The 114,522-nt window shown below is 59.8% G+C and carries 99 protein-coding genes and 4 pseudogenes (1 of these 103 running past the window's edge); 57 read left to right on the forward strand and 46 right to left on the reverse strand.

Annotated features, from left to right (window positions below; translation table 11 throughout):
• Positions 1-860 carry the final stretch of a sodium-extruding oxaloacetate decarboxylase subunit alpha gene (gene oadA / locus AB4N48_RS24675; protein WP_252877141.1) on the forward strand. Its footprint begins 949 nt before the window's first position, so 860 of the gene's 1,809 nt are visible here — the last part of the coding sequence; its start codon lies beyond the left edge, outside the window; the stop codon is at positions 858-860.
• A gap of 211 nt (positions 861-1,071) precedes the next feature.
• On the opposite strand, the gene AB4N48_RS24680 is transcribed toward oadA, so the two are convergent.
• On the reverse strand, positions 1,072-3,261 hold the full coding sequence (locus tag AB4N48_RS24680; protein WP_460094462.1) for an autotransporter family protein: 2,190 nt from the start codon (positions 3,259-3,261) through the stop codon (positions 1,072-1,074).
• Positions 3,164-3,451 (reverse strand): hypothetical protein, encoded by a 288-nt coding sequence (locus AB4N48_RS24685; protein WP_252878200.1) that lies wholly within the window; start codon positions 3,449-3,451, stop codon positions 3,164-3,166. Before AB4N48_RS24685 ends, AB4N48_RS24680 begins: the two co-directional genes overlap by 98 nt.
• Positions 3,452-3,630: 179 nt before the next feature.
• On the opposite strand from AB4N48_RS24685, the gene AB4N48_RS24690 reads away from it, so the two are divergent.
• Positions 3,631-4,980: a HipA domain-containing protein gene (locus tag AB4N48_RS24690; RefSeq protein WP_460094463.1), complete on the forward strand. Its 1,350-nt coding sequence runs from the start codon at positions 3,631-3,633 to the stop codon at positions 4,978-4,980.
• Positions 4,977-5,255, forward strand: coding sequence for a helix-turn-helix domain-containing protein (locus AB4N48_RS24695; protein ID WP_071171374.1), 279 nt, complete (start codon positions 4,977-4,979; stop codon positions 5,253-5,255). Before AB4N48_RS24690 ends, AB4N48_RS24695 begins: the two co-directional genes overlap by 4 nt.
• 7 nt (positions 5,256-5,262) lie before the next feature.
• On the opposite strand, the gene AB4N48_RS24700 is transcribed toward AB4N48_RS24695, so the two are convergent.
• Both AB4N48_RS24700 and AB4N48_RS24705 read right to left on the reverse strand, forming a co-directional pair.
• The gene (locus tag AB4N48_RS24700; protein WP_150637200.1) at positions 5,263-6,099 is read right to left on the reverse strand and encodes an amino acid ABC transporter permease; all 837 of its coding nucleotides are present in this window, start codon (positions 6,097-6,099) and stop codon (positions 5,263-5,265) included.
• Positions 6,096-6,917: an ABC transporter substrate-binding protein gene (locus tag AB4N48_RS24705; protein WP_076564634.1), complete on the reverse strand. Its 822-nt coding sequence runs from the start codon at positions 6,915-6,917 to the stop codon at positions 6,096-6,098. The genes AB4N48_RS24700 and AB4N48_RS24705 overlap by 4 nt, the downstream gene beginning before the upstream one ends.
• A 113-nt stretch (positions 6,918-7,030) precedes the next feature.
• On the opposite strand from AB4N48_RS24705, the gene AB4N48_RS24710 reads away from it, so the two are divergent.
• On the forward strand, positions 7,031-7,933 hold the full coding sequence (locus AB4N48_RS24710) for a homocysteine S-methyltransferase family protein (RefSeq protein ID WP_460094464.1): 903 nt from the start codon (positions 7,031-7,033) through the stop codon (positions 7,931-7,933).
• A gap of 122 nt (positions 7,934-8,055) precedes the next feature.
• Here AB4N48_RS24710 and AB4N48_RS24715 read toward each other — a convergent pair whose 3' ends face one another.
• The 3 genes from AB4N48_RS24715 to AB4N48_RS24725 are packed head-to-tail and all read right to left on the reverse strand — an operon-like array spanning position 8,056 to position 9,820.
• Complete coding sequence (locus AB4N48_RS24715; RefSeq protein ID WP_460094466.1) at positions 8,056-8,727, reverse strand: GNAT family N-acetyltransferase; 672 nt, start codon at positions 8,725-8,727, stop codon at positions 8,056-8,058.
• A 12-nt stretch (positions 8,728-8,739) separates the two neighbouring features.
• Positions 8,740-9,186 carry a GNAT family N-acetyltransferase gene (locus AB4N48_RS24720; RefSeq protein WP_423522071.1) on the reverse strand — a complete coding sequence of 149 codons (447 nt, stop codon included), beginning with the start codon at positions 9,184-9,186 and terminating at the stop codon, positions 8,740-8,742.
• Positions 9,187-9,196: 10 nt separating this feature from the next.
• Positions 9,197-9,820, reverse strand: a complete 624-nt coding sequence (locus AB4N48_RS24725) for an FMN-binding negative transcriptional regulator (RefSeq protein WP_186568773.1) — start codon at positions 9,818-9,820, stop codon at positions 9,197-9,199.
• Positions 9,821-9,913: 93 nt separating this feature from the next.
• On the opposite strand from AB4N48_RS24725, the gene pdxR reads away from it, so the two are divergent.
• Positions 9,914-11,464, forward strand: a complete 1,551-nt coding sequence (gene pdxR, locus AB4N48_RS24730; protein ID WP_460094468.1) for a MocR-like pyridoxine biosynthesis transcription factor PdxR — start codon at positions 9,914-9,916, stop codon at positions 11,462-11,464.
• Here pdxR and AB4N48_RS24735 read toward each other — a convergent pair.
• From AB4N48_RS24735 to aspA, 7 genes are all read right to left on the reverse strand, one after another.
• On the reverse strand, positions 11,421-16,025 hold the full coding sequence (locus AB4N48_RS24735) for a dermonecrotic toxin domain-containing protein (protein WP_460094470.1): 4,605 nt from the start codon (positions 16,023-16,025) through the stop codon (positions 11,421-11,423). The genes pdxR and AB4N48_RS24735 overlap by 44 nt on opposite strands.
• Before the next feature lie 142 nt (positions 16,026-16,167).
• Positions 16,168-17,262 (reverse strand): polyamine ABC transporter substrate-binding protein, encoded by a 1,095-nt coding sequence (locus AB4N48_RS24740; protein WP_423663657.1) that lies wholly within the window; start codon positions 17,260-17,262, stop codon positions 16,168-16,170.
• Positions 17,259-18,284: a histone deacetylase family protein gene (locus AB4N48_RS24745; protein WP_460094471.1), complete on the reverse strand. Its 1,026-nt coding sequence runs from the start codon at positions 18,282-18,284 to the stop codon at positions 17,259-17,261. The genes AB4N48_RS24740 and AB4N48_RS24745 overlap by 4 nt, the downstream gene beginning before the upstream one ends.
• 199 nt (positions 18,285-18,483) lie before the next feature.
• Positions 18,484-19,476: an AraC family transcriptional regulator gene (locus AB4N48_RS24750; RefSeq protein ID WP_460094472.1), complete on the reverse strand. Its 993-nt coding sequence runs from the start codon at positions 19,474-19,476 to the stop codon at positions 18,484-18,486.
• Between the two features lie 245 nt (positions 19,477-19,721).
• A complete protein-coding gene (locus AB4N48_RS24755; protein ID WP_252885036.1) occupies positions 19,722-20,726 on the reverse strand; it encodes an asparaginase in 1,005 nt (334 codons plus the stop codon).
• Positions 20,727-20,897: 171 nt separating this feature from the next.
• Positions 20,898-22,346 (reverse strand): alanine/glycine:cation symporter family protein, encoded by a 1,449-nt coding sequence (locus AB4N48_RS24760; RefSeq protein ID WP_016772471.1) that lies wholly within the window; start codon positions 22,344-22,346, stop codon positions 20,898-20,900.
• A 483-nt stretch (positions 22,347-22,829) separates the two neighbouring features.
• On the reverse strand, positions 22,830-24,254 hold the full coding sequence (gene aspA / locus AB4N48_RS24765) for an aspartate ammonia-lyase (RefSeq protein ID WP_016772472.1): 1,425 nt from the start codon (positions 24,252-24,254) through the stop codon (positions 22,830-22,832).
• A 180-nt stretch (positions 24,255-24,434) separates the two neighbouring features.
• Between aspA and AB4N48_RS24770 the strand changes: the two genes are divergently transcribed.
• From AB4N48_RS24770 to AB4N48_RS24790, 5 genes are all read left to right on the forward strand, one after another.
• Entirely contained in the window at positions 24,435-25,343 is a 909-nt protein-coding gene (locus AB4N48_RS24770; RefSeq protein WP_024014837.1) for a LysR substrate-binding domain-containing protein, read from the forward strand.
• Positions 25,344-25,678: 335 nt separating this feature from the next.
• Positions 25,679-26,170 (forward strand): 5-(carboxyamino)imidazole ribonucleotide mutase, encoded by a 492-nt coding sequence (gene purE / locus AB4N48_RS24775; RefSeq protein WP_007920220.1) that lies wholly within the window; start codon positions 25,679-25,681, stop codon positions 26,168-26,170.
• A 10-nt stretch (positions 26,171-26,180) separates the two neighbouring features.
• A complete protein-coding gene (locus AB4N48_RS24780; protein ID WP_041476593.1) occupies positions 26,181-27,263 on the forward strand; it encodes a 5-(carboxyamino)imidazole ribonucleotide synthase in 1,083 nt (360 codons plus the stop codon).
• A gap of 112 nt (positions 27,264-27,375) precedes the next feature.
• On the forward strand, positions 27,376-27,621 hold the full coding sequence (locus tag AB4N48_RS24785) for a GlsB/YeaQ/YmgE family stress response membrane protein (RefSeq protein ID WP_016772475.1): 246 nt from the start codon (positions 27,376-27,378) through the stop codon (positions 27,619-27,621).
• A gap of 93 nt (positions 27,622-27,714) precedes the next feature.
• On the forward strand, positions 27,715-28,251 hold the full coding sequence (locus tag AB4N48_RS24790) for a DUF3299 domain-containing protein (RefSeq protein WP_056790934.1): 537 nt from the start codon (positions 27,715-27,717) through the stop codon (positions 28,249-28,251).
• A gap of 232 nt (positions 28,252-28,483) precedes the next feature.
• Here the strand turns inward: AB4N48_RS24790 and AB4N48_RS24795 are convergent, their stop codons facing one another.
• Both AB4N48_RS24795 and AB4N48_RS24800 read right to left on the reverse strand, forming a co-directional pair.
• Positions 28,484-29,383, reverse strand: coding sequence for a D-hexose-6-phosphate mutarotase (locus tag AB4N48_RS24795; protein ID WP_305381793.1), 900 nt, complete (start codon positions 29,381-29,383; stop codon positions 28,484-28,486).
• Between the two features lie 57 nt (positions 29,384-29,440).
• Positions 29,441-29,845 carry an acyl-CoA thioesterase gene (locus AB4N48_RS24800; RefSeq protein ID WP_003229628.1) on the reverse strand — a complete coding sequence of 135 codons (405 nt, stop codon included), beginning with the start codon at positions 29,843-29,845 and terminating at the stop codon, positions 29,441-29,443.
• Between the two features lie 377 nt (positions 29,846-30,222).
• On the opposite strand from AB4N48_RS24800, the gene AB4N48_RS24805 reads away from it, so the two are divergent.
• The 8 genes from AB4N48_RS24805 (at position 30,223) to AB4N48_RS24840 (ending at position 41,158) form a co-directional block, all read left to right on the forward strand.
• A complete protein-coding gene (locus AB4N48_RS24805; protein ID WP_016772479.1) occupies positions 30,223-31,521 on the forward strand; it encodes an MFS transporter in 1,299 nt (432 codons plus the stop codon).
• 234 nt (positions 31,522-31,755) lie between these two features.
• Entirely contained in the window at positions 31,756-32,754 is a 999-nt protein-coding gene (locus tag AB4N48_RS24810) for a phosphate ABC transporter substrate-binding protein PstS (protein ID WP_016772480.1), read from the forward strand.
• A gap of 251 nt (positions 32,755-33,005) precedes the next feature.
• Positions 33,006-35,291, forward strand: a complete 2,286-nt coding sequence (locus tag AB4N48_RS24815; protein ID WP_024014834.1) for an ABC transporter permease subunit — start codon at positions 33,006-33,008, stop codon at positions 35,289-35,291.
• Between the two features lie 16 nt (positions 35,292-35,307).
• Entirely contained in the window at positions 35,308-36,978 is a 1,671-nt protein-coding gene (gene pstA / locus AB4N48_RS24820) for a phosphate ABC transporter permease PstA (RefSeq protein ID WP_016772481.1), read from the forward strand.
• 143 nt (positions 36,979-37,121) lie between these two features.
• A complete protein-coding gene (pstB, locus tag AB4N48_RS24825) occupies positions 37,122-37,955 on the forward strand; it encodes a phosphate ABC transporter ATP-binding protein PstB (protein ID WP_041476597.1) in 834 nt (277 codons plus the stop codon).
• A 119-nt stretch (positions 37,956-38,074) separates the two neighbouring features.
• Positions 38,075-38,836 carry a phosphate signaling complex protein PhoU gene (phoU, locus tag AB4N48_RS24830; protein WP_016772483.1) on the forward strand — a complete coding sequence of 254 codons (762 nt, stop codon included), beginning with the start codon at positions 38,075-38,077 and terminating at the stop codon, positions 38,834-38,836.
• Positions 38,837-39,012: 176 nt separating this feature from the next.
• On the forward strand, positions 39,013-39,945 hold the full coding sequence (locus AB4N48_RS24835) for a response regulator (RefSeq protein WP_041476598.1): 933 nt from the start codon (positions 39,013-39,015) through the stop codon (positions 39,943-39,945).
• 316 nt (positions 39,946-40,261) lie between these two features.
• Positions 40,262-41,158 (forward strand): peptidoglycan DD-metalloendopeptidase family protein, encoded by an 897-nt coding sequence (locus AB4N48_RS24840; RefSeq protein WP_460094473.1) that lies wholly within the window; start codon positions 40,262-40,264, stop codon positions 41,156-41,158.
• A gap of 172 nt (positions 41,159-41,330) precedes the next feature.
• Here the strand turns inward: AB4N48_RS24840 and AB4N48_RS24845 are convergent, their stop codons facing one another.
• The 3 genes from AB4N48_RS24845 to phoB all read right to left on the reverse strand — a co-directional run bounded on the left by AB4N48_RS24845 (position 41,331) and on the right by phoB (position 44,908).
• Positions 41,331-42,671 carry a hemolysin family protein gene (locus AB4N48_RS24845; RefSeq protein ID WP_016772486.1) on the reverse strand — a complete coding sequence of 447 codons (1,341 nt, stop codon included), beginning with the start codon at positions 42,669-42,671 and terminating at the stop codon, positions 41,331-41,333.
• 123 nt (positions 42,672-42,794) lie between these two features.
• Positions 42,795-44,081 carry a phosphate regulon sensor histidine kinase PhoR gene (gene phoR, locus AB4N48_RS24850; protein WP_231991049.1) on the reverse strand — a complete coding sequence of 429 codons (1,287 nt, stop codon included), beginning with the start codon at positions 44,079-44,081 and terminating at the stop codon, positions 42,795-42,797.
• Between the two features lie 137 nt (positions 44,082-44,218).
• On the reverse strand, positions 44,219-44,908 hold the full coding sequence (phoB, locus tag AB4N48_RS24855) for a phosphate regulon transcriptional regulator PhoB (protein WP_007896474.1): 690 nt from the start codon (positions 44,906-44,908) through the stop codon (positions 44,219-44,221).
• 151 nt (positions 44,909-45,059) lie between these two features.
• Between phoB and AB4N48_RS24860 the strand changes: the two genes are divergently transcribed.
• Positions 45,060-45,443, forward strand: a complete 384-nt coding sequence (locus AB4N48_RS24860; RefSeq protein WP_252877130.1) for a COG4315 family predicted lipoprotein — start codon at positions 45,060-45,062, stop codon at positions 45,441-45,443.
• Positions 45,444-45,526: 83 nt separating this feature from the next.
• Here the strand turns inward: AB4N48_RS24860 and ubiA are convergent, their stop codons facing one another.
• A complete protein-coding gene (gene ubiA / locus AB4N48_RS24865) occupies positions 45,527-46,417 on the reverse strand; it encodes a 4-hydroxybenzoate octaprenyltransferase (RefSeq protein WP_041476601.1) in 891 nt (296 codons plus the stop codon).
• A complete protein-coding gene (locus AB4N48_RS24870; RefSeq protein WP_041476602.1) occupies positions 46,417-46,977 on the reverse strand; it encodes a chorismate--pyruvate lyase family protein in 561 nt (186 codons plus the stop codon). Before AB4N48_RS24870 ends, ubiA begins: the two co-directional genes overlap by 1 nt.
• A gap of 201 nt (positions 46,978-47,178) precedes the next feature.
• Between AB4N48_RS24870 and AB4N48_RS24875 the strand changes: the two genes are divergently transcribed.
• The 3 genes from AB4N48_RS24875 (at position 47,179) to AB4N48_RS24885 (ending at position 48,980) form a co-directional block, all read left to right on the forward strand.
• On the forward strand, positions 47,179-47,346 hold the full coding sequence (locus tag AB4N48_RS24875; protein WP_305381791.1) for a rubredoxin: 168 nt from the start codon (positions 47,179-47,181) through the stop codon (positions 47,344-47,346).
• Positions 47,347-47,365: 19 nt separating this feature from the next.
• The gene (locus tag AB4N48_RS24880; protein ID WP_095181216.1) at positions 47,366-48,514 is read left to right on the forward strand and encodes an NAD(P)/FAD-dependent oxidoreductase; all 1,149 of its coding nucleotides are present in this window, start codon (positions 47,366-47,368) and stop codon (positions 48,512-48,514) included.
• A gap of 190 nt (positions 48,515-48,704) precedes the next feature.
• Complete coding sequence (locus tag AB4N48_RS24885) at positions 48,705-48,980, forward strand: HU family DNA-binding protein (protein ID WP_003213368.1); 276 nt, start codon at positions 48,705-48,707, stop codon at positions 48,978-48,980.
• Positions 48,981-49,077: 97 nt separating this feature from the next.
• Here the strand turns inward: AB4N48_RS24885 and AB4N48_RS24890 are convergent, their stop codons facing one another.
• From AB4N48_RS24890 to tssI, 6 genes and pseudogenes are all read right to left on the reverse strand, one after another.
• Positions 49,078-49,434: a hypothetical protein gene (locus AB4N48_RS24890; RefSeq protein WP_150637178.1), complete on the reverse strand. Its 357-nt coding sequence runs from the start codon at positions 49,432-49,434 to the stop codon at positions 49,078-49,080.
• A gap of 94 nt (positions 49,435-49,528) precedes the next feature.
• On the reverse strand, positions 49,529-50,311 hold the full coding sequence (locus AB4N48_RS24895) for a hypothetical protein (RefSeq protein ID WP_460143644.1): 783 nt from the start codon (positions 50,309-50,311) through the stop codon (positions 49,529-49,531).
• 93 nt (positions 50,312-50,404) lie between these two features.
• Positions 50,405-51,860 (reverse strand): annotated as a pseudogene (locus tag AB4N48_RS24900) (lipase family protein); the annotation flags it as partial.
• Positions 51,857-52,648: a hypothetical protein gene (locus AB4N48_RS24905; protein ID WP_095181219.1), complete on the reverse strand. Its 792-nt coding sequence runs from the start codon at positions 52,646-52,648 to the stop codon at positions 51,857-51,859. The gene AB4N48_RS24905 and the pseudogene AB4N48_RS24900, both read right to left, overlap by 4 nt.
• Positions 52,645-53,493 (reverse strand): DUF4123 domain-containing protein, encoded by an 849-nt coding sequence (locus AB4N48_RS24910; protein WP_460094477.1) that lies wholly within the window; start codon positions 53,491-53,493, stop codon positions 52,645-52,647. Before AB4N48_RS24910 ends, AB4N48_RS24905 begins: the two co-directional genes overlap by 4 nt.
• Positions 53,490-55,513, reverse strand: a pseudogene (gene tssI, locus AB4N48_RS24915) (type VI secretion system tip protein TssI/VgrG). The gene AB4N48_RS24910 and the pseudogene tssI overlap by 4 nt, the downstream one beginning before the upstream one ends.
• Positions 55,514-56,211: 698 nt before the next feature.
• Between tssI and tssA the strand changes: the two are divergent.
• The 24 genes and pseudogenes from tssA (at position 56,212) to AB4N48_RS25035 (ending at position 85,762) form a co-directional block, all read left to right on the forward strand.
• Complete coding sequence (gene tssA / locus AB4N48_RS24920; protein ID WP_056790892.1) at positions 56,212-57,774, forward strand: type VI secretion system protein TssA; 1,563 nt, start codon at positions 56,212-56,214, stop codon at positions 57,772-57,774.
• Between the two features lie 32 nt (positions 57,775-57,806).
• On the forward strand, positions 57,807-58,310 hold the full coding sequence (gene tssB, locus AB4N48_RS24925) for a type VI secretion system contractile sheath small subunit (RefSeq protein ID WP_016772498.1): 504 nt from the start codon (positions 57,807-57,809) through the stop codon (positions 58,308-58,310).
• A 28-nt stretch (positions 58,311-58,338) separates the two neighbouring features.
• Positions 58,339-59,814, forward strand: a complete 1,476-nt coding sequence (gene tssC / locus AB4N48_RS24930) for a type VI secretion system contractile sheath large subunit (RefSeq protein WP_016772499.1) — start codon at positions 58,339-58,341, stop codon at positions 59,812-59,814.
• 9 nt (positions 59,815-59,823) lie between these two features.
• Positions 59,824-60,231 carry a type VI secretion system baseplate subunit TssE gene (gene tssE / locus AB4N48_RS24935; RefSeq protein ID WP_041476611.1) on the forward strand — a complete coding sequence of 136 codons (408 nt, stop codon included), beginning with the start codon at positions 59,824-59,826 and terminating at the stop codon, positions 60,229-60,231.
• A gap of 19 nt (positions 60,232-60,250) precedes the next feature.
• Complete coding sequence (locus tag AB4N48_RS24940) at positions 60,251-60,682, forward strand: hypothetical protein (protein ID WP_252887023.1); 432 nt, start codon at positions 60,251-60,253, stop codon at positions 60,680-60,682.
• A gap of 11 nt (positions 60,683-60,693) precedes the next feature.
• The gene (locus tag AB4N48_RS24945) at positions 60,694-61,200 is read left to right on the forward strand and encodes a PAAR domain-containing protein (protein ID WP_056790890.1); all 507 of its coding nucleotides are present in this window, start codon (positions 60,694-60,696) and stop codon (positions 61,198-61,200) included.
• A gap of 4 nt (positions 61,201-61,204) precedes the next feature.
• Positions 61,205-62,056 (forward strand): hypothetical protein, encoded by an 852-nt coding sequence (locus tag AB4N48_RS24950; RefSeq protein WP_095181221.1) that lies wholly within the window; start codon positions 61,205-61,207, stop codon positions 62,054-62,056.
• Complete coding sequence (locus AB4N48_RS24955; protein ID WP_056790885.1) at positions 62,053-62,430, forward strand: hypothetical protein; 378 nt, start codon at positions 62,053-62,055, stop codon at positions 62,428-62,430. Before AB4N48_RS24950 ends, AB4N48_RS24955 begins: the two co-directional genes overlap by 4 nt.
• A gap of 79 nt (positions 62,431-62,509) precedes the next feature.
• On the forward strand, positions 62,510-64,297 hold the full coding sequence (gene tssF, locus AB4N48_RS24960; protein WP_056790882.1) for a type VI secretion system baseplate subunit TssF: 1,788 nt from the start codon (positions 62,510-62,512) through the stop codon (positions 64,295-64,297).
• On the forward strand, positions 64,261-65,268 hold the full coding sequence (tssG, locus tag AB4N48_RS24965; protein WP_056790879.1) for a type VI secretion system baseplate subunit TssG: 1,008 nt from the start codon (positions 64,261-64,263) through the stop codon (positions 65,266-65,268). Before tssF ends, tssG begins: the two co-directional genes overlap by 37 nt.
• 11 nt (positions 65,269-65,279) lie before the next feature.
• On the forward strand, positions 65,280-67,937 hold the full coding sequence (tssH, locus tag AB4N48_RS24970) for a type VI secretion system ATPase TssH (RefSeq protein WP_460094478.1): 2,658 nt from the start codon (positions 65,280-65,282) through the stop codon (positions 67,935-67,937).
• 10 nt (positions 67,938-67,947) lie between these two features.
• Positions 67,948-69,468, forward strand: a complete 1,521-nt coding sequence (locus AB4N48_RS24975; RefSeq protein WP_056790872.1) for a sigma-54 interaction domain-containing protein — start codon at positions 67,948-67,950, stop codon at positions 69,466-69,468.
• A 297-nt stretch (positions 69,469-69,765) separates the two neighbouring features.
• Positions 69,766-69,906 (forward strand): hypothetical protein, encoded by a 141-nt coding sequence (locus tag AB4N48_RS24980; protein ID WP_003229566.1) that lies wholly within the window; start codon positions 69,766-69,768, stop codon positions 69,904-69,906.
• Positions 69,907-69,924: 18 nt separating this feature from the next.
• Entirely contained in the window at positions 69,925-71,121 is a 1,197-nt protein-coding gene (tagH, locus tag AB4N48_RS24985) for a type VI secretion system-associated FHA domain protein TagH (protein ID WP_016772508.1), read from the forward strand.
• 5 nt (positions 71,122-71,126) lie between these two features.
• Positions 71,127-71,626 (forward strand): annotated as a pseudogene (tssJ, locus tag AB4N48_RS24990) (type VI secretion system lipoprotein TssJ).
• Between the two features lie 2 nt (positions 71,627-71,628).
• Positions 71,629-72,960, forward strand: coding sequence for a type VI secretion system baseplate subunit TssK (tssK, locus tag AB4N48_RS24995; RefSeq protein WP_016772510.1), 1,332 nt, complete (start codon positions 71,629-71,631; stop codon positions 72,958-72,960).
• Between the two features lie 5 nt (positions 72,961-72,965).
• Positions 72,966-73,841 carry a type IVB secretion system protein IcmH/DotU gene (icmH, locus tag AB4N48_RS25000; protein ID WP_016772511.1) on the forward strand — a complete coding sequence of 292 codons (876 nt, stop codon included), beginning with the start codon at positions 72,966-72,968 and terminating at the stop codon, positions 73,839-73,841.
• Positions 73,842-73,855: 14 nt separating this feature from the next.
• Positions 73,856-77,395, forward strand: coding sequence for a type VI secretion system membrane subunit TssM (gene tssM / locus AB4N48_RS25005; protein ID WP_016772512.1), 3,540 nt, complete (start codon positions 73,856-73,858; stop codon positions 77,393-77,395).
• A complete protein-coding gene (locus AB4N48_RS25010; protein WP_041476618.1) occupies positions 77,395-78,123 on the forward strand; it encodes a PP2C family protein-serine/threonine phosphatase in 729 nt (242 codons plus the stop codon). Before tssM ends, AB4N48_RS25010 begins: the two co-directional genes overlap by 1 nt.
• Entirely contained in the window at positions 78,120-79,121 is a 1,002-nt protein-coding gene (locus AB4N48_RS25015; RefSeq protein WP_460094479.1) for a serine/threonine-protein kinase, read from the forward strand. The genes AB4N48_RS25010 and AB4N48_RS25015 overlap by 4 nt, the downstream gene beginning before the upstream one ends.
• Before the next feature lie 28 nt (positions 79,122-79,149).
• Positions 79,150-81,186, forward strand: coding sequence for a type VI secretion system Vgr family protein (locus AB4N48_RS25020; RefSeq protein WP_460094480.1), 2,037 nt, complete (start codon positions 79,150-79,152; stop codon positions 81,184-81,186).
• Between the two features lie 5 nt (positions 81,187-81,191).
• Positions 81,192-82,211, forward strand: coding sequence for a tetratricopeptide repeat protein (locus AB4N48_RS25025; RefSeq protein WP_256807621.1), 1,020 nt, complete (start codon positions 81,192-81,194; stop codon positions 82,209-82,211).
• Positions 82,212-82,227: 16 nt separating this feature from the next.
• Positions 82,228-85,263 (forward strand): hypothetical protein, encoded by a 3,036-nt coding sequence (locus AB4N48_RS25030; RefSeq protein WP_460059665.1) that lies wholly within the window; start codon positions 82,228-82,230, stop codon positions 85,261-85,263.
• A complete protein-coding gene (locus AB4N48_RS25035) occupies positions 85,253-85,762 on the forward strand; it encodes a hypothetical protein (protein WP_252877119.1) in 510 nt (169 codons plus the stop codon). The genes AB4N48_RS25030 and AB4N48_RS25035 overlap by 11 nt, the downstream gene beginning before the upstream one ends.
• A 173-nt stretch (positions 85,763-85,935) precedes the next feature.
• Here AB4N48_RS25035 and AB4N48_RS25040 read toward each other — a convergent pair whose 3' ends face one another.
• Positions 85,936-86,208 (reverse strand): hypothetical protein, encoded by a 273-nt coding sequence (locus AB4N48_RS25040; RefSeq protein WP_252877118.1) that lies wholly within the window; start codon positions 86,206-86,208, stop codon positions 85,936-85,938.
• A gap of 11 nt (positions 86,209-86,219) precedes the next feature.
• On the opposite strand from AB4N48_RS25040, the gene AB4N48_RS25045 reads away from it, so the two are divergent.
• From AB4N48_RS25045 to AB4N48_RS25060, 4 genes are all read left to right on the forward strand, one after another.
• Positions 86,220-87,584, forward strand: a complete 1,365-nt coding sequence (locus AB4N48_RS25045; protein ID WP_460094481.1) for a lysozyme inhibitor LprI family protein — start codon at positions 86,220-86,222, stop codon at positions 87,582-87,584.
• Between the two features lie 139 nt (positions 87,585-87,723).
• Entirely contained in the window at positions 87,724-88,179 is a 456-nt protein-coding gene (locus AB4N48_RS25050) for a cell division protein (RefSeq protein ID WP_460094482.1), read from the forward strand.
• A 4-nt stretch (positions 88,180-88,183) separates the two neighbouring features.
• Positions 88,184-88,771: a lysozyme inhibitor LprI family protein gene (locus tag AB4N48_RS25055; protein WP_460094483.1), complete on the forward strand. Its 588-nt coding sequence runs from the start codon at positions 88,184-88,186 to the stop codon at positions 88,769-88,771.
• A gap of 4 nt (positions 88,772-88,775) precedes the next feature.
• Complete coding sequence (locus AB4N48_RS25060) at positions 88,776-89,216, forward strand: hypothetical protein (RefSeq protein WP_457264910.1); 441 nt, start codon at positions 88,776-88,778, stop codon at positions 89,214-89,216.
• A 59-nt stretch (positions 89,217-89,275) separates the two neighbouring features.
• Here AB4N48_RS25060 and AB4N48_RS25065 read toward each other — a convergent pair whose 3' ends face one another.
• Positions 89,276-89,638 carry a DUF6124 family protein gene (locus AB4N48_RS25065; protein WP_056790830.1) on the reverse strand — a complete coding sequence of 121 codons (363 nt, stop codon included), beginning with the start codon at positions 89,636-89,638 and terminating at the stop codon, positions 89,276-89,278.
• Positions 89,639-90,006: 368 nt separating this feature from the next.
• Here AB4N48_RS25065 and AB4N48_RS25070 point away from each other — a divergent pair, with 368 nt between their 5' ends.
• Both AB4N48_RS25070 and AB4N48_RS25075 read left to right on the forward strand, forming a co-directional pair.
• Positions 90,007-90,390 (forward strand): helicase, encoded by a 384-nt coding sequence (locus AB4N48_RS25070; RefSeq protein ID WP_460094484.1) that lies wholly within the window; start codon positions 90,007-90,009, stop codon positions 90,388-90,390.
• A gap of 188 nt (positions 90,391-90,578) precedes the next feature.
• The gene (locus AB4N48_RS25075; RefSeq protein WP_460094486.1) at positions 90,579-93,143 is read left to right on the forward strand and encodes a hypothetical protein; all 2,565 of its coding nucleotides are present in this window, start codon (positions 90,579-90,581) and stop codon (positions 93,141-93,143) included.
• Positions 93,144-93,231: 88 nt separating this feature from the next.
• Here the strand turns inward: AB4N48_RS25075 and AB4N48_RS25080 are convergent, their stop codons facing one another.
• From AB4N48_RS25080 to exbB, 6 genes are all read right to left on the reverse strand, one after another.
• Positions 93,232-94,632: an aminoacyl-tRNA deacylase and HDOD domain-containing protein gene (locus AB4N48_RS25080; protein ID WP_252877111.1), complete on the reverse strand. Its 1,401-nt coding sequence runs from the start codon at positions 94,630-94,632 to the stop codon at positions 93,232-93,234.
• 79 nt (positions 94,633-94,711) lie between these two features.
• Positions 94,712-96,787 (reverse strand): ATP-dependent DNA helicase RecG, encoded by a 2,076-nt coding sequence (gene recG, locus AB4N48_RS25085; RefSeq protein WP_024014806.1) that lies wholly within the window; start codon positions 96,785-96,787, stop codon positions 94,712-94,714.
• 9 nt (positions 96,788-96,796) lie between these two features.
• Complete coding sequence (locus AB4N48_RS25090; RefSeq protein WP_024014805.1) at positions 96,797-97,726, reverse strand: hydrogen peroxide-inducible genes activator; 930 nt, start codon at positions 97,724-97,726, stop codon at positions 96,797-96,799.
• Between the two features lie 216 nt (positions 97,727-97,942).
• A complete protein-coding gene (locus AB4N48_RS25095; RefSeq protein ID WP_041476628.1) occupies positions 97,943-98,689 on the reverse strand; it encodes a TonB family protein in 747 nt (248 codons plus the stop codon).
• Entirely contained in the window at positions 98,686-99,114 is a 429-nt protein-coding gene (exbD, locus tag AB4N48_RS25100; RefSeq protein WP_256807639.1) for a TonB system transport protein ExbD, read from the reverse strand. Before exbD ends, AB4N48_RS25095 begins: the two co-directional genes overlap by 4 nt.
• Before the next feature lie 6 nt (positions 99,115-99,120).
• The gene (gene exbB, locus AB4N48_RS25105) at positions 99,121-100,074 is read right to left on the reverse strand and encodes a tonB-system energizer ExbB (protein ID WP_041476629.1); all 954 of its coding nucleotides are present in this window, start codon (positions 100,072-100,074) and stop codon (positions 99,121-99,123) included.
• A gap of 188 nt (positions 100,075-100,262) precedes the next feature.
• Here exbB and AB4N48_RS25110 point away from each other — a divergent pair, with 188 nt between their 5' ends.
• On the forward strand, positions 100,263-101,120 hold the full coding sequence (locus tag AB4N48_RS25110) for an SDR family oxidoreductase (RefSeq protein WP_460094487.1): 858 nt from the start codon (positions 100,263-100,265) through the stop codon (positions 101,118-101,120).
• Positions 101,121-101,260: 140 nt separating this feature from the next.
• Here the strand turns inward: AB4N48_RS25110 and AB4N48_RS25115 are convergent, their stop codons facing one another.
• The 6 genes from AB4N48_RS25115 to AB4N48_RS25140 all read right to left on the reverse strand — a co-directional run bounded on the left by AB4N48_RS25115 (position 101,261) and on the right by AB4N48_RS25140 (position 106,563).
• Complete coding sequence (locus AB4N48_RS25115; protein ID WP_252868469.1) at positions 101,261-102,001, reverse strand: hypothetical protein; 741 nt, start codon at positions 101,999-102,001, stop codon at positions 101,261-101,263.
• A 65-nt stretch (positions 102,002-102,066) separates the two neighbouring features.
• Positions 102,067-102,447: a RidA family protein gene (locus AB4N48_RS25120; protein ID WP_014340863.1), complete on the reverse strand. Its 381-nt coding sequence runs from the start codon at positions 102,445-102,447 to the stop codon at positions 102,067-102,069.
• A gap of 24 nt (positions 102,448-102,471) precedes the next feature.
• Positions 102,472-104,577, reverse strand: coding sequence for a bifunctional GTP diphosphokinase/guanosine-3',5'-bis pyrophosphate 3'-pyrophosphohydrolase (gene spoT, locus AB4N48_RS25125; protein ID WP_007920338.1), 2,106 nt, complete (start codon positions 104,575-104,577; stop codon positions 102,472-102,474).
• A gap of 57 nt (positions 104,578-104,634) precedes the next feature.
• On the reverse strand, positions 104,635-104,898 hold the full coding sequence (rpoZ, locus tag AB4N48_RS25130) for a DNA-directed RNA polymerase subunit omega (RefSeq protein WP_008030604.1): 264 nt from the start codon (positions 104,896-104,898) through the stop codon (positions 104,635-104,637).
• A 168-nt stretch (positions 104,899-105,066) separates the two neighbouring features.
• Entirely contained in the window at positions 105,067-105,687 is a 621-nt protein-coding gene (gmk, locus tag AB4N48_RS25135) for a guanylate kinase (protein ID WP_039757364.1), read from the reverse strand.
• A 12-nt stretch (positions 105,688-105,699) separates the two neighbouring features.
• The gene (locus AB4N48_RS25140; RefSeq protein WP_016770639.1) at positions 105,700-106,563 is read right to left on the reverse strand and encodes a YicC/YloC family endoribonuclease; all 864 of its coding nucleotides are present in this window, start codon (positions 106,561-106,563) and stop codon (positions 105,700-105,702) included.
• Positions 106,564-106,831: 268 nt separating this feature from the next.
• On the opposite strand from AB4N48_RS25140, the gene rph reads away from it, so the two are divergent.
• The 3 genes from rph (at position 106,832) to gltS (ending at position 109,527) form a co-directional block, all read left to right on the forward strand.
• Entirely contained in the window at positions 106,832-107,554 is a 723-nt protein-coding gene (rph, locus tag AB4N48_RS25145) for a ribonuclease PH (RefSeq protein WP_027610407.1), read from the forward strand.
• Positions 107,555-107,579: 25 nt separating this feature from the next.
• Complete coding sequence (locus AB4N48_RS25150) at positions 107,580-107,948, forward strand: DUF4870 domain-containing protein (RefSeq protein ID WP_016772541.1); 369 nt, start codon at positions 107,580-107,582, stop codon at positions 107,946-107,948.
• Positions 107,949-108,318: 370 nt separating this feature from the next.
• A complete protein-coding gene (gltS, locus tag AB4N48_RS25155) occupies positions 108,319-109,527 on the forward strand; it encodes a sodium/glutamate symporter (protein ID WP_056791569.1) in 1,209 nt (402 codons plus the stop codon).
• Positions 109,528-109,595: 68 nt separating this feature from the next.
• Here the strand turns inward: gltS and AB4N48_RS25160 are convergent, their stop codons facing one another.
• Entirely contained in the window at positions 109,596-110,375 is a 780-nt protein-coding gene (locus AB4N48_RS25160) for an exodeoxyribonuclease III (protein ID WP_016772543.1), read from the reverse strand.
• 82 nt (positions 110,376-110,457) lie between these two features.
• On the opposite strand from AB4N48_RS25160, the gene pyrE reads away from it, so the two are divergent.
• Positions 110,458-111,102 carry an orotate phosphoribosyltransferase gene (pyrE, locus tag AB4N48_RS25165; RefSeq protein ID WP_056791572.1) on the forward strand — a complete coding sequence of 215 codons (645 nt, stop codon included), beginning with the start codon at positions 110,458-110,460 and terminating at the stop codon, positions 111,100-111,102.
• A 227-nt stretch (positions 111,103-111,329) separates the two neighbouring features.
• Here pyrE and AB4N48_RS25170 read toward each other — a convergent pair whose 3' ends face one another.
• The 4 genes and pseudogenes from AB4N48_RS25170 to AB4N48_RS25185 all read right to left on the reverse strand — a co-directional run.
• Positions 111,330-111,512, reverse strand: coding sequence for a hypothetical protein (locus AB4N48_RS25170; RefSeq protein ID WP_224789936.1), 183 nt, complete (start codon positions 111,510-111,512; stop codon positions 111,330-111,332).
• 116 nt (positions 111,513-111,628) lie between these two features.
• Positions 111,629-111,859, reverse strand: coding sequence for a hypothetical protein (locus AB4N48_RS25175; protein WP_041476633.1), 231 nt, complete (start codon positions 111,857-111,859; stop codon positions 111,629-111,631).
• 196 nt (positions 111,860-112,055) lie between these two features.
• Positions 112,056-112,961 (reverse strand): acetylglutamate kinase, encoded by a 906-nt coding sequence (gene argB / locus AB4N48_RS25180; protein WP_016772548.1) that lies wholly within the window; start codon positions 112,959-112,961, stop codon positions 112,056-112,058.
• 17 nt (positions 112,962-112,978) lie between these two features.
• Positions 112,979-114,382, reverse strand: a pseudogene (locus AB4N48_RS25185) (phosphomannomutase/phosphoglucomutase); the annotation flags it as partial.
• Between the last annotated feature and the right edge of the window lie 140 nt (positions 114,383-114,522).

Consider the following 114,522-nt stretch of genomic DNA (forward strand, 5'->3'; position numbering starts at 1 on the left):
GCATGGGCGAAGTGCTCGCAGAAATCCCGCGCGTACGTGAAGACCTCGGCTTCCCGCCGCTGGTGACCCCGACTTCGCAGATCGTCGGCACCCAGGCGTTCTTCAACGTACTGGCCGGCGAGCGCTACAAGACCATCACCAACGAAGTGAAGCTGTATCTGCAGGGCGGCTACGGCAAGGCACCGGGCGTGGTCAATGAAAAGCTGCGGCGTCAGGCGATCGGCAGCGAAGACGTCATCGACGTGCGCCCGGCCGATCTGCTCAAACCGGAAATGACCAAGCTGCGTGCCGATATCGGCGCACTGGCCAAATCCGAAGAAGACGTACTGACCTTCGCCATGTTCCCGGACATCGGCCGCAAGTTCCTTGAAGAACGCGCCGCCGGCACTCTTACGCCGGAAGTGCTTTTGCCGATCCCGGAAGCGGGCGCCGTTGCCTCGGCGAGCGGCGAAGGTGTGCCGACCGAGTTTGTCATCGATGTGCACGGCGAAACCTACCGCGTCGACATCACTGGTGTCGGCGTCAAGGCCGAGGGCAAGCGCCACTTCTATCTGTCCATCGACGGCATGCCGGAAGAAGTGGTGTTCGAACCGCTCAACGAATTTGTCGGTGGTGGCAGCAGCAAACGCAAACAGGCCTCGGCACCGGGCCATGTCAGCACCACCATGCCGGGCAACATCGTCGATGTGCTGGTCAAGGAGGGCGATACCGTCAAGGCAGGCCAGGCGGTACTGATCACCGAAGCGATGAAGATGGAGACCGAAGTCCAGGCTGCCATCGGCGGCAAGGTCACGGCGATTCATGTGGCCAAGGGCGACCGGGTCAACCCGGGCGAAATCCTCATCGAGATCGAAGGCTGAGATAACAGTCGCGATCCAATGCTTTAAACCTCGGGGGGGCATGTGCTCCCCTTTTTTTTGCCTGTGATTTTCCGACCTGTCAGGTCATTGTCAGGGACCGCATGTGGGAGCGAGCCTGCTCGCGAATGCGCCAGGTCAGCCAATAGCATCTTTTGTATGATGCACCGCTTTCGCGAGCAGGCTCGCTCCCACAGGAGGCGTGCTTAATCCATCAGAACGCCATGCGCCATTGACCCGCCACGCCATACGTTCGGCTGTCATTACCCAGCTCACCCGTCAAGCCCACGCCCAGTGTGTGCGCCGCCGAAAGACCAAGATCGAGCCCCGCATCCAGCGACAGACTGTTCCGATCCAGTGCCGCGCCGGTCACTTCGAAGCGCTTGCCGCCCTTGCGCAGTTGCTGGCGGGTGTCACTGTCGATGTCGCCGTAGGTATGTTTCCAGCCTGCGCTCAATCGCGGGGTCAAATGCATGCCGTTATCCAGCGTATTGACCAGCGCAACACGCAGACCGAAGGTGCTGCTGAAGTTGTCGCGGGTCTGGCCGTAGACTTTCAACGCCGCGTCGCCGCCCTTTTCGTTGTAGCTGTCGCGCTGATAGCGCTGATAGCCGAGGCTGGCGAAGGGTTCGAGGGTCACGTTGTTGCGGCCCAGGTTGAACCCGGCCTCGGCAAATGCTTGCTGAGTATTGGCGTCGTAATTGCCTTTGAGACGATCGCTGAAACCCTTGAACGCGACCCGCCGTGTGCTGCTGCCGTCATGGCTGGCGTAGGTCGCACCTAGGCGCAAAGACAGCGGGCCATCCTGACGCACGGCGTAGGCACCGAGGTGCCAGCTGTCGAGGTCGCCGTCGTACTGGCGGGCATCGAGTTTGGTCTGCGATTTGCCGCCAAGCAGGCCGACATGCCAGTGCTCGTCGAGTCGCCAGTCAGCGCCCACGACCAGCCCTTGCGTGGCATGTTGGAGGATGCCGTCAGCGTCGCGGTCAACCTTGCCGCCGTGGCCCAGCGCCTGAACCCACACCCGTCCGGAGTCTTCGTTGCCTGCGGCCTGACGCGGTGAACTGCGCGAGCCGTCAGTAGAGCCGGAACGGTTGTCCAGTTGGCGCATCGCCGAGAGCATGCTCGTACTGACCGGCGTGATACTGCTCAGCGTGGCTTTGGCGAGGTTGGCATTGCTGCCTGCGGCAAGTTGATCGAGGGCGATTGGCGCGGTGGTTTTATCGCTGGTCAGCAGTGCGGCGACGGCGGTGTTAATGGGCTTTGCAGGCTCCGACGCGGGCTGTGCGGTGGTTTGTGCAGTTACGATTTCGTCGGGTATCGATGATTCCACCGATGCGGAGTCTTCAATCAAGGTCGCAACTGAGGTCAGGGCGGGGGCTGGAGCTGCGATCACCGCTGTCATTGAAGCTGGAGCGGGCGTTGTCGCGATCGGTACAGCGGGAGAAGTCGGCTGCTCTGGCTCGATAATACTTCCTGCAAGTGCGCCTGCATTTTCTGTAGGAGCGAGGCTTTCAAGCGGTTCACCATTGCGAGCGTAAGTCAGCCCAACCGATTTCTTGTTGTATTGAGCCGTGGCCGTCATATACGCCAGATCGTTCTCGATCCGGCCAAACTCGCCTTTCACCTCACGGGCTTCGATGATTTTGTATTGGCTGCTCTGCGGATATTCTCCGGGAGCCGAAACAATCTTCAGGGTGGCACCTTCGAGTTGGGCGGTGCCATCGACCTTGATCGTCTGACCACCAGCGGGAGTGACCTCGTAAGCCAATTCGGCGCCAGGCGCCAAGTGCAAATTACCCTTCACTCGTGGTGCGCCAAGCGCTGCATTGACGGTGAGCAGCCCACCCACCTCAAGATTTCCCACCGTGCCTTTACCGGCGAAACTGCCGCCATTCTTGACATACACATCACCCTTGATGCTGCCGAGGTTGGTCAACGCTCCACCGCTGTCGACCAGAACACCTTCATGGAAATCGCCTTTGGAGCTCAATGTCCAGTCGCCTTGGGCGACGAATAACCCATTGAAGTTGCGCGTGTCGTTCAACGTGCCGCCATCCGCAGCATTCAGGAACAACACGTTATCGCCCTTGCCGCCATCCAGCCGGCCAGTGAAGCTTGCCCCGTCTGCAAGGGTGATCAAGTCGTTGACTTCAGTCCCTTTGAACACGGCTTCCGGTGTCGTAAAGGTAATCGGCACTGTGCTCGCGTCGTTGAGAAAACCCTGGAGCCGTTCCAAAGCCTGTTGCTTGGGGTTGGCTTCGGGCTGCTCCGTCGTTTCCATGCTTGGGGGCTGCTCGATTGCTTCAGTGGATTGCTCGGCGTTCGCCAGCGCTACGCAACCCATTGCCAATGAAATAGCCAGAGCCAGGTGTTTTGGTGCGAATAGGTGTTGAGTGGGCATCAGGTTCGATTTCCGTATCGAGAAAATCCAACTCTATTGCTGCCTGAAAAAAACCGATGTCGGCCGCTTCCCACATCCACGCAGGCGACATCGGATCGTTCTGTGGAAAATCCTCACTGGATTTCGCAAACAATTCTTTTGCGCGGCGCCACTTGTTCTTTTTCCTACAGCTTTCGCTTGAAGACGGCATTTTTATCAGCGTGAAGTTAAATGCTTGTCTGCATTATTTTGCATTTGGTAAGTCAGTAGCGAGCGCTAATGTGCATTTAGTTGCAGATTTGGGGCGTCTTTGGCTGCCAGAATGCACTATATTGCAATTGTCGAAGATTTCTCTTTCTTGAAACGCATTAAAATGCACACGGAATCAACATGTACAACCTGACACTCCAGATCTTCACCGCTGGGCAATGGCACGACGCGATGATTCTTGACTTCGATGATCCGGAAAAAGGCTTCGAAAGCCGCTGCAGTTTTGGCTATGAAGCGGACTATCTGGTGGAAAACATCGAGTTGATCGGGTCGCCTTTTTCCCAAGCCGTGAGTGCCCTGTATCCGCTGGATTGGGAAGGTCGGCGCGCGAAGACACCAGCCTTTGTCCACGACATCGCACCGGCAGGCGCAGCCAAGCGGTTTCTGCTCGCCCGCCTGGGTCAGGAAAGACCCGCCGAGATCAGCGCCGATCTGTTTCTGCTGGGTCGCAGTACACCGGCTCCCATTGGCAACATGCGAATAAAGGAATCGGCGGAAGCAGTCGATGAGAGGAAGCCGATCGGATTCAAGCGCGAGGAGGTCATTAGCCGCGACAACCGCTTTCTTGAATATGTCTACGAGCTGGGCGCGGCCATCGGTGGCGCGACGGGGGCAGGTGGGGAAGCTCCGAAGCTATTACTGGCAGAGAACAGCGCCGGGCTTCTGTATCCCGATGCGGTACTGGACGATGAAGAAGTGCGACAGCACTGGTTCGTGAAATTCGCCAGAAACAGGGGCGGGCAGACCGACCAGGACATCCTGCGCAGCGAATTCCATTACTACAAAGCGCTGCAAACATTGGGCATCGAAACGGTCGCGGCAGAAGGCCTGGCCTTGGAAGAGGCGAACAAACCGAGTTTGTGGATGCGGCGTTTTGATCGACAAGTGAAAGATGGGGCGGTGTCGCGCTTTGCCGTCGAATCGATTTATTCGCTGGCAGAAGTGACGACGCCAGGCAGCGCCATGAATCATCTGGAAGTGATCCGCATGCTCGCCGGGCTCTGGCGCAAAGCGGGTCAGGCCAGCCAGATTGCCGGCCTCGTCGCCGATTATCTGCGTCGCGACCTGATCAATAAAATCCTCGGAAACTCAGATAACCACGGTCGTAACACGGCGATCATCCGGCAAGAGAACGCTTTCCAGCTCGCGCCGATTTATGACCTCGCCCCGATGGTCATGGATGACGAAGGCGTGACTCGTACGACCAAATGGCCAAGAGAGTTGGAGCGGGCGGGCGATGTCGATTGGCGAGGTGTCTGCCGCGTATTGGCCGATAACGCAGATCCGCACGATTCGTTGGCGGGGCTGGATGCCTCTGCGCTGTTCGAAGGCCTGCGCGCGGATGCCCGCCGTCTGGCCGCACTGCCGGATATTCTTGCGGCCAGCGGTTTGCCCGCCAGAACCATGAATCACCCGAGCGTGCATCTGAAAAACCTCGAGCAACGTTTGAAAGAGTGGGACCTGCAATGAGTCTGACCGTCCTCGAGCGCACGGCGCTCATCGAAAGCATTCAGCAATCACTGGCCGAAGGTACTCTGGAAATCGGTGACGCCGTGCGCCGTTTACGGGTCGAAGTCACCGGTCTGCATCAGTCCCAGTTCGCGAAGATGTGCAAGATTTCAGTGCGCACGCTGGTGCATATCGAACATGGCGAAGGCAATCAGACCCTGAAGTCGCTGAACGCGGTGTTCCGCCCATTCGGCATGAAAATGGGCGTAGTGCGGATTCGCCGGGACACCATTTGAATGCACCTCAACTACGGCGCACATACGCCTTGCCGTAATGCCGCTCCATCCGTGCCTGAATCAGCTCCAGCCCGATCGACAGCAGCCAGTAGATGATCGCCGCCGTGGTGAGCATTTCGATGTAGCGATAGCTTGAGCGCCCGTAGGACTGGGCGAGAAACATCACTTCCCAGACGCCCATTACGGAGATCAGCGACGAGTCCTTGAGCATCGAGATGAACTGGTTGGTGGCCGGCGGAATGATTGTGCGCATGGCCTGGGGCAGGGTGATGCGCCAGAAGATCACGCTTTCGCGCAGGCCCAGCGCCAGGGATGCTTCGCGTTGGCCGTGATCGACGCCGAGGATGCCGGCGCGGAAGATTTCGCTCAGGTAGGCGCCATAGTTCAGCGACAGGGCAATGATGCCGGCGACGATGGCGCCGGGGACGATGCCCAGTTGCGGCAGGCCGAGGTAGATCAGCAGGATCTGGATCAGCAATGGCGTGCCGCGAAAGAACGAGGTGTAGAAACTGGCGATGCCAAACGCCACGGCGCTGCTCGACAGGCGCGCCAGCGCGGTGATGAAACCGAGCAGCGACGAGGCGATGATCGAGCAGGCGCACAGAAACAGCGTCAGCGCTGCGCCTTGCAGGAAGCCGTTTGGCGCCAGCTTCAGGCCAACGAGGTTGGGCAGCTTGTCGAGGATGATCGCGAACTTCAGGTCGAAGCTCAGGAAGAATCCGGCGAACAGGCAGAACAGCGCCGCCCACGTCAGGTACAGGCGCGTGCGGAAACCAAAGAGCTTTTGCAGGCGTGTTTCAGCCACCGGTTGCGGTGGCTGTGGCGGGGTCGGAAAAGAAGTCATTGGCTGATATCGGCGCCGATCCATTTCTGCGACAGCTTGCTCAGAGTGCCGTCCTGTTTCAGCTGGGCGAACACCTCGCGCACCTTGGCGTCCCACTGCGGGTCACCCTTTTCGATGGCCACCGAGTTCGGTTCCGAGTACAGCGGTTCGCCGGCCAATTTGAAGCGCTGGTCCTGATTCAGACGCGGCTGTGCGGTGACCAGATTGGTAAGGATTGCATCCAGGCGCACGCCGGCGCCCAGGCCCAGATCCTGGAAGGCGACGTTGTCGGTGTCATAAGGAGCGATCTGCACATCCTCGAACGGATACTGCAACTGCGTATCCTCGGCGCCTTCGATCACCAGATTTTTGTTCAGATAACTTTCGTAGCTGGAGGCGCTGGTCAGGCCGACCTTTTTGCCGCTCAGATCCTTGGCGCTGTGGATGCGATCGTCCTTGGCATTGACCACGATTACCGCTGGCGAGGCGTAGTACTCGACCGGGAAGTCGAACACTTCTGCGCGGGCCTTGCTCGGGGTCATCGAGCAGATGCAGATGTCGTAGCGCCCGCTCCAGCGGCCGGCGGCGATCACGTCCCAGGACGGCGTTTCCAGACGCAGTTTGACGCCAAGCTTGTCCGCCACCGCTTTGGCAACGTCGACATCGAAACCGTCGAGTTGATTCTGCTCATTGAGAAACGAGAAGGGCGGATAGCTTTCCATGAGCACGCCGACCAGCTCTTTTTTCTGTTCGACGCGGTCCAGCGTCGCGCCGCCGAAGGCTTGGGTGGATGCGGCCAGAATGGTCAGGCCCAGGGCCAATAGCGGTTGGAGTTTCACAGTCGATTCCCGTTGAAAAAAGAGGTTGTTATTAACCGAGTGGTGCGTATTAAATAGTTATAAGAACGACTCTGATAGTGAGTTATTTTCATAAGCATATGAGTGAAAAGCATATGGGCGCAGCAAGTACGGTCATTCTCGATGGCGGCATGGGCCGTGAACTGCAACGCGCCGGCGCACCGTTTCGCCAACCGGAGTGGTCGGCACTGGCGCTGAGCGAAGCGCCGCAGGCGGTCGAGGCGGTGCATGCCGCGTACATCAACAGCGGCGCCGACGTGATCACCAGCAACAGTTACGCGGTGGTGCCGTTTCACATTGGCGAGGCGCGTTTTGCGGCTGAAGGCCAGGCGCTTGCGGCACTGGCGGGGGAGTTGGCGCGGCGGGCGGTGCAGGCATCCGGCAAGCCAGTGCGTGTTGCCGGTTCGTTGCCGCCGCTGTTTGGTTCGTATCGTCCGGATCTGTTCGAAGCGGATCGCGTGAGCGAGCTGCTGACGCCGCTGGTCACGGGGCTGGCCCCGCATGTTGATCTGTGGCTGGCGGAAACCCAGAGCTCGATTATCGAGGCCCGCACTATCCACGCCGGGCTGCCGAAGGACGGCAAACCGTTCTGGCTTTCATTCACGCTCAAGGATGAAGACACCGATGAAGTGCCACGCCTGCGCTCCGGTGAGCCGGTAGCCGAAGCGGCTGCGCTGGCGGCTGAACTTGGCGTCGAGACCCTGCTGTTCAATTGCAGTCAGCCTGAAGTGATTGGCGCGGCCATCGACGCGGCGCGCGCAACCTTTGAGCGTCTCGGCGTCACGATCAATATCGGCGCGTATGCCAACGCGTTTCCTCCGCAACCGAAAGAAGCCACGGCCAACGACGGCCTCGACCCGTTGCGCGATGATCTCGATCCGCCGGGGTATCTGCACTGGGCGCTGGACTGGCAACAGCGCGGCGCCAGCCATCTGGGTGGCTGCTGCGGGATCGGCCCGGAGCACATTGCGGTGCTGGCGCAAGAACTGCGTCGTTAAGAAAGACCCCGCCAATTGTGGGAGCGAGCCTGCTCGCGAAAGCGGTCAGTCAGGCCACATTTGCAGTGACTGACACAGCGCCTTCGCGAGCAGGCTCGCTCCCACAGGGGTATCCGTGAAGTTCAGCTACGGCATTCGGCCAGACCTTTGAGTTGGCCAGCAGGCGTCTGGTTTTCATCGCTCAGCCAGCGCTCGAATCCCGCATCGATCGCCGGCCATTCCGCATCCAGAATCGAATACCACGCGGTATCGCGGTTCTGCCCCTTGACCACCATGTGCTGACGAAACACGCCTTCAAAGCTGAAACCCAGACGCTCGGCCGCGTATTTGGAGCGGGCGTTGCCGTTGTTGCACTTCCATTCCAGGCGCCGGTAACCCAGCTCGAACGAATATTTGGCCAGCAGGTACACCGCCTCGGTGCTTTTCGGCGAGCGCTGCATTGGCGCACCGAAAGTGACGTGGCCGATTTCGATGCGGCCCTGCGCCGGGACGATCGACATCAGGCTGAGGATGCCTTGCACCTGACCAGTCGCACGGTCGATGACGCTGAAGAAATACGGGTCGCTGTTGGCTGCATGATTGTTCAGCCAGTCGTTGAACGCGCTGCGCTCGGGAAACGGACCGTAAGGCAAGTAATCCCAGAGCTTCGGATCGGCACCCGGACCTTCGAGAGCGGCGTAAAGCTGCTCGGCATGGTGTACCGGGTCAAGTTTTTCCAGGCGGATGAAACGGCCTTCGAGCAGCGTGGCGGAGGGGGCGGGGACGCCTTTCCAGTCAGCGAGTGAAGCGGTCATGTGCGCGTCTCCTTAAAGGGCTTTACGAAACTGGATGAAGCCCGGGCGTTCGGCAATGCGCTCGTAGAGCCGGATCGCCGTGGCGTTGGTTTCATGGGTCAGCCAGTGGACTTTGCAGCAACCATCGGCCTTGGCGGTAGCGTAGACATGCTCGATCAACAGCCGACCGACACCGGTGCCACGGGCTTCCGGCACCACCAGCAGATCCTGCAAATAGCAGGAATTTTCGATGCTCCAGTTCGAGCGATGATAGATGTAATGCACCATGCCCAGCGCTTTGCCTTCAGCCCAGGCGAGTGCGGCGTGGGTCGGTTCATTCGGGTCGAGCAAGCGCTGCCAGGTGCTCTGGGTGACGGCGTCCGGCAGTTCGGTGTTGTAGAAGCGCAGGTACGCCTGCCACAGCGGCAGCCAAGCGGCGTGGTCATTGGCGCTGACCGGGCGAATGTCGATCTGGGTCATGGGTAGATCCTTAGCGCATCAGGCGGGCGAGGGTTTGATCGTTGGCGTCGGGGCTGGCGGCAAGGCCTTCGCGCACCCCGGCAATATCTTCGGCGCTGCGGTTCTGGCTGAGCTTGCGTTTGCCTTCGAGGCGGTCGATGGGAATGGCGAAACCGACGATGGCCTTGAGCATGGCGTCGATGTATTCGGCTGGCGCATCGTCCACCGACCATGGCTGGGCGCGGCCCGCTTCGTGACGGTCAGTCAGGGTGCTGACGATGTCGAGCAAGCGGCCGCCATCGCTGAAGGTCTCGGCCTGACCGTAGGCGTGCACGGCGATGTAGTTCCAGGTCGGCACGACCTTGCCGTGCTCGGCCTTGCTCGGATAGAAGCCCGGGCTGACGTAGGCGTCTGGTCCGGCAAAGATCAGCATCGCCTCGGCGCCGTCCCGCAGGTCCTTCCACTGCGGATTGGCCTTGGCCAGATGGCCGTAGAGCGTGCCGTATTCGCCCTGTTCGCGATGCAGCAGCACCGGCACGTGGCTGGCTTGCAGGCCGCTTTCGCCGTGGCTGACCAGAATGGCCAGGCGCGTGGCGAGGATCAGTTCGTGCAGTTGGGACAAGTCTTCGATGGCAAAGGCGCGTGGCGTGTACATGGACAGATTTTCCTTGGCGAATGCCTGCATCCTAGGCAGGCTATTGGTCCGTTGTAAGAGCCATTGCCGAGCCATTTCATAGGTCCATTCGCCATGCCTGATCTGCCACCCTTGTCGATGCCTTTCAATCCGGCCGGAATCGAACTCGATCGCCGTCAGGGCCTGAGTCGCCAGCTCTATCAGGCTCTGCGCCTGCGGGTGCTGGATGGACGCCTGGCCAGTGGCACGCGATTGCCGGCCAGCCGTGACCTGGCCTCGGCGCTGGGCATTTCCCGTAACAGCGTGGTGCGCGCCTACGATCAGTTGTATGCCGAGGGCTTTATCGAAGGGCGCGTCGGCGACGGTACTTACGTGGCGCAATTGGCTCAGGCATCCACGCCTGAGAAAAAACTATCCACAAATTCATCCACAGGCTTGTCAACAGGTTTACCCACAGCCTTATCCACAAATTGGCTGGATTTACCTGTGAATTCATCCAGCAAAGTTATCCACAGTGGTGGCTTTTCTCGCATTGAAAAGCACCATTTACCTCGACCACCGAGCGGTCCGCCGCGCGCTTTTCGGGTGGGTGTGCCTGCATTTGATCTGTTCCCGTTCGAGGTCTGGGCCAAGCTGAACGCGGCTTTCTGGCGTAAACCGGATCTGCAGCAGCTGTGTTACGGCGACCCGGCCGGTGACGCGCGGCTGCGCGGCATGATCGCTGCCTATCTGCGCAGCTCGCGCGGCATGCAGTGCGCCGCTGAGCAAATTGTGATCACCAGTGGCGCACAGCAGGGCATCAGCCTTTGTGCACAGTTGCTGGTCGAGCCGGGGGACGGTGTGGCGATCGAGAATCCGGGCTATCGCGCCGCCGGGCATGCCTTCGCTGTGGCGGGGGCGAAATTGCATGGGGTGGCGGTAGATAGCGACGGGATCGATTGCAGCGCCATGGCCCGGCTCAGCGATTGTCGGGTGGCTTATGTCACGCCGTCTCATCAGTACCCGACCGGAGTGGTGATGAGTCTGGCCCGGCGTCTGGAATTGCTCGCCTGGGCCGAGCGTGTCGGCGGCTGGATCGTCGAGGATGATTACGACGGCGAGTACCGCTACACCGGCGCACCGCTGGCGCCGTTGGCGGCACTTGATCGTCAGGGGCGTGTGCTCTACGTCGGCACCTTCGGCAAGGTCGCTTTTCCGGCGTTGCGCCTTGGTTATCTGGTGCTGCCGCCAGCGCTGGTCGACGCGTTTGCGCAACGCCGCGCCGTCGATGTGCGGCATTCGGAAGTCAGCACCCAAGCGGTGATGGCCGAGTTCATGGCTGCCGGGCATTTCCAGCGACATATCCGTCGCATGCGCCGGGCTGCGCTGAGCCGGCGCAACTGCCTGCTCGAAGGCTGGCCGATGATCGCCGGTGTCGGTCAGTTGCCGGCCGTTTCAGCCGGGCTGCACCTGACCGTCGCCGTGGACAGCATCGAGCGCGAGCAGCAATTGATCGCTCAGGCCGCTGAGGTCGATGTCGAAATCAACGGCCTGAGCAGCTACTGGTTACCCGACTCGACTACGCCCATGGATCAGCGCGCCGGCTTGGTGCTGGGTTTTGCCGCCGTACCAGAGCCTGCGATCAAAGCGGCGCTGTCGCGTCTGCGGCAGGCTTGGCAAGATTGAAGAACAGCGTTTCGGCGCTGCGACTGGAAATTTCGCTGCGATGGATTTCAATCAGCCTTTGATTATCCACACCCGTTATTTCGGCGACGCCCCCCATGCGGTGCTGAGCGAGCGTTTTCATATGTCCACGCACAAATGCACCAACGGGCGCGTCGACGCTGCTGTAATGGAAATGCGCATAGCAGAGGACCTTGTCGGTATGCGCATCACGAATCTGATACTCGTCGAGAAAATCGTTTTGATGGCGCCTCAGACGCCGTCGGGTCAGGGTTTTCGAGATGCTCACTTCGCCCTTGTCCTTGAGCCACTCGACCCCGGCAGCTGTTGGCAGTTGTTGCTTGACCAGGCGGATTCGCGTGCTGGTGCCTTTTTGCTCCAGTGTCGTAGCCGCAGCGTCGAGCTTGTGGTTGAGCTCTTCGGACGGTTCATGCAGAGCAGCGGTGAGGTTACTCGCCGTTAACGCTTCATCGATCGCCGCACAGGCTTTGCGCAACAGGGTGGCGTGGTTGTGGTATTCCTCTTCGACCTCCACGGGGATGCGCGAGCCGCGTTTGAGACGCGCCTCGATGCGCCGATGAAACGCCGCCAGCCCGTCGATCAATGCCTGCCCTTCGCTGATGCTCTTGTTGAGGTTGGGCCGGGCTTTAGGCAACGGTGCAGGCCGTGCACTCTGCTCGACCCAGATACCTGGCGATTCCTCCTTGAATGTCGCGATCACTCTCGTCAGCGCCGTACCGACTTCGACCAGATCGGTGTTCTTGCCGTCGAGGCTTTTTTTCCGCTGGCCGACCAGGGTGCCCTTGTTGCGTGTCTTGATGATCTGCCGATTCGAAGCTGACGTTGCGGGTCTCGACGGACCGGCTTGCGGCACCAGTAGATGCCGGTAGCGCAACAGGTCGGCGAGTCGGTTGTCGGCGCTATCATTGAATGCGGCCACGCGCGCCTGCAATTGCCTGAGGCGTTCCGTGTGTATGTGTTCGGAATATTCACTCGCCAGGTCATCGAAACGCTTGTCCACGGAAGCGAACTGTTCGCTCACCTGACTCAGGGCGTCGATGCGTATGCGCAGATCACTGAGGCTTTCATCGGCGCTCAGGTCCCGCGAACTCTGAACGTTCAGCGCAGCATCTTCGAACAGACTGGCCAGCGCTTGTTGTGCCTCGACATGAGCGGTGGAATCGCCGGGCTTGATGCAGGTGTACTGGCCGAGACTGATTTGCAGAGTCTTCAGATCATCCAGCGGGTAGGGCGCCAGGCTGATGTTGTATTTCTGCTTTATCTCCAGACCATCAGGTCCCAGCCTGGTCAGTTCATCCAGGCAGGCTTCAGCCGACTCCATTTTCTCGATAATGGTTTGAGTGGCATCGTTCAACTGTTCAAACGCAGAGGTGACTGCCTGCGATTCGCCGCGCAGTTCGTCGTCCAGTATCGCCTGCACCCTCAGTACGCGTTGCTGGTAATCCGAAGCGTTATTACTGAGCCACTCCTGCCCCAGAAACAACTGCATGTCCAACCGCTCCGGCATGACCGTGCGGTAGTTGGGAATCGATTGCTTGCAGTTGAGTGTCTTGATCAGCTGAATGTTCGCGGCATATTCGTTGTGCTGTGAATCGAGCGTGGCGAGGTACTGCGCAAGCGCTTGTTCGCGTGCCTGCGCAGGGGCATCGCGCAGGCTGTTGCGTTCGGTATCGAGAAGGCTGCCTTTGCTCTCCATCGTCAAATCGAACGCGGTGATCTGCTCGGACAATACGGCCACCTCCTGGTTTTTTTTGCCTTGCGCCACCTTGCGCCCGTCCTCCAGCCCGCCTCCGCGCAGGCGCAAACGCAGATCTATCACCCATTGGCCATTGGCGGTATAGGCAAGCCTGGGCCCGGCTGGTCGGGCGGGCTGACGCGTATCGACGATGTGCACATCGCCATGCGCGTTGCGCGCGACTTCGAACCAGCGCTCACCGACCCGGGCGTACCATTTGTCTGCGTGGGCGTAGAGGTCTCGGTACGCGCCTTCCCGGGTGGCTGCGCCAAGGGCTTCGGGCTTGCCGACCTCGAACCCGTCCAACAGCGTGGCGAGTGCCGTCGGGGATCGCTTCAGCGCCGTGATGCTGTCGATTGATGTGCCATGGAATTGGGTTAATTGCGGGCCGGTGATATCGGGCTGGCGCAGCGCTTTGACGATTCTGGCGGCAGGTCTGGTCGTCGCTGGGTCCTCTTCGAGCTCCGTGGCCACGGGTGTCGATGGCGCATCGCCCACCGCCGCACGGTGGGCGAGCACCATGCCCAGCGCCAGGAGAATATCGGCGATGGCCGTCCAGGCGATCTTCCCCGATTGCTCGTTGGCGCCGTCGGTGATTTCCTGCAGATCATCCATGATCTGCCAGATCCACGCCGCTGTGCCTACGCTGCGGCCCAGGAACGGCAGCGCGGCATTGAGCATCACCCAGCCGCCCTGTTTCAGCGAGGCCCAGCGTGCTTCGGCATCGGAGACCGACTGCCGGTCGGCTTGAGTGACAAGCGCCTTGACGTTGCTTTCGTGCAGGGTTGCGAGGACATCGCTGGCGATCACCTGAGTGCCCAGCGCAACCGCGCCTGACATATCCAGCGCAGTGGTCGGATTGATCATCAGTTGCGGGATCGTCCACACCGACGGCAGCCTGGCGGTAAAGACGAACTGGCTGTAATTGAAGCGCACATCGTCCGGCAACCAGGCCAGTACCGAGTCACGCAAATGTCGCGAATGCTGGATCGCAAAAAGCAGATTCGCGGGCCCCGGATATTGCAGCAGAGTCTTGTCGAACAGCGGTCGATACAGCACGCACGGCCCTTTGTCGGCATCGCGCGGGCCTATGACATACATGTTGTCGACAGTGTCTGCGGTGGAGCGGCTGCGATGAGCGACGAAGGCCAAAGGGCGAATGACGATTTCCTCGCCATCGACGTAGCGTTCCGCGCCAGTGGTGGCGAATGCGGCGACCACGTATCGATAACCCGATTCATCGAGGCCGGCTCTACCCCGGATCTTGTGCTGCAACGCCAGCAATGGCAGCTCAATGCGCAACTGACTGGTGTAGAGCCCTTGCAACAGCGGCGCTTGCACGGGGTCGTCTAGCAGCATGGCCTTGAGATGCGCCGGGTAGGTCTTGCCGATGTCGACCGTGCTGACCAGTTTTTCCAGAAAAGTCGCGCTCATCCACTCGGGTACCGGGCTGCCATCCTTGTACCGCACAGTCTTGTTGCCCAAGGGCAGGCCTGCGAGGTTTTGCAGGGCAAGCTCGGTCAGCGTCCATGTCTGAGTCTGAGTATTTCCCGGCAACACAAAGGTGCCCCAGACTACGAGACTGGTGATGGTGATTTCGATGTTGTCGATGTTCACGTCTTTGGCGCCGGGCTGCTCCTTGAGAATCTGTTTGATCAGCGCTGCACGAGTGAACGCCTGCAGGCTGGTGATTTCGCTTTGAAAGGATTTGCCGTTGTTCTCGTGCTGCAGCGTTGTCAGATCCAGCAGGTGCCGGCTGTAACGCGTCTGATCCATGGGCAGTGCGTCGTTCAGCCAGTCCGGAAGCATCGGCTGCAAACGCTCGAAGTGCGCTTCGAGGCGCGGTGTCGGTTGAGCCGGTTTGCCGGCCGTGCCGGTATGCGGATAGACGCGTTTACCAGGGGAATCCTGAAAAAAACTGATTTCGCCCAAGGCATCCGCTTCCATGGAAATCAGCGTGCACGCCTGCTGGTCGAAGAAATTGCCCTGGGGTTCGACCAGCCGCCACTTGAGATCTTCGCCCGAGGCGCTTGCGCCATATATCCGCAGCAGAGCCTCGCCGAGCTCCTCCAGTGAGTCGAAACGCTGAAAGCCCTGGGTGACCGCGTGGGTGAGAATCAACTTGCGGTCTGCGATTGTGCCGATCACTACTGCGGCATCGACCACGGTCAAGTGCGATGGCGTGTCGGCGCCACCGCGATCGAGGTCAATCAGATATGCCTTTGCCGAGTACGGGGCGGGGGCCAGGCGTTGTTGCGGGTCGGGCTGTTTGAAAATCGCCCGGGCCATGGCGATCTCGTCAGCGTCCCAGCCGACGCTGGCATCGACGTTCCACAGGTTGCGCAGTGCCTCGGACAACTGCTGCCAGCGCGGTTGCCCGGGGTAGGTGAACTCGTCCCAGTATTCGACGTGCTGCTCCTTGTAGGCGATGAACAGCAGTGGCGCCAGTTCGTTGAGCAACAGGCCGATGGCATCGATCTTTACCGGCAGATGCGCGGGTGCGGGCATGCCGGGTTGCAGGGTCAGATAATGCTCGCCATCAAGGTACGTCACCGTGGTGCCGGACAGGCCGAGCCGCACCAGGGCGTTGGTCAGCGATCCAGCCTGATACCCGTCGGGTACGACTCGACCATCCACAATGGCCCAGGTGGGTTGCACGACCATCGCCAGACGCGGGTCTATGTCGAGATTCGGATACAGCGTCTTGAGGGCATCGCGCAGCGTTTTTGAAGCGACTTCCTGCAGTGAGGGGCCAGTAACCAGCTGAGTCACGATATCGACGGCACTGGCTTTGGGAATGGCGGTCATGGTGGTTTCCTGCTCTGTCGGGACGCCGCAAGGGCGGCGGAGCAGGGCAAGTTAAAAGGCGCAACAGCGACCCGTGCGGTAGATAAAGCTGCCAGGCAAAAAAAAGACCCGCCGAGGCGGGTCTTGAGCAAACGAGCCGGTTTCAGGTCCCGGACTTGATTTTCGTCCACGCTCGCGTGCGTGCGCGTTCGGCATCCCGAGGCAGCGGCTGCAAGGTGTAGAGCGTGCTCATTGCCGCGTCGGTCGGGTACAGGTTCGGGTTGTTGCGAATGGCTGGATCGACCAGGCCGGTGGCGTCCTTGTTCGGGTTCGGATAGCCGACAAAATCGCTGACCGGGGCAATCACCGCCGGTTGCAGCAGATAGTTGATGAAGGTGTAGGCGTCCTCGGTGTTCTTCGCGCCCTTGGGAATGGCGAGCATGTCGAACCAGATCGGCGCGCCTTCTTTGGGCAAGCGCATTTCCACCACCACGCCGTTTTTCGCTTCCTTGGCGCGGTTGGCCGCTTGCGAGAAGCTGCCGGAATAACCGACGGCCACGCAGATGTCGCCGTTGGCGATGTCGGCCATGTACTTGGACGAATGGAAGTAGGTCACGTAAGGACGAATCTTCATCAGCAGCGCTTCGGCCTTGGCGTAATCCGCCGGCTTCTTGCTGTTGGGGTCCAGGCCCAGGTGTTGCAGAGCCAGCGGCAGAATCTCCGACGGCGAGTCGAGCAGGGCGACGCCGCACTGCTTGAGCTTGCTGATGTTCTCTTCCTTGAAGATCAGGTCCCAACTGTCTACCGGCGCGTTATCGCCCAGGGCTGCTTTGATCTTGGCGGGGTTGAAGCCGATCAGAATGGTGCCGTACATGTACGGCACGGCAAATTTGTTTCCAGGATCATTGGCTTCGATCAGCTTCATCAGCTTCGGATCGAGATGATTCCAGTTCGGCAACTTGCTGCGATCAAGCGGCTGGAACACTCCGGCCTCGATCTGCTTGGCGAGGAACACGTTGGACGGCACCACCACGTCATAGCCGGAGTTGCCGGTGAGCAGCTTGGCCTCGAGCGCTTCGTTGGTGTCGAAGATGTCGTAGATCAGTTTGGTCTGGCTGTTCTGTGCCTTGAAGTCGTCCAGCGCCTTGGGCGTGATGTAGTCGAACCAGTTATAGACGCGCAGCGTGCGTTCTTCGGCGTGGGCGCCAGCGCTTAGCAGGGCCGCGCACAGCGCCGAGGCGATCAGTCGCTTTTTCATTGTTCAAAACCTTCCAGCACGTTCACTGCGTTGATGCCGATCTCCTCCACCGCGTAGCCACCTTCCATGACGAACAGGGTCGGCTTGCCGAGGGCGGCGATGCGCTTGCCCATGGCCAGGTAATCCGGGCTGTCGAGTTTGAACTGCGAGATCGGATCGTCCTTGAACGTATCGACGCCGAGGGAGACGACAACGATGTCCGCTCCGTAGCGATCAATCTCGTCGCAGGCCTGATCCAGCGCTGCACTCCAGACATCCCAGCCGGAACCGGCCGGCAGCGGATAGTTGAAATTGAAGCCTTCACCGGCACCTTCGCCGCGCTCGTCGTCGTAGCCGAGGAAGAACGGAAACTCCGCTTCCGGGTGGCCGTGGATCGAAGTGAACAGGACGTCGCTGCGTTCGTAGAAAATCGACTGAGTGCCGTTGCCATGGTGGTAGTCGACGTCCAGGATCGCGACTTTCTTGTGGCCCTGATCGAGAAAGGCCTGAGCGGCGATGGCGGCGTTGTTGAGGTAGCAATAACCGCCCATCAAGTCGCTGGCGGCGTGATGTCCCGGCGGACGGCACAGGGCGAAGGCCGCGCGTGCGCCACGCTGGATTTCAGCCTGCGCGGTAAGCGCCACTTGCGCCGCGCTATAGGCCGCTTGCCAGGTGCCGGCGGTAATCGGCGCGCCGCCGTCGAAGCTGTAATAACCGAGCTGGCCGTGCAGGCTGGTCGGTTTGATCGCACGCAGCGTGCGCGCCGGCCAGGTGTAAGGCAGCAAGTCGCCGTCGGTGTTGAACTCGGTCCAGCGTTGCCATGCACCTTTGAAAAAATCCAGATAGTCACGGCTGTGAATGCGCGCGATCGGCTCCAGGCCGAAATCCTTCGGCGCTTCGACCGCCCCGAGGTTTTGCTTCTGCACGCGTTGCAGTACGTGGTCGGCACGCGACGGCATTTCGAAGCACGGCTTGAGCTGGCCATCGATGAGTTCGCAGCGGCCATGGTGCAAGTGGTGATCGTCTGAGTAGATCGTCAGCATTTGTTGTTCTCCGCAAGGCTGATTCGGTGGTCTTCAGTGTTGCGGCGCAACTTGAATCGGAGAACGTCGGGAGCGGCCAAAAGGGGATCGATATGGCCAAAACCTCTGACCGCAATTCGCCCCTCACAACCAAAGATCGCAGCCTTCGGCAGCTCACCGATCCCTGTAGGAGCTGCCGAAGGCTGCGATCTTTTGATCTTCAGGATCTGAACTGACTCGGCGCCACGCCACTCCAGCGCACAAATGCATGACGGAAACTCGCGGTCTCGCTGAAGCCCAGCGTCTCGGCGATCCGATAGATCGGCAACTGGTCTTCACACAGCATCTGCTTGGCCCGTTCGAAGCGCAGTTCATCGAGCAGTTCCTGATAGCTGCTGCCCATGTCTTTCAAATGCCGGCGCAGGGTGCGCGGTGAGCACTTCATTTGCTGCGCGAGCCCCTCGAGCCCCGGCGCGGCATTCAATTGTGCGCTGAGCAACTGACGAATCCGCCCCAGCCAGGCCTGACGTCCGGTGAACTCAAGATTCTGCTTGCGGCAACGTTCGGCCATGGCCTGATGGGTGATCGCGTCGGCCAGCGGCAGCGGCTGATCGAGCCAGTGGCGGTCGAAGGCGAAGGCGTTGTCCTTGGCCGAAAAGTGCAGCGGCGAGTCGAAGGGTTCGGCGTAGCTGTCGCGATAGTCCGGCGCTGCATGTTCGAAGCGCGTGGCGCGCAGCGGCAGCGGATGGCCGAGCAAGTCGTCGCAGATGACTTTCAGTGACACCAGACAGAATTCGGCGTTGAACACCGCCATCGCCGCGCTTTCACGGTAATCAGCAGCGACGAACCAGACCTGCTCGCCATCGTCTTCCAGGCTCAGTTCGAACAACGTGCCCAACAGCGCCGGATAACGGATAGCCAGACGCAAAGCGTCACCGAAGGTGGCACAGGTCAGCAGGGCGTAACCGAGCATGCCGTAACAGGACACGTGCATGCGTCGACCCAACTCAAGGCCAATGTCACGTTTGAGCGCGACCGCGTTGGTGCAGACCTGCATCTCTTGATGGGTGGTGATGCGCGTATCGGCACGCTGCAGATCCGCTGCCACGATGCCGCTGCCGGCCAGTAACGCCTCGCTCGACAGGCCTTCGGCCTTGAACGTGTTGAGGATCAGCGAGACCGCGTTGAGGGTGGTGAGGTGGGAGTGGAGCATGGGATCTTCCAGCCTTGAGGTGGCTGGGACGCAGCAAGTTGCATGCCGCAGGCCCTCACCCCAGCCCACTCCCAGAGGGAGAGGGGGCCGAACGGGGGATATTGCAGAAATACACCGACGTGAGACACCGCCGCCGAATCCATAATCGACACTGTTTATAAGGTCGGTGTATAGCGCAAGACACTACGGTCAGTTCCCTCTCCCTCTGGGAGAGGGTTAGGGTGAGGGGCAATCCAGCGCCGAGCTCAGTTCAACTCACCACACAAATCCAGTTCGATCAATCGGCGCACTTCAGCCGTTTCCAGCCCGGCCCCCAGCAAGCCATGCAACTTGCCGAACGCCGCCTCGCGGGTCATGCCGCCACCAGACAACACGCCAACACCCCGCAAGCGGCTGCCAGCCTCGTAGACATCCAGCTCGACCCCGCCTTCATGGCATTGCGTCACTGCCACCACCACCACGCCGTTATCCCGTGCACGGCCAAGGCTGGCGAGGAACTCGGGGTTATCGCTCGGCCCGGTCCCGCTGCCGTAGCATTCCAGCACCAGACCTTGAATGCCGCTGTCGAGCAGGCCGTCGAGGACTTCGGCACTGATGCCGGGAAACAGCGGCAACACCGCGACTTTCGCCAGTTGCTTCGGCTGGTTGTAGTTCAGCGCGCCTGGAATCGAAGGCGCCTTCACACCACCGCCCTGACGCTCCAGGCGTTTGAACGGATGGCGGCCGAAGCTGCGCACTTTCGCGCAGCGGGTCGGTGCCAGCAGTTCGCCGTGGAAGTACAGGTGCACGCCCGGCGCCAGGCCTTGGCCGAGGGCGACCAGCGCGCCGCCGAGGTTTTCCCAGGCATCGCTGTCGGTCACACCCGCTGGCAGCATCGAACCGGTGAAACACACGCGGGCATGCAGACCGAGCAACTGAAAACTCATCGCCGCCGCGCTGTAGGCCAGGGTGTCGGTGCCGTGCAGAATCAGCACGCTGTCGCAGCCTTGCACGTCCACGGCATTGACCACCGCTTCGCGCAGTTGCTGCCAGTAGGCCGGGGTCATGTTGGCGCTGTCGATCAGCGGCGACATTTCCCGAAACTGCCACTGCGGCACTACCAGCTCAGGCTGACTGTGCAGATAGTCGCGCATCCGCGCTTCGAAACCGGACGCCGGGGCCAGCCCGTTGGCGCTGGCCTGCATGCCGATGGTGCCACCGGTGTAGAGCACCATGACGTGTTGAGCGGCGGGATAGGTCGACGAGCTCATAGGATTCTCCGAAACGATGAGGGCCCTGTGGGAGCGAGCCTGCTCGCGAAAGCAGTGTGTCATTCAACAATGATGTTGGCTGAAAGTCCGCCATCGCGAGCAGGCTCACTCCTACAAGTTATTGCATCACAGTAACTGACGGGCGCAGGGGATGCGCCCGTCATTCACCTGTCAGCGTTGCGCTGCAGGTACGCCTTGCGGCGCAGTTTCAGTCTGGCCCGCCGCTGCTGGCGGGTTCACCGGCCAGGCGTTGCGATCCAGATCCAGATCGGCGAATTTGCTCGAATCAAACACTGGCTGTTTGACGCCGGCGCGACGCTGCTCATCGTAGTCGCGCATCACGCGCAGGCCGACCTTGAACAGCATGGCCAAGGCCACCAGGTTGACGAAGGCCAGGCAGGTCATGGTGATGTCGGCGAAGGCGAACACCGTCGTCAGGTCCTGCATCGAACCCCATACCACCAGCGCCAGCACCAGGCCGCGGAACAGCATCAGCAGGGCGCGGTTGCGGCTGAGGAACTGCAAGCTGTTCTCGCCCAGGTAGTAGTTGTAGAGGATGCAGGTGAAGACGAACAGCGACAGCGCAACGCTGACGAACATGCGACCCCAGTCACCGACCACGGCAGCCAGCGAGTTCTGGGTCAGGACGATACCGTCACCTTCGAAGCCCGGGGTGTAGAAGCCCGACAGCAGGATCAGCAGCGCGGTGCAGGTGCAGATCACGAAGGTGTCGAGGAACACGCTGAAAGCCTGGACCACGCCCTGCGCGCCCGGGTGCTTGACGGCGGCGACGGCGGCGACGTTCGGCGCACTGCCCAGACCCGCCTCGTTGGCGAACACGCCACGCTTCACGCCCATGACAATGGCGCTGCCGAGCAGGCCGGCAAAGGCCGGGTCGAGGCCGAAGGCGCTCTTGAAGATGGTTTCCAGCATGGCCGGCACGTGTTCGATCTGGGTGCCGATCACGTACAGGGTCACGCCGATGTAGGCCAGGGTCTTGATCGGTACCAGCAGGTCGGACACCGAAGCGATGCGCTTGATCCCGCCGATAAAGGTGATGGCCAGCAGCACCGCGAGGACGATACCGGTGTGTTGCGGGTTGAAGTCAAAGGCGTTCTGCAGCGAGTGGGTCACGGTGTAGGACTGCAGGCCGATGAAGGCGAAGCCGTAGGTGACCAGCAGCAGAACGGAGAAGACTATCGCCATGCCTTTGAGCTTGAGCCCGTGCTGGATGTAATAGGCCGGACCGCCACGGTACAGGCCGTCGCCATCCGCGCGCTTGTAGACCTGGGCCAGGGTGCACTCGAAGAAGCTGCTGGACATGCCGACCAGTGCGGTCACCCACATCCAGAACACCGCACCCGGACCACCGAGAGTCACGGCGATGCCGACACCGGCGATGTTGCCTGCACCGACGCGGCCGGCGAGGCTGAGCATCAAGGCCTGGAACGAGCTGAGTTGCCCGGCGCTGCCTTTGAGGCTGTCGCGGAACACCGCGAACATGTGGAAGAAATGACGCAGTTGAACGAAACGCGAGCGAATCGTGAAGTAACTACCGAGCCCGACAATGAGCACGATCAGTACTTTCCCTGAGAGGAAGTCGTTGATGACTTCGAGCATGGATTTATCCTCGCTGTTTTTTGTGGGTGCAAATGCTGGATCGGAGAAACATCGTGTTACACCGGTCTGCGCGCGGCACGACGGGTGAGGCGAAGGTTTCGTCCCGGATCCATATCGCGGGTTTTGTTATTAGTTCGGGTTTCGCATGGGTTATGGCCTCGTTACCGACGACCGCTCACGCGAAGAGGGGCGGCACTATACCGATCAGTGGCGCGCCCGTCTGCACGGTAGTGGTGCAAGCGACGAAACGAGGTTGCTGCAAATCAAAAGATCGCAGCCTTCGGCAGCTCCTACAGGTGCACGTCAATCCTGTAGGAGCTGCCGAAGGCTGCGATCTTGGCGGTATCGAATATACAAAGCATCTAACGTCCTGCCCGCAAAGAAGTTAAAAAAAGGGCTCGGGGACAAAATCCCCAAGCCCTCAAAAGGTGAGAGGTGTCTAGTCCCTCGACCTGGTGAGCGGTGCTACAAGTTCGCGTCGGCTCAGGCTTTGAGCGGAACCAGACGCGGGGCAATCATGTTTTCCGGGCGCAGGATGTCGGCGAGCATGGCTTCGTCGAGCAGACCTTCTTCGCGCACCAGTTCCAGCACGCCGCGGCCGCTTTCGAGAGCGATACGGGCGATGCGGGTGGCGTTTTTGTAGCCGATGTACGGGTTCAGTGCGGTGACCAGACCGATCGAGTGCTCGACCAGTTCACGGCAGCGCGCTTCGTTGGCGGTGATGCCGACGATGCAGTGCTCGCGCAGCATGTCCATGGCACGTTGCAGCAGGCGGATCGAGTCGAGGATCTTGAAAGCGATCAGCGGCTCCATCACGTTCAGTTGCAGCTGGCCGCCTTCGGCTGCCATGGTCAGCGCCAAGTCGTTACCGATGACCTGGAACGCGACCTGGTTCACGGCTTCCGGGATCACCGGGTTGACCTTGCCGGGCATGATCGAGCTGCCTGGCTGACGCGCCGGCAGGTTGATCTCATTGATGCCGGTGCGTGGGCCGCTGGACAGCAGGCGCAGGTCGTTGCAGATCTTCGACAGCTTGACCGCAGTGCGCTTGAGCATGCCGGAAAACAGCACGAAGGCGCCCATGTCGGAGGTCGCTTCGATCAGGTCGGCGGCCGGTACCAGCGGTTGCCCGCTGATCAGCGCCAGACGCTGTACCGCCAGCGCCTGATAACGCGGGTCGGCGTTGATGCCGGTGCCGATCGCGGTGCCGCCCAGGTTGACTTCGGTCAGCAGTTCCGGGGCCAGCGTCTTCAGACGCGCGAGGTCTTCGCCCATGGTGGTGGCGAACGCGCGGAATTCCTGGCCGAGGGTCATCGGCACGGCGTCTTGCAGCTGGGTACGGCCCATTTTCAGGACGTGGTCGAACTCTTTGCCCTTGGCCGCGAAGGCCTGAATCAGGCTGTCGAGACTGGCCAGCAGCGCGTCGTGACCCAGCAGCAGACCCAGGCGGATCGCCGTCGGGTAGGCGTCGTTGGTCGACTGCGCCATGTTCACGTCGTCGTTCGGGTGCAGGTACTGGTACTCGCCTTTCTCGTGGCCCATCGCTTCCAGAGCAATGTTGGCGATCACTTCGTTGGCGTTCATGTTGGTGGAGGTGCCGGCGCCACCTTGAATCATGTCGACCACGAACTCTTCGTGGTAATCGCCGCGGATCAATCGCGCACAGGCTTCGCTGATGGCAGCGTGCTTGGCTTCGCTCAGGTGACCCAGCTCGCGGTTGGCGTCAGCGGCGGCCTGTTTGACCATCGCCAGGCCCACAACCAGTTTCGGGTAATGCGAAATCGGAACGCCCGAGAGGCGGAAGTTATTCACCGCTCGCAGGGTCTGGATGCCGTAATACGCATGGGCCGGTACTTCGAGGGCGCCAAGCAGGTCGGTTTCTGTGCGGAAAGATGCAGCGGAGGACATGATAGAAATCATCTCGATAAGGACCCGGTCTGTGCCGGAACGCTGCGAATGCTAGGCTTGTGGGGATTTTTGGGCCAATGCTGTTCAGCACTGCCCTATGCACATTCGGCATAATGCCCGTGTGACGCCGCCTGTGCGGCAGACGTGTGACCTGTTTTGGTGCGTGTCCGGGAGGACGTGATGAATCTGGAAAGCAAATGGCTCGAGGACTTCAGTGCCCTGGCCGCCACCCGCAGCTTCTCTCAGGCGGCCGAACGGCGCTTCGTGACCCAGCCGGCATTCAGTCGGCGGATCCGCAGCCTCGAAGCGGCGCTGGGGCTGACTCTGGTCAATCGCTCGCGCACGCCGGTCGAACTGACGGCGGCGGGGCAGTTGTTTCTGGTGACTGCGCGCACCGTGGTCGAACAACTCGGTGAAGTGCTGCGCCACCTGCATCATCTGGAAGGCGGGCAGGGCGAGGTCATGCAAGTCGCAGCGGCGCACTCGCTGGCGCTAGGCTTTTTCCCGCGCTGGATCGCCCAGTTGCGCAACGAAGGGCTGAACATCGCCACACGGCTGGTGGCGACCAACGTTGGCGACGCCGTGCACGCTTTGCGTGAAGGTGGCTGCGATCTGATGCTGGCGTTCTACGACCCGGATTCGGCGATGCAGATGGACCCGGAGATTTTCCCGTCGCTGCACTTGGGCCAGACCGAAATGCTGCCGGTGTGCGCGGCAGATCTGGATGGCAAACCGCTGTTCGATCTGGAAGGCGAGGCGAGTGTGCCGTTGCTGGCTTACAGCGCCGGGGCGTTTCTTGGGCGTTCGGTGAACGGCTTGCTGCGCCAGCGCCAGTTGCGTTTCACCACGATCTACGAAACCGCGATGGCCGACAGCCTGAAAAGCATGGCCCTGGAAGGCCTCGGCATTGCCTGGGTGCCGCAACTGAGCGTACGCGCCGAACTGGCTCGCGGTGAACTGGTGGTGTGCGGCGGCCCGCAGTGGCATGTGCCGCTGGAGATTCGTTTGTACCGCTGCGCCTTGGTGCGCAAGGCCAACGTGCGGTTGCTGTGGCGAAAACTAGAAGGTGGCGCCGCACAAAGCGCTTGAAGCTGATGAAGATCGAATGTGGGAGCGAGCCTGCTCGCGAATGCGGAGTTTCAGGCGCTGAGGTATCGTCTGACGCAACGCTTTCGCGAGCAGGCTCGCTCCCACAGGGGGATTTTTGCGGTGTTCTTTCGCTGACCTCAAGGTCAATAAAACCGGGCGTTTCGCTCATTTGACAGATGGTCGTTTCGGGGGCTGTTTATTGCTTTCTTTGCGGTATACTGCGCGGCCTTCGGCCGGCACGTCCGGCCATTTTTCGTACAATCAAGCCACGCAACCTGCGTGGCTTGTTGTTTTATGACGCGCCTGCGGGCGCTCCAGAGAGAAGAGGCGCGACGATGAGTGCACTGGTTGGCGTGATCATGGGCTCCAAGTCCGATTGGTCCACCCTTAGCCACACCGCCGATATGCTGGAAAAGCTCGGCATCCCGTACGAGGTCAAGGTGGTTTCCGCCCACCGCACCCCGGATCTGCTGTTCCAGTACGCCGAAGAGGCTGAAAGCCGCGGCATTGAGGTGATCATCGCCGGTGCCGGTGGCGCAGCCCACTTGCCAGGCATGTGTGCGGCCAAGACCCACCTGCCGGTGCTGGGCGTGCCGGTGCAGTCGGCCATGCTCTCGGGCGTCGATTCGCTGCTGTCGATCGTGCAGATGCCTGCGGGCATTCCGGTTGCCACCCTGGCTATCGGCAAGGCCGGCGCAATCAACGCCGCCCTGCTCTCGGCGAGCATCCTCGGCGCCAAGCACCCGCAATTTCACGCGGTACTGAAAACCTTCCGTGCCGAGCAGACAGACAGCGTCCTGGACAATCCAGACCCACGTATTGCCTGAGGTTGTTGAGATGAAGATCGGTGTAATCGGTGGCGGCCAGTTGGGTCGCATGTTGGCCCTGGCGGGCACTCCGCTGGGCATGAACTTCGCTTTTCTCGACCCTGCGCCGGACGCCTGTGCGGCCGCGCTGGGCGAACACCTGCGGGCCGATTACGGCGATCAGGATCATCTGCGCCAACTGGCCGATGAAGTCGATCTGGTGACCTTCGAATTCGAAAGCGTCCCGGCCGAAACCGTGGCGTTTCTTTCGCAATTCGTGCCGGTCTACCCGAGCGCCGAAGCCCTGCGCATTGCTCGTGACCGCTGGTTCGAAAAGAGCATGTTCAAAGACCTCGGCATTCCGACCCCGGCCTTCGCCGACATCCAGTCGCAAGCCGACCTGGATGCCGCCGTCGCTTCCATCGGTCTGCCGGCCGTGCTGAAAACCCGCACCCTGGGTTATGACGGCAAGGGTCAGAAAGTCCTGCGCAAACCGGAAGACGTGGCCGGTACGTTCGCCGAACTGGGCAGCGTTGCCTGCCTGCTGGAAGGCTTCGTGCCATTCACCGGCGAAGTGTCGCTGATCGCGGTGCGTGCCCGCGATGGTGAAACGAAGTTCTATCCTCTGGTGCACAACACCCACGACAGCGGCATCCTCAAGCTGTCGGTTGCCAGCACCGATCACCCGTTGCAGGCGCTGGCGGAAGATTATTCCAGTCGCGTGCTCAAGCACCTCGACTACGTCGGCGTGATGGCTTTCGAGTTCTTCGAAGTCGACGGTGGCCTCAAAGCCAATGAAATCGCCCCGCGCGTGCACAACTCCGGGCACTGGACCACCGAAGGCGCCGAGTGCAGCCAGTTCGAAAACCACCTGCGCGCCGTGGCCGGCCTGCCGCTGGGTTCGACCGCCAAGGTCGGCGAGAGCGCGATGCTCAACTTCATCGGCGTAGTGCCGCCGGTGGAAAAAGTCATCGCCATCGAAGACTGCCACCTGCATCACTACGGCAAAGCTTTCAAGGCCGGACGCAAGGTCGGCCACGCCAACCTGCGCTGCGCCGACATGGCCACGCTGCAAGCGCAGATCATCAAGGTCGAAGCGCTGATCGCCGAGTAAAAACGCTTTCATGTGGCAGCGGCGGAACCATTCAGGGGCCGCTGTTCTCTCATGGCAGGATGCGAAACACTGGCTAGTCTTTCGCATATCTTCCAAATCAGAGGGAAATGCCATGGGAATTATCGGAACCATCTTTATCGGCTTGATCGTCGGCCTGCTGGCTCGGTTCCTGAAACCGGGCGATGACAGCATGGGCTGGATCATGACCATCCTGCTCGGTATCGGCGGTTCGCTGGCGGCCACCTACGGCGGCCAGGCTCTGGGCATCTATCAGGCGGGCGAGGGCGCGGGTTTCCTCGGCGCACTGGTCGGCGCTGTGGTGTTGCTGGTGATCTACGGTCTGATCAAAAAGAACTGATCGAAAGCGACAAAGCCCTCTCGGCCAGCGCGGCCGGGAGGGCTAGAATGCGCGGCGACTTACCGTCCATTCCTTTGCCTGCCGAGCACCTTCATGCGCCGTCTTCTGTTGACTCTCCTCTTGCTGGGCAGCTATCTCGCCCACGCCGGCGAACTGCCGGAAACCGACTGGCTGGAACTGATGCCCAAGTCGGATCAAAAGGCCCTTGAGGCCATGCCGGAAATCGACCACAACTCCCCCGAAGCCACCGGCACCTTCACCGAGAAGGGCGGGATGAAGCAGGCCAAAGGTCTGCCAGCGGTGATGTATTCGACGAAAACCGTAGCGTCGATGAACGACAAACACATCCGCATCGGCGGATACCCGGTGCCGCTTGAGTCGGATGCCAAGGGCCGCAGCACGCTGTTCTTCCTTGTGCCGTATCCGGGCGCCTGCATCCACGTGCCGCCACCACCGCCGAATCAACTGGTGCTGGTGCGGTATCCAAAAGGGTTGAAGCTGGAGGACATCTACACACCGCTTTGGGTGACCGGCACGCTTAAAATCGAAAAGGTCAGTAATGACCTGGCGGATGCGGCGTATGCGCTGGAGGCGGAGAAGGTGCGGGTGGTGCAGGAAGCTGACCTCTAAAGCGCGCCGCGCATAAATTTGGGAGCGAGCCTTTGTGGTGAGGGAATTTATCTGTGGTGAAGGGATTTATCTGTGGTGAAGGGATTTATCTGTGGCGAGGGGATTTATCCCCGCTGGGTCGCGCAGCGGCCCCCGCTTTTTTTTAAATCAAAAGCTGGGGCCTGCTGCGCAGTCCAGCGGGGATAAATCCCCTCGCCACGGGGCTCTTTGCCCTTTTGTATTGCGCTAGAGCTTAGAGCGGCGTAGCGGCCACGCTAACACCCATCGTATGGCGCGCACCCGGCGCCAGGGTCACCAGATCATCCATCACATTCGCCGTTTCGATGCACAGCATGCGTTGCCAGCCATCGTTGTCCATGTCCGGCAGTGCGGCGGCGCGGTCGATCCACGGGTTCCAGATCACCGCAGTGCGCGAGCCGGTAGAGGTCAGCACGATGCGTCGTTCCCAGGTCGGATCAACGATGCTCAATTGCGGCGGAGCATTGAGGTAGATGCGGTCGGTCTCGCCGGCGAAATGCAGATCGCCGCTCTGGCTGGCCGTGTTCCAGTCGTCCAGGGTCTCGATGTAGTTGAGCCCGGCCACGCCGTCGACATGCACATTACGCACGTCACTCACGGCGAAATAGGTGTGCAGCGCCTGACTCAGCGTGACGCTGTCCGTCCCCCGGTTATGGCTGGTCAGACTGTAATGCAGTTGATCCGCCAGATGCAGGGTCAGGGTCAGATCGACTTCGTGGGGCCAGCCCGGCAGGCCACCTTCCGGGTAGGGCAGCTTGAATTCGACCTTGATGCCGTCAGCCTCTGATTCGATGTTGCCCAACTCCCAGTCCATCGCCCGCACCAGACCGTGCGCGGGGGCCGGCTGCTCGCCGGTGTACATGGCCTGCACGCTGCTCGGGTTGCGTTCGAATTTGCCAAACCACGGCCAGCACACCGGCACGCCGGCGCGGATGCTCTTGCCGGTCTTGAACTCGGCCTTGTCGTTGAGCCAGATGATCGGCGGCTGGCCGTCGATCTGATAACTGAGGATGTGCGCGCCTTGCTGGGCCACCAGCACTTCGGCCTTGCCGTGGCGGATGCGCCAGCAGTTCAGTTCATCCTGTTTCACGGCTTCAACGTTGGGCGTGTTCATGGGCAACTCTCGATCAGACACTGGGGACGACTATCGACCGCAAAACGGTCGCGAGGTTTAACGCGCGCGTGGCGGCACCGAACGGGTGCGACCGCTGCCGTCGATGGCGACGAAAACGAAAACCGCTTCGGTGACCTTGCGCCATTCGCTGGAGAGTGGGTCATCGCTCCACACTTCGACCATCATCTGGATCGAGCTGCGGCCGATTTCCAGGGTCTGGGTATAAAAGGACAACTGCGCGCCGACCGCGACCGGGACGAGGAACGCCATGCGGTCGATGGCGACAGTGGCAACGCGGCCACCGGCCACCCGGCTGGCCATGGCGGTGCCGGCCAGATCCATCTGCGCGACCAGCCAGCCGCCGAAAATATCGCCAAAGCCGTTGGTTTCGCGGGGAAGTGCGGTGATTTGCAGGGCCAGGTCGCCCTGTGGGATCGGATCTTCTTGTTCGAGCTCTATCATGCCGAGGGGCCTCTGACCCGTGACTCTTCGTGGGTATTGCGGGTGGTAGCCGTCTTCAAGAAAAACGATTCAACACCGAACACACTGCGTTCGTCACGTTTTCCATCAGGCGCCTAAAGGGAAACTCTGCGAAAAAGGCTAAATCCCGAGCAAAGGACGGGCCAACAACGTTTTCGCACAGCAACCTCTTACAAATCCTGCGCAGGTGGCGAGTATATCGGTCGATAGACCCCGCGACGACCACCCGGTTCTGATTTCGACCGTCAATTACGCGCCTCTATGTGCTTTTTCGAACAATTTGCTATGGTGCCGAACCTGTCCAAGCCACCGCCAGCGTTGTTGTGGCGACAGATTCGACTATAAGAGAAGCCCTTGCCATGACCACAGCGCCTTCGAGCCTCGCGCAGCCCGAGCAACCCGCACGACCGTTGACCCGCAATGACTACAAGACTCTGTCGCTGTCCGCCCTCGGCGGGGCGCTGGAGTTCTACGATTTCATCATCTTCGTTTTCTTCGCCACCGTCGTCGGCAAGCTGTTCTTCCCGGCCGACATGCCTGAGTGGCTGCGGTTGATGCAGACCTTCGGCATCTTCGCCGCCGGCTATCTGGCGCGTCCTTTGGGCGGCATCGTCATGGCGCACTTCGGTGACCTGCTGGGGCGCAAGAAGATGTTCACCCTGAGCATTTTCATGATGGCCGTGCCGACGCTGATCATGGGGCTGCTGCCGACCTACGCGCAGATCGGCATCTGGGCGCCGATCCTGTTGCTGCTGATGCGGGTGATCCAGGGCGCCGCTATTGGCGGTGAGGTGCCGGGAGCGTGGGTCTTCGTTTCCGAACACGTACCGCAAAAGCACATCGGTTATGCCTGCGGCACGCTCACCAGCGGCCTGACTGCCGGCATCCTCCTCGGCTCGCTGGTCGCCACTGCGATCAACAGCATTTATACGCCAGCCGAAGTGTCGGATTACGCTTGGCGGATTCCGTTTCTGCTCGGCGGCGTGTTCGGCCTGTTCTCTGTGTACCTGCGCCGCTGGCTGCACGAAACTCCGGTGTTCGCCGAACTGCAATTGCGCAAGGCACTGGCCGAAGAAGTGCCGTTGCGCGCGGTGCTGCGTGATCATCGCGGCGCCATCGCCATTTCGATGCTGCTGACCTGGCTGCTCTCGGCTGGCGTCGTCGTGGTGATCCTGATGACCCCGACCGTGCTGCAAACGGTCTACCACTTCTCGCCAACCACGGCGCTGCAGGCCAACAGCCTGGCCATCGTCTTCCTCAGCCTCGGCTGCATTGGCGCTGGCGCGCTGGCCGATCGCTTCGGCGCCGGTCGCGTCTTCGTCTTTGGCTGCCTCGGTCTGCTGATCAGCTCCTGGACCTTCTACCACAGCCTCGCCGACCACCCGGACTGGTTGTTCCCGCTGTACGCATTGACCGGTTTGCTGGTCGGCACCATCGGCGCGGTGCCGTACGTGATGGTCAAAGCGTTCCCGCCGGTGGTTCGCTTCAGTGGCCTGTCGTTCTCGTACAACGTCGCGTACGCGATCTTCGGTGGCCTGACGCCAATGGTGGTGAGCCTGCTGCTGAAGGAAAGTGCAATGGGGCCTGCCTACTATGTGGCAGTGCTGTGCGGGATGGGGATTCTGGTAGGCGCCTGGCTCTGGAAGAAGGGGCGCTAAAGCCCAGGATCTACTCCACCAATACCGGCCACTTCGCGAGCAGGCTCGCTCCCACAGTTGGAATGCATTTCAATTGTGGGAGCGAGCCTGCTCGCGAATGGGGACGCCACAAATCATCCAGCAAAACCCGATGCTGGCCTTTCATCCAATTGTCATATTTCAGCCATAGAGTGTTCACATGGCCTGCTGATACTTGGCCCCGACTTAACACACCCTATCTGCTAGGAGTAAGGCATGAAACTGAAGCGTTTGATGGCGGCAATGACTTTTGTCGCTGCTGGCGTTGCGACTGCCAACGCGTTCGCCGCTGTTGACCCTGCTATCCCGAGCTACACCAAGACCACTGGTGTGTCGGGCAACCTGTCCAGCGTCGGTTCCGATACCCTGGCCAACCTCATGACCCTGTGGGCCGAGAACTACAAAAAAGAATACCCGAACGTCAACATCCAGATTCAGGCTGCCGGTTCTTCCACCGCGCCACCTGCACTCACCGAAGGCACCGCCAACCTGGGCCCGATGAGCCGCAAGATGAAGGACAACGAGCTGCAGGCTTTCGAGCAGAAGTACGGCTACAAGCCGACGGCGATCCCGGTTGCCGTGGATGCTCTGGCCGTGTTCGTGCACAAGGACAACCCGATCAAGCACCTGACCATGGCTCAGGTCGATGCGATTTTCTCCTCGACGCGCCTGTGCGGTGCCAAAGCTGACGTCAAGACCTGGGGTGACCTGGGCGTGACCGGTGACCTGGCCAACAAGCCGGTCCAGCTGTTCGGCCGTAACTCGGTGTCCGGCACCTACGGCTACTTCAAGGAAGAAGCCCTGTGCAAAGGTGACTACAAGCCAAACGTCAACGAACAACCAGGTTCGGCGTCGGTGGTGCAGTCGATCAGCAGCTCGCTTAACGGCGTCGGCTACTCGGGCATCGGCTACAAGACCGCCAGCGTGAAAACCGTAGCCCTGGCCAAGAAAGAAGGCGGCGAGTTCATTGAAGACACCGAAGAAAACGCCCTGAACGGCAAGTATCCGCTGTCGCGTTTCCTCTACGTTTACGTCAACAAAGCCCCGAACAAGCCTCTGGCGCCACTGGAAGCCGAGTTCGTGAAGCTGGTGCTGTCGAAACAGGGCCAGGAAGTGGTAGTGAAAGACGGCTACATCCCGCTGCCTGCCAAGGTTGCTGCCAAAGCACTGGCTGACCTCGGTCTGCAAGAAGGCGGCGCTGTCGCCAAGAAGTAACACCGCAGATCCGGGGCAACCCCCGGACCTGCTGGAACCGTGTAGGAGCTGACGAGTGAAACGAGGCTGCGATCTTTTGATCTGGCCTCTGATCGCAAGATCAAAAGATCGCAGCCTCGGTTCCCTCGACAGCTCCTGCACAGGTTTCACAACCTCGAATTCTCGACTCCGCTGCCGGACTTCCGGCTGGCGGATTTGCTGCGTCACTGCACTGTCATCTTTCTGTCATACAGGATCGCTAGGGTGTGCGCATGAATGATCTGGCCAATTCCCCAATGACTACGTCTTCCCCTCCCAAGCGCATTGATTTCAATACGCCTGAGCTGCAACGCAAGCGCCGCATCCGCGCGCTCAAGGATCGCTTCACCCGTTGGTACGTCCTCGTTGGCGGCCTGGCGGTGCTCGCGGCCATCACCCTGATCTTCTTCTTCCTCGCCTACGTCGTTGCGCCACTGTTTCAAGGCGCCGACCTGACCGCGAAAGACTCGATCACCCCGGCCTGGATGCAGGACGCGGGCAAGCCGCTGATGATCTCGCTCGAAGAGCAGAATCAGGTGGCCATGCGTGTATCCGACAAGGGCCAGGCGCTGTTCTTCGATCTCGACAGTGGCGCTGAATTGAGGCGTGTCGATCTGCCGCTGCCTGCGGGCGCCACTGTGACGTCTATTGGCGAAGACCAGCCGGGTCATCCGCTGGTGGCCGTGGGTCTGTCCAACGGTCAGGCGCTGGTGTTCCGTCATACCTATAAAGTCAGCTATCCCGATGGCAAGAAAACCATCAGCCCGGCCATCGAATATCCCTATGGCGAGGCGCCAATTGCGCTGAACGAAAGCGGCGGCGCGCTGGAGCATGTCAGCCTCAACGCCACCGACTCGACGCTGATGCTGGTCGGCTCCACTGGCTCGCAACTCAATGTGCTGTCGCTGACCAGCGAAGAAAACATGATGACCGGCGAAGTCACCAACGAGCAGACGCGCATCGATCTGCCGCAGATGACCGAGCCGGTGAAAAACATCTTCGTCGACCCGCGCCAGCAGTGGCTGTACGTGGTCAACGGTCGTGCTCAGGCCGACGTGTTCAGCCTGCGCGACAAGAGCCTCAACGGGCGCTACAAACTGCTGGAAAACGCTGACGCCCAAGTCACTGCCACCGCGCAGCTGGTCGGCGGTATCTCGCTGATCGTCGGCGATTCCAAGGGCGGTCTGGCCCAGTGGTTCATGGCTCGCGATACCGATGGCGAGCAGCGTCTGAAGCAGATCCGCACCTTCCAGATGGGCACCACGCCGATCGTTGAAATCGCTGCCGAAGAACGCCGCAAAGGCTTCCTCGCCCTTGATGCCAGCGGCAAGCTCGGCGTGTTCCACAGCACCGCACACCGCACGTTGCTGGTCGATCAGGTGGTTGAAGGCCAGGGCCTGTTTGGTCTGTCGCCGCGCGCCAACCGGGTGATCGTCGAAGCCGGCGGCAAGCTGCAACCGCTGCTGCTCGACAACCCGCACCCGGAAGTATCGTGGAGCGCGCTGTGGAGCAAGGTCTGGTACGAGAACTACGACGAGCCTAAATACGTCTGGCAATCGACCGCCGCCAACACCGATTTCGAACCGAAACTGAGCCTGTCGCCGCTGACCTTCGGCACCCTGAAAGCCGCGTTCTACGCCATGCTGCTGGCCGCGCCACTGGCCGTCGCTGCGGCGATCTACACCGCGTACTTCATGGCGCCGGGCATGCGCCGCAAGGTCAAACCGGTGATCGAGCTGATGGAAGCGATGCCGACGGTGATCCTCGGTTTCTTTGCCGGCCTGTTCCTCGCGCCGTACGTAGAAGGCCATCTGCCGGGCATCTTCAGCCTGCTGATGTTGCTGCCGATCGGCATTCTGGTCGCCGGTTTCACCTTCAGCCGCCTGCCCGAGTCGATCCGCCTGAAAGTCCCGGACGGCTGGGAAAGTGCGCTGCTGATTCCGGTGATCCTGTTTGTGGGCTGGCTCTCGCTGTACATGAGCCCGTTCATGGAGAACTGGTTCTTCGGCGGCGACATGCGCATGTGGATCTCCCATGACCTGGGCATCACTTACGACCAGCGCAACGCTCTGGTGGTCGGTCTGGCCATGGGTTTCGCGGTGATCCCGAACATCTACTCGATCGCCGAAGACGCCGTGTTCAGTGTGCCGCGCGGCCTGACCCTGGGTTCGCTGGCCCTGGGTGCGACGCCATGGCAGACCATGACCCGCGTGGTGATCCTGACCGCAAGCCCGGGCATCTTCTCGGCGCTGATGATCGGCATGGGCCGTGCGGTCGGCGAAACCATGATCGTGCTGATGGCCACCGGCAACACCCCGGTCATGGAGATGAACCTGTTCGAAGGCCTGCGCACCCTGGCCGCCAACGTCGCGGTGGAAATGCCCGAGTCGGAAGTCGGCGGCAGCCACTACCGCGTGCTGTTCCTCTCGGCGCTGGTGCTGCTGCTGTTCACCTTCGTCATGAACACCCTGGCAGAACTGATTCGTCAGCGTCTGCGCAAGAAATACTCGTCGCTTTAAGCAAAGGTAGAAGTCTGTGAAACAGAACTCCCTGAAAGGATGGTTCAAGAGCGGCGCCCCGGGCGTCTGGATCAGCGGTGGCGCGGTGTCCATCGCGGTCATCATGACCATTGGTCTGTTGGCGGTGATTGCCGTGCGCGGTCTCGGTCACTTCTGGCCGGCGGACCTGATCCACGCGCATTACGACGTACCGGGCCAGGCCAATCACCTGGTGATCGGCGAAGTGGTGCAGAAAGAAGAAGTGCCGCGCGCACGTCTGAAGAGCGCCGGTCTGCCGGTGCCGGACGAAGGTCCGGAATTCATGACCCGCGAGCTGATCAAGGTCGGCAACCGTGACCTGAACGGCAACGACTTCACCTGGATCGTCGGCGAGTGGCTGACCAAGCAGACCACACCGCCAGAATTGATGGCGATCGAGCGTCGCGAGTGGGGCAACTTCTACGGCTACCTGGTCAACGTCAAACAGGACGGCAAGGTCATCGCCGAAGGCGAGGCCGCTTGGCCTGAACTGCAAGCGCGCATCGATCGGGTGAACGATCTTGCGGCTCAACTGAAGACGCTGGAAAAAACCGACATCGGCGCAATCAATGCCGGCCTCGAGCGAATCCGTCTGCACGGGCGCAAACTGGAGCTGGAGGGCAAACTCGACGCCACCGCACAAGCGGACATGGAGTCCGAGCGCGCCGAGCTGGACGCGCGCTACAAAGACATCGAAGCACGTCTGTCTGATTTGCATGCACAGTTCAACCGCGACGCCTTGACCGCCCGTGACGCCAACGGCAAGGAAATCGAAATCGGTCTGGGCAAAGTCGTGCATGCCTACCAGCCAAACGGCATGAGCACCTTGACCAAGGTTGGTTTCTACTTCAGCAAGATCTGGGAATTCCTCTCCGACGACCCGCGTGAAGCGAACACCGAAGGCGGGATCTTCCCGGCGATCTTCGGCACTGTGATGATGACCCTGATCATGGCGATGATCGTTACACCGTTCGGCGTGCTGGCAGCGGTGTACCTGCGCGAATATGCCAAGCAGAACACCCTGACTCGCGTCATTCGTATCGCGGTGAACAACCTCGCCGGCGTACCGGCGATCGTTTACGGCGTGTTCGGTCTGGGCTTCTTCGTCTACGTGCTGGGTGGTTCGGTCGACCGCTTGTTCTTCCCTGAAGCACTGCCGGCGCCGACCTTTGGTACGCCGGGCCTGCTCTGGGCCTCGCTGACCCTGGCGCTGCTGGCAGTGCCGGTGGTGATTGTGGCGACCGAAGAAGGTCTGGCGCGGATTCCTCGTACCGTGCGTGAAGGCTCGTTGGCCCTCGGCGCGACCAAAGCGGAAACGCTGTGGAAAATCGTTATCCCGATGGCCAGCCCGGCCATGATGACCGGGATGATCCTCGCCGTGGCCCGTGCCGCCGGTGAAGTGGCGCCGCTGATGCTGGTGGGTGTGGTGAAACTGGCGCCGTCGCTGCCGGTGGACGGCAACTACCCGTACCTGCACCTGGACCAGAAGATCATGCACCTGGGCTTCCACATCTATGACGTCGGCTTCCAGAGCCCCAACGTCGAAGCAGCCCGCCCGCTGGTGTACGCCACCGCGCTGCTGCTGGTGCTGGTGATCGCGACGCTGAACCTGTCGGCGGTGTATATCCGCAACCACCTGCGCGAAAAATACAAAGCACTGGATAGCTGATTTTGCAGCACTGATTTTTATGTGGGAGCGAGCCTGCTCGCGAAGGCATCACCGCGGTTTCATAGACAAACCGCAGCGCCTGAATCGCGAGCAGGCTCACTCCTACAAAACCGAACCGAATTTGTTAGCACAGGGAGCCTCCCATGCAGCACGAAACACACAGCCACGGCATCAACATGTCTGCCCTGGGCCGCGACAAGCAGAGCCTCAACCTGGCGCAGGAAACCGTCGCCATCGAAGTGCCGGGCCTGAGCCTCTACTACGGCGACAAACAGGCACTGTTCGACGTCAGCATGAACATCCCGAAACAGCGCGTGACGGCGTTCATCGGCCCGTCCGGCTGCGGTAAGTCGACGCTGCTGCGTACCTTCAACCGGATGAACGATCTGGTCGACGGCTGCCGTGTCGAGGGCGCGATCAACCTGTACGGCAACAACATCTATCGCAAGGGCGAAGACGTTGCCGAACTGCGTCGTCGCGTCGGCATGGTGTTCCAGAAGCCCAACCCGTTCCCGAAGACCATCTACGAAAACGTGGTCTATGGCCTGCGCATCCAGGGCATCAACAAGAAGCGCATCCTCGACGAAGCCGTTGAATGGGCGTTGAAAGGCGCGGCATTGTGGGACGAGGTCAAAGACCGTCTGCACGACTCGGCCCTCGGCCTGTCCGGCGGTCAGCAACAGCGTCTGGTGATCGCCCGTACCATCGCGGTCGAGCCGGAAGTGCTGCTACTCGACGAACCGTGCTCCGCTCTGGACCCGATCTCGACGCTGAAAGTCGAAGAGCTGATCTACGAGCTGAAATCCAAGTTCACCATCGTCATCGTTACCCACAACATGCAACAGGCGGCACGGGTGTCCGACTACACCGCGTTCATGTACATGGGCAAACTGGTGGAATTCGGCGACACCGATACTCTGTTCACCAATCCGGCGAAGAAGCAGACCGAAGACTACATCACCGGTCGCTATGGCTGATTGCAGCAGCTGCAAGCCGCAAGCTTCAAGCGGCAAGAAAGAATTGGTGCGATATCAGGACTTACACATAACTGCTTGAAGCTTGCAGCTTGAAGCTTGCAACTTTCGCGGAGCGAACAATGATTTCCAAAGAAGGCCTTACCCATCACATTTCCGCGCAGTTCAACGCTGAACTGGAGGAAGTGCGCAGCCACCTCCTTGCCATGGGCGGGCTGGTCGAGAAGCAGGTCAACGACGCGGTCACGGCGCTGATCGAGGCCGACTCCGGCCTGGCTCAGCAGGTCCGTGAGATCGACGACCAGATCAACCAGATGGAACGCAACATCGACGAAGAATGCCTGCGCATTCTTGCCCGTCGTCAGCCGGCAGCCTCTGACCTGCGTTTGATCATCAGCATTTCCAAATCGGTGATCGACCTCGAGCGTATCGGCGACGAAGCCACCAAGATCGCCCGTCGTGCCATCCAGCTGTGCGAAGAAGGCGAAGCGCCGCGCGGTTACGTCGAGGTTCGTCACATTGGCGACCAGGTACGCAACATGGTGCGCGATGCGCTGGACGCCTTCGCGCGTTTTGACGCCGATCTGGCCTTGTCGGTGGCGCAGTACGACAAGATCATCGACCGCGAATACAAAACCGCCCTGCGTGAGCTGGCCACTTACATGATGGAAGACCCGCGCTCTATCTCGCGGGTGCTGAGCATCATCTGGGTTCTGCGTTCACTGGAGCGCATCGGCGATCATGCGCGCAACATCTCCGAACTGGTGATCTACCTGGTGCGCGGCACCGACGTGCGCCACATGGGCCTCAAGCGCATGAAGGAAGAAGTTGAAGGCACAAGCGCTGAAACCGCTAATGTTCCGGGCGAAGCTGACGATAAGTAAGATTGCCTGAGAAAAGCGCCCGGCCCTCTGGCCGGGCGTTTTTGTTTCTGCTTTTCAGAAGCGGATTCGTATTAAAAGCAGCACCCGCGAACGAAAAGTCCCGGCGTGACTGAAGAGTTTTGGCAATGTGCCATCAGCCAGCGTTATGCTTGCCGGGATTTTAATAGGGGTGTTGGATGAGCAAGATCAGTGTGTTGGTCGTGGACGATGCTTCGTTCATTCGTGACCTGGTGAAAAAGTGCCTGCGTAATTACTTCCCGGGGATCCGCACCGAGGACGCCATCAACGGCAAAAAGGCCCAGGCCATGCTGGCCAAAGAGGCTTTCGACCTGGTGCTGTGCGACTGGGAAATGCCGGAAATGTCCGGCCTCGAACTGCTGACCTGGTGCCGCGAGCAGGACAACCTCAAGACCATGCCGTTCGTCATGGTCACCAGCCGTGGCGACAAGGAAAACGTCGTGCAGGCGATTCAGGCCGGCGTATCCGGTTACGTCAGCAAGCCGTTCACCAACGAGCAGCTGCTGACCAAGGTCAAGCAGGCACTGAACAAGGTCGGCAAGCTCGACACCTTGATGAACAGCGCGCCGACCAAGATGAATTCGGCATTCGGCAACGATTCCCTGAGCGCACTGACCGGCGGCAAGCCTGCCGTGGTCGGCGGCGCTGCGGCCAGGCCTGCCGCTGCTGCACCCGCTCCAGCCGCTGCGCCGTCGCGCGGTTTGCTCAACAGCCCGCCAGTTCAGGCGCCCGGTGCATCCAAGGCGCCGGTGGGCGGTCGTGGGCAGGGCCAGTTGCGCCTGCCGAGCGGTACCCAGCAATGCGTGATCAAGGCCTTGAGCATCAAGGAGGCGCTGCTGGTAGTGAAGCGCACCGAGACCCTGCCGCAGATCCTCGACAGCGCCGTGCTCGATCTGGAGCAGGGCGACAACGCCGAGATCGCGCGGCTCAATGGTTACCTGCACGCCATCGTCGCCCACGAGCAGAAAGCCGACAGCGACTGGCTGCAACTGACCTTCCGCTTTGTCGACCAGGATGCGCAGAAGCTCGACTACATCTCGCGCCTGATCGCCCGGGGCACGGCGCAGAAGCATTTCGTACCCGGCGCGTAAGCTTCGTCGCCCGATAGGCCGCCTTCGCGAGCAGGCTCGCTCCCACCCTGGAACGCATTCCAAATGTGGGAGCGAGCCTGCTCGCGAAGGGGCCAGCCAAAACACCACTTGTCTCCCGTGCTCTGATCGTTCCCACGCGCAGCAAAGGAATGCCTCAACCGGACGCTCCGTGTCCTCTGTGCAGGGGACGCAGAGCGTCCCGGGCTGCATCCCCACGCAGAGCGTGGGGACGATCATTTGAAACATCTGTCGACTAGCCTGGTCTGTCTCAGCTGCTAGGCTGATTCCCAGGCCTTCCTTCGACAGACTTTTGCCCATGCTCGCGCGCCTGCTGTTTTTCTGCGGTCTCTGCCTGGCCTCCCAGCTGGTGATGGCCATGACCATCTACAAATCCACCGACGCCAACGGCGTGGTCTCGTACAGCGACCGCCCGAGCAAAGGCGCGAAAGTGTTCGTGTTTCAGGACCGCATGGTCGAGCGCCTCGACCGCCAGGTGTACCTGGACATCAAGAAGCAGAAGGGCGTCGACGTGGTGTTTGCGCGCAACGATCTGTACGCGCCGGTCGAGGTTGCCCTGGCCTTCATCGGCACGAGCAATGTGCGTGGCGTGCCAGCGCAGGCGATCCGTCGCGTGCTGCCACCGCGCAGCAACACGCGGCTGGCGCTGCTGACGGCGATCAGTCGTGACCAGCCGCTGGTATATTCGCCGCAGTTCCAGTATTCGCTGGGCGACCCCGCAGGCACCGCGCAGAGCTATCGCTATCCGCTGCCCTGGCGTGGCGGGCCGTTTCGCCTGAGTCAGGGCGCCAACGGCCAATACAGCCACTACGGGCCGAAGAACCGCTACGCCATGGACATCGCCATGCCGGTGGGCACGCCGATCATCGCTGCGCGAGCGGGAGTGGTGGTCAAGACCGAGAACTCCCAGAGCGGGCGCGGCACCGATGCCTCCGGCAATTTCGTCCGGGTGCTGCACGACGACGGCACCATGGGCGTGTACCTGCACCTGAAACAGGGTTCGGTGAGCGTGCGCGAAGGCCAGCGGGTCAAGGTCGGCAGCCCGCTGGCGCTGTCCGGCAACACCGGCAACAGCAGCGGCCCGCACCTGCATTTCGTGGTGCAGCGCAATACCGGCGAAGGGCTGGTATCGATTCCCTATCAGTTCAACCAGCCGCTGGGGGCGTTGCCCAACTTTGCGTTGGGCAAGCAGTAGGCGCGATAGGGTGTTGAGGGTTTTTGTGGCGAGGGGATTTATCCCCGTTGGGCCGCGAAGCGGCCCCAAATATTGCAACTCTGTACTAACTGACTGCATTCAATGGTTTTGGGACGGCTGCGCCGTCCAACGGGGATAAATCCCCTCGCCACAAGAGCCCCCCAAACTCCCATCAATCGAGCATCAACACCTTGGCCAGAACAATCTTCGGCCCTTTCATCTTCTTTATGATGATCCGCAGGCCTTCGACTTCCAGCACTTCTTCCTCTTCCGGCACCCGTTTCAGGGTTTCGTAAACCAGCCCGGCAAGGGTTTCCGCTTCGATGTGATCGAGATCGATGCCCAGCAGACGTTCAACCTTGAACAACGGCGTGTCGCCGCGCACCAGCAGCTTGCCCGGCTGATAGGCAAGAATGCCGCGTTCAGCCTTGCGGTGTTCGTCCTGAATATCGCCGACCAGCACTTCCAGCACGTCTTCCATGGTCAGGTAGCCGATGATGTTGCCGTCAGCCTCTTCGACCACGGCGAAGTGCGAGCCACCCTTGCGGAACTGCTCCAGCAGCTGCGACAGCGGCATGTGCCGCGATACGCGCTCCAGCGGGCGGGTCAGCTCGGCCAGGTTGAACGACTCGGGAATGTGGTCCAGCGCGGCCAGTTCCAGCAGCAGATCCTTGATGTGCAGCAGGCCGACGAACTCCTGGCGCTCGCTGTCGTACACCGGATAACGGCTGAACTTGTGGCGACGGAACATCGCCAGGATTTCCTTCAGCGGCGCATTGAATTCGAGGGTGATCAGGTCTTCGCGGGAATTGGCCCAGTCGACCACTTCCAGCTCGCCCATTTCCACTGCCGAGGCCAATACGCGCATGCCCTGATCGCTCGGATCCTGGCCACGGCTGGAGTGCAGGATCAGTTTCAGTTCTTCGCGGCTGTAATGGTGTTCATGGTGCGGGCCGGGTTCACCTTGCCCGGCGATACGCAAAATCGCGTTGGCGCTGGCGTTGAGCAGGTAGATCGCCGGGTACATCGCCCAGTAGAACAGGTACAGCGGCACCGCGGTCCACAGCGACAAAAGCTCGGGTTTGCGGATCGCCCACGACTTGGGCGCCAGCTCGCCGACCACGATGTGCAGGTACGAAATGATGAAGAACGCGGTGAAGAACGACACGCCTTTGATGATCTCTGGCGAGTCGACGCCGACTGCGCTCAGCAGCGGCTCGAGAATATGCGCGAACGCCGGTTCACCGACCCAGCCCAGACCGAGAGAGGCGAGGGTGATGCCGAGCTGGCACGCCGACAGGTAGGCATCGAGCTGACTGTGCACGGTGCGCAGGATATGTCCGCGCCAGCCATGTTGTTCAGCGATGGCCTCGACCCGGGTCGAGCGCAATTTGACCATGGCGAATTCCGCTGCAACGAAAAAACCGTTGAGCAAAACCAGGATCAGAGCAAAAAGAATCATGCCGAAGTCGGCAAAAATGGTTGCGAGGGACAAGCCAGGGGAAGGGTCCATGATGGAGTTTTGCGGGTTCCGTGTGATTCGAAAGTAGGGAGAAACAGCGCCTGAAAGGCAGGCACAAGTCAGCCAATGTAGCGGCTGACCGTGCGATTGCCTAGTGGCGTGTGCCGGGCGGCATCACTCGGCGGCGCTGATCGCCCGTGCGCTGGCCACCTGAGCCGGGGCGAAATGGCAGGTGAACGTGCTGCCGTGGCCGGGCACGCTGCTGATCTCCATGCGCGCGCGGTGGCGCAGCAGCACGTGCTTGACGATGGCCAGGCCGAGGCCGGTGCCGCCCGTGTTGGAGTTGCGGCTGGAATCGACGCGGTAGAAACGCTCGGTCAGGCGCGGCAGGTGTTTGCTGTCGATACCGATGCCGGAATCCTGCACGCTCAGGTGCGCGCCCTGATCGTCGCCCCACCAGCGAATGCGGATGTTGCCCTCGGCGGGGGTGTACTTGACCGCGTTGAACACCAGATTGGAGAACGCGCTGCGCAACTCCGCTTCGCTGCCCTTGAGCAGCACTCCGGCATTGGCCTCGAGGCTGATGCGCTGGTTCTTCGCCCCGGACAACTGCTGCGCATCGCTGGTGATCGATTGCAGCAAGGTGTCGATCTGCACTGGCTGGTTGTCCGACGGATAGTCGGTGGCTTCCAGCTTGGCCAGCAGCAACAGATCGTTGAGCAGCGTCTGCATGCGCCCGCCCTGTTGCTGCATCTGTTGCAGAGCTCGGCTCCAGCGCGGGTTCACTTCTTCGACATTGTCGAGCAGGGTTTCCAGATAGCCGCAGATCACCGTGAGCGGTGTGCGCAGCTCGTGGGATACGTTGGCGATAAAGTCCTTGCGCATCTGTTCCAGCTGATGGATGCGCGTCACGTCGCGGACCAGCATCAGGTGTTCATTGTTGCCGTAGCGCGTCAGGTACAGCTGAATGCGCACGCGATCGTTGGTCGGCGAAGGGATTTCCAATGGCTCGGCAAAGCTGTCCTGCTCGAAGTATTCCTTGAAGCGCGGATGGCGCACCAGGTTGGTCACCGGTTGGCCGCTGTCCTGCGGAGTCTTCAGGCCGAGCAGGGTTTCAGCGGCGCGGTTCCACCATTCGAGATTGCCGTCGCTGTCGAGCATGATGACTGCATCTTTCAGCGCGGCGGTGGATTCCTGCACCCGGTCGATCACCGCTTGCAGACGCCCGCGCACCCGTTGGTCGCGGCGTTGCAGGTGATAGATGCTGTCGAACACCTCGCCCCACAGACCATAGCCATCGGGCGGCGCTTCGTCGGGTTGGTGCTGGCGCAGCCATTCGTGCAGACGCAGCAATTGCTTGAGCGTCCAGGCCAGATAAAGCCCCAGACCCGCCGCGAGGCTCCAGCCGTAATAGCCGGTGATCAGGCCGATCACCAGGCAGGCGGTGACCAGCAACAGCATGTGGCGAATCAGGGTGCCATGCCAGTTTTGATTCACAGAGGCGTCCTTAGCCGCAGCGTCAAGTTTCAAGCTACAAGCTGCAAGTCAGAGCGGCTCGCTGTTTCTTGCCGCTTGTAGCTGAAAGCTTGCAGCTGCTTTCATGCTTTTGTGGAGAACCGGTAGCCGGTGCCGCGCACGGTTTGTACCAGATTTTCGTAAGCGTCGCCGAGGGCCTTGCGCAGGCGCCGGATGTGCACGTCGACGGTGCGCTCTTCGACGTAGACGTTGCCACCCCAGACCTGGTCAAGCAACTGGCCACGGGTGTAGGCGCGTTCCTGATGGGTCATGAAAAATTGCAGCAGGCGGTATTCGGTCGGGCCCATCTCGGCGGGTTTGCCGTCGATGGTCACGCGGTGGCTGATCGGGTCGAGCAGCAGGCCGCCGACTTCGATCGGCGCTTCGCCATCGGTCGGTCCGGCGCGGCGCAGCACAGCCTTGAGGCGGGCGACCAGTTCACGCGGGGAAAACGGTTTGGTGATGTAGTCGTCGGCGCCGACTTCCAGGCCCTGGATCTTGTTGTCCTCTTCGCCCTTGGCGGTGAGCATGATGATCGGGATGTCCCCGGTCAGCTCGTCACGCTTGAGGCGCCGGGCCAGTTCGATGCCCGAGGTGCCGGGCAGCATCCAGTCGAGCAGGATCAGGTCCGGTTTGCGGTCGACGATGATGGCGTGAGCCTGCTGCGAGTTCTCTGCCTCGAGGCAGTCATAGCCGGCCATTTCCAACGCCACGGCGATCATTTCGCGAATGGGCGCTTCGTCGTCGACGATAAGAATGCTCCTGCCAACCATGCCTTAATCCTCTTGTCATTTAACTGTCTTGCGCCGCATTAGATAACGGAATTATTGCAGTCGTGTGACAGTATTTCAGGCCGGCAACATTTGCACCCATCCTCGACTAAGCTCTAAGTCCGAATCCTGACAACCACAAAAGAAGGTTTCCATGACTCAGATGACTGCTTCTTTCAAAGCCCTGCTGATGGCCGCCGCCCTGACATTGCCGGGGCTGGCCATGGCGGCCGATCCGGCGATGGAGAAGGACGGCATGTACACCGACCACAAGGGCATGACCCTGTACACCTTCGCCAAGGACTCCGCTGGCAAGTCCGCGTGCAACGACAAGTGCGCGGCAAACTGGCCGCCGTTGATGGCGCAGGCGGGTGACAAATCCATGGGCGACTGGACGGTGATCAAGCGTGACGACGGCACGATGCAATGGGCCTACCAGGGCATGCCGTTGTACACCTTCGTGATGGACAAGAAGGCCGGCGACATGACCGGCGACGGCAAAATGGACGGCGCGTGGAAAGTCGCCAAGGCCAAATAACGCAAAAGATCGCAGCCTTCGGCAGCTCCTACACTGGAATGAGTAGGACCTGTAGGAGCTGCCGCAGGCTGCGATCTTTTCAGTCAGCGCAGTGCGTAATCCAGCACGATCCCGACAAATATCGCCAACCCTGCCCAGTGGTTGTGCAAAAAGGCCTGGAAGCAGCGCATGCGGTCCTTGCTGCGTGTGTACCAGAACTCCCACGCATAACATCCCGCAGCTACCAGCAAGCCGAGGTGGAACCAGATCCCCAGCTCGAACTTCGACCCGGCCAGAATCAGGCAGCCCAATGACAGCGCCTGCAAGCTGAGGATGATCACCCGATCCGCCTCGCCAAACAGAATCGCCGTGGATTTCACGCCGATCTTCAGGTCGTCATCACGATCGGTCATCGCGTAATAAGTGTCGTAGCCCACCGTCCACAGCAGGTTGGCAATCCACAGCAGCCACGCCGCCGCTGGCAACTCGCCGGTCTCGGCGGTAAAGGCCATCGGCATGCCCCAGGAGAACGCCGCGCCCAGCACCACTTGCGGGTAGTAGGTGTAGCGCTTCATGAACGGATAAGTGAACGCCAGCGCCAGACCGCCGAGCGACAGCCAGATCGTCGGCGCATTGGTGCACAGCACCAGCAGAAAACTGATCCCCATCAGCACGGCAAAGAACACCAGCGCTTCCTTCGAGCTGATCCGGCCAGCGGCGAGCGGCCGTTGCGCGGTGCGTTTGACGTGGCCGTCGACCTTGCGGTCAGCCCAGTCGTTGATCACGCAGCCGCCGGCACGGGTCAGCACCACGCCGAGGACGAAGATGACAATGTTGGCCAGCGACGGCGAACCCTTGCCGGCAATCCACAACGCCCACAGCGTCGGCCACAGCAGCAGGTAAATGCCGATCGGCTTGTCCATGCGCGTCAACTGAACGAAATCCCAGGCGCGCGGGTTCAGACGGTTGAGGGACTTGAGCAGGCTCTGATACATCAGCAGTTCTCCGGATGGGCGCGGGCGGCGTCCCACAGGCTCGGCAGGAAGATTTCCGCGACCAGCACGCTCAGCGTGCCACGGTCGAAACGCGAACGCCGGCCCCACAGTGCAGGGGCTTGCACCGCTGGCGGCAACCATTGTTCAGGGTAGTGGCAGACTTCAATGGCGCGGCGTTGAAATGCGCGATCGCAAAACAGCAATTCGCCCAGCGAGCGGCTACCCAGTTCATCCATGTGTAAACCATCACCTTGCAGGGCGGCGCGCGAGGCGACGCTGCGGGCAAACACCCAGGCTTCGCCATGACCACGCAAATACACCTCACGCACCCAGCCTTCGCTGCCCTCGGCCAGATCCAGTGCCGCGCATTCATCAGCGCGCAGGGTGTCCCAGCCTTCGAACAACGGCGACACGCTGAAGCCATCCTCGGACAAACGGGTCAAACGGCGGGTCAGCGAACCTTCGTCGAACAACCAGTCCAGGGTCAACGGATCGGGGCGGGGCGTCAGGCGGTCTTGGGTCAGCCAGAGCGGGGCGGGGCAGGCATTTGAATGTTGCACAATGAGTCATTATTGGCCGCAAATGAGGCGGCGAGCTTACCATGGCAGGCGACAGGATTGAGCGGCGCCGGCCGCCGTTGCGCCGAACAGGCTTGCATCTGCGCGGCACCCTCAGTACAAAACGCCCTGAGCAGGATGGCAGCGCAACACCCATCGACCGTCCGCGCCGGCACTACGCCTGAACCCTGAGGAAGTACCTGAATGAAGAAGTGGCAATGTATCGTCTGTGGCCTGATCTATAACGAAGCCGAGGGTTGGCCGGATGACGACATCGCGCCGGGCACCCGCTGGGAAGACGTACCGGCAGACTGGCTGTGTCCCGACTGCGGCGTCGGCAAAATGGACTTCGAAATGATTGAAATCAACTAAGCAAATAGAGGAGTAAGGCATGAGCGCACCAGTCGTCATCATCGGCACCGGGCTTGCGGGCTACAACCTGGCCCGCGAGTTTCGCAAGCTCGACAGCGAAACCCCGCTGCTGCTGATCACCGCCGATGACGGCCGCTCTTACTCCAAGCCGATGCTCTCCACCGGCTTCGGCAAGAACAAGGACGCCGACGGCCTGAGCATGGCCGAACCCGGCGCCATGGCCGAGCAGTTGAAGGCCGAAGTGCGCACCCACACGCGCATCAGCGGCATCGACGCCGGCCACAAACGCTTGTGGATCGGTGAAGAAGCCGTGCCTTATCGTGATCTGATCCTGGCCTGGGGCGCGGAAACCGTGCGCGTGCCGATCGAAGGCGACGGCGCGGAACTGGTATTTCCGATCAACGATCTGGAAGACTACGCGCGCTTTCGTGCCGCAGCCGCGGGCAAGCGTCGGGTGTTGTTGCTCGGCGCCGGGCTGATCGGCTGTGAATTTGCCAATGACCTGATTCTCGGCGGCTACGAAGTGCAACTGGTCGCGCCGTGCGAACAAGTCATGCCAATGCTTTTGCATCCTGCCGCTGCGGCGGCCGTGCAGGCCGGGCTGGAAAGTATCGGGGCGAAGTTTCACCTCGGCCCGGTGCTGACCCGCCTTGAGCAAGTAGTCGATGGCCTGGAAGCGCACCTGTCCGACGGTCAGATCATCCCGTGCGATGTGGTGGTCTCGGCGATCGGTCTGCGCCCGCGCATCGATCTGGCAGCGGCTGCCGGCGTGCAGATCAATCGCGGCGTGATGGTCGATCGTTACCTGAAGACCTCTCACGCCAACATTTACGCCTTGGGCGATTGCGCCGAAGTCGACGGGCTCAACCTGCTTTACGTGATGCCGCTAATGAGTTGCGCGCGCGCGTTGGCGCAAACCCTCGCCGGAAACCCGACCGCGGTCAGCTATGGGCCGATGCCGATCACCGTGAAAACCCCGGTGTGCCCGCTGGTGGTTTCGCCGCCGCCACGGGGCAGCGAAGGCATTTGGAGCGTCGAAGGGCAGGGCGCCGACATCAAAGCGCTGTGCCACAGTGCCGACGGTCAGTTACTCGGATACGCCCTGACCGGCGGGGCAGTCATGGAAAAACTGGCCCTCAACAAACAACTGCCGCCGTTGCTGGCGTAAATGCCGGTCGTTCTGTCGCAAACACCGCTCTTTTGCCCCGACAAAGGTCTTGGGGAGACTGGCGCCGCCGTTGGCGGCGTGCCATTCTCACTCCCGTCTGCCGCAGAGTAGAGCCTGCGGCGCCTTGGGCGCTGTTCCAACGAGAACAGCACGGACATAACAACAAAAAACCGTCAAAGGGGCTTCACTAATGCGTAAACCAGAACTCGCCGCTGCAATCGCCGAAAAGGCAGACCTGACCAAAGAACAGGCCAATCGCGTCCTCAACGCCGTCCTCGAAGAAATCACCGGCGCCCTGCACCGCAAGGACAGCGTGACGCTGGTCGGCTTCGGCACCTTCCTGCAACGCCACCGCGGCGCCCGCACCGGCAAAAACCCGCAGACCGGCGAACCGGTCAAGATCAAGGCCAGCAACACCGTGGCGTTCAAGCCAGGCAAATCGTTGAAAGACAGCGTCAATCCTTGATGGCGGCGTGCTCCCCTGAATGACGGGGAGAACCGCAAATGAAAAATGGGCACACCGATTGCGGTCGGGTGCCCATTTTTTGTGGCTGTCTGTTGGCTTACTGGCGTCGGAAGCAGGCCTTGCCGTTGCCGAAATCCACGGCCAGGCAGTTTGGCTCGATCGCCAGTTGCAGGTCCTGGAACAGTCCGCCCAGATCGCTGTTGGAGGCAGGCTTGGTTTTGCTTTCCAGCAGTACTGTCTGGTTCTCGACTTTCCAGGTGCCTTTGGCAAAGCCATCGGCGCTGCCATACGCCACACCGGCATCAAAGGTGCCGTCGTTTCGCAACAGCAACTCGGCGCCCATTTCCATTGCGCCGGTCAGGTAGTAATGGCCTTCCAGCTGTGGGGTGTCCGCTGACGCTTGGGAGGCGGGCAGCCACATCAGTGCGGCGAAAAACAGTGGTTTCAGTTCCATGAAATGAAGCTCCTTGGCAGTTGTAGTAGAGGGAGCGCATTTTCGAGCGTTGGATTCTGGCACAGCCATGTTTTGCCCGCCCGTTGTTCAGGCGCTACACAATCGAATCAATATCCAGCTGAAACGGCGCGCCAACTGCATGTCCACCGGTCATCGCGGCGATAGCGGCGTCGTGGTCTTCAGCGGCTGGCGGGATCATCGCCAGTTGCTCCTGAACCAGGTTTTCAGGGTGGGCGTTCCAGCGCAGCAGACTTTCCTCGACCCATTCGGGCTGGTCGGCATAGCTGCCGTAAACGTCGACCTCGGTGACCCGTTGACTGCGCAGCGCTGTCAGGCGGGCCTTGGTCATGCTGATCTTGTCTATTTCCTGATTGAGCATCAGCGTCTTGTGCGCGCGCTCCTGCTCTCGCACGTAAGAACGGTGGTTGTTTTGCAGATCGCGCTTAACGGCCCGCAGCTGTTGCTGAATATTCTCCAGGGCGCTGCTGACCCACTCGTATTCGCGATTGGTCACCAGCGAACGCTTGAGCTGCAGTGCTTCCTGCCAACGGCGCAAGCTGGCCCAGCAGCCGGGGATGTAGCTGCCGACCATTGAGTGGTGACCCCGGTCGAACAACTGCCGCAGAAACGATCCGCGTTCGGGCAAGCCGTTCGTAGCGCGCAGGGCCTTGGCGCAGCCGTGATCGACGATCGTGCTGCAACCCGGCTCCCAGAGAAGGGAGGATCGGTGGTCCTTGTCGAACTCAACGGGCATGAAATGGCGCAAAGCACCGTGATGCCCATAGTCGTCGCCAAAGAAATTGATGATTCCCCAGATCAGCAGGCCGAGGCCGGCGACCGGGTTGAAGCCCAGCACCACGGCGTTGGTTGCGTACATCGGCCCAGGCTTGGCAAAGGTGTTCATCCAGGTCGCCGGCACGCTCGGTACCGGATCGTTCTGATTGACGATGCGGTGATGCACCAGCGATCTGGCGCTTTCGATGAAGGTGGTGTCGCCGGCGCGGGGGGCGCCGTAGGTGTAGAGCACGATTTGCGGGGGAGAACTCCAGGTTGCGTCTCAGCATCTCGGACAGGATCAGTGCAACTGCACCGCCCAGACTGTGACCCGTGATCAGCAGCTTTTGCCCGCTGTAGAATTTTTCCAGATAAGTCACGATAAATGGATAAGCCGCCAAAGCGCCACCGTAGAAACCGCGGTGCACTTTGCCTTCGCCTTCGGCAAAGGGAACCTGATAGGCATCGCCGTCACGCCGGCCGTCGGGCCAGATCTCACTGGTACCGCGTACGCTGATCAGGATCAGTTCGTCGTGGTGGCAGATGAAAGCCTGAGTGTCCGTGCTTTCGACCTGTTTGCGATCATCGAAAAAATGCAGTCTGGCGGGGTGTTCTTGTTGATTCCCTAACGCGGGGTCATTCACTTCGGGGTAAAGATTCGGGTCAAACGGCACCACTTCCAGGCGTTTCGAATACGGCACGTCTTCATACAGTGGATAGTATTTCTGCGATTGTGAGTCATCGACCTTCCACAACTCATCGAACTGCGGCAGCGCGTGGCCGAACCAGTTGCCGCTGCTGGGCTGTAGCGGAAAGCTTACCGTGTCGGTCTGCACCGGTTGAGTGTTGGGTTCCTGTCCGAAATCGGTGTAGCTCAGCGTCGCCATCACCGACAGCTGATAAAGGTTGAGCGCGCAGAACGCGTCGCCTGTCGACAGCATTGGCCGTAGCGCTCTCATCGGCCGTACTTCCAGCACATGGTGTTTGTTCGGCAGCAGTGCGACGCCCTTGGGCGGCGGCGGGGAAAACCCCAACTCGACGGTGGCCATCTCCGCCGCACTCAAGATGGTGTGCAGTCCGCCATCCGCAGAAGTTTTATCGACGACCGTGAAGTCTCTGGACTTCGCAGCGGGGCGCATGAGCTTGTGCGCCGCCCTCTTCGGAGCGTCGCGACGAGCAGCCAGCGGCGGCAAGTGGGCGATGTATTTTACCAGTTCACTGACTTCGACCTGGCAGTACGCATCGGTTTCGGACAGGTCCTTGGCGGGGTTGGCCTGGGTGCGAGTGCCTGTTTTGTGGAAGAAGCGGGTTTTTTCGGCGCGGACTTGGAGTTCGGTGATGGGGAGAGGGTAGTGCGGTCGTTCCTTCAGTCGCGCATATACTTCCTCTTTACCCTGATAAAACTGACTGAGCTTCAGGGTTACGGGACCGCAGTAATGATCAAGAACTTTTCCGGAGCCCGAGGAATCCAGTTTGCCGGTATAAACAATATCTTCGTAATCGACGGCTTCGTAGGTCAAACCGGCGTAGGGTTTGCCATCACCGAACTCGTCCACCAATTGAAAACTTGTGGCTTGTCCGCGTCTTGGGCAGGCGTGGATGTTGCCTTGCATAAAGGCCGCAATGCCGGAATCTGTCGGCTCAATGCTCATGGGGTCTGATCCTTGTTTTCAGTGCAATCGGGGTAAATAGTGCAGATGCGCTCGTCTACCATCCTGAATGTGCTGAAGTCTTTGTAATTGCCGAAACAGAACGCATCCTGATCCTCAAAGGCTTTCCCCATGCAGCGCTTCCATCCGCCGGGCACTTTTACCCACGTGTCACCAAAAGCGGGCTTTTCCCGCTCAGATAATTGGATTTTCAGAGTCACCGTTTTTCCAGAAAGCTGAGTCAGCGTGTACGCCGTGAAAGGACGGCTCCGCCCGACATTGCCCTGTGCATCCATTTTTTTGCAGGTCAGCAGTTTGATCAGATAACGCTTCGGGCCCACCGTGCGAAAAGACCACATGCACTCACCAAAGAACTCAGCTGTCTCGTCATCTCTGAAACTACCCATCTGTCGTTCCAGCAACTCCGGACGTACAGCAATCGAGGCGTAGTCATAGCTGAAGTTGCTTCGCCCTGAACCATAAATACCGATGACCTTGATCTCGATGTAATTCAGCGCCAGCGGACATTCGCTTACGGTTCTGTACAGCGGGATCTCGGAAGTCCCTTGGTACTTCATATTGGTTTTGTTGTATCCCAGCTGAGTGTTTCTCCCGCCAGGCACGGTGCATGTTTGGCCCTTGGCCGGAACATAGGTGGCCGTCAGGTCGTACTTGAATCCAGGTGGAAAATCCGGAACAAACATAAAGGTGTTCGGGGTCTTCACCGTCGTACAACCCACCAGCAATCCCAGGCAACCACTCAGCAGCAACCCTCGTTTCAAGTTCCTCATCGACCTACCTCTCCCTGCCAATACAACGCTTCCTGATATACCCGCTCAAAATGCATCGCCGGATCTTCACCGGGTTTGGGCAGCCATGATTTGCCTGGCCGATATCCCGGTAACTGCAAACTGCGGGTCAGCAAGAAATGCACGTGCTCCGGTTGTTGCCAGCCCCACAGGTGCGTCAGTTGAATCAGGCCCCACAACCATTCATCGACGTCCAGTTGTTCGGCCAGCTCGGCCATGGCTTCGGTGTGTTCGCCGACCAGGTAACGGCGGGTGTTGTCGAACAGCACGTTGGCGTAGATCAGCTCCGGGGTCGGCGTGTGCAGCCACGGCGGATCCATCGGCAGCGGGTGGTGGCCGGGGTCCGGGTTGTCGATGGCGTTCCATCGTTCTGCGTGCCAATAGCAAACGCTGTTGAATGGCCCGAGAAACGCCGCGCGGTGCTCGGGTTGCAGGTGCGCCAGCGCACGGCCCAGAACCCGGTTGTCATGCACGCGGTACACCGCCTGATTCGGACGTTCGCCGGTTATCAGGCGCTCGCGCCAATGCGCCGCCAGCAGATCAAGTTCGACGTGACGGGCACTGGCCAGCCAGCCCCAATTGCGCTCGGGCGTGGCGAGCAAGGTCTGGAGGGCGGGATGCTGCGCCGTATCTATCTGCAACAGCAGCGGGCCGGTCGGCACCAGCGACTCGGCCGGCGTGCCGCTGTAGAGCGGACGAAACCGCTCGGTGCCGAGGTCGCGGGTCAACGCAGCGTGCTCTGCCCTTTGGCCGTCGGTGTCGAGCATCAGATACAGTTCGCAGCCGGCGCGGGACTGAGCGTGCAACCATTGTTCGACCGGGCTCATGCGACTTCTCCCAGCTCGCACAGACCCGCCGCGCAGGCTTCGCACAGCGGGCAAAAATCCGCTGCCTGCTGGCGGGCGCTGTTGACGATCGACAGCGGCGTGGCGTTGATCGCAGCTGGCAGGCCGGCCTCAACTTGCAGCGGTTGTAGCGGTGCGAGAGCCGGCAGTGGCGCGCCGCCCTGAACGATGGGCACGCTGCTGAAAATCCCGCCGGCATTGATCACGATGTGATGACCGCCCGCTGACAGCGTCAGGCTCATGCCGGCATCGATCACCACGTTGCTTGCCGTGACATGCGCCTGCTGGCCGGCCTGGATCACCAGAGCGCCCAGGGTCTGGCTGCTGGTACCGCTGACCTGCAACAAGTCATCGGCGTTGATTACTGTGCTGCGCAGTCCTTGATGAGTGCGCGAATCCTTGCCCTCGATGAGACTGGTGCTGTCATTGCCGACATGCTCATGGCGGTCACGAGTGATCAGGCTGCGGCTGTCGTTGAGGATCAGTTGCTCAAGGTCGCGCTGCGCGCGCAGGTAGATCTTCTCCTGCCCGGCGCGATCCTCGACCGACAGCTCGTTGTAGCCGCCATTGCGCGGTGAGCTCTGGCTGCGTAATACCGTGCGAGTTTTACTCGCCGGCAAGGGATGAGCGACGGCATTGACCTTGTTGGCGACGCAGCCGGTAATCAGCGGTTGGTCCGGGTCGCCTTCCTGGAAGGTCACGACCACTTCCATGTCGACCCGGGGAATGGTCACCGCACCGAATCCGTCACCTGCCCAACTGGACGCTACGCGTAACCAGCAGCTGCTTTTTTCGCTGTTGCGTTCAGCGCGATCCCAAGGAAACTCGACACGAACCCTGCCGTATTCATCACAGAAGATCTCCTCTCCGGGAGGCCCGGTAACGCGCGCGGTCTGGCAGACCAGCAAGGGTCTTGGCGCGGGCAAAGGCGGACGGTAAACCACCTCTGCGGGAATGGCCCTGAAGGTATTGCGGTAGCCCTGGGAAAAACCATCGGCAGGATTCGCCTCGCTGCTGAAAGCCTCTTCGAGTACTGCCGGTTGCTTGCCTTCGTGACTGAGACTGACCAACAGCCACAACTCGTTGCAGTCGGCCCTGGGATGTTCGCTCAGCTTGAACAGGTGACCGCTGCGCAAAATCGGCTGATTGCTTTTGCCTTCAATCCATTGATAGTCGCTGCGATGGCGCTCCAAGGCCTGACGCGCCAGCTGTTTGCCGTGCTTCTCGGACTTGATCAGCAGTGGATAGCGATAGTCCTCCAGAGCCGGCGTGAACTCGGCGGTGAAGCGGCTTTCCAGCAGCAGGCTTGGGCGCATGAGGTCATAGTCGCGGCGGGTGACCGTGCTGGTACGGGTGTTGAAGCCCATGCTCAGGTGGTTGACCACCGGGTGTTCGGCGACCATGCCGCTATCCACCCGAAGGCTGTCGTACCCAATTTGCGCGCGAACACCGGGCTGTCGCTGAACACCAGCAAGTGCCTGTCGAGCGAATGCTGGTGGTGCCAGGCAATACCCTCTTCGGCGCACAGGCGCTGAATGAACAGGAAGTCGCTTTCGCCGTATTGCGTGCAGTACTCACGAGGCTCACCGGCGGCGACATTGAACGTGAAGTCATCGGCCTGGATGCCATGGCCTTTGAGGACTTGCGCGATGATCTGCGGCACTGTCAGTTGCTGAAAAATCCGCTGGTCGTGGCTCATTTGCAGATAATGCAGCGCCGGTACCAGTGACAGCTCATAGCGGGTCAGGCGCTTTCCCGATTCGCCGAGCATGACATTTTCGATCCGCCCGTGAATGCCTTCGCCCGCTAACCCGAATTGCAGAAAAGCAGGCTGGCTGAGCAGGCTTTCCAGATCGAAATCCGCGTACTCGCTCACCAGCTCGATGCGAAATGCGTACAGCTGACTGATCGCTTCGGTGCCAGTGAACGCGAGCACCTTGAAGTCGTGACGAATGGCCGGGATATGCAGTGAGAATGGCGCGCAGTGGCCTTTGCCGAACATGGGCTTGTCCTTAAGCAAAGTGAGTCAACGCGCGATACCGTCCTCCCTGATCGCCGCGCATGAAAAGTTGCCAAGGCAAGCTAGCGGCGCGGCAAACTAATTGATGTAAGAAGTATCCCTGAAATTTGTCAGAGTATTCCGGTGTGGAAGTCTTGGTTGGGATGCGAGAAGTGTCTGTAGGACGCGGCTCGGATAACTATCGAAGTGCCAGTATTTGCCGGGGGAGTAAAGTTTCAGAATAATGAAATGCCATCATTATAGTGGCACTTTTTGCATTGATCGTTGTCGCTGCAAACTTCTCGATGGAACCCGGTCATTTTAGGAAGTGTCCTACTTCTATTTTTTTTTGAATTTGGCATGCTGCACGCCGCTCGAGGGTGCGGGCGTCAGGTAAACTCGCCCGGCTGCGGCCGAGGCTCTGGGACAATGGTTTGGCGGGAGCCGGGAAAATGCGCTGATTTATAAACGGCATCAGGGAAACCCCTGCGACATATAGGGCGATCTCCTACAGATCGCAATGAACAGTTCGTCTTGTTGTTTAATCAGATGCTTGCTAGTGGCCATCATAGTGATTACGATGCGCCCACTTGAAAGAGCACATCTCAATTGGATGAGTCGCTGAACTGCTCTTCGATACTGTCCCGCGTTGCTGAAACTCCATTCGCGCGCATGACTGTAATCCTTAATAAAGGCCATGGATGTCCTACTCAAGCAAACTTTCCGCCCATTACCTCGAACTCGCAAAAGTCTCTGTTTCCAAAGAGAATTTCGCGGGCGAAGACGTTCGTTTTTCGAGCGAGTTCGAGGCGCTGGAAAGTGAGCTGGCCAAGGCTTCGTCGATGCACGAAAGCGGGCAGATCGACTGGCTGAAAATCCGCGAAAACAGTGAAAATCTGCTGCGTACCCAATCCAAGGATCTGCGTGTCGGCGCCTGGCTGACGTGGTCGCTGTACCAGCGCGAATCCTTCCCCGGGCTGCTTGCCGGCCTCGGTCTGCTGCACCATCTGTCGGAAAACAACTGGGCCGACGTCCACCCGCTCAAACCCCGCACCCGTGCCGCCGCGATCGGCTGGCTGGTGCCGCGTCTCGAGCAGGTCATCACCGAAAACATTGCGATCAAAGAGCAGTTGCCGATGTTCCGGCAGCTCTCTGAGCACCTGGCCGGTCTTGAGGCCGCGTGCACTGAACATCTGGGCGATGACGCGCCACTGCTGCTGCCGATCTCCCGCCGCCTGAAAACCATGATTCAGCGCGCCGCCGACAACCAGCCGGCGCCCGGCGTGGTGGGCGCGGCGGTGGCGCAGGTCAAGCAGGCCGCGACCCAGCTGCTCACTCCTGGCGCACCGATCGACAACGAGCGGGATGCGCACAAAGCCCTGCGCGCCCAGCAGGACAGCGCCCGGCCGTTGTGTGCCTGGTGGCTCAAGCAGAAGGCTACCGATCTGCGTGCCCTGCGCCTCAATCGCACGCTGCTGTGGATGACCATCGACGCCGTGCCCGAGCGCAACGCCGAGCAGATCACCGTGCTGCGCGGCCTGCCGCTGGAAAAACTCAAGCTCTATCAGGACCGTTTCGATCAGGGCAAATACGCCGACCTGCTGGTGGAACTGGAGGCGAGCCTGGCGAAGGCGCCGTTCTGGTTCGATGGCCAGAGGATGGTCTGGGAATGTCTCCAGAACCTCAACGCCGAGCTGGCCATGCGCGAAGTGGAAATCCACTTCGCGCTTTTGATTCAGCGCCTGCCGGGCATCATCGAGTTGCGCTTCCATGACGGCGCGCCGTTTGCCGATCCGTCCACCCGGGCGTGGATCGCCGCCAATGTCATGCCGCACCTGCAAAGCGCCAGCGCGCCGCGCAAGGTCGAAAGCGAGAACGTCGAAACCCAGCCGGCCTGGGAAAAAGCCCTCGAGGAAGTCCAGCCGATTCTGCGCAAGGAAGGCTTGAAGCCGGCCGTGCAGATTCTCAAGCAGGGTCTGCAATCGGCCCACGGTGGCCGCGAACGCTTCTTCTGGCAGTTCACCCTCGCGCGGCTGTGTTTCCTGGCCAAGAAATACGAACTGGCCAAGAACCAGCTCGAAACCCTCGATCAGACATTACAGGACTCAGGCCTGCACGCCTGGGAGCCCGATCTTGCATTGCAAGTGCTGCACCTGCTGCACAGTTGCTGCGAGTTGTTGCCGCAGAACCACGCCGTACGTGAAAGCAAGGAAGAGATTTATCGCAGGCTGTGCCACCTCGACCTCGAAGTGGTACTCGAATAGGCCCCAGGGCCACAACCGCAAGGAGAAAAGCCATGGCCAAAGAAGGCTCGGTAGCCCCCAAGGAACGCATCAACGTCACCTTCAAACCCGCCACCGGCGGAGCTCAGGAAGAGATTGAACTGCCGCTGAAGCTGCTGGCAATCGGTGACTACACCCACCGCAAGGACGATCGCAAAATCGAAGATCGCAAGCCGATCAGCATCGACAAGATGACCTTCGACGAAGTGTTGGCCAAGCAAGAGCTGGGTCTGACGCTGAGCGTGCCGAACCGTCTGCAGGAAGATGGCGAGGCTGAAGAGCTGGCCGTGCAATTGCGCGTCAATTCGATGAAGGACTTCAACCCGGCCAGCCTGGTCGAGCAAGTGCCTGAGCTGAAAAAACTGATGGAACTGCGCGATGCGCTGGTGGCCCTCAAAGGCCCGCTGGGTAACGCACCTGCGTTCCGTAAAGCGATCGAAGGCGTGCTCGCCGACGACGAATCCCGCGGTCGCGTACTCGGTGAGCTGGGCCTGAACGCCGCAGCCCCGGACGCCTGAGACTCCAGTAGCCAAGGAAGCCAACACAATGAGCACTAGCGCAGCACAAGAGAAGAGCGCCGCCAGCGGCGAATACAGCATTCTCGACAGCATCATCGCCGAAACCCGTCTGACCCCGGACGACGAAGCCTACGACATCGCCAAGCGTGGCGTGTCGGCGTTCATCGAAGAGCTGCTCAAGCCGCAGAACAACGGTGAGCCGGTCAAGAAAGCCATGGTTGACCGCATGATCGCCGAGATCGATGCCAAGCTCAGCCGTCAGATGGACGAGATCCTGCACCACCCGGATTTCCAGGCGCTGGAATCGTCGTGGCGTGGTCTGCAGTTGCTGGTCGACCGCACCAACTTCCGCGAAAACATCAAGATCGAAATCCTCAACGTCTCCAAAGAAGACCTGCTGGACGATTTCGAAGATTCGCCGGAAGTCATGCAGTCGGGCCTGTACAAGCACATCTACACCGCTGAATACGGCCAGTTCGGTGGTCAGCCAGTGGGCGCCATCATCGCCAACTACTACATGTCGCCAAGCTCGCCAGACGTCAAGCTGATGCAGTACGTGGCCAGCGTTTCGTGCATGTCCCACGCGCCGTTCATCGCTGCCGCCGGCCCGAAATTCTTCGGTCTGGAAAGCTTCACCGGCCTGCCGGATCTGAAAGACCTGAAAGATCACTTCGAAGGCCCGCAATTCGCCAAATGGCAGAGCTTCCGTACCTCGGAAGACTCGCGCTACGTTGGCCTGACCGTGCCGCGTTTCCTGCTGCGTAACCCGTACGATCCGGAAGAAAACCCGGTGAAATCGTTCGTGTACAAGGAAACCGTTGCCAACAGCCACGAGCACTACCTGTGGGGCAACACCGCTTACGCGTTCGGCACCAAGCTGACCGACAGCTTCGCCAAATTCCGCTGGTGCCCGAACATCATCGGCCCACAGAGCGGTGGCGCGGTTGAAGACCTGCCGTTGCACCACTTCGAAAGCATGGGCGAAATCGAAACCAAGATCCCTACCGAGGTATTGGTTTCCGACCGTCGTGAATACGAACTGGCCGAGGAAGGCTTCATCTCCCTGACCATGCGCAAAGGCTCCGACAACGCGGCGTTCTTCTCCGCCAGCTCGGTGCAGAAGCCGAAGTTCTTCGGCATCAGCGCAGAAGGCAAGGCGGCAGAGCTGAACTACAAGCTCGGCACCCAACTGCCGTACATGATGATCGTCAACCGTCTGGCTCACTACTTGAAAGTGCTGCAGCGCGAGCAACTCGGTTCGTGGAAAGAGCGTACCGACCTCGAGCTGGAACTGAACAAGTGGATCCGTCAGTACGTTGCCGACCAGGAAAACCCGAGCGCCGAAGTGCGTGGCCGTCGTCCGCTGCGCGCTGCGCAAGTGATCGTCAGCGACGTTGAAGGCGAGCCGGGCTGGTACCGCGTGAGCTTGAACGTGCGTCCGCACTTCAAGTACATGGGTGCCGATTTCACCCTGTCGCTGGTTGGCAAGCTGGACAAAGAGTAAGAGCGACTCATGGACGGATACGGCAGCCTGTTCGAACGCCTCAACGGCGACGCACAACTACGCAAGGGCAACAGCCTTGAGGCTTGCGCCATGGCGTCAGTGGCTGCCCATCTGGCCAAAATGCTCAGCACCCGGGCCGGCAGCGTGCAAACGCTGGCCGACTACGGGTTGCCCGATCTCAATGACATGCGCCTGAGCCTGCACGACTCGCTGAGTCAGGCCCGTCTGGCTATCGAAAACTTCATCGAAGCCTACGAGCCACGCCTGAGCAACGTGCGTGTCATTTCCCTGCCGCGTGACCACGATCAACTGCGCCTGGCCTTCAGTATCGAAGGCCTGCTGGAAGTCGAGGGTTTCAAGCGTCAGGTCAGTTTCTCCGCGCGCCTGGATGGCAGCGGTCAAGTCAAGGTGAATTAGGACCATGCGAGAGAGCGCCGTGAATCAAGGTGTTTTGCCAAAGTTGGGACGGAGCGTGTTGCTCTTTCTGGTTCTAACCGCCACTGCCCTGATTTCAGTTGCCTGTTACGTGAAAACGACGGCAGCACGGCTGGCCGACGAGTACTCGATTGTCTGGAGTGACAATGGAACGTGCTCCCTCCGCTCCTACATTCCGCAGTACTCAGCCATTGGCATACCCGGAAAGCTGTTCAAGCTGTTCGCCAGCGAAGCCTTTTTCCGCGTTTACGCAAAAGACGGCACGCTGTTGAAATCGTCCGAATGGTTGCTTTGGCAGAACGAGTTCACTTTCGATGAACGTTCGCAGTGGGTATCCGGCCATGCGATTTATCCGACAGCGACCGGTTACGAGGGCTGGAATATTCCAGCGTGTGGACAGGAAATAAACAGTCGTCAAGTGAAGGTCAACTAAGGAGATCCCCGATGTCTGGCAAACCCGCAGCACGCGTATCCGACCCCACCGCTTGCCCGCTCCCCGGCCACGGTACCAACCCGATCGCCGCCGGTTCCGGCGACGTGTTTTTCGATGGCCTCGCGGCCGCCCGCCAAGGCGATGCCTCGGCGTGTGGTGGTGCGCTGTCGGGCGGCTTGGCGACCACTGTTCTGATCAACGGCAAACCGGCTGCGACAGTAGGTTCGGTTGGATCTCACGGCAACAAGGTCACGGCTGGGTCCGGGACGGTGATTATTGGCAATTCGCATACGCCAGCGCCGTTTGTGCCGCCAGAGCCTGTTGTTATTCCCGGAGTCTTTAACCGTGTTTTTTCCTTCCATGCAGCGGATGGACAGCCCGTCGAGAACTTGAATTACAGAATGGTTTCTGAGAGTGGATTAGAAAAAGCAGGACGTTCATCGGCGGCCGGTGGCACGGGATGTTTCTCGACGGGTAAACAAGGCGAGATGGTTACCATCTACGTGTCGGCGGAGTAAGCACGTGGAAACCTCTATTGTTATCGATGGCATCGCACATATTTTCGAGACCTCCGATGGTAAAACGGAGTTGAAAATTGAAGGCGAAACTACGCCTAGCGAGGATAAAGAGCCGAAAAAGCTTCCTTTGCCAAGTATGTGGCTGATAACTAGAGGCAATGGCGTGCCTCTCTTCGCGGTAAAGCCGAATGCGACAGATGCACAGTTCAGAATCATGACGGCCGAAAAACTGTATGCGGAAGCCATTCAGTGGTTTGAGCCGTTAGCTGATAATTATCGGGAAAAATCTTGGATAAATCCCGAGTCCAAAGTCGCTGGCACCGATGCATACAATGCATATAAACAATTTACTTGGGCGGAAATTGCCAAGTTTGCAGCTGTTGACAGAATGTCGATTAGCTTCGCCGCTAAAATGCCGGGTGATTGGAAAAACAGTCCGGAGGGCGGTTCTGGATTCTTGTTGGTCATGATCGAGGGCGAACCTTACTGGGCTGACGGTGTAGGGCAAATACCATTCGCTACCGATACATACCGGTTATATCTGGAGGAAACCAAGTCCGTGGAAACGGCTATCAAGAAAACCGTTGAAACCGGCATGGAGTATGGCGATGGTCTTCCTATATTTCCGAAGGAGGACAAAACCAATGAATACGATAACTACATGGTGCTGCGCGGTGCTTTGTGGGCCTCCGAGAACTTTGATCTACGTACGGAAACGGTAAAAGTATTTGTGGGGCGAATGGGCTATCGCGAGAAAGTAATTACGAGCACGGTTTATCTCGGCGTTTCCGACCAGAAGTTGAAAAGCTTCATTACGCAGGGCTCTGTAGATACGTACGGAGAGTGGAAGAGATGATGACGAGAATAGCTGGGAGCTTGCTCGTCCATTTTTTTACCTGCGTAATTTACGTCGTTGTTAATTACTATGGTGTTTCTCTCTATAAATTTTTATTCGGCGGGTTAACGTCCCGTGGTGCTTCCATTGGAATTGCCATGTATATGGTTTTTTACTTATTCATTTTTGTTAATTTGCTCGTTGCTGTAATTCCGAATCGACGTTTTAAGTTGTGTGTTGTGTTTTTTATGGTGGCCTTGATATTGGTTTATCTGCTGCCGCTTTATCCCGTTCGAGCGTTGGCCTATATCGTTCTAACAGGCGGACTTACTACGCTGGCGATATTGGTGGCCGGCAAGTTTGAAAGGTTTTTGTTGGCCCGGGGTGCGAAATGATTTTTTTCGTTTTCCGCTATTAGTGCTTTTGGTCGATTAATTTTTCAAATCAAACGAATCAATACCCAGGCAGCCAGAAATGTCCTTTAACCACTACTACCAAAGCGAACTCACCGCACTGCGCCAGCTCGGTCGCCGTTTCGCCGAGCGTAGTCCGGCGCTGGCGCCGTATCTGGGGCAGGCCGGGCGGGATCCGGATGTAGAGCGGTTGCTCGAAGGCTTTGCATTCCTCACCGGGCGCCTGCGCCAGAAGCTCGATGACGAACTGCCGGAGCTCAGCCATTCGCTGATGCAGTTGCTGTGGCCGAACTACATGCGCCCGCTGCCGGCGTTCAGCATTCTGCAGTTTGATCCGCTCAAGCGTTCCGGCCCGGCGCTGCTGGTTGAGCGCGATACGCCGATCGAGAGCAAGCCGATAGAAGACGTGCGCTGCCGCTTCCGCACCTGCTATCCGACCGAAGTCTTGCCGCTGGATCTTGCCGCGCTGAATTACTCGGTGAAGGGCGACGGTTCGCTGCTCAGCCTGCGTCTGGAAATGAGCGCCGACGGCCACCTCGGCGAACTGGAACTGAGCAAGCTGCGCCTGCACTTTGCCGGTGAGCGTTACATCAGCCAGATGCTGTATCTGAGCCTGCTGCGCAACCTCGAAGGCATCGAGCTGATCCCGCTCGACGCCGCCGGCAAGCCGATTGATGGCGTCAGCGGCAAACCGATGGCGTTCAAGATTCCCGGTGATCGGGTCAAACCAGTGGGCTTTGCCGAAGAAGAAGCGTTGATTCCGTATCCGCTGAACACCTTCCGTGGCTATCGCTACCTGCAGGAATATTTCGCCTTCCAGGACAAGTTCCTGTTCGTCGACGTCAACGGTCTGGACATTCTCAAGGCGCTGCCGGAAGACACGCTCAAGCAGATGCGTGGTCTCGAACTGCGCTTCGACATCCGCAAGAGCGGCATCATGCGCATGCGCCCGACCCTCGATAACGTGAAGCTGTTCTGCACGCCGATCGTCAATCTGTTCGAGCACGACGCGCTGCCGATCCGTCTCGATGGCAAGCAGGACGAGTACCTGTTGCTGCCGGCGGAATACGACCTGGAAAACTGCGGTGTGTTCTCGGTGGAAACCGTCACTGGCTGGAAGCCCGGCGGTCTCGGTTATCAGGAATACGTGCCGTTCGAGTCCTTCGAGCACGACCCGAGTTTCGACGTGCCCAACAGCCGTCCGCATTACAGCATTCGCCAGCGTTCGTCCTTATTGCATGACGGCCTCGACACTTACCTGAGCTTCGGCATCCGCCACACCGAAGCCCACGAAACCCTGTCGATCGAGCTGATGTGCACCAACCAGAACCTGCCGAAAAAGCTCAAGCTCGGCGACATCTGCATGGCCAGCGAGCAGACCCCGGAATTCCTCAGTTTCCGCAACATCACCCCGGCCACTCCGAGTTTCGCGCCGCCGCTGAACCGTGACTTCCTGTGGAAGCTGATCAGCAACATGTCGCTTAACTATCTGTCGCTGGCGGACGTCAATGCGTTGAAGGTGATTCTGGAAACCTACGACCTGCCGCGCTACTACGACCAGCACGCGGAGAAGGTCAGCAAGCGCCTGCTGGGCGGCCTCAAGCACATCAAGCATCACCACGTCGACCGACTGCATCGCGGTCTGCCGGTACGCGGCTTGCGCACCGAACTGACCATCGACCCGGAAGGCTATATCGGCGAAGGCGACCTGTTCGTCTTCGCTTCGGTTCTCAACGAGTTTTTCGCGCTTTACGCCAGTCTCAATTCATTCCATGAGCTGCGGGTAAAAAGCACACAGGGAGAGGTGTACCAATGGACACCACGTATGGGCCTGCAGCCCCTGCTTTAAGCGGGCTGACCAAGGTAATACGCGAGTACTCGCTGTTTCAGGCCGTGCTGCTGGTGATCGACCGGCTGCGCGAGGCACACCCGCATCTGAGCGAAGACGATCTGTACGACCAGGTCGAGTTCCAGGCCAACCCGAGCCTGGGCTTTCCGCGCAGCGATGTCGATCGCGTCGAGTTTTTCGAAGAACACGGCAAGATGCGCGCGCGCATGCGCTTCAACCTGATCGGCCTGGTCGGCTCCGGTTCGCCGCTGCCAGCGTTCTATGGCGAACAAGCCCTGGGCGACAGCGAGGACGGCAACCCGACGCGCAATTTCCTCGACCTGTTCCACCATCGCCTGCAACGACTGATGCTGCCGATCTGGCGCAAGTACCGCTACCGCGCGAGCTTCCAGAGCGGCGCGATCGATCCCTTCTCGGCGCAACTTTTTGCGCTGATCGGCCTGGGCGGCGACGAGATCCGCAAGGCCAAGGAACTCAACTGGAAACGCCTGCTGCCGTACCTCGGTCTGCTCAGCTTGCGGGCGCACTCGGCGGCGTTGATCGAAGCCGTGCTGCGTTACTACTTCAAGCACGAAGACCTGGTCATCGAGCAGTGCATCGAGCGCCGGGTGGAAATCCTCGACGAGCAGCGCAATCGTTTGGGCCGCGCCAACAGCGTGCTCGGTGAAGACCTGGTGCTGGGCGAGCACGTGCGCGACCGCAGCGGCAAATTCCGCATTCATATCACCGAACTCGACTGGCAGCGATTCCATGAATTCCTGCCGATCGGGTTCGGCTACCAGCCGCTCTGCGCGCTGGTGCGGTTCACCTTGCGTGACCCGCTCGATTACGACATTCGCCTGGTCCTGCGCCAGGAAGAAATCCGCGAACTGCGCATCGGTGAGCAGAACGCCTGTCGCCTCGGTTGGACCAGTTGGCTGGGCCGCGAAAAAGCGGACGGCGTGGTGACCCTGGGCAGCAAAATTCATTAAGGACGTGAGCCATGATCAACGTAGACCTGCAACAACTCATCCAGGCGCTGGACGCCGAAACCCGTCGTGATCTGGAACGTTCGGCCGAGCGTTGCGTCGCCCGTGGCGGCAGCAAGATTCTCGTCGAAGACTTGCTGCTGGGCTTGCTCGAGCGTCCGAACGGTTTGCTGTCGCGCGCGTTGCAAGATGCTCACGTCGACGCCGGTGAACTGACCGCTGCATTGCAGTCGCGGGTCGAGCACAGTGCTTCGCGCAACCCGGTGTTCGCCCCGGAACTGGTGCAATGGCTGCAAGACGCACTGCTGGTGGCCAACCTCGAGCTGGGCCAGACCCAGGTCGAAGACGCGGCGCTGATCCTGGCGTTGCTGCGCAACCCGATGCGTTATGCCGGCAGCCGCTATCAACCGCTGCTTGCCAAACTGAACATTGATCGCCTGAAAGAATTTGCCCTGTCGCAACAGGAGCAACCGGCGGCCAACGGCAAACCGGCCGCACAGGGCGAATCGCTGTTGCAGCGCTTCACCCACAACCTGACCCAACAGGCCCGCGACGGCAAACTCGACCCGGTGCTGTGCCGTGACGGCGCGATCCGGCAGATGGTCGACATCCTTGCCCGTCGGCGCAAGAACAACCCGATCGTCGTCGGTGAGGCCGGTGTCGGTAAGACCGCCATCGTCGAAGGCCTCGCCTCGCGCATTGCTGCCGGTGAAGTGCCGCAGGTACTCAAAGGCGTTGAATTACTCTCGCTGGACATGGGCCTGTTGCAGGCCGGCGCCAGCGTCAAAGGTGAATTCGAGCGTCGTTTGAAAGGCGTGATTGATGAGGTCAAAGCCTCGCCAAAACCGATCATTCTGTTCATCGACGAAGCTCACACCCTGATCGGCGCGGGCGGCAATGCCGGCGGTTCCGACGCGGCCAACCTGCTGAAACCGGCACTGGCCCGTGGCGAACTGCGCACCATCGCTGCCACCACCTGGGCCGAGTACAAGAAATACTTCGAGAAAGACCCGGCGCTGGCGCGTCGCTTCCAGCCCGTGCAACTGCACGAACCGACTGTCAGCGAAGCGGTGACCATTCTGCGTGGTCTGGCTCAGGTCTACGAGAAGAGCCACGGCATCTACCTGCGCGATGACGCGGTGGTGTCCGCCGCTGAATTGTCCGCGCGTTACCTGGCCGGTCGGCAACTGCCGGACAAGGCTGTAGACGTCCTCGACACCGCGTGCGCCCGCGTGCGCATCAGCCTCGCTGCGGCCCCGGAAAGCCTCGAGCGCCTGCGTGGCGAACTGGCTGAAGGCGGCCGCCAGCGTCAGGCCCTGCGCCGCGATGCCGAGGCCGGTCTGCTGATCGACCACGAAGCGCTGGAGGCGCTGGAAGCGCGGCTGGACGAAGCCGAAAGCGAGATGGTTGCGCTCGAGACCCTGTGGACTGAGCAGAAAGAGCTCGCCGAGCGTCTGCTGGAACTGCGTCAGCAACTGGCCAAGGCCCGCGAGGCTGCAGCTGTTGAGCCGACCGTCAGCGTGGAAGAAGACGCCGAAGGCACCGTGATTGAAACTGTGGTCGCCGAAGTCGAAGAAGGCCAGAGCGTCGAAGCTCTGGAAGCTCAGCTGCATGAAACCCACGCCGCGTTGACTGCCGCGCAAGTCAAAGAACGCCTGGTCAGCTTCGAAGTCTGCCCGCGTCTGGTTGCCGAAGTGATCAGCGCCTGGACCGGCGTGCCGTTGGCGCAACTGGCCCGCGAGCACAACGCCAAGGTCGCCAGTTTCGCCACCGACCTGCGCATACGCATCCGTGGTCAGGAGCAAGCCGTGCACGCGCTGGATCGTTCGATGCGCGCAACCGCTGCCGGTCTGAACAAGCCTGATGCACCGGTCGGTGTGTTCCTGCTGGTCGGCCCGAGCGGCGTCGGCAAGACTGAAACCGCGCTGGCCCTGGCTGACCTGCTGTACGGCGGCGACCGCTTCATCACCACCATCAACATGTCCGAGTTCCAGGAAAAGCACACCGTCTCGCGTCTGATTGGTGCGCCACCGGGCTACGTCGGTTACGGCGAGGGCGGCATGCTCACCGAAGCCGTGCGCCAGAAGCCGTATTCGGTGGTGTTGCTCGATGAAGTCGAGAAGGCTGATCCGGACGTGCTCAACCTGTTCTACCAAATCTTCGACAAAGGCGTGGCCAACGACGGCGAAGGTCGCGAGATCGACTTCCGCAACACGTTGATCCTGATGACCTCCAACCTCGGTAGCGACAAGATCAGCGAACTCTGCGAATACGGCGCGCGGCCGACCGCCGAAGTGCTCGAAGAAACCATTCGCCCGGTACTCAGCAAACACTTCAAACCGGCGCTGCTGGCGCGGATGAAAGTGGTGCCGTACTACCCGGTGGGCGGCCCGGTGCTGCGCGAGCTGATCGAGATCAAACTCGGCCGTCTCGGCGAGCGCCTGAACCGTCGTCAGCTGGAGTTCAGCTGGTGCCAGAACCTCGTCGATCACCTGTCCGAGCGTTGCACACAAAGCGAAAGCGGCGCGCGCCTGATCGATCATCTGCTCGATCAACACGTGCTGCCGCTGGTGGCCGATCGTTTGCTTGATGCGATGGCGACCGGCGAAAGCCTCAAGCGTGTGCATGCCACGCTCGACGGCAACTCCAGCGTGACCTGCGAGTTCGTCTGAGGTGGGCGTGATGTTCACTCAGGTGCCGCAGCCGCTGGTCTATGCCGAAGCGTTGCTGGCGCAGTTCGCCAGTCTTTCGCGCGCGGCGGACAGTGCTGCGCTGCTGGGTGAATTCGTCCGTGGCCTGGCCGAGCTGAGCGGCTGTGAATTGACGCAGCTGTATCTGCTCGATGCCACCCACACTTGCCTGGGGATGAACGCCGAGTGCCTCGACGGTGCGCTGCAACCGCGTCAGGCGGCGAGCCTGCCAGCGGATTACAACGGCGAGCAACTGCTGCAATTCGCCCTGTGCCAGAACCGCGTGGTGTGCCTCGACGACCTGACCGGCAGCCTGCACGAAACCAGTTTTCTACCGGCGGCGAGCACGCCGTGGCAGTCGCTGTTGTGCGTGCCGCTGGTCAATCAGCACAAGTCGGTCGAGGGCTTGTTGCTGTGTGCCAGTCGTCGTCGCACTGACTTGCAGGGTTTCGCCGACTCCCTCGGCCAGCTCGGCTCGTTCGTACTCGGCCAACTGCATCTGCTGCAACGCCTGCGTCAGCCAGCCGCCGAATCGGCCACCGCCACTCGCAGTGTGCCGAGCATCAGCGGCTACGGCCTGATCGGCAAAAGCGCGGCGATGCGCCAGACCTATTCGCTGATCAGCAAGATTCTTCACAGCCCGTACACTGTGCTATTGCGTGGCGAGACCGGCACCGGCAAGGAGGTGGTGGCGCGGGCGATCCACGATTGCGGCCCGCGTCGCTCCCAGGCGTTCATCGTGCAGAACTGCGCGGCGTTTCCGGAAAACCTGCTGGAAAGCGAACTGTTCGGCTACCGCAAAGGCGCCTTCACCGGCGCCGATCGAGATCGCGCAGGGCTGTTCGACGCGGCCAATGGCGGCACGTTGCTGCTCGATGAAATCGGCGACATGCCGTTGTCGCTGCAAGCGAAGATTCTGCGTGTGTTGCAGGAAGGCGAGATTCGTCCGCTGGGTTCCAACGACACGCACAAGATCGACGTGCGCATCATCGCCGCGACGCACCGTGATCTGGCGGCGCTGGTCAGCGAAGGCAAGTTCCGCGAGGACTTGTACTACCGCCTCGCACAATTCCCGATCGAGCTGCCGGCCCTGCGTCAGCGCGAAGGCGACATCCTCGATCTGGCCCGGCATTTCGCCGAGAAGACCTGCACCTTTCTGCAGCGTGATCCGGTGCGCTGGTCGGATTCGGCGCTGGAGCATCTGTGCGGTTACACCTTCCCCGGCAACGTTCGCGAACTCAAGGCGCTGGTCGAGCGCGCGGTGTTGCTCTGCGAGGGTGGCGAGTTGCTCGCCGAGCATTTTTCCCTGCGCCTGGAACCGATGCCCGAAGACAACAGCGGCCTGAATCTGCGCGAACGCCTGGAGCAAGTCGAGCGCACATTGCTCCTCGATTGCCTGCGCAAGAACGACGGCAACCAGACCCTCGCGGCCCGCGAACTGGGCCTGCCACGGCGCACGCTGCTGTACCGCCTCGGGCGCCTGAATATCAATTTGGGTGACTTTGATGGTTGAGCTACAGCACTTCTTCGAACCCAACACATACCCTGTGGCGAGGGAATTTATCCCCGTCCGGCTGCGCAGCAGTCGCAGTCCGGTACATACGGTTTCACTGAGAGACCGCGCTGGCAGGTTTTGGGGGCGCTGCGCACTCCAACGGGGACAAGTCCCCTCGCCACGGGAGGTCGCCGTACCTCCAGGCTATGGCTCAAGGCCCCGATCTAGAGGCTTCGAGCCCACCCCAAAAACTTATTTCAGCGCCGCCCGCAAGGGTCGGCGCTTTGTGCTTTGTCTACACCTGGAGACCCTCTGATGTCTGTTCGTCACTGGCACGCTGTCCTGCTGACCCTCGTCGTTCTATGCGGCCTTGGCGGCTGTAGCGGCAATTACAAATTCAACGACAACGACTATCGCCCGTTGGGTGATCCGCAAGCGGTCAATCGCGGCAAGTGACCGCAAGGAGCATCAAACATGGAATTGGTTTTCGAAATGCTGAACACCAAGCAGTTCGTGCCCACCGAGCTGTGCCAGCGGACCTTCAAGCAGGCCGGCGGCGTGATCGGGCGCGGCGAGGACTGTGACTGGATCATCCCTGACCGCAAGCGGCACCTGTCCAATCATCACGCGATTGTCAGCTACCGCGAGGGCTCGTTCTTCCTCACCGACACCAGCAGCAACGGTGTCCAGGACGGCAGCAGCGGCGCGCGCCTGCACAAGGGCGAGCCGGTGCGCATCGAGCACGGCAGCACCTACATTCTCGGCGACTTCGAGATCCGTGCGCGGCTGGTCCGTGACCCGGCGACCTTCGACGGCGAAGTCGGCCGCCCGCGCGCCGCTGGCAGCATCATTCCGGACGACGCGTTCCTCGACCTCGACCCGCTCAACGCCCTCGAACAGCAAGAGCGCGTGTACTCGGAAATCGACGAACTGCTGTCGCCTACCGCCAAGCCGGAAGATTCCCGTCAGCGTGCCGACTACGCGCGCATCGACATGGAAAGCCTGATGGTCCCGGAGCTGATTGCCGCCCCGGTCGAACCTGAGCCGGCGCCTGCACCGAAAGCCGTCGAGCGTCAGAGCGAAGGATTCTGGGAGCACTTCGGCGCGGCGCTGGGCGTCGACGTAAAAGGCCTCAGCCACGACGAACGCGAAGCGTTGGCGCTGAACGCTGCGCGCCTGCTGCGCCAGAGCATCGGTGGTTTGCAGCAGAGCCTGCGCACCCGCTCGGAGCTGAAAAACGAGCTGCGTCTGGCCCAGACCACCGTGCAGGGCACCAACAAGAACCCGCTGAAATTCGCCGTCGACCCGAGCGAAGCACTGCAAATTCTGTTGCAGCCAAGCAAGCCTGGACACCTGCCCGCCGAGCAGGCGATCTCCCGTGCATTCCGTGATTTGCAGGCGCACCAAGTGGCTCTGCTAACCGCCAGTCGCGCCGCTGTGCGTGGCACCCTGGAGCACTTCTCGCCGGAGCAACTGACCCTGCGTTTCGAGCGCGACAGCAAGCCGTTGATCGCCACGTCGGGCGGGCGCTGGAGAGCGTTCGGCCGCTATCACCAGGCCCTGCGTCAGGACGATGACTGGAGCGAGCGTCTGCTGGCCCGCGACTTCGCCCAGGCCTACGAAGAACAGATCCGCCTGATCTCCACCCTCCACACCGACCACCAAGGATGATGCGCATGTCTCGCCGCTCGACCGCTTTTTCAAGACGCTGACTGCGCTCACCGTGCTGGTGCTGCTCGCTGGTTGCTCGTCGCTGTCGCCGTACTCGAAAGTGACCAAGATCAACCTCAAGCTGACCGGCAGCGATCAGCTCAATCCGGACCTCAACGGGCGGCCGTCGCCGATCGTCGTGCGCCTGTTCGAACTCAAGCACCCGGTGACCTTCGAGAACGCTGACTTCTTCAGCCTCTACGAACGCGCCAAGGAATCCCTCAACCCGGATCTGGTGGCCAGCGAAGAACTCGAATTGCGCCCGGGTGAAACAGTGGAACTGAAACTCAGCGTGGAGGAGGGCAGCCGTTACGTGGGCATCCTCGCCGCCTATCGCGACCTGCCGGATACCCAGTGGCGCCACACCGTGCAGATCACTCCGCTGGAACTCACCGAGGCTGATCTGACCCTCGATCAGGCCGGTATCCGCAACACCCAACAAGTGCTCGCCAAGGCGGATGACTGATCATGAACACCCATAAAGTCATTTGGCAGGAAGGCATGCTGCTGCGACCGCAGCACTTCCAGCACAACGATCGTTATTACGATCACCAGATGAAAACCCGCACGCAATTGCTCGGTGGCTACACCTGGGGTTTTCTCAATCTGGAAATCGACTTGCAGTTCCTCAACATGGGCAAACTGGTGATCAGTGAAGCCTCGGGGATTCTGCCGGACGGCAGCCTGTTCGAACTTGGTGGCAACACTGAGCCGCTGGCGCTGGACGTGCCGCCGAACACCGGCAACACGCCGATCTATCTGGCGCTGCCGCTGGTCACCGGCAACCACATCGAGGCCCGGCGCCCGGAGCAATCCGACGTGCTCGCGCGCTACACCGCGTATGACGCCGAAGTCGCCGACTCCAACGCCGGCGATGATTCCGCCAGCCAGGTCAGCTGCGGTCGTCCGGACTTCAAACTGTTGCTCGGCGAGCAGCAGAGCGATCAGGCCTACGTGAAGCTGAAAATCTGCGACGTGCTCGACACCACGCCCGACGGCGTGATCAGCCTCGACCCGGATTTCGTCCCGACCTACATTCAGGCCCACGCCTCCAGCTATCTGCTGTCGTGCCTGAAAGAAGTCATCAGCATGCTCAGCCACCGTGGCGACACCATCGCCGAGCGGATTCGCTCCAATGGCAAGGTCGGCGGCGCTGAAGTCGGCGACTTCATGATGCTGCAACTGATCAACCGTACCGAACTGCTGCTGCGCCATTACCTGGGTCTTGAGCAGGTTCACCCGGAAGAGTTGTATCGCACGCTGCTGACCATGCTCGGCGATCTGGCGACCTTCTCCGGCGAGAGCAAACGCCCGCGTCTGGACAGCCGCTATTCCCACGCCGATCAGGGCGCGAGCTTTCGCAAACTGATGGAAGCGATCCGCCAAGTGCTGTCGATGGTGCTCGAACAGCACGCCATCGAACTGATCCTGCAGGCGCGTCAGTACGGCATCATCGTCTCGCCGTTGCACGATCACAAACTGCTCGGCTCGGCCTCGTTCGTGCTGGCAGCCAGTGCCAACTGCGACTCCGAAGAACTGCGTCAGCGCTTGCCGCAGCACCTCAAGGTCGGCCCGGTGGAGCGCATCCGCCAACTGGTCAACCTGCACTTGCCGGGGATCAAGGTCAAACCGTTGCCGGTGGCCCCACGGCAGATCGCGTTCCATTCGAACAAAACCTATTTCATCCTCGAACTCAGTTCCGAAGACCTGGCACAACTCGAGCGCTCCGGCGGTTTCGCGTTCCACGTGTCCGGCGAATTCGCCGAGCTTGAACTGAAATTCTGGGCCATCAGGAACTGACCGACATGATCAAGGAAACGGATTACAACCAGGACGACAAAACCGTCCTGCTCGACCGTCAGGGCCACGGACCGGCATCGAGTCCGCTGACCGACTTCGCCGCGCCGCCGCGTTTCGAGCAACTGGAAGAACGCATGATCTACGCCGCGCGCCTGCGTCCGGCGGAGGCGTTCAATATCAGCCTCAACTCGCTGGTCGCGGCCTCGTCCGACCTGCTCTCGGAAGTGGTGCGCCTCAAGCACAGCGAAACCCGTGAAGATCTGTACGCTCTCAATGAGCGTCTGACCGCCGGGCTGAAGTTGTTCGAAGTACGCGCCCTGCACAACGGCGCCGAAAGCAGCCAGGTAATGGCCGCGCGTTACGTGCTCTGCACCGTGGTCGACGAAGCCGTCGTGACCACGCCGTGGGGCAACGAAAGCGAGTGGTCGCAGATGAGCCTGCTGAGCAGCTTCCACAACGAAACCTTCGGCGGCGAGAAGTTTTTCCAGCTGCTCGATCGGCTGTCGAAAAACCCGGTCAAGCACCTGCCGATGCTCGAACTGATGTACCTGTGCCTGTCCCTCGGTTTCGAGGGCAAGTACCGCGTGCAGGCGCGCGGCATGCTTGAGCTTGAAGGCATCCGCGACGCCTTGTACCGGCAGATCCGTCAGTTGCGTGGCGACGTGCCGCGCGAGTTGTCGCCGCACTGGGAAGGTCTCAACGATCAGCGCCGCAACCTGGTGCGCATCGTGCCGGCGTGGATGGTGGTGCTCTTTACTCTGGTCTGTCTGGTGGTGATGTATTCGGGCTTCGCCTGGGTCCTGAGCGAACAACGCGACACCGTTCTGCATCCTTATCAGCCGCTTGATCCAGCCGCGGTGCAACCGCAGGCGCAGCCGTAAAACAGGGACGTGTGATGAAAAAGTTTTTCAAGAAAGTCGGCGCCTTCCTGCGCCAGACCTGGGTCTGGACTCTGCTGCTGGTGCTGTTCGTGGCGCTGCTGGTGTGGTTCGTCGGCCCGTTGTTGGCGGTCGATGATTACAAGTTCTGGGAAAGTGCGACCTCGCGCCTGCTGACCATCAGCGTGCTGTTCCTGATCTGGGGCCTGACCATGGTCTTCGTCAGCTGGCGCGCCGGTATCCGCAAGAAAGCCGAGGAAGAAAGCGAGGACGGTCAGGACCGCATTCGCCGCGAAGAGCTGATCGACGAAGAACAGAAAGAGTTGAAGGCGCGGTTCAAGGACGCGCTGAAAACCCTGAAGACGTCGAGCCTGTATCGCGGTCGCAGCGAGCGCTGGCGCAGTGACTTGCCGTGGTACCTGCTGATCGGTCCGCAGGCCTCGGGTAAGACCAGCCTGCTGGACTTTTCCGGTCTGGAATTTCCGATCAACAAGATCGACCGCAAGCTGACCCGCGACACCCTCGGCACCCGTCATTGCGACTGGTATTTCGCTGATCACGGTGTACTGATCGACACCGCCGGGCGTTACACCACTCAACCGGACGCCGAAGTCGACGGCAACGCCTGGACAACCCTGCTGGAGCTGCTGCGCAAGCGTCGTCGCGGACGTCCGTTGAACGGCGTGCTGGTGACCATTCCGGTGGAAACCCTCACCGGCGGTAGCGAGCAGGACATCGAGACACTCGCGCGGCAGGTGCGCAGCCGTTTGCAGGACGTGCATCAGAAGCTGCACGTCGACGTGCCGGTGTATCTGGTGCTGAGCAAGGCGGACAAGCTGCTCGGCTTCGACGAGTTCTTCGACCAACTGACCCGCGAAGAAAGCGATCAGGTGCTCGGCACCAGTTTCCGCAAGGATCAGGTCGGCACCGACGTCACGGTCCTGCGCAACGAGTTCGAAGAGCTGCTGCGCCGCCTGAACAGCCAAGTGATCATGCGCATGCACTCCGAGCGCGACACTCAGCGCCGTGGCCGCATCCTCGACTTCCCGCATCAGCTCGGGCAGATCGGCGAGCGCCTGTGCCTGTTCGTCGACATGGCGTTCACCGGCAACCGCTATCAGCGCGCCACGCAACTGCGCGGTTTCTACCTGACCAGCGCGCCGCACCTGACCCAGGAAATGGATTCGACCACCGCCGGCATCGGCGCCAGCCTGGGCATGAACGCCGGTGTGCTGCCGACTCTGCGCAGCGGTCGTTCGCGATTCATCCACCACTTGCTCAGCCAGGTGATTTTCCCCGAGGCCGATCTGGCCGGTCTGGACAAGCGCGAGCGCAGCCGCATTCATTGGGGCCAGCGTGCGCTGTACGTCGGCGCTCTGGCAGCACTGGCACTGTTCGGTATGCTCTGGGCCGGTGGTTTTTCGGCCAACTACGAGCGTCTGGAAAACCTGCGCACGCTGGCACAGAACTGGACCCAGCAACGTTCGGCCGTAACGCCGCGCGATGACGCCATGGGTGTGCTGAAAGTTCTCGACACCAGCTACGCCGCGACCCAGGTGTTCCCGAGCAAGGGCGACGTCTCGTACCACGAGCGTGGCGGCCTGTATCAGGGCGAAGAGATCAACCCGGTGGTGAAAACCGCCTACGAGCGTGAGCTTGAAGCGCAGTTGCTGCCACGGGTGGCGACCATGCTCGAGGGGCAGATCCGCGCCAACATGAAGGACCGCGATCGCCTGCTCAACAGCCTGCGCGCGTACCTGATGCTGAACATGAAGGATCGTCGCGACGCGGCGTGGCTCAAGGACTGGGTCGCCACTGACTGGTCGCAGCGCTACACCGGTAACACTGCGGTGCAGAATGGTCTGAACACGCACCTCGAGCGTTTGCTCAAGCAGCCGTTCATTTATCCGCTGAACGATCAACTGGTCACGCAGGCGCGTCAGGTCCTGCGCAGCGAGTCGTTGGCCAACGTGGTTTACCGCATGCTCCGCGAGCAGGCGCGCAACCTGCCGGACTACCGCTTCAGCCAGCACCTCGGCCCGCAAGGTTCGTTGTTCATCGGCACTGAATACGTGATCCCGGGTTTCTACACCCAGCAGGGTTATCAGCAGTATTTCTCGGTGCAGGGCGCGGCGCTGGTCACCGACATCCTGCGTGACAACTGGGTGCTGGGCGAAGGCGCGGGCATCAGCGACATGGATTTGCGTCGCCTGATGGTCGAGCTTGAGCAGCTGTACTTCCGCGACTACGCCAACTACTGGAGCGAAGCCGTTGGCCAGGTCGCACTGCCACCGATCAGCGACGCTGGCGAAGGCGCCGAGCAACTGGCGGGCCTGACTTCGGCCAACTCGCCGGTCCTCGCGCTGCTCACCGAAGTGCGTGAAAACACCCGCTTCGAAGCCGCGGCTGATCCGGTCGATGAAGCCGGCGAAGCTGCCGATGCGCTGGCCGGACAGAAAGGCAAACTGGGCAAGGTCGGCAAACTCGCCGCCGCTGCCGCCGACAAGGCTTCGGCGCTGAACGTGGCGAAGAACCTGCCGGACACCGCGAAGAAATCCCTGCAACGCCGCTTCGAACCGCTGCATCGTCTGCTCGACGACAACAACGGCCCGGGCGCCGACCTGACGCCAGCGTTCAGCGCACTCAACGACCTGCAACTGCAACTGGCCGGTCTGGCCCGTTCCAGCACGCCGGAGCAAGCCGCGTTCGAGATGGCCAAGACGCGCATGAGCGGCCAGCGTGATGCGCTGACCAACCTGCGCAATGCCTCCGGTCGTCTGCCGCGTCCGCTGAGCGTGTGGTTCAACGTGCTGGCCGAGGACTCGTGGCGTCTCGTGCTCAACGATGCCTATCAATACCTGAACGGCCGTTATCAGAACGAGCTGTACAGCGTGTATGGCAAAACCATCAGCAAGCGTTATCCGTTCAGCGCCAGCAGCACCAGCGATGTGGCGATAAGCGACTTCCGCGAGTTCTTCCGCGCTCAGGGTACCGTCGACCGTTTCTTCGACAGCTACATGCGTCCATTCGTCAGCGGCGATCCGGGCAACTACCGCATGCGCAGCGTCGACGGTCACAGCCTGCCGGTATCGAAGGTCTACCTCGATCAGATGGCGGCGGCGCAGACCATTCGCCAGAGCTTCTTCTCGATCAACCCGGCCGAGCCGACGGTGCAGTTCAAGCTTGAGCCCTACACCCTCGATCCGGCGGTCAGCCGCTCCGAATTCAAGTTCGGCGACAAGACCATGGAATACCGTCACGGCCCGATCCTGCCGATGACCTTCAAGTGGCCGACCGATGCTGAAGACGGTCGCACCAGTCTGGTCATGGACAAGATGGCCGGGCGTCCGATCGGGATCGAGAAGAACTCCGGCCCATGGTCGCTGTTCCGTCTGTTCGACCTGATGCAGACCGAGTACCTGAACGGTCGTGACGTGCTGGTACTGAAAGCCGACGTGGGCGGCCTGCGCGCCAACTATCTGCTGACCAGCCAGCGCACGCCGAACCCGTTCGACATGGGCGTGCTGCGCACCTTCCGTATGCCGGTGCAGCTCTGATGCTGGTGGCCAGTCCCTGGCGCAGCGCGGCGCGTACCGACCCGGGCAAGGTGCGGGCGCGCAACGAAGATGCCTTCCTCGATTCCCCGCAGCATGGGCTGTGGGTGGTCGCGGACGGCATGGGCGGTCATCAGGGTGGCGACATCGCCAGCCAGTTGATCGTCGCCAGCCTGGCTGAGTTGCCGCAACACGAGGACTTCGACGAACGCCTCAAAGCCATCCGCCAGTGCCTGCACTGGCTGAACCGGCGTTTGGGGCAGGAGTTGACCGTCACTGCCGGACGCCACGACAGCATCATGGGCAGCACCGTCGTCGCGCTGCTGGTGGAAGGCAATCGCGCGGCCTGCATCTGGGCCGGCGACAGCCGTTGCTACATGTGGCGCGGGCAGCGGCTGTATCAGCTGTCCAAGGACCATTCGCTGCAACAGCAACTGATCGACGAGCAGCAAATGAGCGTCGAACAGGCGGCAGCGCACCCGGCGGCTCAGGCACTCACCCGAGCCGTCGGCGCCGCCGACACACTGACCCTGGATGTGCTTGAACTCGAGGTCTATCCGGGCGATGTGTTTTTGCTCTGCAGCGATGGTTTGTATCAGGGTCTGAGCAGCGATGCCCTCGGCAACGCCCTCAGCCTCAGCGCGCCGCACGTGGCGCTGGAACGTTTGTTCGACGGCGCTCTGCGTGGCGCTGCGCGGGACAACCTGACAGCCGTGGTGATCCGCCAATGACCAAAATCGAATCACCCATCGATGACTTGCTGATGAGCGAAGAACAGGCCAACAATCTGACCTACTTCGCCTTCGCGAAGGGCAACCAGGCCGAACCGTTGCTGGCGCCGACCAAGGCCAGCATCGGTGCGCTGCCAGATGTACTCGCCGGTCGCTACCACCTCGAGCGTCTGCTCGGGGCCGGTGGCATGGGCGCCGTTTACCGGGCGCGGGATCTGCTGCATGAGCAGTTCGGCGATCCCGATCCTTACATTGCGCTGAAAATCCTCAGCGAAGAATTTGCCGAATCGCCGGACGCCAGTGCCTTGCTCTACAGCGAGTTCGCCCTGACCCGACGCCTGCGCCACGACAACGTCGTGCGTGCACACACCTTTGAAGTCGACACCGACTGCCAGCGGGCCTTCATCACCATGGAATACATGCGTGGCCTGACCCTGGACAAATTGCTCTGCGAGCGGCCCCTCGGCCTGCCGTGGCAAGAATTGCGCGACATCGTTCTGCCGCTGCTCGACACGCTGGCCTACGCCCACGGTCGCGGCGTGCTGCACGGTGACCTGAAACCGAGCAACGTCATGCTCAGCGAAGACGGCCTGCGCCTGTTCGACTTCGGTCTGGGGCAGGCAGAAGAGGGCACCTTGCCCGGTCTGCCGCACCTGAGCCGCGAGCGCTTCAACGCCTGGACCCCGGGCTACGCCGCCCCCGAACTGCTTGAGGGCCAACCGTTGTCGGCCAGCGCGGACGTGTACGGCGTGGCCTGCGTGATCTATGAACTGGCGGGCGGCAAACACCCGTTCCGCCGCTTGCCCTCGACCCAGGCCCGCGACGAGCACCTGGAGCGCGAACTGCGCGCCCCAGCGAATCTACCCCAGCACGGCTGGCAAGCGCTGCGAACCGCGCTGAGCTTCAACCCGGCAGAACGCACCATCACTGCCCAACAATTGCGTGACGCCTTGGGCGCCACTTCGTCCTGGCTGCAACGTCTGCGACTTCGGGCGTAACGGATGACATTCGAACAGGGAGCACACGATGTTCAACTCAGCTAACGAAACCCACTTCAGCCTCAAGGTCGAAGACTACGTCGGCGACCTGCAAGTGCTGTCGTTCACCGGCACCGAAGGCATCAGCCAGGCGTATCGCTTCGACCTCGAACTGGTCAGCGAAAACCCCGATCTGGACCTCGAACAACTGCTGCACAAGCAGGCGTTTCTGGCATTCGATCCACAGGGCTCGGGCATCCACGGGCAGATCTACCGCGTCGCCCAGGGCGATGCCGGCAAGCGCCTGACCCGCTACAAAGTCTCGATCGTGCCGCAACTGCAATACCTGCATCACCGCACCAACCAGCGCATCTACCAGCAGATGTCGGCGCCGAAAATCATTGCGCTGATCCTTGAAGAGCACGGCATCAAGAGCAACGCCTACAGCTTCCAGCTCAGCCAGCCGTGCCCGGATCGCGACTACTGCGTGCAGTACGACGAAACCGACCTGCATTTCGTCCAGCGTCTGTGCGAAGAGGAAGGGATTCACTACCACTTCCAGCACAGCGACAAAGGCCACCTGCTGGTGTTCGGCGACGACCAGACCGTGTTCCCCGATCTCGGCCAGCCGACCGCGTACGTGCAGGGCAGCGGCATGGTCGCCGAAGAACCGGTGATCAAAGGCTTCAAGCTGCGCCTGGAAACCCGCACCAGCCGCACCACACGCCGCGACTACGACTTCGAAAAACCGCGCCTGCAAATGGAAGCGGCGTACAAACCCGACGGCGACAGCACCGAGCCAGATCTCGAAGACTACGACTACCCCGGCCGCTTCATCGACCGCGCGCGCGGCAAGTTCCTCAGCCAACGCGCCCTCGAACGCCATCGCGCCGACTACCGCCAGGCCGAAGGTCGCGGCGACCAGACCAAACTGGTCAGCGGCCACTTCATGGAAATGTCCGATCACCCGCGCAGCGAGTGGAACGACCTGTGGCTGCTCACCGAAATCTTCCACGAAGGCAAGCAGCCGCAAGTCCTCGAAGAAGGCGTGACCAGCGACACCACCGACAACAAAGACGACTTCCACCAGGGCTACCGCAACACTTTCCTCGCCACTCCGTGGGACGTGTTCTACCGCCCGGCCCTCGAACACCCGAAACCGCGCGTACTCGGCAGCCAGACCGCCATGGTCACCGGCCCCAAAGGCGAAGAAATCCACTGCGACCAATACGGCCGCATCAAAGTGCAATTCCACTGGGACCGCGAAGGCCTCGCCGACGACAAAACCAGCTGCTGGCTGCGCGTCTCCAGCTCCTGGGCCGGCGACCGCTACGGCGCCATCAGCATCCCGCGCATCGGCATGGAAGTCCTCGTCACCTTCCTCGAAGGCGACCCCGACCAACCCCTCGTCACCGGCTGCCTGTACCACAAGGAAAACCCGGTGCCGTACGCACTGCCGGCGAACAAAACCCGCAGCGTGTTCAAAACGCTTAGCTCACCGGGAGGCGGTGGTTACAACGAACTGCGCATCGAAGACAAGAAAGGTGCGGAGCAGATCTACATTCATGCGCAGCGTGACTGGGATGAAAACGTTGAGCACGATCAGAAGATTCGGGTCGGCAATGAACGTCACGACACGGTGGTGAAGAACACTTACACCGAGCTGAAGGCTGAAGAACACCGCACCACCATCAGCGACCGCAAGATCGAAGCGAAGCTGGATGATCACCTGACGATTGGGCAGAACCAGCATGTGAAGTTGGGCACGGCGCAGCTGACCAGCGTGGGGAAAGAGATTCACCTCAAGGCTGGGGACAAGATCGTTATTGAGGCGGGGACAGAGCTGACCATTCTTGGGGGTGGGAGCTTTATCAAGCTGGATGGCGGTGGGGTGACGGTGGTTGGGCCGGTGATCAAGATCAATGCGGGTGGTTCTGCGGGATCGGGGACTGGCATCGGGATTAAACCGCCGGTGCTGCCGGGGGCGGCGGATAAGGATAAGGCGGGGAGTTTGATGGATCAGGCGTTGTTGAATGCACCGCCTGAGAAAGTTAAACCGAAGGCTTTTTTTGTGTTTTCCGAGTGATCGACATGAATCGTGTTTTGAAGAAGAGCAATGGCATCGCGATAGCGGTTTTCACCGCGTCGCTGTTGAGCCTGTTTCATGGCAGCGCTTATGCGGATGAATGCCCGTCCGAGGATTTTTCCCAGTTTCTGCCGGCGTTTTCTGCGAATGCTGAAACCCAGCAGCGTTTGACTGCGATGACGGTGAAGTCGCTGGTGTTGAAACCCGAAGGAGAGGGGCGGACTCTTGAGCCGCAAACGGCGGAGATCAACAGCTCCACATTGGCGTTTCCGCTGATGGCACCTTTAGCCACAGACAAGACAGACGGGGTTGAAGTCGAAATAATCGACGACAGTCACGTCAACGTTGTGGACAAGCGAGCGGGTAACAGCAACATCAAGATTTTCAATTTTTCTCGTCAGGCATGCTGGGTACTCGAGGGCGTCGAGAACTGGTCGATCAATGATAAAGACCTTGTTGAAGGGACCACGCCGACCCTGAGTACCGCCGAGAACTTTTGCTATCAGCGTGCGCGAACTTACGGACGCCTTGGTGGCCTGGACAAATACTCCCTGACGGGAGAACTCTTTGAAGCAGCATTGGAAAACTACCTGTGTGCAGCAGCTTCCGGCGATCCTCAGGCAAGTCTCAGTGCTGCCAGTCTGAGCCTTTCCGGAATGGCATCGCAATTGGAAACAGAGAAGGTCGAAGCCCTGTTCAAGGCCGCCGCTACTACTCTGGCAAGCGGAGCTTCTGCATTGTCCACATTCTATTGTTATGGCAATGACACAGACCCCGAGGGCCCTTGTCAGCATCCTGAAGAAGCAGAAAGGGAATTGATTCGCGCCGCATCGATGGGCTCTTCCGATGCTCAAAATAAACTGGGTGATACATTCGAGACCGGTAGATTGGTAACCAAGGATGCCTCCAGAGCACTGGATTGCTATCGCTTGGCCGCCAGTAAAGGAAATGCCACCGCCCTGAGTAATTTAACCAGATTGAAATCGCAAACCGCTGACGCCACAGAATCCAGCCATTGCTATTGATTTGCAGGATGCAGAAATGACAGAACCATTAGATTTAACGGGTAATTACGAAAACCGTGGCTACGTGTACAAGATGGGCGGCGATGGCATAAAAACAAATGCGGCCGGTAATAAGTTAATCGACTGCTCGCACATGGTTAATTTGTTGCTAACGGGGGCTGGCTATAAAATCCCGTATCAAGACACACGTGTAATGGTGGACTCCACTTACTACACAACCGTGGTGCCACCCGACGTCAAGAAAGGCGATATCGCTCTTTGGATTAATGAAGATCCGCTGGGTGGTGGAGATAAGTTATTTCATACCGGTATTGTTGTTGACGTTAATCCTACCGGTACTGCAGGCAAGTTCTTCGGCGCGCAGACGAGGAAAGGGCCGTCATTTACTTACTTTGGCACTAAAGATCCGGCCTTCTACTGGCCCATTCCTACAAAATTTCTCAGGGCTAAAGAAGAGTATAGAACCGGCGCAGCGGAACAACCGGCCCCTGCCCCCGCTCCTGCACCAACGCCTGCTGGACCGGAGCCTGTTCTAAACTTTCAATTCCCCATAAGAAAGGCTGATGGGAAACAGTTCGACAGTGCCAATGAACTGTATGCCGCCATCGAAAATGAGACCTCAGGTCAATACCTTTTGGGTAGCTATAACTTTTGGCACGGTGGCATTCATATTAGCAATGCCAGTGCATCCTACTGTGTGAAAGACGAGCCCGTACGATGCATGGCGGATGGTGTGGTTGTAGCCTATCGCCTCAACGAAGATTATTTACAGTCGGAGTACGCTGGAGATAAACCGGCCAAGCTTAAATACTCTAATTCTTTCTGCCTGGTTCGGCATGACTACAAGTCGCCCGCTAACCCGGAAGAAGGCCCGAACAAAGGGAAACAAAATAAGCTGGTATTTTTCAGTCTTTATATGCACTTGATGCCCTATAAAGGCTACTTGCCTACAGAGGAGGAGTTGGGTAAGCCGAAGATAAAGTTCACGGTGGGAGATTTTACTGCCCGCAGTGATTCTGAGGAAGGTCCGGAATGCGTGAAGTATGGGCTGATTTCTGCGGGCTCTGTCTTTGAAGTTCTAGAAGAAAAGCTTGCCAGCAACGGTATCACTTACGCCCGAGGTAAGTTGTTAAGTGGCAAGGTGCCTAACAGGAAATTAGGGGAAGAATCCTGGTTTGCTTATAAGAAAGATGGTGTGGCAGTCAAGAATAAAAAAGACACCGCGATCTGGAGCGCAATATTACCGCCGGAACGAACCCGGCCAGGCTATTGGAAGGGGCTGGTTAAGGCTCGTGTCAGCGCCCCGAACGGATTGCCGTTGTTCGCAGCGCCCAAAGCTGTTGCTAACGGTGAAAGTGCTGGTGAACCGCTGGGAGAAATGGCCCTTTGTTTGAACAGTGAAATTAAATTCGACGGCACCAAAGTATTTAATCTGAAGGTTGGAAGTTCTCTGGTTCGGATGGCTGAGTGCACCTGCCTGTCTGGCGGTTTGAGAGGCGCAGGAACGGTTCCGTCAACATTCTGGGCGAGCGTCGAAGATATCGGTAACGGTCGGATGGTCACGTGGGCCGAAGTCACACCTGCCGAATTCGATAAGGTAATTGCTTGCGAAGCAGCGATAAAAGCAGGCCATCCAATAGGGTTTTTAGGCTTGCAGGAGAACCTCGGGAAAGTTGAGGGTTCAATCTCTAGCAAATATCACGCTCATATTGAGATATTCACCAGTGATACCGGCCTCGATAAATTCTTGCAGAATGAAGCTGCCCTGAAAATTGGCATGAGTTACCTGAATCTGCCGGCGGGCACGGTACTTGCCAGTAAGGCGACCACGGGACAGCCTGCGACCCTTGAGTCCAAACATATAGTTCCTATGGGATCGGTCTCTGTGTTCAAAGACTCAAAAGGGGTTGAGTGGTATGAGCCGACCGTTACAGAGAAAGATAAAAAGCTGACGGGCCTGATCAAAAAGGCAGATGTTACCTTTACGTCTGCAGGTGCTCAGTTGATATCTCAACATGATTGGGCAAAGTTGGGATATGCAGTTGTCAAAGAGGGCGATGAGAATTCAGATGGTTTTCTTGATCCGGACTCGATGCCGCCTTTTTTCAAGGAGCTCCATGCGAAACTCGACGCTTTGGGTGACAAAGATGGTGAAGTTACCTCCGCGGACTTGAACTCGGCATTGAAGAATGTGGAGTTCCGGGATAAATGGACAAAGTTGATTGCTTACCACCCCACCGAGTGGCAGGCGAAGTCTTCCGAGCCCAAGTGGAGTCGTCTTGATCAATTGCTCGCTGAGTCGCCAAAGTTACTGGAACATGAAAAAGAGCGGATTGACAAGCTTGTTTTTTGGGATGAGCTGGCGGGTGCGTTACAGATGCCTCTTCCGAAACAGGTCTATCATTTTCACCCGATTGCGTTCGTCAATAATTTCATGAAGTTTGCCGTGCCTGGAAAAGGTTGGGCGCACAGTGCGTTTGCCAATTTGCTCGCGAGCGTTGAGTCGAATAATGATTACACTGCTTACAACAGGACCAAGGGTGGACTGAAAGCGTTTTATAAAACTGATTTGACTACGTTGACCATCGCTGAACTACAGCAGAAACAGAAGGACCGGGATATTTTTGCGGCGGGTCGCTATCAAATGGTTCCTGACACGATAAATGGTGCTGTGAAAAAGCTCGAACTTGCTTCCACGCTTAAATTTGACGAAGAGACTCAGGATAAGATTTTTGAGGAATACTTGATAAAAGTTAAGCGCAAGGCATTCATCCAGTATCTGGAAGGCGATGGCGACGTCGAAAAAGCTGCCTATGCCTGGGCCTTGGAATTCGCCTCGGCAGGTGTAAGAAAGGGCAAGACCATTAGCCCGGTGCCGAAGAAAGATGAGCACGGAAACATCGAAATGAAAGACGGCAAACCGGTGATGCTCGCGAGGGTCGCAAGCTTTGAGGGACAGTCGTATTATGCGGGCGACGGTCTCAATACCGCTCACATTTTGCCGGCTGACATGGTTCGTGTTCTCGAGGAGTCAAAAAACAATGGCAAGTAAGTTATCAGCGTCCCGCTTGTTTTGGCTGGGCGCGCTTTTTCTCTTCTCGTGTTTTGCCAAGGCCGATGTGCCGCGGTTCGAAAACTATAAAGTCGACGAAATTTTTAAGGGCCAACATCACGACGCTGTTGCCAGTGATGAAAATAAAAGCTGGGCTGAGGGGCGCAAGAAAGCCATCAAGCAACCCGTAAATTTTGCGGGCCATTATGTTGTTTACGCAAACGGCTGTGGCGGCGGGTCTATCTGTGGCGAAATTCTTGACGTGAAAACGGGGGAGGTTGTTACGTCCTTTCCTAATGCTTATTACATCATCGGAAATGACGGTACCGCACCCTACGCGGCCGTCTACAAGCCAGACAGCAAATTGCTCGAAATTATGGGTGTAGCGGCCGATCCGGAAGTGGATGTAGAGGGTAACGATCTCGAGGAGGGTAACCGGCAGCGCTTCTACGAGTTCGATGGCAAGAAGCTCACTCTGATCGAACTTGTCGATCAGTAAATTTGGTTTATTCCAAGGGGAAAGGTGACGGATGTGCCTCTGGCTAAGTCCGCACCTCCCCTTTCTCCAGCGTGTTCATTTCCTGCGTTGTCGCCATCGACTATCCCTGATGTTGCAACGACCCGTTTGCACTCCTGGGATTCCGGGCGCAGGTGGGAGTAGGGCGGGTAAATTCAGTTCAACCCTTTAGCGGCATCACTAATCGGTCTGACTTGGACGATGCCGGCGTTAGCTGAAACCACCACATTGAGTCCCGTCAACGGTGTCGACACGAAATCAGCCCCAAATCCGGCACGTTTGAAGAGTTGCAGCCGGACTGCGGCGATGGCTTCGTTAACCTGCGCGTCGACAAAAAACGTAAGACGTTGCTCAGCACTTACTGGGGCATGAACGGACCAGATCAATGCATCACCCGACTCACCAAACGCAAAGCCTGAATGACTCAAGGAAGAACCCCGTGAAACGTTTTGTTTTTACCCTGCTGGCCGTGCTACTGCCGGTTTCAGCGGCCTATGCGCAGGATGACTGCAGCCATGTCACCTCAAGCCTGGAAATGGTGCCCTGTTCGGAGGCGGCGAAGAAGGCTGCCGATGCGCAGTTGAACGTCAGCTACAAGCAGTTGATGTCGCGGCTTGAGTCTGACTATCGAGCAGATCCGGCGTTGGGTGCGGAGTACGCGGCGAAGGTTAAAGAGTCGCAACGTGCGTGGTTGAAATTGCGCGATGCTAACTGCCCTTTGGAGGCATTCGAGATCGAGACTGGGATGCCGGCGCATGTGTTCGCGGTTAACTTGTGCATCGCCAGAATGAGTCGCGAGCGCTCGGCGTATCTGGACAAGATTGTCCCTGCGCTTGCATCCGATAAGAGCGCTTCGACGGCACCGACCAGCGACGCTTGCCCCTCGGAGGAGTTCGCGCCTTTCCTGACTGCGTTTTCCGCCAACAGCGAATCACAACGCCGTCTCACGGCGATGACGGTCAAGTCGCTGGTGTTGAAACCGGTGGCGGGAAAGGAACGTAGTACCTTTGAGCCTTCGACCTCGGGAGTCAGTGGAGCTACTTTCAACTATCCGCTGATGGCTGCAATCACGCCCGGCAAGACACTTGGAGTCGAAATCGAAGAGGTCGATGACAGTCACGTCAATGTGGTGGATAAGAGGGCAGGTAACAGCAATGTGAAAATCTTCAACTTCTCTCGTCAGGCGTGCTGGGTGCTTGAGGGGATTGAGGATTGGTCGGTCAGCGAGAAGGATCTTGTCGCAACGGATAACCCGGGAATGAGCCGCGCCGAAAACTTTTGTTATCAGCGTGCAGAAGCGTTGGGTGGGCTGGGGTCTCTTGAGCAATACGGGCTGACTGCGGAGCTGATTGAAGCGTCGCTGGAAAATTTTGTGTGTGCTGCAGAGTCGGGCGATGCACAGGCGAGCCTGTCGGCGGCGAGCCTGAGTCTTTCGCAAATGGCATCTCAGTTGGAAACCCCTAAGGTTGAGGCTTTGTTCAAAGCGGCCTCGAAAATACCAAAGGGTGCGCTGGGCTATGCGACGTTTCTTTGTTCGGGAAACTCCACCGACTATAACGGCCCTTGCCTTCATCCCAAGCAGGCAGAAGAGCAGGTTATTCGAGCGATTACCATGGGCTCCACAGACGCGATGAATTATCTGGCTTCTACCTTTGAAGCAGGCGAGTGGGGAACGAAGGATATGTCTCGAGCGTTAGCCTGTTATCAAATGGCGGCTGACAAAGGTGATCAGCTGGGCCTCTTCAACGTGGGGCGATTGGGATCGTCAGCCACGGCGCCCATCAAATCCAGCCACTGCATTTGAATTTCGAGGGCCTGTTTGAGGCGGTTTTGCACAAGTTTTGCCTGAATCCCTCAGGCTAAAACGTTTAACGCTTGAGCATCTGACTCCCCCGATTTTCCTTTAAACTCCCCACCCCCAAGGAACGCGCTCAGGACACGGAATGCCAGCCCCTTCTTCCTCGCTTCGCCCAGCGTTGGTGCTTTGGCTATATGCCGCTGCGATCACGCATATCCTCGCCGGTCTTACCCTGACCTGGGCCGGTGACTCCGGCTTGCTCGATGGCTACGTGCAAGTCCTCGAACTGTCGTTCTGGGGTGCCGATGCGGTTCCCACCGCCGGCCGCGAACAACAAGTCTGGTGGCTCGCGCTGTTCGGCGCGACGTTGCAAAGTTATTCGCTGTACATGTTCGCGCTGGTGCACTTGGGCAATCGCTTGAAAGCTCCGGCCATCTGGGGCTGGTTGATCGCCGGCATCCTGTTATGGGCGCCGCAGGACATGTGGCTCTCGGCGCAACAGCAGGTCTGGTCGCACGTGTGGCTGGATGGTTTAGCTCTGTTGGTGTTGTTGCCGCCGCTGTTTTGGCTGTACAGACATGACCGTCAAAGGAAGGAGTAACAGCGTGAAAGTATTTTCGATTCTTCTCGGTTGCTTGCTCTCTGCTGCTTCATCCGCATTGTTTGCTGGAGAAGCGTGCAACCCAGACAGTTTGTCCAACCCGGACTTGATCACCTGCGGCCAGCAAACCTTCAAGAAAGTCGATGGTGTCTTGAACGAGCAATACAAAAAAGCGCTGTCGACTCTGGCTCCTGCGGAGCAAAGCCACCTGAGAGATGTGCAAAAGAACTGGGTGCGCTTCAAAGAGTCGTTTTGCGAAGAGCTTTACCAAGCTGCGTTGCCGGGTGCTGAGGTGCCAATCGAGAGGCTTGGGTGTCTGGTGCAGACGACCAATGCTCGGCTGGGAGAGTTGATCGCTCTACAGACGGGTTTACTGCTGGATGGTTTTTACAAAGCGGCATCCGCGATTGCAGGGAAGGATCGTGAGAGAAATTTAGCGGCCTCAATCGAGCGGCTGGGAGGGGATCAATTCGATGATCCGCTTTGGAAGAAGTACGCAGAAGGGCACTGCCAGATGGCTAGCCGTCTGTTGCGTGAAGACGTCGCCTACTGCGTGGTGAGGATGCGCTTTCAATTACCCATGAACCGCTAAAGGAATGTTTGGTTTGAAATTTTCGTCTGCATTGTTTTCCGCGATGCTCGTTTTCATTCCTCTGGCGGCTCATAGCGAGGTCACGACCGGGGTTTTTTGCTTTCGCTCCTACGAAGGCAAACCCATAAATTTTGAATTCCGAACCTATTACGACTCTGTCGCCAAATGGAGCGGTGCTGGCGTCAAGTACAGCAAGTCGAAAAAGGCAATCGGGCTGGTTCATCGCAGTACTGAACAAGAAGAACTCGTGTATGGCCGGCCCTACCAGTACACGACAACTTGGGTTGAAGTAGTTGATGGCGCACTGACAGGTGAGTATCAGATGGTCACTCAGGGTGGCCGGGTTGATGCGATGACGTATACGAATTACAAGTCTGCAAAGAAGTATTCGTTTGAAAACGATTACAACGTGGATGCGAAACCTGAAACAGGTTGCCAGTGGTGAAGCAGGGAATATTCAAAAAGGGGACTTAACGTCCCCTTTTTTTTCATTCACCAATCTCGCTACGGCTTGGCCGCCACGCTTCGCACTTCAATGTGATCAAGCGTCCCTTCCACCATCAATCTGACCCCGTCCGCCATCCTACTCAATGCCAATGCAACCGAGCGGCGTGAGCCATCTATGTCGTCCGCAAGGTCCGCAGCGATGATGCTGATGGATAGCAGGTCTTCCGAGGCGTTGGCCAGGAGGGCTTCGGCATCGATGTCCGGGTTCAGGCTGAACAGGCCTTCAGGGCGTGGGGCCTGAGAGAGGTCAGATTTGCCGAAGTGGTGATCGAGGGCGCGTTCGGCGGCTTCATGTAATTTTCTTGAATCGAAGGATTCGTAGGGGGAGGTGTCCTCGGTGTTGGTATTTGAATTGGTCATCGGTGTAAATCCCTTGGAGTAAGAAGAAATTGCTCCCGAATTCGGACTTGCACATCCGGTCACCGAATACCCGATGACGCAGGAAGCCTATCGGTGATCTTCAAGCTCGCCTAGTTCACGGACAGCCCCGCACTTTGCAGGAAACTTCCCATGGATTCGCGGGGCGGAAGATCAAAAGATCGCAGGCTTCGCCAGCTCCTACAGGGATGTGTTTCAACAGGTGTAGGACGTTGCTTGCGGAATCGTGACTTGGCGGTCATCGTGCGGGAAATGGTCTGCATCCTCTTCCAACAGCTTCAGATACTGGCGTTATCGTCCGAATCCCTTACACTGCCCCGGCCGTTCATTTTCCTTTTGAGGCTGTGCGCATGAAATTTCGTTTTCTCCTGTGGATGATGGGTTTGTTGATGGGTAAGGCCAGCCGGACAAATCCTGCGTTCCAGCAGCAGTTGGGTGACAAGGATCTGGTGTTTCAGCTGCAGACGTTGGACGGGAAAGTGGCGCGGCATTTCGTGGTCAAGGATCAGCGCATCACCAGCAAGTCTGGCGTGGTGCCGGAGCCGGCGTTTGCGATTGCGTTTAAAGACGCGGGTTATGGCTTTGCCACGATGCAGGCGAAGAACAAGCAGTTGGCGTTTATGCAGGGGATTCAGGACAAGTCGATCCAGCTCAAGGGCAACCCGGTGCTGGTGATGTGGTTTCAGGGGTTGATGAAGTATTTGAAGCCGAGGAAGGCAAAGGCCAAGGCTTGAGATTTTTTTGGGTTGGCTTCAAGCGAAGCACAATGAAGAATCGTGCGTTCTTTGGCTCGCAAAGTCTTTATTCAGGCCTGTAAAGACGGTCGAACTGTCATTTCTGTCAGGTGCTTTGCTCATCTTCGCGATGCTCTACTCAAGCTCCGGTCCCGTAAAGGACGCCACGCACTTGATGGAGCAAGAACATGACTCAGGCTCAGGACTTGACCACGCCAGGTACCCCCGATCCCTCTTTTGCCCTGAATGGTTTATTGAAATTACCGATACCGGGCATTGCGAGCCATGAGGCTGCGGCCGTTTTGGCCCTTCCCGACGGGAAGTTGCTGGTCGCTCTTCCTCTGGAAGGAAGTGACGCGCTGCTGGCCATCGCCCGATTGAACGAAGACGGTACGCTCGACAAGTCCTTCGGAAGTCATGAGACGGGTTTCGTCGAGATATCTTTGAACGGCGCTAGCATCAGCACCGTGTTTGGGCTCGATGCGTTGCGGGACGGCGGCTGGCTGGTGCGCGTTCAATACTTCACACAGAAGGCCGTCGATGCCGGCCAAGCAATGATCCGCTTGAAAGGCGACGGTGAGCTGGACGATTCGTTCGGCGATAAAGGCGTGAGTTTATTTTCTTTCTACAAGATCCCGGGCTCCACGCTTGCGTCGTCGGCAGGGGCGAAGTCAAGCCAAAAGTCCCCCGCTACAAATGCCTCTACCGTCTCTGCAGTTCAGCAGGCCGATGGCAAAATCGTCCTGCTCCATTTCCTGCTGATCGATGAGCCATGGCCATCGCCCGTCGTGATGCGTCTTTTGGCGAACGGCTCGCTCGATCCATCATTTGACGGCGCGGGGTACGTCTTGGTGGATGTCGGTGCCACCTCGAACACCGCCGGCGCTATCGCTGTTCAAGCCGATGGCAAAGTATTGGTTTGCGGCGTTTTTCAGAGTGGTGAGACAGCCTCCGGAGTTTTTCTGGCACGTTTGGACGTAGCGGGGAAGCTGGATAAGGATTTCAACAACGGCCAGGCGAAGCTGATTTTCGACGAGGATGGCGAGAGCTCTTTGAACGCTGTTTCGGTGCGCGAAAGTGATGGCAGGATTGTTGCGGTGGGTGACGCCTGGCAAAAGAACGTCCATGGCGGGTTGGTGGTTGTGCTGAACGCCAGTGGAGCATCCAATCTTGTATTCAATAATGGCCAGCCTCTGTTTTCCCCGTTACTGCCAGACGGATTGACGTGGCGGCATACATCACAGCTCGACGGCTCGATCATTGTCGTTGGAGCCGGTGATTCCGCGGTAATTACCGCGCGCTTTCTCGCAGACGGCAAGCTGGACACGGCCTTCAACGGTATTGGCTATACGCTCTTCGATAACGTAGCGGGGCCAGTGTTTCCTCATGATCTGGCAATCATGGAGGACGGTCGGATAGTGGTGTCCATGACCCACACCAGCCTTTCTGACCCTTCCCGGGTGGATGGTTGGATCACTCGCTATCTAAGCGCAAACCTGACGAGTGGCACGCTGAATTTTGATCCGTCTTTTGGCGAAAACGGCATTGTCAGATTTCCGCTTGGAGGATTGTCTGAGTTTGACGTAAGAGCGGTATTGGCTCTGCCGGACAACAAGTTGCTGGTGGCTGTTCGTCGACGCAAGGATGGCCTGGAAACGCTGATCGCCCGGCTTCTGGAGGACGGCCAACTAGACCTCGGTTTTGGTGAAGAAAAGACCGGATTCGTCGAGATTTCACTCAAGGACGGTTTGTATATGCACTCGATGCTCGAGTTGACGCCGTTCCCGGATGGCGGTTGGCTCGTTCGTGCCGAGTACCAGAACAATGGGCCTGATGTTTCTGCCGGGCTGGTTGTCGTGAAACAAGACAAAGATGGACGGCTGGATCACAACTTTGCTGACCAGGGTGTGCGTTACATTCCTTATGGGCAGATGGGGAGCGCGGGTCATGGCGACAATGTCTTGCGGCAAGACGAGAAAATCCTGCTGGTCGGCTCCGTCGAAGACGACACTGGCCGTGTGAGCGGCATCGTCATGCGGCTCAATGCGGATGGCTCCGACGACACCACGTTCAATGGCACGGGTTTCGCGCTTGTCGAGCTCGCTGGCATTGCATACCAACACAGTTCTGCGCAGCTGGTCGTGCATCAACCTGACGGCGCTGTGGTGGTTGGTGGCAGCTATAGCGGGCCATCTTCGGGCGCTTACGTCATTCGATTCGACGCTAACGGCAAGATCGACAGGGAGTTTGGCGAGAGCGGTAACGGAGTCGTGATCATCTCTGGTGAGGATGAGATCCACCTGTCCGCCATTTCAATTGTGGATAGCAAGATTGTTCTTGCAGGGGCTGCCGTAAGGGACGGTGGCATGCGTGGAGTGATTGCGGTCCTCACGTCCAAAGGCTCCTACAATCTCGTATTCAATAACGGTAAACCGTTGTTCTCCGACTTTGTCCCGCAAGGTTTGAGATGGTTGCGCTGTGTAGCGCGACCTGACGGTTCAATCGTCGTCAGCGGCGACACCGGAATCGGAGTCACCGACGATGATCCGAGTGCGATCACGGCGAAGTTTTTGGCGGACGGAACACTGGACCTGTCATTCAACGGCACAGGGTTCAGCATCTTCGACGAGGCCGGGGTCCTGGAGGCTCTTCATGACATGACGGTACTGGGGGACGGCCGAATTGTAGTGGGAGGGTATTTCATTGGAAGCTTCCCGAATCCGCAGGGCTGGGTGATTCGGTACCGCGGTTGATTACGCCAATAATCAACAGTTGGCCGCAACGCACCCGCTCCTGAAGATCGCATCGATCTTGTGGGAGCGGGCTTGCCTGCGAAGCTTTTCAGGCCTGGCTGAACTGCGAAGCCAGTTCACGCAGCAGCACTTCAGCCTCAAGCACTTTGCTGACGACATCGTTGGCTTTGTCACGGCTCAGGCCGACGCGTTCAAGCAGGGCATCCGGAATATCTTCATCCGGCCCGGAGCCAATCCCGCGGCTGCGTAGCAGGCGTACGGCCAGGCAGACGAGGTTCGGGTATTCGGCGTAGGCGCCGTCGTAGCTTGGGTCGTGCTGGAAGCGCAGGGCGGTGGCCAGTTCATCCGGCATGTCCCAGTAGCGCATCAGCCACGAGCCGATCTGTTCACGGCTGATACCGAGCAGGTGTTGCTCGATGTAGCTGTGGCAAAGGTGCGGGTTGACCTCCAGGTGGCGGCAGATCAGCGAGAAGTGCGGCGGAAACACGTGGGCCAGCAGCAGGTAACCGAAGTTATGCAGCAGACCGGCCAGATACGTCAGGCCGGCTTCCGGGCGCTGGGCGCGCGGCATGGCGCGGGTCAGGCCTTCGATGACGGCGGCGGTGTAGATCGACTGCTGCCAGTACGGCGTGGTGTGTTGCGGGTGGTCTTTCGGCAGGCTCAGGGTCTTGCCGAGGGCCAGGCCCAGCGCGAGGTTGATCACCAGATCGAAGCCCAGCACGCGGACGATCGCGTCTTCCACCGAACGAATCTTGCCCGGCGAGGCGTAGTACGGCGACGCCGCCCAGCTCACCACTTGCGCGGCCAGCGCCGGGTCGGTTTCAACCACGCCGGTGATGTCGTCGATGGTGGCATTGGGGTCAACGCGCAGCTTGATGATTTTTTGCGCGGTTTCGGCCAGCGGCGGAATCTCGATGGTCGCTTCCAGACGCTGCTGAATGCGGCGTGCGGTGAACGCCTGCACGGCCTGGGTGATTTCCTCGCGGTCATCGTCCGGGCGGTCGAGGTTCGGGCGGATGCTGCTCAGGGCTTCGCCGAAGTTGGCGGCGCTGGCCTTGGTCAGCATCGATTTGAAGTCTTCGCTGCTGATTTCCAGCAGCAGGCCCGGCTCGCCGGAGTTGATCAGCAGCTTCGGCTCGCGCAGCAGGCTTTCTTCGTAGAGGCACGGCGAACTCGTCAGCGCCGGCAGGCCTGGGAGCAGGCTCAGATTGTGTTTGCCGAGCATCTTTTCCAGGCGTTCGGTGGACACGGCTGTGAGTCGGCGACCAGTGAGTTCGGCGAGGCGATTGAGATCCAGCAACTGGCTCTGTGGAAACAGCACCATCAACGCGCCCACGGCGTCGTCCAGCAACACGGCCTGCACTTTGCGCGAGGCATTGAGGCCGTGGTGGTCGAGCACTTCTTCGTAGGCAACGCCCAGCTTGTTGAGCAGCAGCCGAATAACAGACGGAGCTTGCGGAGATTCGGGGACGAGAGCAGCTTCGATCATGGTCTGTATCCGTTTTTGAAACAATGGCAGGAGTATAACCAGCTCTGTAGGAACGATCCTGCACAAACTGCGACGGTGCTCACACTTGGCCGTATTGCTGCCCATGCCGCAGCCAACGGTCAAGCAATGGGCTGACGTGGGTCGGCCAGCGCTCCAGCAAAGCCTGGGCAGCATCGCGCACGGCGGGCAATAAATCGGCGTCGCGCATCAGGTCGGCGACCTTGAATTGCAGCAGGCCGGTCTGGCGGGTGCCGAGCATTTCCCCGGGGCCGCGCAATTCGAGGTCCTTTTCGGCGATGACGAAACCGTCGTTGGTCTCGCGCATGATGCCCAGGCGCTGGCGACCGATCTGCGACAGCGGCGGGTGGTAGAGCAGCACACAATGGCTGGCCGCGCTGCCCCGACCAACCCGACCGCGCAACTGGTGCAGTTGCGCGAGGCCGAGACGCTCGGGGTTTTCGATGATCATCAGGCTGGCGTTGGGCACGTCGACGCCGACTTCAATCACTGTGGTGGCGACCAGCAGTTGCAGGTTGCCGGCCTTGAACTCGGCCATCACCGCAGCTTTTTCGACCGGTTTCATGCGCCCGTGAATCAGCCCGACCTTCAATTCGCCGAGGGCGGCGGTGAGGTCTTCGAACGTGGTTTCGGCGGCCTGGCAGGTCAGCTCTTCGGACTCCTCGATCAACGTGCACACCCAATAGGCCTGACGACCTTCGGCGCAAGCGCTGCGCACCCGTTCGATGACTTCGACGCGGCGGGTGTCGGTGACCAGCACGGTGTTGACCGGCGTTCGCCCGGGCGGCAATTCATCGAGGATCGAGGTGTCGAGGTCGGCGTAGGCGCTCATTGCCAGCGTGCGTGGAATCGGTGTGGCGGTCATGATCAACTGATGCGGACACATGCGCCCGCCGACGCCTTTCTGCCGCAGCGCCAGACGCTGCTGCACGCCGAAGCGGTGCTGTTCGTCGATGATCACCAGCGCCAGATTCTTGAACTGTACTTCGTCCTGAAACAGCGCGTGGGTGCCGACCACCATCGGTGTGCCGCTGGCGATTTGTTCCAGCGCGGCGACGCGGTTCTTGCCCTTAAGCTTGCCGGCCAGCCACGCGACTTCAATGCCCAGCGGTTCGAGCCAGCGTTTGAAGGTGATGAAGTGCTGTTCGGCGAGGATCTCGGTCGGCGCCATCAGCGCGACTTGATAACCGGCCTCCAGCGCTTGCAGGGCGGCGAGGGCGGCAACCACGGTTTTGCCGGCGCCGACGTCGCCCTGAATCAGGCGCAACATCGGTTCGTGCTGGCTGAGGTCGTAGGCGATTTCGTTGCCGACGCGCTGCTGAGCACCGGTTGGGCTGAAGCCGAGGTTCTTCAGGTATTTCGGCGGCAGCCTGGTGGCTTTCGGCATCGCTGGCGCGCGCAGGGAACGCATGCTTTCGCGCAGACGCTGTTGCGACAGTTGATGCGTGAGCAGTTCTTCGAAAGCCAGGCGATGCTGCGCCCAGTGATGGCCAAGGGCGAGTTCATCGACATCGGCATCGGCGGGCGGGTTGTGCAGGTAACGGATCGCGTCGGCCAGCGGCGCCAGTTGGTAGTCGCGGGCCAGTTCGGTCGGCAGCCAGTCCGGCAGGGTGCTCGGCTTGAGCAGCGTCAAGGTCTGCATGCACAACTGGCGCAGGCGCTGCTGGGTCAGGCCTTCGGTGAGCGGGTAGACCGGGGTCAGGGTTTCATCCACTGGCGGCGGCTCGTCGCCGGTGATGGCGCGGTATTCGGGGTGGTAGATTTCCAGGCCTGAGGCGCCGGGCCGGGCTTCGCCGTAGCAGCGAACCCGCGTGCCACGCTTGAGCCCTTCCTTCTGCGCGTTGCTGAAATGGTAGAAGCGCAGGCTCAGCCCGCCGGTGCCGTCCTGCAAGCGCACGACCAGACTGCGGCGGCGACCCATGACCACGTCGGCACCGCTGACGGTGCCTTCGACCACGGCGTCCTGCCCCGGTCGCAATGCGCCGATCGGCACCACGCGGGTGCGATCCTGATAACGCAGCGGCAAGTGGAAGAGCACGTCCTGCAGATTCTCGAGGCCGACCTTGGCCAGTTTCTCGGCCATGGCTTCGCCGACACCCTTGAGTGCCGTCACCGACACTTGCGACAGCTCCGTCATGACGCTCGCTTAACCGGCCGTGACCGGCGCCGCTGGCTTGGCCACCGAGCACAGGCGAATGGAGTCGGCGAGGATCTCGATGGCTTTCGGCCGTGGGAAGCTGGCGCGCCAGGCGATCGCCACGGTGCGGAACGGCACCGGCGCGGTCAGTGGGCGCACTTCGATCACGCCGGGGGCGTAGTGATGGCTGTCCACCGCCGACAGCGGCAGGATCGAGATGCCCAGGCCGGACGCGACCATGTGGCGAATGGTTTCCAGCGAGCTGGATTCTACCGTGGTGTGCTTGGCGCCGTCGTTGCCCTTGGTCAGAGTCGGGCAGGCTTCGAGCACCTGATCGCGGAAACAGTGACCTTCACCGAGCAGCAGCAGGCTCTTGTCGTTGAGCAGGCCGGCGTCGATGGATTCTTTCTTGGTCCACGGATGCTGGGCCGGCATGAGCACGTAGAACGGCTCGTCGTAAAGCGGCAGGGTCAGCACGTCGGCTTCATTGAACGGCAGGGCGATGATGATCGCGTCGAGCTCGCCGTTGCGCAGTTTGTCGCGCAGCACGTGGGTAAAGTTTTCTTCGATGTACAACGGCATCTGCGGGGCGACCCGGTGCAGTTGTGGAATCAGATGCGGGAACAGGTACGGGCCGACGGTGTAGATGGCGCCGACTTTCAGCGGTGCGGTCAGCTGGTTCTTGCCGGCCTGGGCCAGTTCACGGATGCCCTGGGCTTGTTCCAGGACTTTCTGCGCCTGGGCGACGATGCCTTCGCCGACCGGGGTCAGGCGCACGGCGCTTTTGCTGCGCTCGAAAATCAGCACACCGAGTTCGTCTTCAAGTTTTTTCACGCCCACCGACAGCGTCGGCTGACTGACGTGGCAACGCTCGGCGGCATGGCCGAAATGCTGCTCTTGGGCGAGGGTAACGATGTAGCGTAATTCTGTGAGGGTCATAGCAAGCGTCCATGAAGATGCGCGCCAAGCATACCGGCTGCAATCGATAGACGCACGTTATCAGACTGCGGGCTGAGTGCGACACCGGTCGAGGTCGGTTTGCCGCTGGCAGATATGCAAAAGGCACCTTTCGGTGCCTCTTGGCTTGGTTCTCTCGGCTGGCGGAGAACCTTGTGGGAGCTGGCAAGCCAGCTCCCACAGGTATTGCGGTGTTGCTTAGCGGCGACGTTCGAGCGAATAAACAAACGGCGCAACAATTTCGATCGAGCCGTTGTTGAGCATGTCGGCCGGCGGCTTGGGCAGCGGTTGTGCGCGGCGGATCATGTCCAGGGTGGCCCGGTCCAGATCAGCGTTGCCAGAGCGGCCCACCAGTTCGAACGACAGCACATTACCTTCGCCATCGACCACGAAACGCAGACGATTCAAGCCTTCCTTGCCCCGCGACTGCGCACTCTGCGGGTACTTCTTGTACTTCTGCAGATGCGCGAGCAGAGTGCCTTGCCAACTGGCCTTGGCCGCCAACTGAGCCGGCGACGGACCTGGTGCAGGCTGGGCGGATTTCTCCGTCGGTGCCTGGGTCGGCTGGGTATCGGCCGGTTTCTCCTCGGAAGGTTTTTCCTTCGGCGGATCAGGCAGCTTCTTCTCCACCGGCTTTGGCGGTTTCGGCTTGGGCTTAGGCTTGGGTTTGGGTACCGCGATTTCCGCTTTCGGTGCTTCAGCCAGTTTCGGGATCGGCAACTCTTCAACCGGAGCCGGTGGCTGCGGCGGTGTGACGACTTTCGGCGGAGCCGGCGGTGGCGGGGCAGGCAACGGGGCCAGCTCGACCATCATTGCCTGCGGCGGCAATTCGATGGGCGGGCGGGCGGTCCAGTTCAGCGCCAGCGCGATGGCCAGCGCGTGCACGCCCAGCACCACGGCCAGGCTACCGCTGTAACGCGTCAGCTTATGGCGCGTCGTGATCATTTCTTGGCTGCCGTCTCAAGTCCGACCAGACCGACCTTCAGGTAACCGGCGGCGCGCAGGCTGTCCATCACGCTCATCAGGTCGCCGTAATCCACGCCTTTGTCGGCCTGGAAGAAGATGGTGGTGTCTTTCTTGCCCTGGGTCTTGGCGTCGAGGGTAGCGCCGAGGGTTCCGGCTTTCACTTCGTCGTCACCGAGGAACAGGCGCTGGTCCGCTTTCACACTGAGGAACACCGGTTTCTCTGGCCGCGGCGCCGGTTTGGCGGTCGAGGCCGGCAGGTCGACTTTTATGTCCACAGTGGCCAACGGCGCGGCCACCATGAATATGATCAACAGCACCAGCATCACGTCGATGAACGGCGTGACGTTGATTTCGTGGTTCTCGGCCAGATCGTCGTCTGCGCCTTCTTTCAAATGCAGGCCCATGGCCGATTACCCCACTTTAACCATGTGCGGCTGCGAGCTGCGCTCAGGCTGGTGGTCGAGATCGCGGCTGACCAGCAGCAGGACTTCTGCCGAGGCATCGGAGACCTGCGCCTTGTAACCGGCGATGGAACGGGCGAAGACGTTGTAGATCACCACCGCAGGAATCGCCGCAACCAGACCCAGTGCAGTGGCCAGCAGCGCTTCAGCGATGCCCGGTGCGACAACTGCAAGGTTGGTCGTCTGGGTTTTGGCGATGCCGATGAAGGAGTTCATGATGCCCCACACGGTACCGAACAGACCTACGAACGGTGCGGTGGAACCGATGGTGGCGAGGACGCCGGTGCCGCTGCTCATGTTGCGACCGCAGGCAGCAACGAGGCGCTCGAGGCGGAAGCTGACGCGTTCCTTGATGCCTTCTTTCTCGCGGCTGTTGACCGACAGGCGCATCTCTTCGAGCGCGTCGTGCACCAGCAGGTTGGCGAGGGTGCCTTCCTTGCCGGCCGTGGCGCTTGCTTCTTTAAGGGTGGTGGCTTTTTTCAGTGCAGCGATTTCGCCACGCAGACGACGCTTGGCGCCCATCAGCTCGAAGCCTTTGGCGATCCAGATAGTCCAGGTGATGATCGAAGCGATGGCCAGACCGATCATCACGATTTTCACGATGATGTCGGCGTTCTGGTACATACCCCACGGCGAAAGGTCGTGGGCCATGCCCAAGGTGTTGTCGGCTTCGAGGGCTTCAGGTGCGTCGGCCGCGTCGACAGCCTGCACCGGATCGGTGGCGGCTGGTGCAGCCGGAGCGGCAGCGGGTGCGCTCTGCTCGGTGGCGGCTGGGGTGGCGGGTGCTTGAGCGTCGGCGAAGGCGGCGGTCGGTGCCAGCATCAGGCTGAGCAACAGAGCCGCGACGGCGCTCCAGGCGCGAGGTCGAGTGGTTGGCGAAGCGGGAGTTTGATTACGTGTCATGCTGGCCGGACCTGAGATAGAAAAACGTTGTTGCTCTTCCAGGCCTCGTGAGGCCGAGAACAAAAGTGGCGTGCATTATTGCAAGTAATTCTTGTTAACAAAAGTAATAGAGTAACTTTTTTTCCTTCATTGCTAGCCGTTCGTCCTGTGCCAGAGCTAGTCTGTGCCTTTCTGATGGGAGTTTTCTGATGTCCGCGCCTTCTGTTTTGATTGCCGGTTGTGGTGATGTCGGCAGTCGTTTGGCCACGCAATTGCTGGCGGCTGGCTGGCAAGTTCATGGCCTGCGCCGCGACGTTTCCAAGCTGCCGGAGGGTGTCATCGGCGTCGCCGGCGACCTGTTCGGCGAAGAGTGTCCGGCGACCTGGCCGGTAGGCGCTGTCGATTATCTGGTGTATTGCGCCGCGGCCACCGATCACGACGAAGAGGGCTATCGCAAGGCCTACGTGCAGGGTTTGCAGAATGTGCTGAGCTGGCTGGGTGACTATGGGCAAGTGCCCGAGAGGCTGATCTTCGTGTCCAGCAGCAGCGTGTACGGCCAGCAGGACGGAGCATGGGTGGATGAGACCTCCGAGACGGTCGCGGCCGGATATTCAGGTCGCTTGATGCTCGAAGCCGAGCAGGTCGCGCTCAATAGCGGCATCCCGGCAAGCGTGCTGCGCCTGACCGGCATTTACGGCCCGGGCCGCGAGTGGCTGCTGACTCAGGTGCGTCGCGGCTATCGCGTGGCTACGGAGCCACCGCTGTATGGCAATCGTATTCATGCCGATGATGCAGCGGGGCTGCTGGCGTTCTTGCTGGAAAAAGACCGCGAGGGCGTCAAGCTGGACGAGCTCTTTATCGGTGTGGATGACGCGCCTGCGCCATTGGCCGAAGTGGTGGGCTGGTTGCGCGAGTACCTGGGTGTGACTGAATGGGCGGACGACGCCAGTGTGCGGCGCACCGGCAGCAAGCGTTGCAGCAATGCGCGGGCGAAAGCGTTGGGGTGGGTGCCGAAGTATCCAAGTTACCGCGAAGGCTATGCAGCGATTCTTGAAGGTAAGTGCTGAATTTTCAGCAACACAAAAACCACTGTGGGAGCGAGCCTGCTCGCGAATGCGGTATGTCAGTCATTATCAGTTCGACTGACCCACCGCGTTCGCGAGCAGGCTCGCTCCCACATTTGATCTTCTGAGGTTTCGGAAGCAGGTTACTGTTTTTCCAGCAACCACTTGCGCTCACCCGCGGCAAACTGCGGTTGCTCATCCGCCAGCGCAGCGTTGACTGCTTGCAAAATCTCCAGCTCCTTGCCCTTGCGCACAAAGATCCAGTTATTGCCCTGGCCATTGAGTTGCAGCCACATGCTGTCGTTGCCATTGCTCATGGACGCGCAATCGCCGGCCAGACACAAGGCATAACGGTCAACGCCCGGCAGGCCGGTCACCTGGCCGTCGGCCTGGAACTGCACGGTGCCGCCTTCACCCTGGCCGCTGGCGATGGTCCAGTTGCCGCCCAGGTATGCTGAGTAGAGCGCGCGTTCGAAGCTGGCACCGATTGGCGCGCCTTCCGGCACAGGGATCTGTGCGCGATCGAAGACTTGTTCGGGTTCGTTGTCGCTGGCAGCTTGTTGCAGGCGCCCGCCGTCGCGTTTCAGTTCGCTGGCGGAGCTGCCGTAGAAGTCGACCTTCCAGGCGCCGGACTCTCCGCCCAGCAGCCGTCCTTCGACGTTCTCAAAACCGTTGGTGTAGCGGGCCTGACCGGCCTTGGTGTTGACGTCCCACTCCAGATTCGGGCCGTAAGCCTGGAGCGCTTCACGCAGGGGACCGCCCTTGGCGGCGGCATCGATCGCCACCTGGTTGATCCAGGTGCCGCTGATGTCACGGTCGGCAGGGTCGCTGGCGCAGCCGCCGAGAAACAGGGCGAGCAGCGAGAGAGCTAGCGCTTTGCGCATGGTGAAATCCTTTCAAAACCTTTTCTTGCAGCAGTCGGCGCGGCGTGAAGGCCGCGCCGTGCGCATCACTCGATGACCAGAATGGCATCCATTTCAACCTGCGCACCCTTCGGCAGGGCGGCCACGCCAATGGCGGCGCGGGCAGGGTATGGCTGGTCGAAGTACTTGCCCATGATCTCGTTGACCTTGGCGAAGTGGCTCAGGTCGGTGAGGAAGATGTTCAGTTTGACGATGTCCTTGAACGAACCGCCGGCAGCTTCGGCCACGGCTTTGAGGTTCTCGAAGACCTGGACGGTCTGGGCTTCGAAGCCCTCAACCAGTTCCATGGTTTTTGGGTCCAGAGGAATCTGGCCCGACATGTAAACGGTGTTGCCTGCCTTGATCGCCTGGGAGTAAGTACCGATGGCGGCCGGGGCCTTGTCGCTGGTGATGACGGTTTTGGTCATGTAGGACTCCTTGTAATAGGCAGGTTATGCGCGCATGCGGGTGATGCGGATCACCCCGGTCAAGGCGCGCAGTTTCTTGATCACGCGGGCCAGGTGCACACGGTCGTGAACGCTGACCACCAACTGCACGACGCTGATGCGGCCATCGCGTTCGTCCATGCTGATTTTCTCGATATTGCCGTCGGCCGCGTTGACGCTGCTGGCCAGCAGGGCGATCAGGCCACGCTGGTGTTCCAGCTCGACGCGCAGCTCGACGTTGAATTCGCCGGTGACATCCTTGGCCCACGAGAGCTGGATGCATTTTTCCGGGTTGTGCCTGATTTCGCTGATGTTGCGGCAGTTGTCCAGGTGCACGACCATGCCTTTGCCCGCCGACAGGTGCCCGACAATCGGGTCGCCCGGGATCGGCGTGCAGCATTTGGCGTAGCTGAGCACCAGGCCTTCGGTACCGCGAATCGCCAGCGGACCTTCCGGGCTCGGCAGCTGCTCACCTTCGCCGAGCAGGCGACGGGCAACGACATAGGCCATGCGGTTGCCCAGGCCGATGTCTTCGAGCAGGTCTTCTATCAGTTCGAGGCGGTACTCGGTAAGCATTGCTTTGACGCGCTCTGCCGGGATCTTCTCCAGGGAGCTGTCGAAACCGTTGAGGACCTTGTTCAGCAGGCGTTCGCCAAGACTGATGGACTCGGAGCGGCGTTGTAGCTTCAGCGCATGACGAATGTGCGTACGCGCCTTGCCGGTAACGACGAAGTTGAGCCATGCCGGGTTCGGCCGGGCGCCGGGAGCGCTGACGATCTCGACCGTGGAGCCGCTTTGCAGCGGTTCGGACAGCGGCGCGAGACGACGATTGATGCGGCAGGCGATGCAGCTGTTGCCGACATCGGTGTGCACTGCGTAGGCAAAGTCGACCGCCGTGGAGCCTTTTGGCAGCTCCATGATCCGGCCTTTGGGCGTGAACACGTAAACCTCGTCCGGGAACAGGTCGATCTTCACGCTTTCTATGAATTCCAGCGAGTTGCCGGCGCGTTGCTGCATTTCCAGCACGCCTTTGACCCACTGGCGAGCGCGGGCGTGCGTGCCTTTCGGTTGCTCGTCACCGCTGGATTTGTACAGCCAATGGGCGGCGATGCCGTTGTTGGCCATTTCTTCCATTTCGCGGGTGCGGATCTGGATCTCGATCGGTACACCGTGCATGCCGAACAACGTGGTGTGCAGCGACTGATAGCCGTTGGCCTTGGGGATCGCGATGTAATCCTTGAAGCGCCCTGGCAACGGTTTGTACAAATTATGCACAGCACCCAATACGCGGTAGCAGGTATCGACCTTGTCGACGATGATCCGGAACGCGTAAACGTCCATGATTTCGTTGAAGGCCCGACGCTTGCCGCGCATTTTCTTGTAGATGCCGTAGAGGTGTTTCTGCCGACCGCTGACTTCGCCCTGGATGCCGTCGATGGCGAGGCAATGGCCGAGGGACTCTTCGATCTTGTTGACGATTTCCTTGCGGTTGCCCCGGGCGCGCTTGACCGCCTGGTAGATCCGCGCGGAACGCATCGGGTGCATGGCCTTGAAGCCGAGGTCTTCGAATTCGATGCGGATCGCGTGCATGCCCAGCCGGTTGGCGATGGGTGCGTAGATCTCGAGGGTTTCCTTGGCGATACGCCGGCGTTTTTCGCCGGACAGCACTTCCAGCGTGCGCATGTTGTGCAGACGGTCGGCGAGCTTGACCAGGATCACCCGGATGTCGCGCGCCATGGCCATGGCCATTTTCTGGAAGTTTTCAGCCTGTGCTTCGGCCTTGGTCTCGAAGTTCATCTGGGTCAGTTTGCTGACCCCGTCGACCAGTTCGGCCACGGTTTCACCAAACTGCGCTTGCAGCGCTTCCTTGGCGATACCGGTGTCTTCGATCACGTCATGCAGCATCGCGGCCATCAGGCTCTGATGGTCCATGTGCATGTCGGCAAGTATATTGGCCACGGCAAGAGGATGCGTGACGTACGCCTCACCACTGCGACGGCGTTGACCGTCATGGGCTTGTTCGGCGTAGAAATACGCTCGGCGGACCAGGTTGACCTGGTCGTTGCCGAGGTAGGTCGATAAGCGATCGGCGAGGGCGTCTATGCTCGGCATGATGATTCCTGCCGAAAGCTGTGACCCCGCGCCGTGCTACGTCGACCAGGCATAGGCTTAGACGGCCTCGTTCGACTCGTCCTCGAACGCTGCGAACAGCGGTTCATCCTGGACGATTTCCTGCTCGGCGATGAACTCGTAGCTCATCAGGCCTTCAGCAATTTCACGCAGCGCGACAACGGTCGGCTTGTCGTTTTCCCACTGCACCAATGGCTCTTTGCCGCCGGTGGCCAGTTGACGGGCACGCTTGGTAGAGAGCATGACCAGCTCAAAGCGGTTTTCCACGTGTTCTAGGCAGTCTTCAACGGTTACGCGGGCCATGGTATTCCTCGGAGCGAATGCAATATGCGCGCTGCCCGGTTGGGCGAGCGGACTGAGCAGTTTAAAAAATCACCAGCGATTAGGGAAGCGCTGATTTTTTGACCAGACCCTTCAACGCGCTGCAAGCACCAATGTAAAGCGCTTGCAGGCATTTTGGGAAGTGCTGTTTTAGCCGAGCAATTCAGCCAGCAATTTGCCGAAACGCACTTGCTGGCGTTTCTGTTGCAGCTGATTGGCGCGGAAAATCGCTTTCAGATCGTCCAGCGCGTGGGCGAAATCGTCGTTGATGATCAGGTAATCGTAATCGACGTAATGGCTCATCTCGCTGACCGCTTCGCGCATGCGGCCGTCGATGATCTCGTCGCTGTCCTGGCCGCGGTTGGTCAGGCGCTGGTGCAGGGCTTGCAGCGATGGCGGCAGGATGAAGATCGAGCGCGCTTGCGGCATCAGCTTGCGCACTTGCTCGGCGCCTTGCCAGTCGATTTCCAGAATCAGGTCGTGACCTTCGTCCAGAGTCTGTTGCAAACGGCTTTGCGAGGTGCCGTAGAAGTTGCCGAAGACTTCGGCGCGTTCAAGAAAGTCGCCGTGCTCGCCCATCTTCACGAACTCTTCGCGGGTCACGAAATGGTAGTTCACGCCATCCACTTCGCCCGGGCGCATGGCGCGGGTGGTGTGCGAGACCGAAACGCGGATCTCCGGGTCGGCGTCGGTCAACGCCTTGACCAGACTGCTCTTGCCCGCGCCCGATGGCGCGGAAATGATGTACAGGGTGCCGGTGTGTTGGGTCATGTCAGGGTAGCCTTACTCAATATTCTGCACTTGTTCGCGCATCTGCTCGATCAACACCTTGAGGTTGACGGCGGCCTGGGTGCTGCGCGGGTCGAAGGCTTTGGAGCCCAGTGTGTTGGCCTCGCGGTTGAGCTCCTGCATCAGGAAGTCCAGACGCCGCCCGGCGGCACCACCGGACTTGAGCACCCGGCGGACTTCGATGATGTGAGTGCTCAGGCGATCCAGTTCTTCGGCCACGTCGCTTTTTTGCGCGAGGATGACCATTTCCTGTTCCAGGCGCTGCGGGTCGAGCTCGGCCTTCATGTCGGCAAAGCGGTCGAGGACCTTCTGGCGCTGGGTGGCGAGCATCTGCGGCACCAGTTCACGCAGGGTCACCACGTCTTCTTCGATGGAAGTCAGGCGGTCGTTGATCAAGCGAGCCAGCTCCGCGCCTTCGCGCTCGCGACCAGCCTTCAGATCCTTCAAGCCCTGATTGAACAGCGCCAGCGCTTCGGCGTTCAGCGCTTGCGGGTCGGTCGCATCGGCCACCAGCACGCCGGGCCAGGCCAGCACTTCCAGCGGATTCAGCGCAGCAGGATTCTTGATCAGCCCGGCAACGGTTTCCGCAGCGGCCACCAGTTGTGCGGCGCGTTCGCGGTCCACTTGCAGCGGTTTGCCGGTGCTTTCTTCGGTGAAGCGCAGCGTGCATTCCAGTTTGCCCCGCGACAGGCCCTGACGCAGTGCTTCACGCACGGCGCCTTCGAGGTCGCGAAACGATTCGGGCAAGCGCAGGTGCGGTTCCAGATAGCGGCTGTTGACCGAGCGCAGTTCCCAGCTCAGGGTGCCCTGAACGCCGGCTTTCTCGACGCGGGCGAAGGCGGTCATGCTGTGCACCATGGCGGTGACCTCGCAATGCAGATCGGCGCGAAACGCTGTTTCGCAGGCGCGATTTCAATGAATTTAAGCCGACTGGCAGCAAAGGCGCAGGATTGTAGCGCAGTGCGGCGAATGCGCCCAAACACACGGTGTGACAAAGCGCTGCAGCCCGTCGGTTATGCGCGCTCGAGGGGCTTCGGTCGTCGGCCGGCGGTTTTAACCAGTGCCCACTCGCGGTGCAGCGCTCTATAATGCTCGGCAGTTTTCCGTCCTCAGTACAGGTATCCCTATGAAACGTCCAAGTGGTCGCGCTGCCGATCAGCTCCGCTCGATCCGCATCACCCGCAACTACACCAAACACGCCGAGGGATCCGTACTGGTCGAATTCGGTGATACCAAAGTCATCTGCACCGTCAGCGTCGAAAATGGCGTACCGCGCTTCCTCAAAGGTCAGGGCCAGGGCTGGTTGACTGCCGAGTACGGCATGCTGCCGCGCGCGACCGGCGAGCGTAACCAGCGTGAGGCCAGCCGTGGCAAGCAGGGCGGTCGTACTCTCGAAATCCAGCGTCTGATCGGCCGTTCCCTGCGCGCGGCGCTGGATATGTCCAAGCTTGGCGATGTGACCCTGTATGTCGATTGCGACGTGATCCAGGCCGATGGCGGTACTCGCACCGCCTCCATCACCGGCGCCATGGTGGCGCTGGTCGATGCCCTGAAAGTGATCAAGAAACGCGGCGGCCTGAAAGGCGGTGACCCGCTCAAGCAGATGATTGGTGCGGTCTCGGTCGGCATGTACCAGGGCGAGCCGGTGCTGGATCTGGACTATCTTGAAGATTCCGCTGCTGAAACCGACCTGAACGTAGTGATGACCAGCACCGGCGGTTTCATCGAAGTGCAGGGCACTGCTGAAGGCGCGCCGTTCCAGCCTGAAGACTTGAACGCCATGCTGGAACTGGCGAAGAAAGGCATGAACGAGATCTTCGAACTGCAGAAGGCTGCACTGGCCGACTGAGGTTTTCGACCACAAGGAGGACATGATGAGTGACGAGCAAGAGTTGCTGCCCAAACCGAGCCAGGAGGTTCGCCAGTGGGCAATGTTCTGTCACCTGTCCGCCTTGCTGGGGATCTGGATTCCGTTCGGCAATCTGATCGGGCCGTTGATCCTATGGCAGATGAAGCGCGAGAAAGACCCTTTTATCGATGCACAGGGCAAAGAGGCGTTGAATTTTCAGATCACGGTGGCGATAGCCTCAATGATCTGCTTCCTGCTCATGCTGCTGATCATTGGTTTCTTCCTGTTTGGTTTGTTGGCGATCGCCGCACTGGTCCTGACGATCATTGCAGGGGTCAAAGCCAACGAAGGTTTCCCATACAGATATCCGTTCACCTGGCGATTGATCAAGTGAAAGTCTGTTGTGTCGCAATATGAAAATACCCCGACTTATCGGGGTATTTTTATTTGTGCAACTTAATAATTGGTTTTTGTTGTAGGACTAGTCTGTTAACGATGTGCGGTTTGGCATTTATTTGCTGATGTTCCTCTATTACATCTTTGGTCACAACTGATCGGTCCAGTGCTTATTCCCGTTCTTGTTATTGGCGCGAGCTGGTTGTTAAAGTTGCCCGATGTAATGTTTCGGTTGAAACATTCCGATATGTTCAAGCCATCGATGGCACTTGAATTCCCCAGTAATCAGTGTTGAGAAAATCAGCCGGTTCACCCGTCGAGCCCAGGTAAACGCTCGCCTCGTGAATACTTAGCCAAGAATAATCCACATGATTGAGCTCGATTTCTACGGCACGCTCGTGGCCGCTTCTTTAGTACTGCTGCTCGGACGCGGACTTGTTACGCGTGTCGGCTTTCTGCGAAGTTACAATATTCCTGAACCGGTAGCGGGTGGCCTGGTGGTTGCCGTGCTCCTGTTGATATTGCGCACTTTCGACATTGAAGTGCGCTTCGATACATCATTGCAAACCCCCCTGATGTTGGCTTTCTTTGCCACCATTGGCTTGAGTGCTGACCTTGCCAGTCTGAAGAAGGGCGGCCGCATAGTCGGTATCTTCCTGCTGGCGGTCATTGGCTTGCTGGTGGTGCAAAATGCCATGGGTATCGGCTTGGCAACCCTGCTCGGGCTCGACCCTTTGATGGGCTTGCTGACGGGCTCGATCACGCTGGCCGGCGGCCACGGCACTGGCGCGGCATGGGGCGCGGTGTTCAGCGAGAAATATGGCCTGGCGTCGGCTTCAGAGCTGGCGCTGGCCTCAGCGACGTTCGGTCTGGTGCTGGGTGGTCTGATCGGTGGGCCCGTTGCCCGGTTGCTGATCAAGCGCGTGCAAGTGCCGGGTTGCAATCCGCAACAAGCGCCGCGACTGCCAAGAGGTTTTGAACAGCCAAACAAGGAACGCTCAATCACGCCGTTTTCGTTCGTCGAGACGCTGGCGCTGATTGCCGTCAGCCTGCTCGCTGGCAACCTTCTGAATGGCGTTCTGCATGGCACTGCGTTCGAACTGCCGACGTTTGTTTGCGTGCTGTTTGTAGGTGTGGTGTTGCGCAACAGTCTGTCAGCACTTGGCTTGTATCAGGTGTTCGAGCGTGAAGTTTCCGTGCTCGGCAATGTCAGCCTCTCGCTGTTTCTGGCGATCGCGCTGATGTCGCTGAAGCTTTGGGATCTGGCGGCGTTGGCATTGCCGATCTTCATCATTCTGGCCGTGCAGGCGCTGGTCATGGCGCTGTTCGCGATTTTCGTAACGTTTCGGGTGATGGGCAGCAACTATGATGCCGCCGTACTCGCTGCGGGACACTGCGGCTTTGGGCTGGGTGCCACGCCTACGGCCATTGCCAACATGCAAGCGGTGACGCAGCGCTATGGCCCTTCGCAAATCGCGTTTCTGGTGGTGCCGATGGTAGGAGCGTTCTTCATCGATATCGTTAACGTCATCGTGATCAAGCTGTACCTGGCCTTGCCATTCTTCGCTGCGGTTTAGGAAGCACGGCGCATAAAAAATGCCCGCATCTCACGATGCGGGCATTTTCTTTGGCTGCGATACGACGCTTAGATGGTCAGCGTCCAGTCGTAGTCGACGATCAACGGCGCGTGCTGCGAAAACCGTGGCTGACGCGGCAGGCGTGCACTGCGCACCGAGCGACGCAGGCCCGGGGTCAGGATCTGATAATCGAAACGCCAGCCCAGATTGAGCATCTCGGCCTGTTCGTTATCCGGCCACCAGCTGTACTGATCGCCTTCTCGGCTGACTTCGCGCAGCGCATCGACATAGCCCATGTTGCCGACAATCTCGTCCATCCAGGCGCGTTCCGGCGCCAGGAAGCCTGGAGATTGCTGGCTGTCGCGCCAGTTCTTGATGTCGAGTTTCTGCTGCGCAACGTACAGCGAGCCACAATAAATGTACTCGCGACGTTTGCGTCGCTGTTTGTCCAGGTACTTGCCGAAATCGTCCATGAGCTTGAACTTCTGGTTCAAGTCCTCATCGCCGTTCATCCCCGAAGGAAACAGCAAGGTGGCAATACTGACTTTGTCGAAATCTGCTTGCAGGTAGCGCCCGTAGCGGTCGGCCGTCTCGAAACCGAGACCGCTGATGACAGCCTTCGGTTGCAACCGCGAATACAAAGCCACGCCGCCTTGGGCAGGGACTTCAGCATCGCAGGCATAAAGGAAGTAGCCATCCAGTTGGAAGGCTGGGTCATCCAGTTCAAAGGCGGAGGCACGGGTGTCCTGCAGGCAGATGACGTCGGCATTCTGGGCTTGCAGCCAACTGAGCAAACCGCGCTCGACTGCCGCCTGAATACCATTGACGTTCACACTGATGATCCGCATAAATGGCCCCAAAAATCGCGTGCGTGTATGATACACGGCGTCAAGCTAATTAGCTAAATCCGTGGTATTTGGGGTTTTTTTCATGCAAGCGTATCAGCGCGATTTCATTCGTTTTGCCATCGATCGCGGCGTTTTGCGCTTCGGTGAGTTCACCCTGAAGTCCGGGCGCACCAGTCCCTACTTCTTCAATGCCGGCCTGTTCAATTCGGGTTCGGCCCTTGCCCAGCTGGGACGTTTCTACGCTGCGGCCATCACCGAGAGCGGCATCCCCTTCGACGTTCTGTTTGGCCCGGCTTATAAAGGTATTCCGCTGGCGGCCACGACCGCCGTTGCGCTGGCCGAGCATCACGATCGTGATCTGCCGTGGTGCTTCAACCGTAAGGAAGCCAAGGCCCACGGCGAGGGCGGCAGCCTGGTTGGCGCGCCGCTGACTGGCGAAGTCTTGATCATCGACGACGTGATCACCGCCGGCACCGCCATTCGTGAAGTGATGCAGATCATCGCTTCCCAAGACGGCGCCAAAGCCGCCGGTGTGCTGATCGCGCTGAACCGCCAGGAGCGTGGCAACGGCGAATTGTCGGCCATCCAGGAAGTCGAGCGCGACTTCGGCATTCCGGTGATCAGCATCGTCTCGCTGAATCAGGTGTTGGAGTTCCTCGCCGACGATCCGCAGCTCAAGCAACACCTCCCAGCCGTGGAAGCGTACCGCGCCCAATTTGGCGTGTGATACGCACCTGTAGGAGCTGCCGAAGGCTGCGATCTTTTGATCTTGTTTTTCAGGATCAAGATCAAAAGATCGTCCGATCGCGGCCCGAGCCTTCGGCAGCTCCTACAGTGGTCTACGCAGTTTTTGCCATTTGATCAGCAGTCTCAGCGCCAGTCCTGAGCGCCGGCCATGCCAGATTGAACATGAGCGTAGTCAGGGTCAGCAGCAAGCCACTGACCGCGACGATGTCACTGAATGGCATTCAGACCCAGCGTCGCGCAGAGCAATGCGTGGGAATCTTCGCTGATCTCGAACTGTCCAGCGCGGCCCTTGCGTTTGGTGATGGGTTTGAAGGTCGGCTCGTTCTGGGTGATGAGCATGTTCAATTCATCGCGAATCACGTCGAGCTGATCACCACCAGAAAAGCGCATGGGCGATTTCGGCGTCGCCGATGCGCAAGGTCTTTTTCACCGGTTCCTTCTGTTCCTGCTCGAAAGCGTCGGCGTCGATCGTGAACGAGATCTGCATGGCTCTAGGCGCTCCGGGATTATTTTTTGCTGGCAGCCGGCTTTTCGGTTTTTTCCGGGTACGGATCTTGAGGGGCGTCACCTTGGCCGGTGAGGGTTTTCCAGCCGTTCAGGACATGCGCCGTCTTGCGAAACTGCGGGCAGGGCGGCATTGAAGTCTTGGCTTGATTGGAATAACGATGACCGCAGTCCACGCATTCGTAGGTGCCTGCTGAAACATCGCTGCCGTACGGAACGTAATCTTTCTGCATGAGTGAATCTCCGCTGGATGAGAGGAAGATCCTAGGGGGATTTGTTCTGAAGGGATGTCGGACGTTTCGCTGTGTCGAGTCAGGCTTTTCCTGCGCGCACAAAAAAGATCGCAGCCTTCTTCAGTTCCTGCAGAAATTTCGCAGTAACGAAATTTGCAGGCGCTGCCGCAGACTGCGATCTCCGGTGTATCAGCGATCAGGGACGCTTGCGATTACTGATCAGCGTACCCACGCCAGTATCGGTGAAGATTTCCAGCAGGATCGCGTTCGGCACACGACCGTCGATGATCAACGAACTACCTACGCCACCCTGAACCGCTTCCAGTGCGCAGCGGATCTTCGGCAGCATGCCGCCGTAGATCGTGCCATCGGCGATCAGGTCGTCGACCTGCTGCGTGCTCAGGCCGGTCAGCACGGTGCCCGATTTGTCCATCAGGCCGGCAATGTTGGTCAGCAGCATCAGCTTTTCAGCTTTCAGTGCTTCGGCAACCTTGCCCGCCACCAGGTCGGCGTTGATGTTGTACGACTCGCCGTTCTCACCGACGCCAATCGGCGCGATGACCGGGATGAAGTTGCCTTTGACCAGCAGATTCAACAGCTCGGTATTGATGCCGACGACTTCGCCGACATGGCCGATGTCGATGATTTCCGGCTGGGTCATCTCCGGGGTCTGGCGGGAAACGGTGAGCTTCTTCGCCCGGATCAGCCCGGCATCCTTACCGGTCAGGCCGATGGCGCTGCCGCCATGGCGGTTGATCAGGTTGACGATGCTCTTGTTGACCTGACCGCCAAGGACCATTTCCACCACGTCCATGGTCGCCGCGTCGGTAACGCGCATGCCGTCGACGAAGTGGCTTTCGATCGACAGGCGCTTGAGCAGATCACCGATCTGCGGGCCGCCACCGTGCACGACCACTGGGTTGATGCCCACGGCTTTCATCAGCACGATGTCGCGGGCGAAGCCGGTTTTCAGCTCCTCGCTTTCCATCGCGTTGCCGCCGTATTTGATCACCAGGGTCTTGCCGACATAGCGTCGGATGTAAGGCAGCGCTTCGGACAGGACCTTGGCAGTGTTGGCGGCGGCTTCGCGTTCGAGGGTCATTCAGGGCTCCGGGTGGATCAGAACGGTAGTTGGAGATCAGGTGCAACGCGTTTCAGTTGGGCGTGGAACACATCCTTGATGCGCTGCAATTCAGCCTCGTCATCGGCCTCGAAGCGCAGCACCAGCACCGGTGTGGTGTTGGACGCGCGCACCAGGCCCCAGCCTTTGGCGTAATCGACACGCACGCCGTCGATGGTGGTCAGGTCGGCGCCTTCGCCCCACTGAGCATCGTGCAGTGCATCAATGATGCTGAATTTGCTCTCTTCGGTCACATGGATATTGATTTCCGGCGTGGAAATATCGTTCGGGAAGGTCGCAAACAGCTCTTCCGCGGTGGATTTTTCCTTGCTGAGGATCTCCAGCAGACGTGCGGCGCTGTAGATGCCGTCGTCGAAACCGAACCAGCGTTCCTTGAAGAAGATGTGCCCGCTCATTTCGCCGGCCAACAGTGCGCCGGATTGTTTCATTTTCTTTTTGATCAACGAGTGACCGGTCTTCCACATTAGCGGCCGACCACCGTATTCCTTGATCAATGGCACCAGGCGACGGGTGCATTTGACGTCGAAGATGATTTCCGCGTCCGGGTTGCGCGCCACTACGTCGCGAGCGAACAGCATCAGTAGGCGATCCGGGTAGACGATGCTGCCGGTATTGGTCACCACGCCAACGCGGTCGCCGTCACCGTCGAAGGCCAGGCCGATATCGGCGTTGGTCTCTTTGACTTTGGCAATCAGGTCTACGAGGTTTTCCGGTTTGCCCGGATCCGGGTGATGGTTCGGGAAGTTGCCGTCGACTTCGCAGAACAGCGGGATGACTTCGCAGTTCAGCGCTTCGATCAGTTGCGGGGCGATCACGCCGGCCGCGCCGTTGCCGCAGTCGACCACGACTTTCAGGCGGCGGGCCAGTTTGATGTCCTGGACGATTTCGGTGTTGTAGCGGTCGAGGATTTCGACCTGAGTGACGCTGCCCTGGCCAGTGCTCAGGTCGTTGTTCTTGATGCGTTCGTGCAGCACCTGAATCTGCTCGTTGGCGAGGGTGTCGCCGGCGATGACGATTTTGAAGCCGTTGTAGTTCGACGGATTGTGGCTACCGGTGAGCATCACCCCGGACTTGCCGGCCAGCACGTTGGCGGCGTAGTACAGTGCCGGCGTTGGCACCAGGCCGACATCGCTGACGTGGCAACCGCTCTCGGCGATGCCGCGAATGAGTTCCGCGACCAGCTCCGGGCCGGACAGGCGACCGTCACGACCGACCGACACGTTCGGCTCGCCCTGGGCCAGGCTCTGCGAGCCGATGGCGCGACCGATCCAGTAGGCGGTTTCACCGTTGAGGAATTCCGGCACGGTGCCACGAATGTCGTAGGCGCGGAAAATGCTGTCAGGCAGCGTCGGGGCGATCTTGGCGGGGGTGCTCATCTGTGGACATGCTCCATCTCGAAAAGGGCGGGACAGACCGGCGAATGATTCGACGGCAGGCTCAAACTGAAGGGTATGACGGCGTTTTCCACAGAGAGTTCGTGCTATGAAAGGGCCATGACGCCCCGGCTGGCGTGGCTTTCGGC

This window comes from Pseudomonas sp. S2_C11, from assembly GCF_054668395.1.

Excerpts from the sequence above, each read along its gene's own strand:
- AB4N48_RS24680 (WP_460094462.1), bottom strand. The coding sequence starts at position 3,261 with ATGCCCACTCAACACCTATTCGCACCAAAACACCTGGCTCTGGCTATT.
- AB4N48_RS24685 (WP_252878200.1), bottom strand. The coding sequence starts at position 3,451 with ATGCCGTCTTCAAGCGAAAGCTGTAGGAAAAAGAACAAGTGGCGCCGC.
- AB4N48_RS24690 (WP_460094463.1), top strand. The coding sequence starts at position 3,631 with ATGTACAACCTGACACTCCAGATCTTCACCGCTGGGCAATGGCACGAC.
- AB4N48_RS24695 (WP_071171374.1), top strand. The coding sequence starts at position 4,977 with ATGAGTCTGACCGTCCTCGAGCGCACGGCGCTCATCGAAAGCATTCAG.
- AB4N48_RS24700 (WP_150637200.1), bottom strand. The coding sequence starts at position 6,099 with ATGACTTCTTTTCCGACCCCGCCACAGCCACCGCAACCGGTGGCTGAA.
- AB4N48_RS24710 (WP_460094464.1), top strand. The coding sequence starts at position 7,031 with ATGGGCGCAGCAAGTACGGTCATTCTCGATGGCGGCATGGGCCGTGAA.
- AB4N48_RS24715 (WP_460094466.1), bottom strand. The coding sequence starts at position 8,727 with ATGACCGCTTCACTCGCTGACTGGAAAGGCGTCCCCGCCCCCTCCGCC.
- AB4N48_RS24720 (WP_423522071.1), bottom strand. The coding sequence starts at position 9,186 with ATGACCCAGATCGACATTCGCCCGGTCAGCGCCAATGACCACGCCGCT.
- AB4N48_RS24725 (WP_186568773.1), bottom strand. The coding sequence starts at position 9,820 with ATGTACACGCCACGCGCCTTTGCCATCGAAGACTTGTCCCAACTGCAC.
- pdxR (WP_460094468.1), top strand. The coding sequence starts at position 9,914 with ATGCCTGATCTGCCACCCTTGTCGATGCCTTTCAATCCGGCCGGAATC.
- AB4N48_RS24735 (WP_460094470.1), bottom strand. The coding sequence starts at position 16,025 with ATGACCGCCATTCCCAAAGCCAGTGCCGTCGATATCGTGACTCAGCTG.
- AB4N48_RS24740 (WP_423663657.1), bottom strand. The coding sequence starts at position 17,262 with ATGAAAAAGCGACTGATCGCCTCGGCGCTGTGCGCGGCCCTGCTAAGC.
- AB4N48_RS24745 (WP_460094471.1), bottom strand. The coding sequence starts at position 18,284 with ATGCTGACGATCTACTCAGACGATCACCACTTGCACCATGGCCGCTGC.
- AB4N48_RS24750 (WP_460094472.1), bottom strand. The coding sequence starts at position 19,476 with ATGCTCCACTCCCACCTCACCACCCTCAACGCGGTCTCGCTGATCCTC.
- AB4N48_RS24755 (WP_252885036.1), bottom strand. The coding sequence starts at position 20,726 with ATGAGCTCGTCGACCTATCCCGCCGCTCAACACGTCATGGTGCTCTAC.
- AB4N48_RS24760 (WP_016772471.1), bottom strand. The coding sequence starts at position 22,346 with ATGCTCGAAGTCATCAACGACTTCCTCTCAGGGAAAGTACTGATCGTG.
- aspA (WP_016772472.1), bottom strand. The coding sequence starts at position 24,254 with ATGTCCTCCGCTGCATCTTTCCGCACAGAAACCGACCTGCTTGGCGCC.
- AB4N48_RS24770 (WP_024014837.1), top strand. The coding sequence starts at position 24,435 with ATGAATCTGGAAAGCAAATGGCTCGAGGACTTCAGTGCCCTGGCCGCC.
- purE (WP_007920220.1), top strand. The coding sequence starts at position 25,679 with ATGAGTGCACTGGTTGGCGTGATCATGGGCTCCAAGTCCGATTGGTCC.
- AB4N48_RS24780 (WP_041476593.1), top strand. The coding sequence starts at position 26,181 with ATGAAGATCGGTGTAATCGGTGGCGGCCAGTTGGGTCGCATGTTGGCC.
- AB4N48_RS24785 (WP_016772475.1), top strand. The coding sequence starts at position 27,376 with ATGGGAATTATCGGAACCATCTTTATCGGCTTGATCGTCGGCCTGCTG.
- AB4N48_RS24790 (WP_056790934.1), top strand. The coding sequence starts at position 27,715 with ATGCGCCGTCTTCTGTTGACTCTCCTCTTGCTGGGCAGCTATCTCGCC.
- AB4N48_RS24795 (WP_305381793.1), bottom strand. The coding sequence starts at position 29,383 with ATGAACACGCCCAACGTTGAAGCCGTGAAACAGGATGAACTGAACTGC.
- AB4N48_RS24800 (WP_003229628.1), bottom strand. The coding sequence starts at position 29,845 with ATGATAGAGCTCGAACAAGAAGATCCGATCCCACAGGGCGACCTGGCC.
- AB4N48_RS24805 (WP_016772479.1), top strand. The coding sequence starts at position 30,223 with ATGACCACAGCGCCTTCGAGCCTCGCGCAGCCCGAGCAACCCGCACGA.
- AB4N48_RS24810 (WP_016772480.1), top strand. The coding sequence starts at position 31,756 with ATGAAACTGAAGCGTTTGATGGCGGCAATGACTTTTGTCGCTGCTGGC.
- AB4N48_RS24815 (WP_024014834.1), top strand. The coding sequence starts at position 33,006 with ATGAATGATCTGGCCAATTCCCCAATGACTACGTCTTCCCCTCCCAAG.
- pstB (WP_041476597.1), top strand. The coding sequence starts at position 37,122 with ATGCAGCACGAAACACACAGCCACGGCATCAACATGTCTGCCCTGGGC.
- phoU (WP_016772483.1), top strand. The coding sequence starts at position 38,075 with ATGATTTCCAAAGAAGGCCTTACCCATCACATTTCCGCGCAGTTCAAC.
- AB4N48_RS24835 (WP_041476598.1), top strand. The coding sequence starts at position 39,013 with ATGAGCAAGATCAGTGTGTTGGTCGTGGACGATGCTTCGTTCATTCGT.
- AB4N48_RS24840 (WP_460094473.1), top strand. The coding sequence starts at position 40,262 with ATGCTCGCGCGCCTGCTGTTTTTCTGCGGTCTCTGCCTGGCCTCCCAG.
- AB4N48_RS24845 (WP_016772486.1), bottom strand. The coding sequence starts at position 42,671 with ATGGACCCTTCCCCTGGCTTGTCCCTCGCAACCATTTTTGCCGACTTC.
- phoR (WP_231991049.1), bottom strand. The coding sequence starts at position 44,081 with ATGCTGTTGCTGGTCACCGCCTGCCTGGTGATCGGCCTGATCACCGGC.
- phoB (WP_007896474.1), bottom strand. The coding sequence starts at position 44,908 with ATGGTTGGCAGGAGCATTCTTATCGTCGACGACGAAGCGCCCATTCGC.
- AB4N48_RS24860 (WP_252877130.1), top strand. The coding sequence starts at position 45,060 with ATGACTCAGATGACTGCTTCTTTCAAAGCCCTGCTGATGGCCGCCGCC.
- ubiA (WP_041476601.1), bottom strand. The coding sequence starts at position 46,417 with ATGTATCAGAGCCTGCTCAAGTCCCTCAACCGTCTGAACCCGCGCGCC.
- AB4N48_RS24875 (WP_305381791.1), top strand. The coding sequence starts at position 47,179 with ATGAAGAAGTGGCAATGTATCGTCTGTGGCCTGATCTATAACGAAGCC.
- AB4N48_RS24880 (WP_095181216.1), top strand. The coding sequence starts at position 47,366 with ATGAGCGCACCAGTCGTCATCATCGGCACCGGGCTTGCGGGCTACAAC.
- AB4N48_RS24885 (WP_003213368.1), top strand. The coding sequence starts at position 48,705 with ATGCGTAAACCAGAACTCGCCGCTGCAATCGCCGAAAAGGCAGACCTG.
- AB4N48_RS24890 (WP_150637178.1), bottom strand. The coding sequence starts at position 49,434 with ATGGAACTGAAACCACTGTTTTTCGCCGCACTGATGTGGCTGCCCGCC.
- AB4N48_RS24895 (WP_460143644.1), bottom strand. The coding sequence starts at position 50,311 with ATGTACGCAACCAACGCCGTGGTGCTGGGCTTCAACCCGGTCGCCGGC.
- AB4N48_RS24905 (WP_095181219.1), bottom strand. The coding sequence starts at position 52,648 with ATGAGGAACTTGAAACGAGGGTTGCTGCTGAGTGGTTGCCTGGGATTG.
- AB4N48_RS24910 (WP_460094477.1), bottom strand. The coding sequence starts at position 53,493 with ATGAGCCCGGTCGAACAATGGTTGCACGCTCAGTCCCGCGCCGGCTGC.
- tssA (WP_056790892.1), top strand. The coding sequence starts at position 56,212 with ATGTCCTACTCAAGCAAACTTTCCGCCCATTACCTCGAACTCGCAAAA.
- tssB (WP_016772498.1), top strand. The coding sequence starts at position 57,807 with ATGGCCAAAGAAGGCTCGGTAGCCCCCAAGGAACGCATCAACGTCACC.
- tssC (WP_016772499.1), top strand. The coding sequence starts at position 58,339 with ATGAGCACTAGCGCAGCACAAGAGAAGAGCGCCGCCAGCGGCGAATAC.
- tssE (WP_041476611.1), top strand. The coding sequence starts at position 59,824 with ATGGACGGATACGGCAGCCTGTTCGAACGCCTCAACGGCGACGCACAA.
- AB4N48_RS24945 (WP_056790890.1), top strand. The coding sequence starts at position 60,694 with ATGTCTGGCAAACCCGCAGCACGCGTATCCGACCCCACCGCTTGCCCG.
- AB4N48_RS24955 (WP_056790885.1), top strand. The coding sequence starts at position 62,053 with ATGATGACGAGAATAGCTGGGAGCTTGCTCGTCCATTTTTTTACCTGC.
- tssF (WP_056790882.1), top strand. The coding sequence starts at position 62,510 with ATGTCCTTTAACCACTACTACCAAAGCGAACTCACCGCACTGCGCCAG.
- tssG (WP_056790879.1), top strand. The coding sequence starts at position 64,261 with ATGGACACCACGTATGGGCCTGCAGCCCCTGCTTTAAGCGGGCTGACC.
- tssH (WP_460094478.1), top strand. The coding sequence starts at position 65,280 with ATGATCAACGTAGACCTGCAACAACTCATCCAGGCGCTGGACGCCGAA.
- AB4N48_RS24975 (WP_056790872.1), top strand. The coding sequence starts at position 67,948 with ATGTTCACTCAGGTGCCGCAGCCGCTGGTCTATGCCGAAGCGTTGCTG.
- AB4N48_RS24980 (WP_003229566.1), top strand. The coding sequence starts at position 69,766 with ATGTCTGTTCGTCACTGGCACGCTGTCCTGCTGACCCTCGTCGTTCTA.
- tagH (WP_016772508.1), top strand. The coding sequence starts at position 69,925 with ATGGAATTGGTTTTCGAAATGCTGAACACCAAGCAGTTCGTGCCCACC.
- tssK (WP_016772510.1), top strand. The coding sequence starts at position 71,629 with ATGAACACCCATAAAGTCATTTGGCAGGAAGGCATGCTGCTGCGACCG.
- icmH (WP_016772511.1), top strand. The coding sequence starts at position 72,966 with ATGATCAAGGAAACGGATTACAACCAGGACGACAAAACCGTCCTGCTC.
- tssM (WP_016772512.1), top strand. The coding sequence starts at position 73,856 with ATGAAAAAGTTTTTCAAGAAAGTCGGCGCCTTCCTGCGCCAGACCTGG.
- AB4N48_RS25010 (WP_041476618.1), top strand. The coding sequence starts at position 77,395 with ATGCTGGTGGCCAGTCCCTGGCGCAGCGCGGCGCGTACCGACCCGGGC.
- AB4N48_RS25015 (WP_460094479.1), top strand. The coding sequence starts at position 78,120 with ATGACCAAAATCGAATCACCCATCGATGACTTGCTGATGAGCGAAGAA.
- AB4N48_RS25020 (WP_460094480.1), top strand. The coding sequence starts at position 79,150 with ATGTTCAACTCAGCTAACGAAACCCACTTCAGCCTCAAGGTCGAAGAC.
- AB4N48_RS25025 (WP_256807621.1), top strand. The coding sequence starts at position 81,192 with ATGAATCGTGTTTTGAAGAAGAGCAATGGCATCGCGATAGCGGTTTTC.
- AB4N48_RS25030 (WP_460059665.1), top strand. The coding sequence starts at position 82,228 with ATGACAGAACCATTAGATTTAACGGGTAATTACGAAAACCGTGGCTAC.
- AB4N48_RS25035 (WP_252877119.1), top strand. The coding sequence starts at position 85,253 with ATGGCAAGTAAGTTATCAGCGTCCCGCTTGTTTTGGCTGGGCGCGCTT.
- AB4N48_RS25050 (WP_460094482.1), top strand. The coding sequence starts at position 87,724 with ATGCCAGCCCCTTCTTCCTCGCTTCGCCCAGCGTTGGTGCTTTGGCTA.
- AB4N48_RS25060 (WP_457264910.1), top strand. The coding sequence starts at position 88,776 with ATGTTTGGTTTGAAATTTTCGTCTGCATTGTTTTCCGCGATGCTCGTT.
- AB4N48_RS25065 (WP_056790830.1), bottom strand. The coding sequence starts at position 89,638 with ATGACCAATTCAAATACCAACACCGAGGACACCTCCCCCTACGAATCC.
- AB4N48_RS25070 (WP_460094484.1), top strand. The coding sequence starts at position 90,007 with ATGAAATTTCGTTTTCTCCTGTGGATGATGGGTTTGTTGATGGGTAAG.
- AB4N48_RS25075 (WP_460094486.1), top strand. The coding sequence starts at position 90,579 with ATGACTCAGGCTCAGGACTTGACCACGCCAGGTACCCCCGATCCCTCT.
- AB4N48_RS25080 (WP_252877111.1), bottom strand. The coding sequence starts at position 94,632 with ATGATCGAAGCTGCTCTCGTCCCCGAATCTCCGCAAGCTCCGTCTGTT.
- recG (WP_024014806.1), bottom strand. The coding sequence starts at position 96,787 with ATGACGGAGCTGTCGCAAGTGTCGGTGACGGCACTCAAGGGTGTCGGC.
- AB4N48_RS25090 (WP_024014805.1), bottom strand. The coding sequence starts at position 97,726 with ATGACCCTCACAGAATTACGCTACATCGTTACCCTCGCCCAAGAGCAG.
- AB4N48_RS25095 (WP_041476628.1), bottom strand. The coding sequence starts at position 98,689 with ATGATCACGACGCGCCATAAGCTGACGCGTTACAGCGGTAGCCTGGCC.
- exbD (WP_256807639.1), bottom strand. The coding sequence starts at position 99,114 with ATGGGCCTGCATTTGAAAGAAGGCGCAGACGACGATCTGGCCGAGAAC.
- exbB (WP_041476629.1), bottom strand. The coding sequence starts at position 100,074 with ATGACACGTAATCAAACTCCCGCTTCGCCAACCACTCGACCTCGCGCC.
- AB4N48_RS25110 (WP_460094487.1), top strand. The coding sequence starts at position 100,263 with ATGTCCGCGCCTTCTGTTTTGATTGCCGGTTGTGGTGATGTCGGCAGT.
- AB4N48_RS25115 (WP_252868469.1), bottom strand. The coding sequence starts at position 102,001 with ATGCGCAAAGCGCTAGCTCTCTCGCTGCTCGCCCTGTTTCTCGGCGGC.
- AB4N48_RS25120 (WP_014340863.1), bottom strand. The coding sequence starts at position 102,447 with ATGACCAAAACCGTCATCACCAGCGACAAGGCCCCGGCCGCCATCGGT.
- spoT (WP_007920338.1), bottom strand. The coding sequence starts at position 104,577 with ATGCCGAGCATAGACGCCCTCGCCGATCGCTTATCGACCTACCTCGGC.
- rpoZ (WP_008030604.1), bottom strand. The coding sequence starts at position 104,898 with ATGGCCCGCGTAACCGTTGAAGACTGCCTAGAACACGTGGAAAACCGC.
- gmk (WP_039757364.1), bottom strand. The coding sequence starts at position 105,687 with ATGACCCAACACACCGGCACCCTGTACATCATTTCCGCGCCATCGGGC.
- AB4N48_RS25140 (WP_016770639.1), bottom strand. The coding sequence starts at position 106,563 with ATGGTGCACAGCATGACCGCCTTCGCCCGCGTCGAGAAAGCCGGCGTT.
- rph (WP_027610407.1), top strand. The coding sequence starts at position 106,832 with ATGAAACGTCCAAGTGGTCGCGCTGCCGATCAGCTCCGCTCGATCCGC.
- AB4N48_RS25150 (WP_016772541.1), top strand. The coding sequence starts at position 107,580 with ATGAGTGACGAGCAAGAGTTGCTGCCCAAACCGAGCCAGGAGGTTCGC.
- gltS (WP_056791569.1), top strand. The coding sequence starts at position 108,319 with ATGATTGAGCTCGATTTCTACGGCACGCTCGTGGCCGCTTCTTTAGTA.
- AB4N48_RS25160 (WP_016772543.1), bottom strand. The coding sequence starts at position 110,375 with ATGCGGATCATCAGTGTGAACGTCAATGGTATTCAGGCGGCAGTCGAG.
- pyrE (WP_056791572.1), top strand. The coding sequence starts at position 110,458 with ATGCAAGCGTATCAGCGCGATTTCATTCGTTTTGCCATCGATCGCGGC.
- AB4N48_RS25170 (WP_224789936.1), bottom strand. The coding sequence starts at position 111,512 with ATGCGCTTTTCTGGTGGTGATCAGCTCGACGTGATTCGCGATGAATTG.
- AB4N48_RS25175 (WP_041476633.1), bottom strand. The coding sequence starts at position 111,859 with ATGCAGAAAGATTACGTTCCGTACGGCAGCGATGTTTCAGCAGGCACC.
- argB (WP_016772548.1), bottom strand. The coding sequence starts at position 112,961 with ATGACCCTCGAACGCGAAGCCGCCGCCAACACTGCCAAGGTCCTGTCC.